Source organism: Nonomuraea typhae, from assembly GCF_009760925.1.
Classification (GTDB): Bacteria; Actinomycetota; Actinomycetes; order Streptosporangiales; family Streptosporangiaceae; genus Nonomuraea; species Nonomuraea typhae.
Map to the genome: position 1 here is coordinate 113,142 of NZ_VRLV01000019.1, position 112,819 is coordinate 225,960.

Below are 112,819 nucleotides of genomic sequence, written 5' to 3' on the forward strand. Positions count from 1 at the left end.
ACGCCGCGCGAGGGGTCCTTGGACAGTCTAGCCACAACCGGCAGTGCTTGCTGCCGCGAAATCGTGGTCTCCGCACGGCCGGGAGTCCGGTAAGCTCGTCGGCGGAGGATTCGCCTAGTGGCCGAGGGCGCACGCTTGGAAAGCGTGTATAGGGCAACCTATCAGGGGTTCAAATCCCCTATCCTCCGCCAGTTCAGAGGGGTCATGCCGGGATCATGGGCATGGCCCCTTTCGCATGGGAGCCGATCAGTGCCGCTGCTTTCGATCATCACCCCCAGCTACCAGCCGGTCCGCGAGCACCTCTTAGCGGCTTACGCCTCCGTCCGCGCCCAGGAGCTTCCCGAGGGCTGGGAGCTCGAATGGGTCGTCCAGGAGGACGGCCACGCGGGCGAAACCGCGGCGATCCTGCCCGCCGACCCCCGGGTGAAGATCGGGACCGGCCGGCGTGGCGGGGTCGCGCTGACGAGGAATCTCGCGCTCGCCCGGTCCACGGGCGAGCTGGTGAAGAATCTCGACGCCGACGACATCCTGACGCCCGGCGTCCTGGCCAGGGACATCGAGGTCCTCACCGCCGACCTGGAAATCCAGTGGAGCACGTCCCGCGTTCTCGACCTGCTGCCCGACGGGTCGACGGCCGGCTTCGACGGCGACCCGCCGGCCGGCCGCATCAAGCCCGGCTTCGTCTACGACTACTGGCGCGAGCACGGTTACCGGCTCCCCGTCCACCCGACCACGATCTGCATCCGCCGGGAGCTGGTCGTCGCGCTCGGCGGCTGGATGGGGGTCCCGGGATCCGACGACACCGGCCTGCTCATCCCGGCCAGCCTCGTCAGCCACGGCTACTTCCACCGCGAGACCGGCCTGCTCTACCGGAAGTGGCCCGGCCAGGAAACCGCGGGCAGCGAGCACTACGCGGCCGAGGAGTGGCATCTGCGGATGAGCCTCATCGAGGCCCGCGCCGAGGCGGTCCGCAGAATGTGGCCGCGCGTTCAGGGGCTGAGGTAGCCGCGCGTTCAGGGGCTGAGGTAGCCGAGCGTTCCGGTACGGCGGGCCTGCGCGGCGGTGGTGAGACGGGCGAAGGCATGGGGACGCAGGAGCCCCCCTGCCTCGTCCATGGGAAAGAACCCGTAGTCGTCGAGCTCGGATTCCTGCAGGGTGATCGGGGTGTCGGCGTCGATCGTGCCGCAGTCGAACATGAAGTGCACCGACGGCAGCGGGCAGGTGTCCAGGGGCATGAGCCACTGGGTGACCAGGAGCCTGCCGGGGGTGGTGCTCAGGCCCAGTTCCTCGGCGAGTTCGCGGGTGCACGCCTGGGCGGGGTGTTCTCCTTCGTCGATCAGGCCGCCGGCGAAGTTCCAGTGGTCGCGGTAGTTGGGTTTCACCAGGAGAACACGCCCGCCCGGGTCCGTGATGTAGGCCGCGGCGGCGGCGACGAGTTTGTTCACCGACATCCAGAAGTCGTCCACATGATCACCCTAGGGCGGCGGCCGCCCGGGTCCGATCGGTGGCCATGTGGACGGCCATCACGCCGAGCACGCTGCCGGTCACGTACCGCTGGACGCGCAGCCAGCCCGGCCGGGTGGCGAGGAAGGCGGCCAGGGCGCCTGCCGACACGGCGATCAGGGCGTTGACCAGCGTGCCGATGAGGATCTGTACCGAGCCGAGCGCCAGGCTCTGCAGCAGGACGTGACCCAGCGCCGGGTCGATGAACTGTGGCAGCAACGAGAGGTACAAGATGGCGATCTTGGGGTTGAGCAGGCAGGTCAGCAACCCCATGGCGAAGAGCTTGCGTGGCCGCTCGACCGGCAGGTCACGGGCCTCGAAGGCGGAGATGCCGCCCGGCTTCACGATGTTCCAGGCCAGCCACAGGAGGTACGCGGCCCCGGCCAGCTTGAGGGCGGTGTAGGCGGCGGGCACGTAGGCGAACAGGGCGGTCAGGCCGAGGCAGGTCGCCGTCAGGTAGACGGTGAAGCCGAGCGCCACACCGGAAAGGGAGATCAGGCCGGCCCGGCGGCCTTGGGTGATCGATCGGGAGACCAGGTAGATCATGTTGGGGCCGGGCGTCAGCACCATGCCCAGCGAAACCAGTGCAATTCCCACCAAACCTGCTGTCATCCCGCAAGGGTAAACCCTTCCCGAAATGAGCAACCACAGAGCGTAATCGGCCGATTGCCCGGGGAAATCATCAGGCATGCAGTTCGACGACGACGCCAAGCTCGACCCGTCCCAGATCGAGGACGTGCGAGCCTCCGGCCCCCAGCAGGGCGGCGGCGGTGGAGGCATGATGCCCGCCGGGTGCGCGTCGCTGCCCATCACCGGCAAGGGCGGCGGCTGCCTGCTGCTGCTCCTGGCGGTGGCGGCGTTGTTCGTGTTCAAGCTCGTGCCGACGCCCCTGACCGGCGACCAGCAGCCCCAGCAGGGCGGCCAGGCGCCGCCCCGGCCCACGCTCACGCCCAGCGGGAACCTGGCCGACGCCTGCCAGACCGGGGCCGACGCCAACCAGTCCGAGAAGTGCCGCATGGTCGGCATCGTCAACAGCATCCAGGCGTACTGGAAACATGCCTTCGCCGCCCGCGGCGGCGCACCCTACACACCGGCCAGGACCGTGCTCTTCTCCCGCGCCGTCAACACCGCCTGCGGCGCCGCCGACTCGGCCGTCGGCCCCTTCTACTGCCCCGGCGACCGCAAGGTCTACCTCGACCTGACCTTCTTCGACAGCCTCCAGCGCGACTTCGGCGCCGAGGGCGGTCCCTTCGCTCAGGCATACGTCGTCGCCCACGAGTACGGTCACCACGTCCAGAACCTCCTGGGCACGATGAACCGGGTCGGCAACAGCCGCCAGGGGGCGAGCAGCGGAGCCGTACGCCTCGAGCTCCAGGCCGACTGCTACGCCGGAGTCTGGGCGAACAACGCGGTCAAAACCGGCTTCTACTCCCAGCCGTTCTCCCAGACCGACATCGACCAGGCGCTCAGCGCCGCGGCCGCGGTCGGCGACGACAGTATCCAGCGGCGCGCCCAGGGCAGGGTGACCCCCGACGCGTTCACCCACGGCACCTCGCAGCAACGCGAGAAATGGTTCACCGTCGGCTACCAGAGCGGTGATCCCAAACGCTGCGACACCTTCTCGGGAACCATCTGAGCCACGCCTCTGACCTGGGGTGACGGCGGTGGACAGCGCAAACGAGCGAAATCTCTCCTAAAATCAATGGGTGATCTTCAAGTTGGTCGGCGACGGACGCCCTTATCCCGAACATGGTCTGACGCACCGCGAGTGGGCGCAGATACCACCGCGGCAGGTCCGGCTCGACTCGCTGATCACCACCAAGGCCATGCTGGACCTGCACTCGCTGCTGGCCGCCGACTCGACGTTCTACGGCGACCTGTTCCCCCACGTCGTGCAGTGGCAGGGCGAGCTCTACCTCGAGGACGGCCTGCACCGAGCCCTCCGTGCCGCCTTGCACCAGCGCTCCATCCTGCACGCCCGGGTCCTGGAGCTCCCCACCGAATAGGCCCCGGAGCGCCGGACGCGCGGGGGGTTGACCTTTGACACGTCGCTGTCAGAGTCGAGGGTGAGTCCCGGCTGTGTGGAGGCTTCGATGTCCCTTCGGCAAAGGTGTGCTCTCGTCCTGCTCGGGGTGCTGGTGATGTCGTTCGCGCCGCTTCCGGCGCACGCCGCCGGCATCGAGGAGTGCCCGCCGGGCTCCATCTGCGGGTGGAGCGGGGAGAGCTTCTCCGGCACGATGACCCGGCTGCCTCCGGGCGCGGGGTGCGTGAAGCCACCGTTCCCGATCAGGTCGGCGGCGAACACCTTCCGCTCGCCCGGCATTCCCGCCGTGGCGGGCTTCTACGCGCTGCCCGGCTGTGCGAGCTATGTCGGCGGAGTCGGCCCGGCGCAGTCGCTGTGGGTCATTTCGCCGCCCGCCGCCAGCGTCATGCTCGTGTGGTGAACGAAAAGGGCCTCCAACCCCATGTCGCAGGTTGGAGGCCCTTCGTCTGATGGCGGTGGTGGTGGGATTTGAACCCACGGATGAGTTGCCCCATCACACGCTTTCGAGGCGTGCGCCCTCGGCCACTAGGCGACACCACCGCCGACGAGCTTACCGGATCCTGCGAGTGGCGAAGAACTCCTTAAGTACCGCGGAACACTCCTCCGCCAGCACTCCCATGACGACCTCGGGCCGGTGGTTGAGGCGGCGGTCCCTGACCACGTCCCACAGGGAGCCCGCCGCGCCGCCCTTCTCGTCGGCCGCGCCGTACACGATGCGTTCCACGCGCGACAGTACGGAGGCGCCCGCGCACATCGTGCAGGGTTCCAGGGTGACCACGAGCGTGCAGCCGCTCAGCCGCCATGAGCCGAGGACGGCGGCGGCGGCCCGGAGCGCCAGGACTTCCGCGTGGGCGGTGGGGTCGGCGGTGGATTCGCGGTCGTTGCCGGCGCGGGAGAGGATCTCGCCGGACCCGGACAGCAGGACGGCTCCCACCGGGACCTCGCCGCGGGTGCCGGCCCGGCGGGCCTCCTCCAGCGCCAGGCGCATGGGGGCGATGTAGGTCAACGCAGGCGGTCCAGCTCGTCGGCGAAGGACAGGCGCTCGGCGATGACGGACAGGACGTCGGCGGGGAGCACGCCCTCCTCCATGCTGAGCTCGAGCAGTTCCTCGGCGCTCAGGCCCAGGTCGGCCAGGAGCTCGAAGTCACCGGAGGGCTTGACGCCCATGCCGTTGCCCTCCTTGTCGAGGGCGATCCCGGCGAACTCGGCGAAGAGCTCACCCAGCTCGCTCAGGCTGGCGTGGGCGTCGGACAGGAAGACGCGGGGCTCCTCCTCGCCGGCGTAGCGGGCGATGGCGAACCACTCGTCCTCCACCTCGACGCACAGCAGCGCCAGCTCGTCTCCGGACAGGCCGAGGGACTCTTGCACGGCGTCGCCGAGGTCGTCGACGATCTCGGCTTGGCTGAGGTCGACCTCGGCACCGCTCCAGCCGTCCTTGGTCCTGACGAAAGCCGCTGAGAAGGTGTTTGAGGCCATGCCCGAACTCCCGAGAGTCAGCCGAAGACCGATTCGATGGCGCGCTCGAACGGCTCGGAGAACCCGAGCCGCCCGGCGATGCTGGACAGCACGTCCTCGGGCAGCAGGTCGATGTCGCCGGACAGGATGCCCAGCTCCATCTCGTCGAGCCCGAGATCGGCGAAGATCGACAGGTCACCCGCGGGCAGCACCGTGTCCTCGTCCTGGAAGATCTCGTCGAGCTCCTCCTCGTCGGGGATGGGGACGTCGATGTATTCGAGGACCTGCTGGGCGAGCGGGAAGTCCCAGGAGGCGGCGATGTCGGACAGGAAGACATCGACCCGCTCACCGAGGACACGCAGCGCCACGAAGAACTCATCCCCCACGGCGACCAGGCCAATCGTGCCGCTCTCACTGGGCTGTTGGCGTAGCGCGTGGATGAGGCCGTGAAGGTCGGAGGTCAGACCTACGGGAAGCAATTCGGCGTCCCAGCACCCGTCTTCCCGGTAGACCACGACGGCGAAATCAAGAGCGTCTTCGTCTGCCATCGCCATCCACCCGATCCCTGACCTGACAGCCACTAGTAGGGCCACTCATCGTTCCAGACCGCACAGCCCGCCGTAGTGGGCTCCGACCAAATTGTGATCAAAACCAGTTCCGCGACGTGCCGGTACGTTCCACACAAGATAGCGTTGTCCCTTATGGAAACCCTCGTCGTCGATCACCCCCTCGTGGCGCACAAGCTCACCACGCTGCGGGATGTCCGCACCGACTCGCCGACGTTCCGCAGGCTCGCGGACGAGCTGGTGACGCTGCTCGCGTACGAGGCCACGCGTGATGTGCGGGTCGTGGACGTCACGGTGGAGACCCCGGTCGCGCAGGCCCACGGTGTACGGCTGGCGCGGCCGTACCCCTTGGTCGTCCCGATCCTGCGTGCCGGGCTCGGCATGCTCGACGGCATGACCCGGCTGCTGCCCACGGCGGAGGTCGGTTTCCTGGGCATGATCCGCAACGAGTCGACCCTGCAGGCGGAGACGTACGCGACCCGGCTGCCCGACGACCTGTCCGGGCGGCAGTGTTACGTCGTGGACCCGATGCTGGCCACCGGCGGCACGCTGGCGGCGGCGATCCAGTTCCTGTTCGAGCGGGGGGCCGTGGACGTGACGGCCCTGTGCCTGCTGGCCGCGCCTGAGGGGCTGGCCTACATGGACAAGGTGTTCGCGAACTCCGGCAAACCCATCCGTGTCGTCACGGCTGCGCTTGACGAGCGTCTGAACGAGAACGGCTACATCGTGCCCGGCCTCGGGGACGCCGGCGACCGTCTCTACGGCGTGGTCTGAGAAGCTCTTTCCCTCTCCATGGACCTGCGCTTCGTTACATACTGTGTTTGTGTGGGTACGAAGAGTAAGGAAGCCGTCCCATTTTGCGGGATGCGGGCGTGAGGGAGCACGATGAGCGATCGCACCGAAGCTGATCCGAGTCCGTACGCGGAGGTCGAGACAGCGCTGCGCGACGAGTTCGCCGGCGTTCACTCCGCGACCACGGTCACGCGCTGCGTCGAAGCCGCCCATTACGGGGCGCTGGAGGTCACCGGCTACGCCCATCCCGGGCTGGTCGAGCGGATCGCGCGCAAGCACCTTCACGTCCTCGCGCTCGTTGCGAGCGAGCGCGGCTAAGAAGATCACAACTATCCGTCGTGGATGCGCTTTACCCCGGCTAGGTAGTGGGTAACGTATACGGCGGGTGTAGTGGGAAGTGGTACGGAGGCGACAGTGCAGGTCAAAAAAGTCCTCACCTACGGTGGTATCGCATTCGTTGCGTACTACCTGTTCGCGCGACCAGCGGACGCCGCTGACGCGGTCAGAGGTGCGTTCGACACGGTCTTCAACGCGGCCGACTCGCTGGCTCAGTTTGTGAACAGCCTCGCATGAGACTTGTGACCCACGGGGACTCTGCTCCGTCGTCGGTCAACCGCTACCTACTCCCCCACGAACACCAGGTCATCATGGTGCGGCGACACCCAGCCGTGCTGCTCCGTCCGGTCGCCGAGGTCTTCGGCGGCCTGATCGTCGCCGGACTGCTCAGCAGGTTCTTCGGCGACCAGGGGGGCGGCACGGCCCTCGTCGTCGTCTGGTGGCTCTGGCTGCTGTTGTTGATCCGTTTCGTATGGAAAGTCGCAGAGTGGTCGGTCGACTACTTCGTGGTGACCTCGAAACGGATGTTGCTCACCACGGGCTTGATCACGCGAAAAGTCGCGATGATGCCGCTACAGAAGGTCACCGACATGAGCTTCCAGCGGTCCCTACTTGGGCGCATGCTCGGTTACGGGGAGTTCATCCTGGAGTCGGCCGGTCAAGATCAGGCCCTATCCACGGTGGAGTACATCCCGTACCCCGAGACCCTGTATCTGGAGGTCTGCCAGATGCTATTCCCCAGCAAGGACGAGGGAGACGATTAATCTCCTCGTAGGGAATTCTTCAGGCGGGGATACCCGATTCGGCCACTTCATGCAATCATTTGCGTGTTGTTGACCCTTCCCCGCCTTGAGAGATGAGATGCCGAGTCAGGGAACCATCGGTGACCGCGTCCGAGGACTGCGGCTGAACAGGCGGATGTCCCAGGCCCAGCTGGCCGGGCCCGACCTGTCAGATAGTTACGTCTCACTCATCGAGTCAGGCAAGCGCACGCCGACTCCTGTCGTGGCCCGCCTCCTGGCCGAACGGCTGGGTTGCACCACCGAATTCCTCCTCCACGGTATCGAACCCAGACAGCGCATCGACACCGAGCTCGGCCTGCGTCACGCCGAGCTGGAGCTGCAGCACGGCGATCCGGCGGCGGCGGCGGAACGCTTCACCGAGATCGTGAAGGCGGCCGACGAAGAGAACGCCATGCTCACGGCGCAGGCGCGCTTCGGGCGGGCCCGGGCGCTGGAGGCGCAGGGCCGGCTCGGACAGGCCGTCGAGGCGTTCGAGCGGCTGCGCCGCGAGGCCGCCGCGCATCCGGAGCGCCTGGCCGACCTGCCGCTGACCGTCGCGCTGAGCCGCTGCTACCAGCGGGCCGGTGACCGGCTGCGGGCCCGTGACCTGGCGGCCAGCGCGCTGGCGCAGGCTTCCAGACTCGCCATCACACAGGGTGAGCTCGCGGTCGACCTGGCCGCGTCGCTGATCGAGACGCAGGGGGAGAGCGACTCGGCGGCGGTCACCTACGTCAAGCATGTTCTCGACGTCACCGGCATGCCTTGTGTTGTGGACCGTTCCGGAGAGATCCACACACTGTGGCAGGCGAGCATCGCGGCGGCCGCGGGCGAGGACTCCGCGCTGGCGGTCCGCCTGGCCGACGACGCCATCATGGCCGGGCGCAGCGGCCGGATCGCGCGCCAGGCGGCCGTGACCGCGATGCGCTGGGCGAAGCTGGAGTCGTCGCCGGTCGAGGAGGCCGAGGCGCTCGTGCGGGCGGCCACCGCGGTCTTCGCGGAGCTGCCCGGCAGCACGTCGCTGCAGGGCGCGAGCCTGGTCGCCCACGCGCAGGTGCGGCTGCGTGCCGGCGACTCGGTCAAGGGGGCCGAGCTGGCCACCGCGGCGCTGGACCTGCTGGACGACTCGCCGGTCAAGGCCGAGGCGCATCTGGTGATCGCCAAGGTGACCGTCGGGCTGGACGGCGACGCCTTCGGGCACCTGGACGCCGCCCGCGACGTCCTGGCCGCCCTCGGCCGGCCGATGTACGGCTCGGACCGTCAGACCGCTCGATCCTGGCGTGAGCTGGGCGATCTCTACGGCGACGTGGGGGCGCCGGACCAGCAGACGGCGGCCTACCGCAGAGCGCTCGAAGCGGCAGGCGTACGCTCGTCCATGGCGGGGGTCATGTCATCCGCGGGCGTCTCGCAGCGCAATCAGTAGCCACCTCGCTGACCAGGGCCTTCCGCCGGGGGCCCTGGTGATGGCACCTGCCCGCGCGGCTTAGACTTGCGCCTCTCAGGCAGGAATAATTAGGGTCTACCAGTCATTGACTCATAGGATGATTGGTTTCCCCGGAGGAGGCAGACTGTGAGTCTGCGTACGGCACAGCGGGCGTCGCTCGTGGACCAGGTGATCGATCAGCTCAAGGAGCAGATCACATCGGGGACATGGCCGTTGAACGGCAAGATCCCCACCGAGACCGTGCTGGCCGAGCAGCTCGGAGTCGGTCGCAACACCGTTCGCGAAGCCGTACGCGCGTTGACCCACGCGGGCCTCCTCGACTGCCGTCAGGGGGACGGCACCTATGTGCGGGCCACGAGCGAGTTGTCCGGCGCCATGCTGCGCCGCCTTCGCCAGGCCGAGCAGCTGGAGATCCTCGAGGTCCGGCGCGCGCTGGAGGTCGAGTCCGCCCGTCTGGCGGCCACGCGCCGCACCGACGCCGACATCCGCAACATCGAGAGCCGGCTGGCCGAGCGCGATCGCGCCTGGGAGGCCGACGACCCCGACGCGTTCGTGGAGGCCGACCTGGCCTTCCACATGGCGGTCGCGCACGCCACCCACAACCTGGTGCTCATCGACCTCTACGAGGACTTCTCCGCGGCCCTGCGGGCCAGCATCACCGCCGCCGGCACCTCGCTGAACAAGAGCTACATCCCGCACGACGCGATCGCGCGTGCCATCGCCGCCGGTGACGCGGCCGCCGCCGAGCGCGCGGGGCACGCCTGCATGGAGCACATCCTCATCGCCCTCACCGACGAGAGCTGATCAGTCGGCACGGGAACCCTCCTCCGCGATCACCAGGGAGTCGATCGCGGCGAAGAACGTCGTGATCCCCGGCAGGTTCGCGCCCTTCTCCCGTGAGGCGGCGAAATCCTCCGGGGATCGCCATTCGACGATGTCCAGCCACTGGTCGTCGGGCAGCCGCACGAGCCTCGCCCCCAGGAATCCCACGCGGTCGGCGGCGAACTCGGCGAGCATCGCGGGCCGCGCGGCCAGGAGCGCTTCGGCGTCGGCGGCCTTGAATCGGGTCAGTTCCACAGTCGTCATGCGACTACAATATGGTAACCATTGGTGATAGTCAAGATTAGTGACTAAATGGAGGTCGTCGTGCGGCGCAGCGAGAGCAAGAGGATCGATCCCGATGTGGGCATCCTCGCCGGGCGGGTCCTCTTCGCCTTCCAGCGGGAACTCTTCACCGCCCTCGCCGCGCAGGGCCACGACCGGCTCCGCCCCCGCCACGGCGCCGTGCTGGCCCACCTCGACCGGGAAGGCAGCCGGGCCACCGACCTGTCGGCCCTGTCCGGCCAGCACAAGCAGGTGATCGGGACCCTCGTGGACGAGCTGGTCGACCTCGGCTACGTGGAGCGGCGGCCCGACCCCGATGACCGCAGGGCCAAGCTCATCGTGCCCACCGAGCGCGGCCTGGACCAGATGGCCAAGGCCGACGCCCTGGTGAGCGAGATCGAGCGGCGCTACGCCGAGAAGGTCGGCGCCGAGGAGTGGGCCGCGTTCAAGCACGCGTTCCGGAAGATCACGGAGTCCTGACCGGAGGTCACCCCTGGCGCAGGGACATGACGAGGTAGCGGAACTCGGGCTCGGCGTCGCCCGGGACGTCCTGGACGAGGGCGGGGCGGGTGGCGGATTCCATGTTGATCCTGGCCAGCTCCGTCTCCACGCCCGTCAGGCCGTCGAGCAGGAAGTGCGACTGGAAGGCGATCTGGATGTCGTCGCCGCGCAGGTCGCACTCGACCACCTCGGTGCCGCGGCCGATGTCGCCGCCCCCGGCCTGGATCAGGACCTGGTTCCTGCTGAACGACAGCCGGATCGCCGTGTTGCGCTCGGCCACCAGCGCCACCCGCTTGATCGCCTCCACGAACGGCGTCACGCGCACGTCGGCCCGGATCGACCAGTCGTTGCTCAGCCGGGCGCGGTAGTCGATGAACTGCTCGTCCAGCAGCCGGACCGTCGTGCTGCGCCCCACGCTCTCGAAGCCGGCCACCCCGTCGCCCAGCGCGACCAGGACCTCGCCGCCGCGCAGCGACTTGGCCACCTCGACCAGCACCCGCGCGGGCACCATCGCCGAGACCGCCACGTCGGGCCGGGCCGGGCGCCAGGTGAAGTCGCGGGCGGCGATGCGGTAGCGGTCGGTGGCGGCCATGGCGACCTGGTCGCCCTCGATGTCCATCCGGATGCCGGTCAGCATGGGCAGCGTGTCGTCGCGGCTGGAGGCGGGCGCCACCTGGGTGACCGCGCCGGCGAACACGCCGCCGCCGATGGCGCCGATGCCCGGCGGCATCGTGGGCAGGGTGGGAAAGTCGTCCACCGGCATGGTGATGAGGCCGAACTCGGCGCTGCCGCAGGTCAGGATGGCCTCGGCGCCCTCGGTGACGATCTGGACGTCCTCGGCGGGCAGACTGCGGCTGATCTCGGCCAGCAGGCGGCCCGGAATGAGCACCTTGCCGGGCTCGGCCACGTCGGCCTCGATGCGGGCCTGCGCGGAGACGTCGTAGTCGAAGGCCGCCAGGCTCAGCTCGTCGGTGGCCTCGATCAGCAACCCCGACAGGACGGGGACCACAGGCCGGCTTGGCAGCACCCTGGCCGCCCATGCCACCGCGTCCGCCAGCACATCACGGCTAACCCGGAATTTCACCTGATCTACCCTTTCGTGTCACCTGCCTTCTAAGAAGGTATCCGGTGCCACCGACAAACCATCAACGGCTGTTCAGGTAGGCGAGCACCGCCAGCACACGCCGGTTGTCGTCGTCCGAAGGCGCCAGGTCGAGCTTGCCGAAGATGTTGGCCGTGTGCTTGGCCACCGCGCTCTCGCTCAGGAACAGCCGCTGCGAGATCGCCGCGTTGGAGCGCCCCTCGGCCATCACCTCCAGCACGTCCCGCTCGCGCGGCGTCAGCGCGGCCAGCGGCTCGTTGCGCGCGTTGCTGGCCAGCAGCTTGGAGATGACCTCCGGGTCCATCGCCGTTCCCCCGGCCGCCACCCGGCGCACGGCGTCGATGAACTGCTCGGCGTTGAACACCCGGTCCTTCAGCAGATACCCGATGCCGCCCGACCCGTCGGCCAGCAGCTCGCGCGCGTAGAGCTGCTCCACGTGCTGCGACAACACCAGGATCGGCAGCCCGGGCACCTGCCTGCGCGCCTCCAGGGCGGCCTGCAGCCCCTCGTCGGTGAACGTGGGCGGCAGCCGTACGTCCACCACCGAGACGTCCGGGCGCAGCTCCACCAGGGCCTTCAGCAGCTCGGGGCCGGACTCCACGGCGCCGACGACCGTGAAGCCGTGCGCCTGAAGCAGATGGACCAGACCGTCGCGCAGGAGGTAGAGGTCCTCGGCGACCAGAACACGATTCAGCATCGCCGCAACCATAGGCGACGCGGCGTCGCCTCGGCCATCCAGCGCTCCTTGGAGTGGGTGGCCGGGATGAGCACGGCCGACAGGTACATGGAGGCGCCCAAAAGGATCATGCCCATGATGAACGGCCACTGCCACTGCTCCGGAAGGTAGAAAGCGACGAACCAGGACTTCACATCCACCTCGAAGAACTTGAGGATCGCCGCCACCAGCCCCTGCGGGAACAACGGGCACCACGCGGTCAGCCACAAGAGCCAGGTCAGGCCGGTCTTCCACAGCGGGAGCCGGGCCTTGTCCCCGTTCGGCGACCGGTCCGGCAGGGCGCGCGGCACGTTCATGGTGACGGTCGTGGGGCCGCCGGGCGGGCTGTGTACGGCGAGCACGCCGTCGAAGGCGGCCAGGCGGCGCTCGATGCCGGCCAGCCCGCTGCCCTTGGCCGGGTCGGCGCCGCCCATCCCGTCGTCCTCGACGGTGATGCGCAGGTCCTCCTCGCTCTGGCTGAGGTCCACCCGGACGCGGGTGGCGTTGCCGTGGCGGGCGGCGTTCGACAGCAGCTCGCTGACGGCGAAGTAGGCGGCCGCCTCCACCGGCGACTCGGCCCGGTTGGGCAGGTCCACCTCGATCTCGACATGCAGCGGGCTGTCCATGGCCATCGCGCGCACGGCGTCGGCCAGGCCGCGCTCGGCCAGCACCGGCGGATGGATGCCGCGCACCACGCGGCGCAGCTCGGTCAGCGTCTCCGACGAGGCATCGCGGGCCTTGGCCAGCAGCGCCTTCGCGGCCGCCGGATTGGTCTCGATGAGCTGCTCGACGGCCCCGAGCGTCATGCCGAGCGCGACCAGCCTGGCCTGGGTGCCGTCGTGCAGGTCCCGCTCGATCCGCCGCATCTCGGCCGCCTGCGTGTCGTTGGCCAGCGAGCGTACCTTCTTGAGCTGCTGCACCTGTACGGCGAGCCGGCTGGCCGCGGTCGGCGCCAGCAGGAGGCGCGCCCAGTGGGCGTACACGTACAGCCCGACCTTGGGCAGCGTCAGCAGCAGCGGGGCGAGGATCACCTTGACGAACGGGTCCCAGAGCAGCCACAGCATGTCCCGCCAGGAGCCGCCGTCGCCGACCAGCCACATCCAGTGCTGGCTCCAGGCGGGCACCCGCGGGGTCTTGTAGAGCGTGCGGTCGTGCCGGTAGAAGCCGTCGGGCCCGCGCTGCGGCGGCGGAGGTTTGGGCAGGTAGGGGGATTCGATGAGGACCCCGGCCCACTCGCGGGCCCATCGCCGGGTCTGCTCGGCCAGCCGCCGGGTCATCAGGACCGCGGGCGGGAAGAGGAAGACGAGCCCGAGCGTGAAGGTCAGGACCACGGCCGCGAGCGTCGCCGCGAACGCCACGACCTGCACGACGGCCATGGCGAGCAGCAGCAGGACCTGACCGACCCGTGCGAGTCTCATGCCCACAGTGTGCAGGAACGCCGGTCGTGCCGTCATTGCACCTACGTACACCCTTTCCCGGCAGCTAGCGCGATTCCGGCGCGCGCCCGGTGTTCCTAGCGTCTTGTGCCATGGAACTGATCGAGGTCACCAACCTCCACAAACGCTACAAAGACCATGTGGCGGTCGAGGACGTCTCGTTCTCCGTCGGAGAAGGCGAGATCTTCGGCATCCTCGGCCCCAACGGCGCGGGCAAGACCACCACCGTCGAATGCGTCTCCGGCCTGCGCCGGCGCGACGGCGGCGGCATCCGGGTGGCCGGGCTCGACCCCCACCGCGACCGCGCCGGGCTGCGCCGCATCCTCGGCGCCCAGCTGCAGAGCTCGCAGCTCCACGACCAGATCAAGGTGTGGGAGGCCATGGATCTGTACGCCTCCTTCTACCCGGACCCCGCCGACTGGCGGGAACTGCTCGACCTGGTCGGCCTGACCGCGAAGCGGGACACCACGTTCGCCAAGCTCTCCGGCGGCCAGCGCCAGCGGCTGTCGGTCGCGCTGGCGCTCGTCGGCCGGCCGCGCATCGCCGTACTCGACGAGCTGACCACCGGGCTCGACCCGCAGGCGCGGCGGGACATGTGGGAGCTCGTGGAGGCCATCCGCGCGGACGGCGTGACGATCCTGCTGGTCACGCACTTCATGGAGGAGGCCGAGCGGCTCTGCGACCGGCTCGCGCTCATCGACGGGGGCAAGGTGGTCGCCACCAACTCCCCCGCCGGGCTCGTGGCGGCCGTCGGCCAGGAGCAGCGCGTGAGCTTCCGGCCGTCCAAGCCGGTGGACGAGGCGATCCTGCTGGCCCTGCCCGAGGTGCGGGCGGTCGAGCGCCACGGGGCGCAGCTCGTCGTCAGCGGCACCGGCAACCTCGCCCCGGCCGTCACGCTCGCCCTGGCCGGGCACCAGATCGTCCCCAACGACCTGCGCATCGACCAGGCCACCCTGGACGACGCCTTCCTCGCTCTCACCGGAAGGAAGCTCGCGGAATGAAGAAGATCCTCGCCGTCGAAACCAAGATCATGATCAGGGAGTGGCCGGCCTTCGCGTTCACCGCCGGACTCCCGCTCGCGTTGCTGCTGCTCCTGGGCAGCATCCCCAGCTTCTCCGAGGCCAAGCCGGAGCTGGGCGGGATGTCGCTCAACCAGGCCCAGATGCCCGCCATGATGACGCTGCTGTCGCTGCTGACCGTGGCCCTGACCGTGGTGCCGGCGACGCTGGCCACCTACCGGGAGCGCGGGCTGCTGCGCAGGATGTCGACCACGCCGGTGCACCCCCTGTGGGTGCTGGCCACCCAGCTCGTCGTCAACCTCGGCGTCGCGCTGGTCTCCACGCTCATCCTGATCGTGGGCGGAGCCATCGTGCTGGGTACGGCGGTGCCGCGCAACCTGCCCGGCTTCGTCCTCGCCTGGCTTCTCGGTACGGCGGCGCTCATGGCCATCGGCCTGGTCATCGCGGCGGTCGCGCCCAACGGCAAGGCCGCGGCGCCCATCGGCTCGATCGTCATGTTCCCGCTCATGTTCGTCGCGGGCATGTGGCTCCCGCGCGAGATGATGGCCCCCGCCCTGCGCACGATCGGCGACTACTCCGTGGCCGGGCCCTTCGCCCAGGCGATGCGGGACGCCTGGGCGGGCAACGCCCCCCAGCTGTTCGACCTGGGGATCACGGCGGCAGGGCTGCTGCTGTTCGGCGGGCTGGCCGTACGGCTGTTCCGGTGGGAGTGAGCTCAGCCCCAGACCGGGCGGGCGCCACGCACCCCGGACATGAGCGAGTACACCGACGAGGTGGCGGTGATGAACAGCCGGTTGCGCTTGGGGCCGCCGAAGACCACGTTCGCCACCTGCTCGGGGAACTTGAGCCGGCCGATCAGCGTCCCGTCGGGGTGGTAGCAGTTGACCGCCTTGCCGGTGGCCACCCACAGCCGGCCGGTGTCGTCGAGCCGCAGGCCGTCGTAGGGGCCGTGCTCGGTCTCGGCGAACACCTTCCCGCCCGACAGCCGGCCGTCCTCGCGCACGTCGAAGACCCGGATGTGACCGGCCTCGGTGTCGGTGACGTACAACTGCTTCTCGTCGGCGGAGAAGGCCAGGCCGTTGGGGCGGACGAAGTCGTCGGCCACGATCCGCACCACGGCCGTGCCCGGATCCACCCGGTAGACGTGGCAGCCGTCGATCTCCTGCTCGGCCCGGTGCCCCTCGTAGTCGCTGATGATGCCGTAAGGCGGGTCGGTGAACCAGATGGAGCCGTCGGAGCGCACGACCACGTCGTTCGGGCTGTTCAGGCGCTTGCCCTGGTACCGGTCGGCGAGCACGGTGATCCGGCCGTCGGCCTCGGTGCGGGTGACCCGGCGCGGGCCCTGCTCGCAGGAGACCAGCCGGCCCACCCGGTCGAGGGTGTTGCCGTTGGCATAACCGGCCGGCTGGCGGAAGGGGCCCACGTTGCCCGTCATCTCGTCCCAGCGCAGCATGCGGTCGTTGGGGATGTCGCTCCAGACCAGGAAACGCCCGGCCGGGAAGTAGACCGGGCCCTCGGCCCAGCGCGTACCCGTGTAGAGCACCTCGGTCCGCAGGTCGCCGCGGATCTCGGCGGCACGCGGGTCGAACGGCTCGAAGTCGGTGGGGATCGTGGTCGTCATACCCGCAGGAAACCCCAACCGGCAACGCCCGGCCAGAGCCGCGAATCGACAGGTTGTGGACGTCATCGACAGGACGCCGCCCCGTGACGAGGCGCTGGCCGGCGTGACATAGGCTGCCCAGATGAGCAAGGCGCTGTGGAACTCCAAGGAGCTCACCGTGGGCCAGCTGGCCGAGCGCAGCGGCGTAGCCGTCTCCGCCCTGCACTTCTACGAGTCCAAGGGGCTCATCGCCAGCCGCCGCACCACCGGCAACCAGCGCCGCTACTCCCGTGACACGCTCCGCCGGGTCGCCTTCATCCGGCTCGCCCAGCGCATCGGCATCCCCTTGAAGACCATCAAGGACGCCCTCGCCGAACTGCCCGAGGAACGCACCCCCACCCGCGACGACTGGGCCCGCCTGTCCGCCGCCTGGCGCACCGAGCTCGACGACCGCATCGAGCAGCTCCAGCGGCTGCGCGACGACCTGACCGACTGCATCGGCTGCGGCTGCCTCTCGCTCGACCGGTGCGTGCTGGCCAACCCCTACGACCGGCTGGGCGACGAAGGGCCGGGGGCCAGGCGTATCGACACCCGGCTCTCCCCGGCCCAGAACTGCGCCACCTGCTAGCCCGCCTTCGCCGGCGGCACGATCAGCGTCGGGCGGTGGGCGTGATGCAGCACGTGGTTCGAGACGCTGCCGAGCAGCACGGAACGCACGCCGCCCAGGCCCCGCGACCCGGTCACGATCAGCGAGGCGTCGAGCTCGTCGGCCACGTCCACGATCGTCTGCCAGATCGAGTCCTGGTCGGCCACCGCCCGCGCCGTCACGTCGGTCAGCCCGGCCTTCCCGGCCAGCTCCGCGCCCTCCGCGGCCTGCCGCTCGGCCAGTTCCTTCCACTCCTCGCCCTGGTCGGCAAGGAGCGCGGGACCCGCGGTCGGGTGCCGCTTGACCTGCACCAGCAGCGGCTCCCACACGCTGAGGACGACCGTGGGCTCATGCGTGAGATGCTTGCCCGCGAACTCGACGGCGGCCTTCGCGTCGGCCGAACCGTCGTAGGCGATCAAGATGGTCATGGCTTCTTCCCTTCACCGTAGTCATCTGGTGAAGCACCGCGAAGATCAGCCCGATTCCGCCTCTCACTGTCTACTGGGTCACATCGGCGGCCACGCCTCGCCCCACTCCACGTCGCGGGCGGCCCGGTAGAGCTCACCGTCACGCTTGGAGACGTTGCGCTCCTCCCGGACGCCGCCGGCGCACAGGGCCAGCGTCACCAGCCCCTTGCGCTTGGCCGGATGCCGCAGCACCCGCGCCCCCGGCGGCGTCACCCCGGCCCTCGTCGCCGCGACATAGGAGAACTTCTCATCCTCGAACCCCAGTGACCCGGCCTTCAGCCTGCGGTGCAGACTGTCACGCGGCAGCCGGGCGGCGAAGTGGCACCAGTCGCCCTCCGCCAGCGGGCAGCGCTCCTCGTGCGGGCAGGGGGCGGCGACCCGCAGGCCCATCCCGATCAGCAGATCACGGGCGGCCAGCACCCGCTCGTAGCCATCCGGCGAACCGGGCTCGACGATGACCAGCATGCCCGCCTGCTCGGCCAGCCGCCGCACCAGCGGCTCGCGCACCGCCTCCGGAAGCTCCCCCAGCACGTACGACAGAGTCACCAGGTCGGCCGCCGCCCCGGCCGGGCCGGAGCCCACCTCGGCCTGCCGCCATTCGGCCCGCCGTACCGCGGGGTGCTCGGCCTTGGCGGCCAGCGAACGGCCGAGTTGCGCCGCGGACCTGTCGCGTTCCAGGACGGCGATCTCCCGCAGCGACGGCCAGCAGTCGGCCGCCGCCCAGACGGCCGCCCCGGTGCCGCCGCCCACGTCGAGCTGGGACTCGGGCGCGAAGTCCGGGACCGCCGACGCCGCCTCGGCCAGCGCGAACCGGACGGCGGCGAACGTGGCGGGCATCCGCACGGCGGCGTAGGCGGCCACGTCCGTCTTCGAGCGCAGCGCCGGGCGGTCGAAGGGACGGTGGTAGCGGGCCGTGAGCTCGGCGGCCGAGGCGGCCAGATCCTGCTCCCGATGGGACTCGAGCTCCTCGGCCAGGGCGTGCCTGAGTTCGGCGGGCAGGGTGTACATCAGTGCTGGGCCATGTCGACGAAGCGGCTGTAGTGGCCCTGGAAGGCCACGGTGACGGTGGCGGTGGGACCGTTACGGTGCTTGCCCACGATCAGGTCGGCCTCACCGGCACGCGGCGACTCCTTCTCGTAGGCGTCCTCACGGTGCAGCAGGATGACCATGTCGGCGTCCTGCTCGATGGAGCCCGATTCGCGCAGGTCGCTGACCTGGGGGCGTTTGTCGGTGCGTTGTTCGGGGCCGCGGTTGAGCTGGGACATGGCGATGACGGGGACCTCGAGCTCCTTGGCCAGCAGCTTGATGCCTCGGGAGATCTCCGAGACCTCGTTCTGGCGGCTTTCGGTCTTCTTCGGCGAGCTCATCAGCTGGAGGTAGTCGATGATGACGAAGCGCAGGTCGTGGCGTTGCTTCAGGCGGCGGCACTTGGCCCGGATCTCCATCATCGACATGTTGGGCGAGTCGTCGATGAACAGCGGCGCCTCGGCCACCTCGCTCATGCGGCGGGCCAGGCGGGTCCAGTCCTCGTCGCTCATCATGCCCGAGCGCATCGCGGACAGGGCCACCCGGGCCTCGGCCGACAACAGGCGCATGGTGATCTCGTTGCGCGACATTTCCAGGGAGAAGATGACGGTGGTCATGCCGTGCTTGATCGCCGCGGATCTGGCGAAGTCGAGGCCGAGCGTGCTGTTGTGGGTGGGGATCCACGTACGGCCGGCCAGGTACATGTGGTCGGCGTTGTCCACTTCGACGCACCTGACCGGGACCGAGGCGACGGGGCGCACGGCCACGATGTCGCGGGGGGCGCGGGTGAAGCCGATCTCGCCGTCGCGCGTCGTGGTCACGTAGCCGAGGCTGTGGAGGAGTTCGAGGGTGTCCGTCGTGGCCTGCCGGAGGCGGCCGTCCTCGTCGAGGAGCTCGGCCAGGAGGGCGCGTCGCTCGGCGGCGGGGGCGCGCAGGCGGGAGGTCAGCACCGAGCCAGGCCCCGCCGGCAGGTCGAGTGGGGCCGCCGCCTCGACCGTGTGCGGCAGCGTGCGGGCGATCTCCTCGGTGGTGTGGACGCCGGTCGTGGTGCGCCACTGGTGCCGGGCGTCGGCCACCAGCACGCTGCCGTCGCTGAACTCGACCTCGTAGCACGGCCTGCCGTGCATGACCTCGGTGGCGGCGACGACGCGCGTGGGCCTGCCGTCGGCGCCGATGAGGTCGTCGCCCGCGCGCACCTCGCCCATCGTGGTCCAGCCGGTGGGGGTCGGCAGCGGGGTGTCGAGGGCGAGGGCCTTGCCCATGGCGGGGCGGGCGGCCACGACGATCATCTGGCCGGGGTGCAGGCCGTTGGTGAGCGTGTCGAGGTCCTGGAAGCCGGTCGGGACGCCGACCATGTGGCCGCTGCGGCTGCCGATGGCCTCGAGCTCGTCCAGGGCGCCGGGCATGATCTCGGCCAGCGGGGCGTAGTCCTCGCTGGTGCGGCGCTCGGTGACCTTGTAGATCTCGGCCTGGGCGCGGTCGACGAGGTCGTCGACCTCTTCGTTCTGGCCGCCGTAGCCGAAGGAGACGATGCGGGTGCCGGCCTCGATGAGGCGGCGCAGGATGGCCTGCTCACGCACGATCTTGGCGTAGTAGCCGGCGTTGGCGGCGGTCGGGACGACGGCGGTCAGCGTGTGGAGGTAGGCGGCGCCGCCCACCCTGGCCATCTCGCCGCGCTTTTGGAGCTCGTCGAAGACGGTGACGGCGTCGGCCGGTTCGCCTCTGCCGTAGAGGTCGGTGATGACCTCGTAGATGATCTGGTGGGCGGGGCGGTAGTAGTCGTCGGCGCGCAGGATCTCGACGACGTCGGCGATCGCGTCCTTCGACAGCAGCATGCCGCCCAGGACGGACTGCTCCGCCTCGATGTTGTGGGGCGGGGTGCGGTCGAAGCTCGGACCGCCGCCGGGCCCCTCGTCGTCTATGGTCACCGCGCCCCCTCGAACTAGCAGGCGGTCGCACCACCCCCACTTGTAGCCGACCGGTCTGACAGTTTCCCCCGTTCCCTGGAGTACGGCAACGCGGCCTGTGGACAAGCCTGTGGTCAAGCTGTGTACGACTCGGCTCAGGGTGTGGGAGCACTGTGGACAGTCTTGTGGATAACTCTCCGGCGTATCCCCAGAGTGCCTGTTGAGCTGCGGAAACAGTGTCCACCGACTGTGGAGGAAAGAAAGTTGGCCTGTCGCCGCACGTAAGGCTCATAATGGACAAATGCCCATTACATCGGAGGATCGGGAGATTCTCCGGCTAGCCGTCCCCGCCTTCGGGGCGCTCGTGGCCGAGCCGCTCTTCCTGCTCGCCGACTACGCCATCGTCGGGCACGGTCTGGGCACCACCGCGGTCGGGGCGCTGGGCGTCGCCGGCACCGTTCTGACGACCGTGGTGAACCTCTGCGTCTTCCTCGCCTACGGCACCACCGCCGCGGTCGCCCGGCTCACCGGCGCCGGCGAGCACACCCGCGCCATGCGCAACGGCGTGGACGGCCTCTGGCTGGCCATCGGCATCGGCCTGGCCGTCATCGCCGCCGGCTGGCCGCTCGCGCCCTGGGTCGTGGACCTGTTCGGCGCCGCCCCGGAACAGGCCGCGCAGGCCGTCGTCTACCTGCGCATCAGCCTGCTCGGCGTGCCGGGCATGCTCGTCGTCCTGGCCGGCACGGGCGTGCTGCGCGGGCTGCAGGACACGCTCACCCCGCTGGTGGTGGCGATCGGCTCGTTTGCCCTCAACGCCGCGCTCAACGCCTGGTTCGTCCTCGGCCTCGACTGGGGCATCGCGGGCTCGGCCTGGGGAACCGTGGCCGCCCAGACGGCCGGCGCCCTCGTCTACCTCGCCGTGGTCGTCAAGGGGGCCCGCCGGCGCGGCGTCTCCCTGCTGCCCGACCCCGCCGGGCTCAAGCAGGCGGGAACCGCCGGGTTCGCGCTGCTCGTGCGGACCGTCTGCCTGCGTGTCGTGCTGGTCGTGGCTACCGTGGTGGCCACGCGGATGGGCCAGGCCGAGCTGGCCGCGTTCGCGATCTCCACCCAGGTGTGGTCGCTGCTCGCCTTCGCCCTGGACGCGATCGCCATCGCCGGGCAGGCCATCACCGGGCGGGCGCTGGGCGCCGGCGACGTCGCCGCCACCCGGTCCGCCACCCGCCGCATGGTGCTGTGGGGCGTCTGGTCCGGTGTCGCGCTGGCGGCGCTGGTGCTGCTGGCCAGGCCGTACATCCCGGGGTTGTTCGCGGCCGATCCGCAGGTCACCGCGGAGCTGCTGGCGGTGCTCTGGCCGGTCGCGCTCTTCCAGCCGATCTGCGGCGTGGTGTTCGTCCTCGACGGCGTGCTCATCGGCGCGGGCGACCAGAAGTACCTCGCATGGGCCGGCGTGTGGACGACGCTGGCCTACCTTCCCGCCGCCCTTCTTGCCACCGGATGGAACGTCGTTGCGCTTTGGTGCGCGCTTGGTCTGTGGATGATTGCACGTCTGATCACGCTGGTCCGGCGGGCTCTCGGCACTGCATGGCTGGTGACCGGGGCGTAACCGTCCCGTGCTTGTTGTGGCGTGATCGGTGAGGCACTGTGAGCGAGTTCACCGAGCAGGGTTGGTCGCTCTTGTCCACGATGATGCGCCGATTACCGCCATCAGAGGCCACCGGGTTGCGCACGGGTGCCCGGCACCGCCTCGCGCAACTCTATGGGCCCGCGGACCTCGTGGTGCTCGGGCTGGGCGTGACCATCGGAGCGGGCATCTTCAGCATCGCGGGCACCCAGGCGGCGACCACCGCCGGGCCGGGCGTCCTGCTCTCCTTCATGATCGCGGGCATCGCCTGCCTGCTCTCGGCCCTCTGCTACGCCGAGCTGTCGTCCACGATGCCGACCTCGGGCACCGCCTACACCTTCGCCTACGTCATCTTCGGCGAGGTCTGGGCGTGGGTCATCGGCTGGGCACTCCTCCTGGAACTCCAGCTCGCGGCGGCGGTCGTGGCCCGGGTGTGGGCCATCTACGCCGCGCAGTTCCTCACCGACTTCGGCATCCGCCTGCCGTACCCTGACGTCTTCTCCGATGGCTTCGCGCTGTTCATCCTGGTGCTGCTGACCGCGATCGTCTCGCTCGGCGCGCACATCGGGCTCCGGGCCCTGTGGGTGATCGTGGGGGCCAAGCTGCTGGCCATCCTGGCGGTGCTGGTCGTGGGCGCGTTCCACATCAAGGCGGCCAACTTCGGCAACTTCTTCGTCGAGGCCCGGCCCTCCCCCACCCCGCCGGACACCGTGCTCGAGGTGATCCTCGGGCAGAGCCAGACGTTCGGGTGGTTCGGGGTGTTCGCCGCCGCCTCGGCGATCAGCTTCGCCTACATCGGCTTCGACCTGGTCACGACCGCCGCCGAGGAGACCGTCAACGCCCGCCGCGCGGTGCCGAAAGGCGTCATCAGAAGCCTGGTGATCGCCACGGTGATCTATCTGGGCGTGGCGATCGTGATGATCGGCATGGTCCCGTACACCCGCATCTCCACCGACGCGCCGCTGGCGGGAGCGTTCCGAACGGCCGGCGTCGACTGGATGGTGCACGTCATCGACATCGGCGCCGTGCTCGGGCTGACCACGGTGATCCTGGTGCTGCTCGTCGGCCAGACGCGCGTGATGTTCGCGATGGCCCGCGACGGACTGCTGCCCCGCGGGCTGGCCACGATCAGCCGCCGCTTCCACACGCCCTCCAGGGTGACGTGGGTGATCGGCGGGATCGCGATGCTGATGGCCCAGTTCGTCCCCGTCTTCACCTTGCAGGAACTCGTGGTGCTGGGCGCCCTGTTCGCCTACCTGTTCGTCGCGATCGGCGTGATCATGATGCGCCGCCGGCTGCCGGACCTCGAACGCGGGTTCACCGTCCCCCTGTCACCCTGGCTGCCCGGGTTGTCGATCGTGGCGACCGTCTGGCTCATGGTCAACCTCAGGGCGCTCACCTGGGGCTGGTTCGCCCTGTGGATGGCCGTCGGGCTGCTGGCCTATCTCCTGTACGGCAAGCGGCACAGCGTCCTGGCGGCCCAGGTCAAGGGCCGGGGACGGCACCGGCGTTAGTACGACTCCAGCACGGTGTGCAGGAACTCCCGCGTCCGGCGGTGCTCCGGATCGGTGAAGATCTTCTCCGGCGGCCCCTTCTCCAGCAGCACACCGTCGTCCAGGAAGCAGACCGTGTCGGCGATGTCCCGGCAGAAGCCCATCTCGTGCGTCGTCAGGATCATCGTCATGCCCGTTTCCTTGAGCTCCCTGATGACCCCCAGCACCTCGCGCACCAGGACCGGATCCAGCGCCGAGGTCACCTCGTCCAGCAGCATCAGCCGCGGCTGCGTGGCCAGCGCCCGGATGATGGCCACGCGCTGCTGCTGGCCGCCGGAGAGCTGGTCGGGGTAGGCGCGGGCCCTGTCCGCCAGGCCGAACCTGGCCAGCAGGTCGTGCGCCTGCTGCTCGGCCTGCTCCCTGGGCGCGCCGTGCACCTGGCGGGGCGCCAGCGTGATGTTGTCCAGCACGCTCATGTGCGGGAACAGGTTGTACGCCTGGAAGACCGTCCCGATCCGCTTGCGGACGTCGTCCACGTCCACGCGCGGGTCGGTGATCTCCCGGCCCTCCAGCGTGATCACGCCGTCGTCGACCGTCTCCAGCAGGTTGACGCAGCGCAGCAACGTGGACTTGCCCGAGCCGGAGGCGCCGATCAGGCAGACGACCTCGTGGGAGTGCACCTCGAGATCGACGCCGCGCAGCACGTGGTGCCCGTCGAAGTTCTTCCACACCCCGTCGATGCTCAGCACGCTCATGCGCCACGCCGCCTCTGGGCTCTGGCGGCCAGGTGGTCGGTGAACCTGGCCAGCGGGATCGTCAGCAGGATGAACAACAGCGCCGCCACCAGGTAGGCGGTGTAGTTGAACGTCTTGGCCGCGTGGATCTGCGCCGACCGCAGCGCCTCCACCGCGCCGATGGTGGCCACCAGCGCGGTGTCCTTCTGCAGCGAGATGAAGTCGTTGAGCAGCGGCGGAACGACCCGGCGCGTGGCCTGCGGAATCACCACGAACCGCATCGTCTTGGCATGGCTGAGCCCCAGCGACCTGGCCGAGGCCACCTGGCTCGGGTGGATCGACTCGATGCCCGCCCGGAACACCTCCGCCACATAGGCGCCGTACGACAGGGTCAGGGCGATGATGCCGAGCGTCGCCGGATCCGTCGGCACGCCCTGAAGGTTGAGCGCGGGCAGCCCGAACCCGACCATGTAGATCAGCATCAGCGTGGGAATCCCGCGGAAGAAGTCCACGTAGAAGATCGCCAGGGCGCGCAGCGGGAAGAAGACCGGCGCCTTCAGCCCTCGCACCACCGCCACCAGCAGCCCGATCACCAGGATCAGCGGCTCGGCGATCAGGAACATCTTCACGTTGAGCAGGAAGCCCTCGAGCACGTCCGGCAGCGCCCTGGCGAAATGCTCGGCGCTGAAGAACCTCTCCTGAACCCGCGGCCAGCCCGGCGCGTTGACGACCACGCCCGCGACGATCAGCAGGCAGATAATCGTGGAGGCCGTCGCCACCGACACCGAGCGCCGCGCCCGCGACCTGCGCACCCGCTCCCGCTGAAGCTGCCGGTCGCTCTTGACCCAGGCGGTGGTCACTTCAGGTCCGGCGCACCCGCGGCCGAGCCGAGCCACTGCTGCTCGATCTTGGCCAGCTCACCCTTGGACTTCAGCGCCTCCATGGCCTTGTCCACGCAGCCCTTCAGCGGGCTGCCCTTCTGCATGACCAGCCCGAACTCCTCCGGCGTCGCGCCCGTCGCGCTGAACTGGCCCACGATCTTGGACTTCTCGATCTGGGCGGCGGTGACGAAGAACGCGGTCGGCAGGTCCACCACCAGGGCGTCGACCTGCTTGTTCTTCAGCGCGGTGACGGCGTCGATCTGCTCGTTGTAGACGTTGGGGTCGGCGGCCGGCTTGATGACGTCCTTGACCGCGTCCAGCGACGTCGTGCCGACCTGGACGCCGATCTTGACATCCTTCAGCTCGGCCAGGCTCTTCGCCGCGGCCGCCTTGCTGCCGTCGATCGCGACGATCGCCTGCTTGACCGTGTAGTAGCCCGGGGAGAAGTCCACCGCCTTCGCCCGGTCCGGCGTGATGGAGACCTGGTTGACGTCGAAGTCGAACGTCTTCGGCCCGGGGGCGAACGCCGCGTCGAACTTGACCGTGCTCCACTGGATCTCGTCCCGGTCGAAGCCCAGCTCACCGGCGACCGCGAACGCCACGGCGCTCTCGAACCCCTGGCCGTTGGCCGGATCGTCGTCCTTGAACCACGGCTCGTAGGCGGGCTTGTCGGTGGCGATCGTCAGCTTGCCCGGGGTGGCCAGCTTGAGCTGGTCCTTCGTGCAGGCCGTGGAGGTCGTCGGGGCCGCGCCCGTGGTGTTGTCCGCCGGCGCGCAGGCGGCCACCGCCGTGACGAGCGCGCCGAACGCAAGCAGCATCGAGGGACGGACCATGGCGTGAGCCTCCAGAAGCACCGGGGAAGAACGTCCCACATTCTACTGCTGTCAGCTAGGAAATAAGCCACGACCAGGTATTACACCTCGTAACGCCCTACGGGGGTGATCGGCCGATTTGATCGGCGACGGGCGGGTACGGCGGGCGGCGTGGGCCACGGCGGGTGGTCAAGGTGGACCGTTGCGGCGGGGACCACGTCCGACGTGAGAAGCGACCCCCACGATCGGCGCTCACCCACGACGGCGGGTGGAGGTAGGCGGGCCTGCCGTAATGAAGTGAAGAGACGAGTGGGACACGACAAAGGCCCCCGCGCGGTACCGGGCGGGGGCCTTTGTCGAACGTGAACCGTCAGCCGGCGACGACCTCCACGTCCACCGAGGCCGAGACCTCGGGGTGGAGCTTGACGCTGACCTTGTGGCTGCCGACGCTCTTGATCGGGTTGACGATCTCGATGCGGCGGCGGTCCAGGATCGGGCCGCCGGCGGCCTTGACGGCGTCGGCGATGTCGCCCGTGGTGACCGAGCCGAACAGGCGGCCGGAGTCGCCTGCGCGGGTGGCCAGCTTGACCTTGAGGGCGCCGAGCTGGCCGGCGACCTCCTTGGCGGTGCCGAGGTCGCGGATCTCGCGAGCGTCACGAGCCTTCTTGATGGACTCGATCTGCTTCTCGCCGCCGCGGGTCCACCGGATGGCGAAACCGCGCGGGATGAGGTAGTTGCGGCCGTAGCCGTCCTTGACCTCGACGACGTCGCCGGGGGCGCCGAGGCCGGAGACCTCGTTGGTGAGGATGAGCTTCATATCGACGAAACCTCCCTTAGCGCGCGGTGCTCGTGTAAGGCAGCAGAGCCACCTCACGCGCGTTCTTGATCGCGGTCGCCACGTCGCGCTGGTGCTGGGTGCAGTTGCCCGTCACCCGGCGCGCACGGATCTTGCCGCGGTCGGAGATGAACTTCCGCAGCAGCGCCGTGTCCTTGTAGTCGACGTAGGAGATCTTGTCGTGGCAGAACAGGCAAACCTTCTTCTTGGGCTTGCGCAGTGCCGGCTTGGCCATCGTGGTGCTCCTTTCAGAGCCCCGCTGTGATGCGGGAATGGACTCGGGCTTGTGAACGGGTGGTTAGAAAGGCGGTTCGTCGCTGAAGTCGTTGCCGCCGCCGAAGCCGCCGGAGCCGGAACCGCCCTGCTGGCCGCCGCCGCCGTAACCGCCGCCGCCACCGCCGCCACCGAAGCCGCCGCCCTGGGGCGGGGCCGGGGACGCGGAGGCCCACGGGTCGTCAGCGGGTCCGCCGCCGAAGCCGCCACCGCCGCCACCCTGACGGGAGGTGCGGTTGACCTTGGCGGTGGCGTTGCGCAGGGACGGGCCGACCTCGTCGACCTCGACCTCGTAAACGGTGCGCTTCTCGCCTTCCTTGGTCTCGTAAGACCGCTGCTTGAGCCGCCCCTGAACGATGACCCGCATGCCACGCTGCAGCGACTCGGCGGCGTTCTCGGCCGCCTGACGCCACACGTTGCAGGTCAGGAAGAGGCTTTCGCCGTCTTTCCATTCATTGGTCTGTCGATCCATGAACCGCGGAGTGGATGCGACTCGGAAGCGAGCCACGGCTTGACCCGTAGGGGTGAAGCGCAGCTCCGGGTCGTCGACGAGGTTGCCGACGATGGTGATGACGGTGTCGCCTGCTGCCATGGCTTTGGAGCCTTCCTGAAAACTCTTGGGTTACGGCTCAGAGTACGGCTGCCGCCCGACAAAAGCCGGGCAACAAGCTGCTTAGTGCACGTCGGGGCGGATGACCTTGGTGCGCATGATGCCCTCGTTGAGGTTCATCTGCCGGTCGAGCTCCTTGACCGTCGCGGGCTCCGCGGACAGGTCGATGACGGCGTAGATGCCTTCCGACTTCTTGTCGATGTCGTAGGCGAGGCGGCGACGGCCCCAGACGTCGACCTTCTCCACAGTGCCGCCGTCGTTGCGGACGACGGTGAGGAACTGGTCGAGGGACGGCGCCACAGTGCGCTCATCGAGCGAAGGGTCCAGGATGACCATTACTTCGTAACGACGCATGCGGACTCCAACCTCCTCTGGACTCTTGCGGTCACGACGATCTGCCGTGACAGGAGGACGCTGACGTTGACCATGGCCGGCCGCACCCCATGCGGCCCCAGGTCGTCTACAACGCAGCGTGCCCAGGTTACCAGCCGCTCGTGGATGGGAATGCCCCTTGGGACAAGGGGGTGGTGACCATGCCACACATGCTGGAACCGTCCGACAGCACGGAACGCTCGATGCTCGCCCTCAACAGCGACGGGCGAGCGCATCCCCGGGAGAACGCGCTGGCCGTCGCGACCCTGGCGGTCGGCCTCGTGGCGTTCGTGGCGACCTTCTTCACCGGCGGGCACGCCGTCGCGTCGTGGGCCGGGGCGCTCGGCTTCGGCATGGGCCTGTACTCGCAGTACGTCTCGGTGACGACGGGCGAGCGGGTGCTCAACATCATCGGCATCGTGGCCGCGTTCGTGGGCGTGGCGCTGGGCATCGCGCGCGGCGGGTTCCTGCCCTAGGAACCGCCCAGGCGCAGATCGACGCCGAGCAGGATCAGGAACCACAGGAAGATCGCGAGCAATGCCTCGGCCAGGTCCCTCAGCAGGCCCGGGGTGATGTATTCGTGGATCCAGGCGACGTAGATGCCGACTAACACGTAGATCAGAAATATCAGGGAAACCGTTCTGCGGTACACGGAAGCTCCTCATGGAAGATGGGGCTCCCTGCGCCTGCCCGAAGAGTGTCACTCCAAACTGTGTCTAATGGTCGCACTCACCACGGGGCTCCGCTGGTTACGCAAGCTGCCGCTCTCCGCCCCAGGGTTCGCCGCTCCGGCTAATCTCGACGCCATGGTGCTTATCGGAGCTCACGTCGACCAGGACGACCCCGCCGCCCACGCGGCCGAAGTGGGCGCCGAGGTGGTGCAGTTCTTCCTCGGCGACCCCCAGGGCTACAAGGGCCCGGTGCTGCCCGGCAAGCCCGTCGAGGGGGTGGACGTCTACATCCACGCCCCCTACCTGATCAATGTGGCGACCACCAACAACAAGATCCGCATCCCCAGCCGCAAGCTGCTCACCCAGCACCTGACGGCCGCCGCCGACCTGGGCGCGAAGGGTCTGATCGTGCACGGCGGCCACGTCAACGCCAAGGACGATCCCCAGGTCGGCTTCGACAACTGGCGCAAGGTGTTCGAGCGCCTGGAGGAGACGCGCATCCCGGTCCTGATCGAGAACACCGCGGGCGGCGGCAACGCGATGGCGCGCAAGCTGGAGCGCATCGCCCGGCTGTGGGACGCGCTCGACGGGTTCGACGTGGGCTTCTGCCTGGACACCTGCCACGCCCACGCCGGCGGCGAGGAGCTGATCGACCTGGTCGAGCGGGTGAAGGCGATCACCGGCCGGATCGACCTGGTCCACTGCAACGACTCGCGCGACGACTTCGACTCCGGCGCCGACCGGCACGCCAACCTCGGCGAAGGCAAGATCGACCCGGAGCTGATCCTCGCGGTCTGCCGCGCCGCGGACGCCCCGATCGTGGTGGAGACCCCGCCGGACGGCCAGGCCGCGGACATCGCCTTCCTCCGCAAGAACCTGTGAATACACAGCCTGTGGATAACTTCCCTGGATTACCGGACCGCAGGAGTGGGTAAGCGCCTTCACCCGGCCCAGGCGCCGGTCAGGAACCGGACGGTGTTCAGCACCATCAACGGCCCCGACACCAGCGCGTACACCACGAAGATCCACCGGTGCCGCAACTGCGCGAAGGCCACCCACAGCGGAAACCACAACACCAGCGACCGCGGAATCGACAGGTAGTAGGCCGAGGTCATCAACGCCCCGGCCTGCAGCCCGCAGTAGACCAGCGAACTCCACCGCCGCAGAAAGGCCAGCCACACCAGCCCCAGCACCGCGACGACGACCCCGGCTATCTCCATCCGGAAGGCGACGGCGAACTCGTCGCCCCCCATGGCCGCCTCCCACGTCTTGGCGAACGACTCCCAGGGCCACACCATCTCGCGCCCCCAGCCGGCCTCCTGGGCGTTCTTCCAGGCGAACCAGTCCCCGGAGCGCGTGTAGTGGTAGAAGGAATAGCCCACGAGGGGAAGAAACGGTACGGCCAGCCAAGGCGCCTGCCGGAGCGCGGGCCGGGAGGAGACGAACTCCACGCACAAGGCCACCGCCAGGAACAACCCGGTGATCCGCACACACGAGGCGCCCGCGGCCAGCACCGCGGCCAGCGGCCAGCGGCGCTGCCGGGCCGCCAGCCACGCCGGTACGGCGAAGGCCAGGAAGAGCGACTCGCTGTAGCCGGCGGTCAGGAAGACGGCGGTCGGGAACAACAGCAGCGCCAGCACCGCCACCCACCCGGCGCCGCCCTCGAAGACGGCCAGCCGGGCCAGGAAGATCGTCGCCACCGCCCCGGCCGCCAGCGAGATCAGCAGCCCGGCCAGCGACCAGTCGGGCACCACCAGGTGCACCAGCCGCAGCGCCAGCGGCATCCCGGGGAAGAACGCGGGCAGCCCGGCGTCCGGATCCCGCCCGGGGACGCCGTCGTAGCCGTACTCGGCGATGACGACGAACAACCCGGCGTCCCAGGCCCGCCACTTGCCGAGGTAGTCGTGCAGGGAGACGCCGAGCAGCGTCGCCACCAGCAGTCCGAAGCGCGTGCCGAACCACAGCAGCAGCGCGTCCCGATCCGCCGAGCGAGTGATCATCGAGAGGCGGGCACCAAGGTGAACCGGTCGGGCGCCTGGTCGAACACGCCACCGATCTGGTCGTCGATGTCGCCCTGCCGTACCACGTCCTTGTCGGGACGGAGGATGTCACGCACGACGAAGGCCATCATGATGCCGATCGTGATCACGCGGCCCCAGACGGCGGTGAAGTAGGTGTCGTCGCCGATGCCCAGGTCGGCCCGGTCCAGGGGCGGCTGGGCGACCAGGTAGAGCCAGATGGCGAAGAAGTACCAGACCTCGGCGACCTGCCACAGGGCCAGCGGCTTCCAGTTGGGCCTGGCCAGCACGGCGAAGGGGATCAGCCAGAGCACGAACTGCGGCGACCACACCTTGTTCGTCATCATGAACGCGGCCAGGGCCAGGAAGCAGATCTGCGCCAGCCGGGGCCGCCGCGGCGCCATCAGCGTGAGGAGCGCGATGCCGAGGCACAGCAGCGCCAGCGAGCCGAAGCCGAGCAGGCTCACGTCGGCGGTGCCGAGCAGGGGCCAGCCCTTGTTCTGGAAGAACAGCCACGGCGAGCCCCAGTCGACGCCGCGTTCCTGGGAGAAGACGTAGAAGCGGCGCCAGCCGTCCCACGCGAAGATCATGAACGGCACGTTGACCGCCAGCCAGGCCGCGGCCGCCGCGCCCATCGTGACGAGGAAGGGCCGCCATCGCGCGCTGCGCAACGTGAGCAGGAACAACGCGCCCACGAACATCAGCGGATAGAACTTGGTGGCGATCGCCAGCCCGAGCAGCACGCCGGCGAGGATCTGCCGCTTGCGCGCCCAGGCCAGCAGCATGGCCATCGACAGCGCCCCGGCCACCAGGTCCCAGTTGATGTAGGCGGCCAGGATCACCGACGGCGCCAGCGCGTACCACAGGGCGTCCCAGCGGCGCGTCGGCCCGGCGACGGCAGCCATCAGCAGCACGCCGACGACCAGGCAGACGGAGAGCAGGACGACCGTGATGTCGTAGAAGAGCACGCCCTGCGCGACCACGTCCCCGGCGGTCCTGGCCAGCCAGGCGATGGCCTGCATGACCTCGCCCAGCACGACCGGGTACTCGACCTGCTTGTCGAACGGCACCTGCGCGAAGTACGGATTCTGCGTCGAGAGCTGCCGATCGAACCAGAGGGGATAGATGTCGGTGTAGCAGAAGCCGGTGTAGGTGGAGACCTGATCGTTCCAGCCTCCGGTACGGCACGGCAGCCTGACCACGTAGGCCAGCGTCGCCCCCAGGGCCGCGAAAAGCCCCAGGGGCAGGTACGGCACCGCCCTGATGTAGACCGGAGGCTTCATCAATCCTCGCGCCGGCTCGGCATGGGGTTGGGTACCGCGGCGCCGCGGCCCATCATGCTGTCACCGTCTCCCTCGGGGATGCCGCTGCCGTCACCGGTCTCCTCGTCCACGCTGACGTCGCCGTCGTCCTGGCAGGCCGGGTCGAGGAGCGGGCAGCCGACGTTCGGGTCCTCTTCCTCGAACGGGTTCTCCGGGTCGGCGGTCGGCGTCGGGGTGGGCGTCGGGGTGGGCTTGGGCGCCAGGTTCTCCGGCACGCCGCCGTCGGCCCGCGGCGGGAACTGCATGACCTCGTCGCCCTTGGTGGCCTCGGTCATGAACGTCTTCCAGATGGCCGCCGGGTAGGTGGCGCCCTGGTAGCCGCTGGGCAGGGGGACTTCGAAGGCGCTGCTGTATGCCTTCTGCGGCGTGTACTTCTTCTCCTTGGCCGGGTCCTTGCCGCGGTACCACGGGCAGTTGTCGTTCACCGGCGCGACGAGCTTGCCCTTGGCGGTCCTGCACTCCTGCTTGTACATGCCGACCGCGGTGGAGATCTGCGGGGTGAACCCGACGAACCAGACGTCCTTGTTGTCGTTGTTGGTGCCGGTCTTGCCGGCGACCGGGCGGTCGTAGAGGGCGGCGTTCCGGCCGGTGCCGCTCTTGACGACGGCCTGGAGGGCGACGGTGGCGTCGGCCGCGGCCTCGGGGGAGATCACCGTGACCGCCGCGTAGTTCTTGTCGTCGACGACGACTTGGCCGTTGCGGTCGGTCGCCTTGATGATCACGTGGTTCTTGATGTGCTTGCCTTGGTTGGCGAAGATCGAGTAGCCGCCTGCCTGCTCGACCGCGGTCACGCCGCTGGAGCCGATGGTGAGCAGGTAGCTCTGCCTGTCCTTCGTCTCTTCCAGCCGCTCCTTGTCGATGCCGGCGCGGGAGGCGATTTCCACGACGCTCTGGAGGCCGACCTTCTCCCCCATCTTGGCGAAGGCGGTGTTGACCGAGCTCGCGGTGGCCTTGACGACGTCCACGGACGTGGCGCCCGAGGGGTGGTCGTTGTTGATCGGGCTGGTGCCCGGCAGCTCGATGGGGCCCTTGGCCGGCAGGTAGCTGCGCAGGCTGTAGCCCTGCTCCAGCCAGGCGGCCAGCACGTAGGGCTTGAAGGCGGAGGCGGCCTGCTTGACCGACATGAACGCGTCGTTCCAGGCGTCGGTGGCGTAGTCGTCGCCGCCGTAGAACGCCCTGATCCGGCCGGTGCGCGGGTCGACCGCGGCCAGCGTGGCCATGACCTCCTTGGGGGCGTTGCGCGTGTGCTGGTTCACCGCGCGCTTCGCGGCCTCCATGAGCTTCTTGTCGAAGGTGGTGCGGATCTTGTAGCCGCCGGTCTTGAGGTCGTCCTCGTCGATCCCCAGCGGCCTCAGCTCGTCGATGACCGTCCGGATCATGTAGCCCTGGACGCCCTTGTAGTAGTCCTTCTGCTTGTCGGCCTTGCGCTTGGGCGACGTGGGGCTCTTGGCCAGGAGGCCCGAATACTTCGCCGGGTCGAGCTTGCCCATCTGCTCCAGCACGTACTTGTACCGGTACTCGGTGGGGCCGTTGTCGCCCGACTTCTCGGAGGTGTCGAAAGAGGACGGGTTCTGGATGCGGCCGGCCAGGTAGGCGCCCTCTTCGGGGGTGAGCTTGCTGACCTTCTTGTCGAAGAAGTACTGGGCCGCCGCCCCGATGCCGTTCGCGCCACGGCCGAAGTAGATGGTGTTGAGGTACTGCAGGAGGATCTGGTCCTTGGTCAGCGACTGGTTCAGCTTGACCGCGACGAAGATCTCCTTGACCTTGCGCTGGAGCGAGCGTTCCTGGGACAGGCCGTCGTAGTAGTTGCGCGCCATCTGCTGCGTGATCGTGGAGGCGCCCTGGATCTGCTGGCCGGTGGCGGTGAACCACAGCGAGCGGACCATGCCGGAGAAGGAGATGCCGGAGTCGTCGCGGAAGCTGCTGTTCTCGGCGGCGATCACCGCGTCCTGGACGTGTGCCGGGATCTCCCCGATGGTCTGGACCGGGATCCGCTTGACGCCGAGCTTGGCGAGGACCTCCTTGCCGTTCTCGTAGTAGAGGGTGCTCCCCATGTCGTCCACGGCGTCCTTCGCCTGCGCCGAGGTGGGGACGGGCGTGAGGGAGTAGCCGACCATGATCATGCCGAAGATGCCGGCGGCCACGACCACGCAGCCGGCCACGACGATCTTCCAGCTCGGGATGAACCGGCGCCATCCGCGGCCCTCGCCGTCACCGCGCCCGCGCCCGCGTTCGCGTTCGCCGGGCGGAGGGCCCTCGGGCGGGCCGCCCCGGCCCCCCCGGCCGCGGCGCGGCGGGATCTGGCTGGCGATGGTGTCCTGGTCGTGCTGCCGGCGGCGCTCGCCGCGCTGGGGGCCGGTGCCGGGCTGGTGGTCGTAGCCGGGCATGCCGTGGGCCTGGGCGGGCATCCCCTGCCCCGGGCCCTGTCCCTGCCCCGGGCCCTGTCCCTGCGCGGGGCCGGGCTGGCGCTGGCCGGGGTGACCGCCCTCGTGGCCGGGCTGGGCGGCCATCGCGCCGGTCTGCTCGTAGGCGGCCTCCGGACGACGGGGCTGCTGTGCCGTACCCCATGAGCCGCTCTGCGGCGCCTGTGGCGGCGGCGTTGATGAACGGGGTGAGCCTGAGCGACGGCGCCGTCCTTGGCGGGGCGTCCCCTCATTGCTGCTGTAACTCACACGTCCTCGCATCGTCGTCGAATGGCACGGCGGGTGGGGCGTGAGGTTCCTCCCCGCCCTCGGTGTCTACGGTTGGCCGACGAGGTCCGGCGGTCCGTTGCCGAGGACGTACGTGACCGTCAGGTGGTTCCAAGAACAACTTTGGCAGACCTCAACGACGTACACCCTGAACTCGTCGTAATCATGGGCCATCACGGCGAGTTCTGAAGTGGCCTTTGCCTGACCAGCATGGCGGCCAAGCGAATCTCCGTAGACATAGGTCACGTTGGTGACGTTCTCCCTCTCGCACACCGGGCAGAGGCGCTCGGTGGGCTCGCCGAAATGGCGGGCCGCGCGGAGGAGGTACGGCTGTGCGTCACAGACGTCACTGGGCAGGGTGCGTCCATCGCGCACCGAGCGGACCACCGCCCGCTTGGCGAGGCCGTAATCCACCACCCTTCGCTGTGACCACATGGGCGCCAGACTACGGCTTTTTACCGATTCATCCCAACGCCTTGGCAAATCCATTAATTGCGGCCATATGCCGAGACGACGTATCCTCGAGATGTATCGAGCCGATACATCGACGCGAGAGGAGGGCGGTTCCATTGGCCAGCGGACAGGGCAGAGTGCTGGAACTCGCCGTGCTCGGGTCGCTGCACGAGACACCGCTGCACGGCTATGAGCTGCGTAAACGGCTCAACGAGCTGCTCGGCATGTTCCGTGCGTTCTCCTACGGTTCGCTCTACCCCTGCCTGAGATCACTCCTGGAGCAGGGACTAATCGTGGAGGAGCAACCCACTCGGGTGAGCGGCCGATCGAAGATCGTCTACAAGCTCACCGCCGAAGGCAAGGAACGGCTCCAGGTGCTGCTGACCCAGGCCGGGCCGTCCGCGTGGGAGGACGAGAGTTTCGGCATCCACTTCGCCTTCTTCCGGCACACCGAGGCCGAGGTGCGCCTGCGCATCCTCGAAGGCCGCCGCAGCCGGTTGGAGGAACGGCTCGACGCCGTGCGCACCGCACTGGCCCGCACCAGGGAACGGCTCGACGCCTACACCCTGGAGCTCCAGCGTCACGGCCTGGAGTCGGTCGAACGCGAAGTGCGCTGGCTGAATGAGCTGATCGCGACAGAGAGACGGGCCTCGGAAGAGCCCGCCACCAATAACACTGATGAGTAAGGGAGCGAGTGCGATGGGTTCGGTTCGCGTAGCCGTTGTCGGTGTCGGCAACTGCGCGGCATCACTGATCCAGGGCGTGCACTACTACAAGGACGCCGACCCGGACACCCGGGTCCCTGGCCTCATGCACGTCAGGTTCGGCGACTACCACGTCGGCGACATCGAGTTCGTGGCCGCCTTCGACGTCGACGCCAAGAAGGTCGGCCGCGACCTGTCCGAGGCGATCGTGGCCAGCGAGAACAACACGATCAAGATTGCCGACGTGCCGCCCACGGGCGTGATCGTCCAGCGGGGCCACACCTTCGACGGTCTCGGCGAGTTCTACCGCGAGATCATCGAGGAGTCCGACGAGGCTCCGGCCGACGTGGTGAAGGTCCTCAAGGAGAACCAGGTCGACGTCCTCGTCTCCTACCTGCCGGTGGGCTCGGAGGAGGCCGACCGGTTCTACGCCCAGTGCGCCATCGACGCCAAGGTGGCCTTCGTCAACGCCCTGCCGGTGTTCATCGCCTCCGACCCCGAGTGGGCGGAGAAGTTCGAGGAGGCGGGCGTGCCGATCATCGGCGACGACATCAAGTCGCAGGTCGGCGCCACCATCACCCACCGCGTCATGGCCAAGCTCTTCGAGGACCGCGGGGTCGAGCTGCTGCGCACGTACCAGCTCAACTTCGGCGGCAACATGGACTTCATGAACATGCTGGAGCGCAAGCGCCTCCAGTCCAAGAAGATCTCCAAGACGCAGTCGGTCACCTCGCAGATCCCGCACGAGATGGGCAAGGCCGACGTGCACATCGGCCCGTCCGACCACGTGCCGTGGCTGGACGACCGCAAGTGGGCCTACGTGCGCCTGGAGGGGCGCTCGTTCGGCGACACCCCGCTGAACCTGGAGTACAAGCTCGAGGTCTGGGACTCGCCCAACTCGGCCGGCATCATCATCGACGCCGTCCGCGCCGCCAAGATCGCCCTTGACCGGGGCATCGCCGGCCCGATCCTCAGCGCCTCCTCGTACTTCATGAAGTCCCCGCCGGTCCAGCACAGCGACGACGAGGCCCGCGAGTACGTGGAGAAGTTCATCCGCGGAGAAGTGTCCCGCTGACGTACGGCCCAGCCGTGTGGCCGGGCGCCGTCACGGCGCCCGGCTAAGTGGCCCGCGCGGCCGGAGGCAGTTCGTCCTCCGGCGCCGGCTCCCATGCCAAGGGGTCGTCACCCAGCGCCGTCAGCAGCGGAATCTGTTCCCTGCACCACGGCGAGATCGCCAGCAGGTTGCTGCCCACGCCTTCGATGAACTCCTGCCACGGCATCCACAGGACGCCGTCCACCTCGTCGGGGTTGGCGCTGACCGCGTCCTTGGTCAGCACCCGGTAGACCGGGCACAGCTCGTGCTCCACGATGCCGTTGTCCATGACCGCTCGGTAGCCGAAGCCCGGCAGCAGCAGGTCGGCGTGCTCCACGACCAGGCCGAGCTCGTGCGCGAGCCGGCGCAGCACCGCCTGCTCGATCGCCTCGCCGGGCATCGGATGGCCGCAGCAGCTGTTGGTCCACACGGCCGGCCACGTCGCCTTGTGCGCGGCCCGCCTGGTGAGCAGGACGCGGCCCGTCTCGTCGAAGACGTAGCTGGAGAAGGCGAGATGGCGTGGGGTGTCCAGGCCGTGGACGGATGTCTTGGGGGCGGTGCCGATCGCGTTGCCGGCACTGTCGACCAGTACCACGTGCTCCTCAGTCGTCACAGGACGAGCGTACGTGAAGCCGAGTACGGTTCTCTTCCGTTTCTTGACCTGAGCGTCCACCGGAAGGCGACGGCTAGGCTTACTGCGTGTCATTTGTTGCCGATCTCCGTGTGGTCCTGCAGGGCCGGGACTTCCGACGGTTGTTCGGCACCCGGCTGGTCTCCCAGTTCTCCGACGGCATCTTCCAGTTCAGCGTGCTCGGCTTCGCCTTCTTCAGCCCGGAGAAGCACACCAGCGCGCTCGACGTCGCCATGGGCTTCGCGGTGCTGTTCCTGCCCTACAGCCTTCTGGGGCCGTTCGTCGGCGTCTTCATCGACCGCTGGTCGCGGCGGCAGATCCTGGTCGTCGCGCCGCTGGTGCGCGGCACGCTGCTGCTGGTGACCGCGGGCATCCTGGTCGCCGGGCTGCCCGACGTGGTCTTCTACACGGCCGCCCTGTGCGTGCTGGGCGTCAACCGCTTCTTCCTGGCCGCCCTCAGCGCCGCGCTTCCGCACGTCGTGCCGCGGCAGCACCTGATGGCCGCCAACGCGGTCGTCCCGACGTCCGGCACGGTGATCACCTTCGGCGGCGTGGCGATCGGCTTCCTCATGCGCGAGGTCTTCCACAGCCACATCTCGATCATGATGGTCACCTCCGGCCTGGTCTTCGGGCTCAGCGCGCTGGTGGCCAGGACCATGCCGAGGCAACTGCTCGGGCCCGACGACGACCCGGGCCGCCCGGACACCCGCCAGGCGCTGCGCGGCGTGTTCAAGGGGCTCGTGGCGGGGTTCGGGCACCTGTCGCGCCACCGGGTGGCGGCGGCCACGATGGGCGCGATGGCGTTGCACCGGTTCATGTTCGGCATGGCCACCGCGCTGGGGATCATCCTCTACCGCTACTACTTCACCGGCGGCGACGCCAGCGTGGCGCTGCAGGGCATGAGCCTCGTGGTGGCCACCTCCGGCGTCGGCTTCGCCCTCGCCGTCGTGGTCACCCCGCTGGTCACCGAGCGCCTGACGCTGGAGCGGTGGGTGCCGTGGATGCTGGCCGCCGCCGGGGTGGCGACCGCCGTGCTCGTCACCCCCTTCCAGGAGTGGGGCCTGCCGGTCGCCGGCTTCTTCCTCGGCGTCGCCGGGCAGAGCGTCAAGATCTGCGCCGACACCGCCGTGCAGCGCGACATCGAGGACACCTATCTCGGCCGCGCCTTCTCCATCTACGACATGCTCTTCAACGGCATGTTCGTGCTGGCGGCCGCGCTGTCGGCGGCCATCCTGCCGGCCGACGGCAAGTCCTACCTCGCCGTCGGCCTCATCGCGGGCGGCTACGTCCTCAGCGCCCTCCTCTACCGGCTGGCGGTGCGGCGCGCGCGGGTGCCGGCCTCCGCCTAGACGTTCTCCCCCGCCCACTTCAGCAGCGCCGCCCTGGCCGCGTCCTTGCCGATCACGCCCTGGTCGAGGCGGAGATCGAGCAGGAACTTGTACGCCTTGCCCACCACCGGGCCCGGGCCGACGCCGAGGACCTCCTGGATCTCGTTGCCGTCGAGCTCGGGGCGGATCTTGGCCAGCTCCTCCTCCTCGGCCAGCCGGGCGATGCGCTCCTCGAGCTGGTCGTAGGTGCGCGAGAGCGCGGCGGCCTTGCGCTTGTTGCGGGTGGTGCAGTCGGCCCTGGTCAGCTTGTGCAGCCGGTCGAGCAGGTGACCGGCGTCACGGACGTAGCGCCGGACCGCGCTGTCGGTCCATTCGCCCGTGCCGTACCCGTGGAAGCGCAGGTGGAGCTCGACCAGCCGGGCCACGTCGGCCACGACGTCCTTGGGAAAGCGCAGTTCGGTCATGCGCTTCTTGGTCATCTGGGCGCCGACCAGCTCGTGGTGGTGGAAGGAGACCCGGCCACCGGGCTCGTGCCGGCGCGTCTTGGGCTTGCCGACGTCGTGCAGGAGCGCCGCCCAGCGCAGGATGCGGTCGGGCTTGCCGTCCTCCTCCTGGGCGATGGCCTGGTCGAGGACGGTCAGCGAGTGCTCGTAGACGTCCTTGTGGCGGTGGTGCTCGTCGATCTCCAGCCGGAGCATGGGGATCTCGGGCAGCACGTGGGCGGCCAGGCCGGTGTCGACCAGGATCTTGAGTCCGGCCCGGGGCTGGGCGCCGCAGACGAGCTTGTCCAGCTCGTCGCGGATGCGCTCGGCGGAGACGATCTCGATGCGCTCGGCCATCTCCGTCATCGCCGCGAGCGCCTCGGGGGCGACGGTGAAGCCGAGCTGGGAGGCGAAGCGGGCGGCCCGCAGCATGCGCAGCGGGTCGTCGTCGAAGGACTGCTGGGGCGTGCCCGGCGTGCGCAGCACCCTGGCCGTCAGGTCGGAGACGCCGCCGTAGGGGTCGACGAACTCGTGGTCCGGCAGGCGCACCGCCATCGCGTTGATCGCGAAGTCGCGCCGTTCCAGGTCGGCCTCGAGGGTCTCGCCGTACATGACCTCGGGCTTGCGCGACTTGGGGTCGTAGGACTCGCTCCGGTAGGTGGTGATCTCCAGCAGCCAGTTGCCCTTGCGGACGCCGACGGTGCCGAAGTCGATCCCGATGGTCCAGACCGAGTCGGCCCAGTCCTTGACGATCTCGAGCACCCGCTCGGGCCTGGCCTCGGTGGTCAGATCGAGGTCGTTTCCGATGCGGCCGAGCAGGATGTCGCGCACCGAGCCGCCGACCAGGGCGAGCTCGTGCCCGCGCGCGGCGAACAGCTCGCCGAGCTCGTCGGCGACCGGCGCGATCTTGTGGAAGAGCTGATTTGAGTCGGACAAGCTGGGTAGGTCCTTCACGCATTCCGGAACATATCCCCCGAGCCACACCAGGTCCGGGTTACCGTCGGTCAGAGACCGTCGGGGGCCCTGGAACGAGGCAAGGAGCTCATTCATGAAGGACGCCCTCGCGATCCACCGCTGGCTCCTCGCACACCAGGTCCAACATGAGATCGTACGCCTTCCGCGCCCCATGACGTGCGCGGACGAGCTGCCCGAAACGATCTCCGCAGCTCCCTCCCGCTGCGTGGCCGTGACGGTGTTCGAGGCGGTCACCGGGCTGGGCCGGGAGGCCGTCGCCGTGGTGTCCACCGTCGCCGCACCGCCCAAGCCGGGCGTGGTCGGGGGTCTGCTCGGGGCCAGAAAAGTACACCCTGCGCCGGCCTTCGTGGTCAACGCGGTTACCGACTACGCCGCCGGGCTGGTCTGCCCGCTGCTGCTTCCGCCCGGGCTGACCGTCCTCGTCGACGACCGCCTCAAACCCGACAACCAGCCCATCTTCCTCGCCACTGGCGAACGTCACACCGCACTCACCATGCGCGCCTTTGACCTGCTGTCACTCATGTCAGGCAAGTCCATGGACCTGCGCGTGCCACGGCGCAGAGGATCCCGCCAGACGGTCGCGCTACGGCACTGAGCCCGTACCATTGCGGGCGTGCGCCGTACTCCACTCCGGACTGACGCGTGATCAGAAAGGCCACGCTTCTCGCAGTCCTCTCCGCCGCGTTGCTCGCCCCTGTGGTCGCGACAACGCCGGGTACGGCTGCCGCCACCCAGGCGAAGCAGGAGCTCGCCCTCAGCGTCAAGTCGATCACCCCGGAGCTGCCGACCGGGCCCGCGGATCAGATCAAGCTGTCGGGCACGATCCGCAACGGCACCGGCGCCGCGCTGTCCAACATCCAGGTGCGGCTCCGCTACGGCCCGGGCCTGCGCCTGACCGACCGCGCCTCGATGAAGGCGTTCGCCGAGGACCAGGCGGCCCAGCTGCCGCAGGTCTCCACGCGGACCTCCTTCATGAACTTCACCGCGATCAACACCGGCGCCGCCGTCGAGTGGGAGATCACCGCGACGCCCATCCAGCTCGGCATGAACGCCTTCGGCGTCTACCCGATCACCATCGAGGTCGTCAACACGCTGGCCAGCTGGCAGCCGCTGGCCAAGACCCACACGTTCATCACCTACGCGCCCCCGACCGCGCCCAAGCTGCCGCGCAACCGGCTGGCCGTCGCCCTGCCCATCGTGGACGCGCCCCACCGCTCCGACGACGCCACCTTCGTCGACGACAAGCTGCCCGCCGCGCTCCAGCCCGGCGGGCGCCTGGCCAACCTGGCCGAGCTGGCCAAAGCCGCGCCCAAGAACATCACCTGGTTCGTCGAGCCCGGCCTGCTCGACGACGTGCGCGCGATGAGCCAGGGCTACACCCTCAAGAACGGCACCAAGAAGCCCGCCGATCCGGCGGCCGCGCCCTGGCTGGAGTCCCTGCGCTCCTCGCTGGCCGCCACCCTCGTCGTGGCGATCCCCTACGGCGACCCCGACGTCACCGCCGTCGCCCATCAGGGCCTCGACGGCGTCATCCAGCAGGCCGTCGCGAGCGCCGGCACGGCCGCGGCCCGCAACATCAAGCGCAACGTCACGACCGGTGTCGCCTGGCCCGTCGCGGGCAAGCTCGACGACGACGCCCTCGATCTGCTGGCGGTCAACAAGATCGGCACGGTCCTGCTCAACCCGGCCAACCTGCCGCCCCAGACGCCGAGCACGACCACGCTCGACGCGGCCACCACCCTCGACACCGTCGCCGGTCCGGTCACCGCGCTCCTGCCCGACGAGGAGCTGAGCCGTACCCTCGAGCTCGACAACGCGGCGGGCCGCTCGGCCGTGATCAACCGGCAGCGGTTCATCGCCGAGACGGCGATGATCGCCGGCGAGCCCGGCCAGGTGCGGCCCAGGAACCTCGTCGTGGCGCCCTCGCGGCGCTGGAACCCCGATCCGGCCTTCGTCAGCTCGCTGCTCAAGACCGCCGCCGAGCTGCCGTGGCTGACGCCGCAGCCGCTCGACGCGATCAAGCCGGCCAAGGTCCAGGCGCCGCGGGCCGGGCTCGTCTACACCGACCAGGACCGCAAGGAAGAGCTCAGCGGCAAGTACCTCGGCCCCATCAAGGAGGTCGTCGCCGAGGCCGCGCTGGCCACCCAGATCACCACCGACAAGCGGCCCGCGGGGTTCGAGGCGGCGGTGCTGCGGCTGACCTCGGCCGGATGGCGCAACAACACCCGCAACGGGCGCGCGGCGGTCAAGCAGGTGGACGGCAAGGTGGACGACCGGCTCGACCTGGTCACCATCTCCGGCTCCGGCCTGGACCAGACGCGCACGCTGGCCGGAGTCGACGGGCAGGTGCCCATCTCCGTCCGCAACCGGCTGAGCTCGTCGGTCACGCTGATGGTCGACGTGACCTCCAACGACACCAGGCTGCTGGAGATCGACAAGAAGTACGACAAGAAGCTCATGACGATCGGCAAGAACGAGATCCTCACCGTGCCGGTGCCGATGCTGGTCAGGACGACCGGCGACGCCTCGATCACCGTTCAGCTGGAGACGGCCGACGGCGTGCCGTACGGTGATCCGGTCAAGCTGACGCTCAGGACCACCGGGTACACCGGCATCGCGCTGGTCATCGTGGGCGGCGCGCTGTCGGTCATGCTGGCCGCCGTGGTCACGCGCATCCTGCGGCGGCGCTCGCAGAAACGCCCCGCCCGGGCGGCCCAGGCACGGGAGAGTGAAAAGGTGTGAGTGAGGCCCTTCTCGGCTCAGCGCCGTTCTCGCCGACGGGCGAGCCCGCGTGAGCCGCCTGCTCCGGGCGAGCGCGATCATGGCCGCGGGCACCATGGTCTCGCGGGTCACCGGGTTCGTGCGCACGATGGTGCTGGCCGCGGCGATCGGCACCGAACTGCTCGGCGACGCCTACAACGTCGCCTACGCCATCCCGTACTCCATCCTGGACCTGCTGCTGCTGGGCGTGCTGAGCAGCGTGATCGTGCCGATGATCGTGCGGGCGCAGCAGCACGACCCCGACCGCGGGCGCGCCTTCGAGCAGCGGCTGCTCACGCTGGCCACCGTCGCGCTCATCGTGGTCGCGGTGCTGGCCGTGCTGGCCGCTCCCCTGCTCATCGACCTCTACACCGACTGGCGGCCCGGCTCGGCGCAGTTCGAGACCGCCGTCCTGCTGGCCCGGCTGATCCTGCCCCAGCTCGCCTTCTTCGGGCTGGGCGCGGTGGCCGGCGCCATCCTCAACACCCGCGAGCGCTTCGCCGCCGCCATGTGGGCGCCGGTGCTCAACAACGTCGTGGTCATCGTGGTGTTCCTGGCGTACGCCGGGGGCAAGAACCTGGCCACGGTCCCCACCGGGCAACTGGTCCTGCTCGGCCTGGGCACCACCGCGGGCATCGTGGCCCAGGCGGTCGTGCTGGTCGTGGCGCTCAAGCGGGCCGGGTTCCAGTTCCGGCCCCGGTTCGACCTGCGCAACGCGCGGCTGGGCGAGATGGCCAAGGCGGGCGGCTGGACCATCGGGTACGTGATCGTCACCCAGCTCGGGTTCATGCTGATCACCAACCTGGCCAGCGCCGCCGGCACCGCCGTACCGAACCACGGCGTCAGCCCGTACACCTACGCCTTCCAGCTCTTCCAGCTGCCCTACGGCATCATCGGCGTCTCGGTGATCACCGCCATGCTGCCCAAGATGAGCCGGGCGGTGTCCGAGGGACGGCTGGGCGACCTGCGCACGGAGTTCGGCGCCGGGGTGCGGCTGATCTCCAGCGTGATGGTGCCCGCCTCGCTGCTGCTCATGGTGCTCGGCCCGGCGATCACCGTGCCGATCTACGCCCACGGCGAGACCACGGTGGCCGACGCCGTCTACATCGGCAACGTCCTTCAGGTGTACGGCCTGGCCCTCATGCCCTTCGCGATCTTCCAGTTGCTGCTCCGGGTCTTCTACGCCCTCGGCGACACGCGCACCCCTGTCTTCATCGGCGCCGGGACGACGGCGGCCAGCGCGGTGCTGATGCTGGTGGCCAACGCGCTGCTGCCGCCCGCCTACGTCGTGATGGGGCTGGCCTTCGCCTACGCGTGCGCCTATGCGCTGGGCGCGGCGGCGGCCTGGACGATCGCCGCGCGCCGGGTCGGCGGCCTGGGCGGCTGGAGCGTGGGCACCGCGCTGACCCGCATGTATCTGGCGGCGCTGCCCACCGCGGTGCTGGCGCTGGCCGCCGTCTGGGTCACCCAGCAGGTCTTCGGGGAACTGGCCTTCGTCAACTCGCTGATCATCCTGGCGGTCGGCGGCGGGCTGGGCGGGCTGCTCTATCTGGCTGTTGCCCACAAAATGCGCATCCCCGAGGTCAACTCGATCGTTGGAATGGTCGCCGGGCGGGTAGGCCGGTAAAGAACGCGGACGGGCGTGGCACGGCACTACGATGGTGCCGACACGCGCGAATGGAAGCAGGAGGGGCGTGGGCGGATCTACTCGACATAACGGGCCTACGTGGGTTCCCTCCACGCAGGTGTGTCGAGGCACGGGAACGCCCGATCGGCGGAGCGGAGAAGGTCAGTGAGCACGTCGGCGGTCGAACCAGGCACTCGCCTCGCCGAGCGCTTCCGCCTGGAAGACCGCGTGAGCGAATCCGACGGCGCCACCCTGTGGAAGGCCATCGACGAGATCCTCGCCCGCCCGGTCGCCGTCCTCACCTTCGCCCCCGACTTCCCGCGGGTGCAGGAGGTCGTCACCGCCGCCCGGGCCGCCAGCCGCCTCACCGACCCGCGCCTGACCCAGGTCTTCGACGCCGCCCAGGACGAGGATCACGCCTACGTCGTGAGCGAGTGGGTGACCGGCGAGTCGCTGTCGGACCTGCTGGCCGCCGGGCCGCTGGATCCCGAGCGGGCCGCCGGTCTGGTGGCCGAGGCGGCCGAGGCGATCGCGCACGCGCACGAGGCCAGCCTCTACCACCTGTGCCTGCGCCCGGCCCACCTGGTGTGGACGACCGGCAACACGGTCAAGGTCCTGGGCGTGGCGGTCGACGCCGCGCTGGCCGGGCTCACCACCGACCACCCCGGGCACGAGGACGCCGAAGGGCTCGGCCGGCTGCTGTACGCCGGGCTGACCGGCCACTGGCCCGGCGACGAGGACGAGGGCGGGCTGCCCGCCGCGCCGATGATCGACGGCCACTTCGCCACGCCCCGGCAGGTGACCGCGGGCGTGCCCGGGTTCCTGGACACCGTGACCGTGCGCGCCACGCTGCCCGAGTCCCGCAGGGGACAGCCCGCGCTGGCCAGCCCGGCGGAGGTGGCCGAGGCGCTGGCCGACGTGCCACGGCCGATGCCGGTCTCCCTGCCCTACGCGGCGGCGCCGTCGGTGACCATCACGAGCTCCCCTTCCGAGGGCCTCGACACGCGGCGCGACACCCCGCCGCCCACGATGATGCCGATGCGGCCGCCGCCCCGGCAGCGTGGCAGCCTGCTCAACCGGCTGCTCATGACCGTGGTGGTGCTCCTGGTCATCGCGGCGGTGGGCGTCGGCGCCTGGACGATCGGGCGCAGCCTCGGCAGCCCGTCGGAGCTCGACGTGGGCGGCGGCGAGCAGCCCAGCACGTCGAAGCCGGCTCCGGCCGAGGTCCAGGTGGTCAAGCCGGCCAAGGCCGACGGCTTCGACCCGCTGGGCGACGGCGCGGAGAAGCCCGAGCGCGCCTCGGCGGCCATCGACGGCAAGCCCAGCACGTTCTGGAAGACCGAGAACTACAACGACGCCGACCTCGGCGGGCTCAAGGACGGCGTCGGCCTTCTGCTCGACATGGGCAAGCCGGTCCAGGTGAGCGACGTGGTGGCGACGCTCTCCCAGGCGGGGGGCGCCGACGTCGAGCTCAAGGTGGGCGACTCACGCGACCTGGGCGCGCTCAAGACGGTGGCCAAGCAGAAGGAGGGATCGGGAAAGATCACTCTGACGCCCGATCAGCCCGCAAGCGGTCAGTACGTTTTGATCTGGTTTACCCGTGTTCCTGCGGACGAGGGCGGGTTTCATGGCACCATCTATGACGTAGTAGTGCATTCTCCAGGATCAGCGTAATCAGGAACCCCCTTGTGAATTCCCCACCCGAGACACCTTCAAGCGCCGGGCGCTCCGATGCGGAGCTGCTGACCGCGCACATCAACGGGGATCCACATGCGTTCAGCGAGATAGTCAAGAGGCACCGGGACCGCATGTGGGCGGTCGCCCTGCGCACCCTGGGCGATCCCGACGAGGCGGCCGACGCCGTACAAGATGCCTTTGTCTCTGCCTATCGCAAGGCCGCCACGTTCCGTGGCGAAGCGGCCGTCACCACCTGGCTGCACCGAATCGTGGTCAACGCCTGCCTCGACCGGATGCGCCGCAAGTCGGTCCGCCCGGTGGCTGACGACGAGCTCATCGAGGCCGCCGAACGCGACACCCCGATGCCCGACCAGACCCTCGAACGTGAAGTCTCCATGGAGGTTTCGGCTGCCCTGAAGCTGCTGCCGGCCGACCAGCGCGCCGCGCTCGTCCTGGTCGACATGATGGGCTATTCCGTCGAAGACGCAGCTCAGGTGCTCGAAGTGCCCAGCGGCACGGTGAAAAGCCGGTGTGCGCGGGGCCGCGCGAAACTTGCCCCAATTCTTTCGCATCTGCGGAACCGATCGGACCTCACTCGCGTCTCATCCGCGAAGGGAGCAGAACTTCGTGACGGGTGATACGCACTACGACCTAGAGATCCTCGCGGAACTCGCCGAGGGTCTCCTAGACGTCGGCACGGCGCGCCAAGTACGCGAACACCTCGCGGTGTGCACCCCCTGTGGGGCGCTGCTGGCAGACCTGGCGGCGGTTCGCGAGGTACTCGCGGCGACTCCCACCCCGGCCATGCCGATGGGTGTCGCGCTACGCATCGACAAGGCGCTGGCCGCCGAAGCCGAGCGTTCCGGCGGCAGAGTCGGACTCGCCGAAGCGCCCGACTGGAACGAGCTCATGCGGGACGCCCCATGGGAAACGGCCGCCGAGGCGCCGGAGCCCGTGCGCCTCGGGGTGGTCTCCGATGACGGCACCATCGTGCCCGCGGCTCCGTCCAGGAGGTCGGCTGCACGACGGCGCCGGTGGGCCCTGCCCGCTGCCGCGTCCGCCGCCGCCGCGGCCGTCGTGGTCGGCACCGCCGTACTGTCGAGCGGGATGTTGTCGGCGGGCGGGGGGAGCAACAGCAGCGGCGGGCCGTCCGTCGTCGCCCAGCCGTCCACGCCCTCGCGGCCCCCGCTGAAGAGCCTCGGGTACGCGCTGACCGACAGCGACCACAACTACAGCGACACCGACCTCAAGCAGCCGCTGAAGGACTTCTTCGGCCCGGCGCCGATCCTCCAGGGCGACGCCGGCACCCGTGACAACGTCACCAAGTGCGTGAGCAGGGTGGCGGCGCGCACGAAGCTGAAGACGTTCGCCGTCGACACGGGCCAGTACAACGGCTCGGAGGCGCTCATCGTCGCATCCTGGAAGGACCGGGCCAGGAACAAGCTCCGCCTCGACGTCGTCGACCCCTTCAACTGCGATGGCCTTCGCAAGGCGAGCATCGGCCGCTGGTAAGCGAAACCCCGCGTCAGAGCCCACTTCGGTGGGCTCTTTCGTTTTGTGGGCAGGGTCGGGAATCACGGCGGCCTAGGATCTGTTGACGCACAGGCAGCAGCACACGAGGAGGCGCGAGAGCGTTGAGCGACGTTCGTAACGTGATCATCATCGGGTCCGGTCCCGCTGGGTACACCGCGGCCGTCTACTCCGCGCGCGCCGAACTCAAGCCGCTGGTCTTCGAGGGTTCCGTGACCGCGGGCGGCGCGCTCATGAACACCACCGACGTGGAAAACTTCCCCGGTTTCCCCGACGGCATCATGGGTCCCGACCTCATGGACAACCTGCGCAAGCAGGCGGAGCGGTTCGGCGCCGAGCTGGTGGCCGACGACGTGATCGAGGTGGACCTCGAGGCCAACCCCAAGGTGGTCAAGACCTACACCGATACGTACTACGCGACGTCGGTCATCCTCGCGATGGGCTCCGGCTACCGCGAGCTCGGGCTGGAGAACGAGAAGCGGCTGTCCGGCCGCGGCGTGTCCTGGTGCGCCACCTGCGACGGGTTCTTCTTCCGGCAGAAGGACATCGTGGTCGTGGGCGGCGGCGACACCGCCATGGAGGAGGCCACGTTCCTGACCCGGTTCGGGCGGATGGTCACCGTGGTGCACCGCCGTGACGAGCTGCGCGCCAGCAAGATCATGCAGGAGCGCGCGTTCGCCAACGACAAGATCCGCTTCGTCTGGGACACCGAGGTCGTGGACGTCCTCGGCGCCGACAAGGTCGAGGCGGTCAAGCTGCGCAACGTCAAGACCGGCGAGGAGAGCGAGCTGGCCACCGACGCGCTGTTCCTCGCGATCGGCCACGACCCGCGTACCGACCTGGTCAAGGGCCAGATCGACCTGGACGAGGACGGCTACATCAAGGTCGCCGCGCCCACCACCGCCACCAACATCGAGGGCGTCTTCGCCGCGGGCGACGTCGTCGACCACATCTACCGGCAGGCCATCACCGCGGCCGGGACCGGCTGCTCGGCCTCGCTCGACTCCGAGCGCTGGCTCGCCACCCACGAGAACTAAGGAGCGCAACCGTGAAGGCAGTAACCGACGCCACCTTCGAGGCAGAGGTCCTCAAGAGCGACAAGCCGGTGCTGGTCGACTTCTGGGCCGAGTGGTGCGGGCCGTGCCGTCAGGTCGCGCCCATCCTCGAGGAGATCTACAAGGAGTACGGCGACAAGCTCGAGATCGTCAAGCTGAACATCGACGAGAATCCGAACGTGCCGCGTGACTACGGCGTTCTGCAGATCCCCACGATGAACGTCTTCAAGGACGGCGAGGTGGTCAAGCAGATCATCGGCGCCAAGCCGAAGAGGCTGCTGCTGGCCGAGCTCGACGGCATCATCTAGGCCGGTTCGCAGAGGGCGCCCGTTTCCCGGGCGCCCTTTTTGCTGGATACGTAGCTGATACACGCCTGAGATAGCCTCACCAGCATGCCTGCTTTGAGAACCGATGTCTGATTCCGCCGCCTCGCTCCTCCTCGTAGAGGACGACGAAGTGATCCGCAAGACGGTCGTGATGACCCTCGAGCGGTACGGCTACGCCGTCTCGGCGGCCGGTGACGGGCTGACCGGACTCGAGCTCTTCCGGGCGGGCGGGCACGACCTGCTCCTGCTGGACGTCATGCTGCCCGGCCTGGACGGCATCGGCCTGTGCCGCAAGGTCAGGGAGACCAGCGTGGTGCCGATCCTGATGATGTCGGCCAGAGGCGACGCGCTGGACGTCGTCTCCGGGCTGGAGGCGGGCGCGGACGACTACGTGGTCAAGCCCTTCGACACGGTCGTGCTGGTGGCCCGGATCCGCTCGCTGCTGCGCCGCTCCGCCATCGCCGCGCCGCCCGCGGAGTCCATGGTGGTCTTCGGCGACCTGCGCATCGACCTGGCCGGGCTGGAGGTCACGCTGGCCGGCCGGCCCGTCGCGCTCGCGCCCACCGAGCTGCGGCTGCTGCTGGAGTTCGCCGCCAGCCCCGGGATCGTGCTCGACCGGCACCACCTGCTGCGCGAGGTCTGGGACTACGGCTGGGACGGCGACAGCCGCGTCGTCGACCTGTGCGTGCAGCGGCTGCGCAAGAAGATCGGGGCCGACCGCATCGAGACCGTGCGCGGCTTCGGCTACAAGTTGCGCCGATGATGAACTGGCGCTCGCTGCGGTGGAAGATCGCCCTGCTCACCGCAGCCGCGAGCTGCGCGGTCACGGTCGTGGTCGGGGTGCTGGTCCACCAGTCGACCTTCCGCTGGCTGGTCACGGCCGGCGAGCAGGACGCCTACCGGGCCCTCGACGAGGCCGTCGCCGAGCACGACGTCACGCTGACGGAGGAGATCCCCGAGCCGCTGCGCGCGATGCTGCCCCTCGGCGGCACCCACTACTGGTACGACGACCGCAAGCCCGACCAGCCCTGGATGTGGGCAGGGCGGCTCACGCCCAACGGTGACATGATCGCCGTGAAGATGGACATGGGGGCGCGCGAGCTCAGCCTCAAGGCGCTGGACCGGCACATCGTCATGGTCGCGCTGGCCACCCTGGCCGTCATCGTCCCCGTCTCCGCCCTGGCCGCCGAACTGCCCACGCGGCGCCTGCGCAGGGTCGCCCAGACCGCCCGCCGTATCGCGGACGGAGACCTGGACGCCCGGATCGGCGGCTCCACCCGGTCCGGTGACGAGATCGCGGAGATCTCCGCCGCGGTCGACTCCATGGCCGGGTCACTGCAGCACATGCTGCTCAGCGAGCAGCGCTTCACCGCCGACGTCGCGCACGAGCTGCGCACCCCCGTCATGGGGCTGATGACCTCGGCCGAGCTGCTGCCGGAGGGCGAGAGCACCGACCTGGTCCGCGACCGGGTACGCGTGCTGCGGACCCTCGTGGAGCACCTGCTGGAGATCTCCCGCCTGGACGCGGGGGCCGAACGGGCCGACCTGCTCCTCGTGCCCGTCGGCGAAGTGGTCACCGAGTCGGTCCGGCGCACCGGGCTTCAGGCGTCCGTCACCGTCACCGGCACGCCGATGGTGCGGACCGACCCCCGGCGGCTGGACCGGATCATCGCCAACCTCGTCATCAACGCCCATCGGCACGGGCGGGCGCCGGTGGAGGTCACCGTGGACCAGGACCGCGTGATCGTGCGCGACCACGGGAGCGGCTTTCCCGCGTCCCTGCTGGAGCACGGGCCGCAGCGCTTCCGCACCGGGGACGCCGCACGCGGCCGGGGGCACGGGCTCGGGCTGGCCATCGCGGCCGGGCAGGCCCAGGTGATCGGAGCCTCGCTCGAGCTGGTCAACTCGGGCGGGGCGGTGGCTGTCGTCCGGTTTGGTACGGCCGGCCGTACGTGAGGCTGCTCTTGGGGCTGTAGGGGTCTCAGACGGGACGCAGGGCCCTTTCCGGACTCATGGAGCCCAGGAGGCGCTCCAAGGCCACCTCGACGTCCTCACGCCACGAGACGGCGGTCTTGAGCTCCAGCCGGAGCCTTGGGAAACGGAGATGTGGCCGCACCGTTTTGAACCCGACCGAAAGCAGGTAGTCGGCGGGCACCACGCAGCTCGGTTTCTCCCACTTCAGGTCCCCGAACGCCTCGATGGCCTTCACGCCCCGGCGGGTGAGGTCCTTGGCCACTCCCTGGATCAGCATGCGGCCCAGGCCGCCGCCGGAGAACTCCGGGATGATGTGGGCCGTCATCAGCAACACCGCGTCCGCGCTCACCGGCGAGGTCGGGAAGGCCACCGAGCGCGGGCTGTAGAGCGGCGGGCTGTAGAGCACGAACCCCGCCGGAACCCCGTCAACATAGACGATCTTCCCGCAGCTGCCCCACTCCAGGAGCGTGCCGGAGATCCACGCCTCTTTCTCCAGCCCCGGGTCGCCTGAGTCCACCGCCCGCTCCCCGCTGACCGGGTCGAGCTCCCAGTGCACACAGCGCCGGCAGCGCCGCGGCAGATCATCAAGATTGTCCAGGGTGATGTTGACCAGCCGACGTGACAACTAGGCCCCAATCGTTGACCCGGAAAAGCGCGCGAAAACCGCGCCTCCAGCTGGCATCGTAGCCCAGTGACGAAGCTGGGAGCGGGTGCACGGCGATCGTGCCCCGTCACGTACTCTGGTCTCTCGGCTCAATTAACACCTAGGAGGTGGACCGTGACAGAAGAGCAGGATCACGGTCAGACGCCCGCGACCCAAGGGTCGCGCATCGACGCCTACGTCGATCGGTACGCCGCGCGAGCTACCGGGATGGTCGCCTCCGAGATCCGAGCTCTTTTCGCCGTCGCGTCGAGGCCCGAGGTGGTCTCGCTCGCCGGCGGCATGCCGTACGTCACGGCCCTTCCCCTCGACATGGTCGGCGAGCTCGTCTCCGACCTGGTCACCCGGCGCGGCCCCGTCGCCCTGCAGTACGGCTCGGGCCAGGGCGACCCGCATCTGCGCGAGCAGATCTGCGAGGTCATGCGCCTGGAGGGAATCGAGGCCGGGGCGGACGACGTCGTCGTGACCGTCGGCTCCCAGCAGGCCCTCGACCTGATCACCCGCATCTTCATCGATCCGGGCGACGTGGTCCTGGCCGAAGGCCCTTCCTACGTGGGTGCCCTGGGCACTTTCAGTGCATACCAGGCCAAAGTGGTGCATATCAGCATGGATGACCAGGGGCTTGTCCCCGAGTCGCTGGCCCAGACCATCTACGCCCTTCAGGCCGCCGGGAACACCATCAAGTTCCTCTACACGATCCCCACCTTCCACAACCCCGGGGGCGTCACCCTCAACGCCGCCCGCCGCCAGCAGGTGCTCGACATCTGCCAGCGCGCCGGCATCCTCATCGTCGAGGACAACCCCTACGGGCTGCTCGGCTTCGACGGCGACCCCATGCGGGCGCTCCGGGCCGACAATCCCGACGGAGTCGTGTATCTCGGGTCGTTCTCCAAGACGCTGGCTCCCGGCTTCCGCGTGGGGTGGGCGCTGGCGCCGCACGCCATCCGGGACAAGCTCGTGCTCGCGATGGAGTCCGCGGTCCTGTCCCACTCGTCGTTCACCCAGCTCGCCGTGGGGCAGTACCTGGCCACGCAGCCCTGGCGCGAGCAGATCAAGACGTTCCGCGAGCTCTACCGGGAACGCCGCGACGCCCTGCTCGACGCCCTCGACGACCTGATGCCCACCGGCGTCACATGGACCCGCCCCGGCGGCGGCTTCTTCGTCTGGGCCACCCTGCCGGAGGGCCTGGACTCCAAGGCCATCCTTCCCCGGGCCGTGGCCGAGCGGGTCGCCTTCGTCCCCGGGACCGGGTTCTTCAGCGACGGCAGCGGCAGCCGGCAGATGCGCCTGTCGTACTGCTACCCGCAGCCGGACCGGATCCGGGAGGGCGTCCGACGCCTGGCGGGGGTCATCGAAGGCGAACTCCAACTCCGCGACACCTTCGGCACCGCCACGCCACCGGGGCATCCGGGCGTGGACACGCCTGGGCCGGATCTGGCCTAGGCGGGTCTCGGGGGCTCCGTCCCCTGCGGAGGTCTCGTCCCTGCGGAGGTCTTGTCCTCTGCGGAGGTCGCTGTCCCCCTGCTGGGGTCGTGGGCCCCCGTGGGACTCCATCCTCTTCAGGGGTTCGCCTCTTCAAGGGTTCGCCTCTTCAGGGGCCGGCTCGAGTTCTGCGGCGTGGTGAGGACTCGGGTCGGGCCCCTCAGGCTTGAGCGCTTCCTGGACCGCCCTGTTCATCCCGCTCGTGCCACCCCGGCTCACCCGGGAATGCGCCCGCCCGGCCGTGTACGGGCGGGCGGTGTGCGCCTGTACGGTTGGACAGCGCGCACGCGGCGGGCAGGCGGCGTACAGATGGGCGTTCAAGTGGGCGTTCAAGTGGGCGTTCAAGTGGGCGTTCAGGCGGCGGGATCTGCGGAGGGGAAGAGATGGGCGATCTGGGTCACGTGCTCGTGCTGGCCGGCGGGCTCTCCTACGAGCGGGAGGTGTCCCTGCGCTCCGGCCGGCGGGTGAGCGAGGTGTTGCGGGCGGCCGGGGTCGACGTCGAGACCCGGGACACCGACGCCTCCCTCGTGCCGGCGGTGCTGGCCGATCGGCCTGACGCGGTGTTCGTCACCCTGCACGGCGGCGCCGGGGAGGACGGCGCGATCCGCTCGGTGCTGGAGCTGCTGAACATCCCCTACGTGGGCGCCGACCCCGACGCCTGCCGCGTGGCCTTCGACAAGCCCACCGCCAAGGCCGTCGTCCGCTCGGTCGGCCTCAGCACGCCCGAATCCGTGACCCTGCCGAAGGAGACCTTCCACGACCTGGGCGCCGCGGTCGTCCTCGGCCGGATCGTGGAGCGCCTCGGCCTTCCGCTGTTCGTGAAGCCGGCCAGGGGCGGCTCCGCGCTGGGCGCCTCCATCGTCCGCACCGCCGAAGAGTTGCCCGCCGCCATGGTCGGCTGTTTCGCGTACGGTGATACCGCCCTGATCGAGCGCTGCATCGAAGGCGTGGAGGTAGCCGTCTCCGTCGTGGACCTGGGCGACGGCCCCGTGGCGCTCCCGGCCGTGGAGATCGTCCCCGACGAGGGCGTCTACGACTACGCCGCCCGCTATACCGCCGGCCACACCGAGTTCTTCGCCCCCGCCCGCCTGCCGGAAGCCGTCGCCGCGGCGTGCGCCAAGACGGCCGTCACCGCCCACACCGCGCTGGGCCTGCGCGACATCTCCCGCACCGACCTCATCGTCGACGCCGACGGCACGCCCTACTTCCTCGAGGTCAACGTCGCCCCCGGCATGACCGAGACCTCCCTGCTCCCCATGGCCGTGGAAGCGGCCGGCCGAGACCTGGGCACCCTCTGCAGCCGGCTCCTCGAAGTCGCCGCCACCCGCTGACCCGCCCCCTGTTTCTCGCAGGACGGCTCAGTAGCCTTGCCGTGTGCTGATCGAACCGAGCTATCCCAAGAGCTTCGCCAGCGACAACCACGCGGGCATCCACCCCGCCGTCCTCCAGGCGATCACGGCCGCCAACTCCGGCGACGCACCGGCCTACGGCGGCGACGCCTGGACGACCGCCTTCGAGCGCCAGGTCAGACTCGTCTTCGGCGAGCAGGCGATGGGCTTCCCTGTGTTCAACGGCGCAGGCGCCAATCTCCTCAGCCTGGCACTCCCCCTCGGACGCTACGACAGCATCATCTGCCCCGAGACCGCGCACGTCGCCTGCCACGAGACCGGCGCCGCCGAACGCCTTCTGGGCGTCAAGCTGACCACGATCGCCACGAAGGACGGCAAGCTGCGCCCGGCGGACATCACCGAGCGCCTCCACGTTCTCGGCGTCCACCACGAGGTTCAGCCCAAGGTCATCTCCATCTCCCAGGTGACCGAACTGGGGACCTGCTACACGCCCGACGAGATCGCCGCCCTGGCCGACGTGGCGCACGGCGCGGGCCTCAAGCTTCACGTGGACGGCGCCCGCCTCGCCAACGCCGCCGCCTACCTCGGCTGCGACTTCCGCGCCATCACCACGGACGCCGGCGTGGACGTCTTCAGCTTCGGCGGCACCAAGAACGGCGCCATGGCCGCCGAGGCGGTCATCCTGCTCGATCCGGGATTGAGTACGGCGGTGCCGTACCTGCGCAGGCAGTCGCTTCAACTGGCTTCCAAGATGCGCTTCATCTCCGCTCAGCTGACCGCGCTCCTGACGGACGACCTCTGGCTCGCCAATGCCACACACGCCAACGCGATGGCCCAGCGGCTCGTGTCTGGAGTGGCCGACCTTGCGGAGGTGGAGATCGTCTACCCGGTCGAGTCGAATGCCGTCTTCGCCGCTCTCCCTCGCGATGCCGTACAGACGCTCAAGGCGCGTTATCGCTTTGAGTACTGGGATGAGCGGGCGGGGCTGGTCCGCTGGATGACTGCCTTCGACACGACGCCCGAGCATGTGGATGACTTCGTGGCCGACGTCCGGAAGGCCGTCTCCGGCTGAGCACCTTGTTGGTTTCACGTGAAACCCAGCGCGTGCGAGGGTCGGCTGGTTTCACGTGAAACACACGCGTGGGGGTCCAGGAGGGCGCGCTCTCACGGAACGGTTTCACGTGAAACAGGCGCGGGGCCGAGAGGGTGTCACGGGAGAGTTTCACGTGAAACACGCGTGCGGGGCCCGGAAGGGCATGTACTCGCAGGACGGTTTCACGTGAAACACCAGCGGCCACTGTTTAGGCGTCGTGATCGCGCATGGCGCGGGCGGCTTCAGGGGCCATGGTGCCGATGATGCGCTCAAGGTCGTCGATCGTGGCGAACTCCACCACGATGCGCCCCTTCCGCCGGCCGAGGTCCACCTTCACCTTGGTTTCGAAGTGGTCGGAGAGGCGGTCGGCCAGGTGGGTGAGGCCGGGGGCGGTGGGCTTGTTCTGCTGGCGTTCGCGTGGCGCCTTGGCCGCCGCCTGGGCGCTGCCCATCGCGACGATCTCCTCCACCGCACGGACGGACAGGAGTTCGGCCACGATCCGCTTCGCGAGCTGGATCTGGTCTTCGGCGCTGTCCAGGCGGAGAAGGGCACGGGCGTGGCCGGCACTGATCAGGCCCGCCGCCACGCGGCGCTGGACCTCGGGCGGGAGGTTCAGGAGGCGCAGGGTGTTGGTGATGTGTGAGCGGGACCGGCCGACCTTCTGGGCGAGCTGCTCGTGGGTCGCCTGGAAGTCGTCCAGGAGCTGCTGGTAGGCGGCGGCTTCCTCCAGCGCGTTCAACTGTTCGCGCTGGAGGTTCTCGATGAGGGCGTCACGGAGGAGTTCGTCGTCCTGCGTGTTGCGGACGATCGCGGGAATCAGGTCCAGTCCGGCCAGCTTCGAGGCCCGGCAGCGGCGCTCCCCCATGATCAGCTCGTATCGGCCGCCTCCTATCGAGCGAACCACGACGGGCTGAAGGAGTCCGACCTCCTTGATGGAGGCGGCAAGCTCGACAAGCCGGTCCTGGTCGAACACATCACGCGGCTGACGGGGGTTCGCGTCGATCGCGGTGAGCGCGATCTCCTTGAAATACGCCCCGGTGATCGGTACGGGTCCGGAGTCGGCGGGCGCCCTTCCGTGGTCGGTAGCCAGCGCTCCCGTGCCGTCAACGATGGGACCGGTCGGGATGAGCGCCCCGAGCCCCTTGCCCAATCCCCGCCGCTGCTGACTCACTGCGTCTCCTCACCGTCCCGGGCCGATTCCGGTCACACCAGGAGAGGTTACCGTTGCGAACGCCGGACGGTGTCCGGTCGCCACACGCGGTTCGCGGTATTTGCGGCAAGCTCCCCAGATTTCCCCTCCCCCACCATCCTCCCCTTCTGGCCACACCTTCCCTCCCTCACGCCCAACCGGCTCAGGAGCGGGCACCAGGCGGCTCGTGATGGGTGGGCAGGGGCCGGGGTGCCGATGCGACCTCGGGCGTGGTGACGGCGCTCGGTCCGTGGGGTGCTGTGGGCGCGGGCGTGGGGTGGTGTGGGCGCGGTCCGGCGAGCGTTGTGCATGGGGGTGCTACTACCGAGGCGGCGCGGGGCCCTGGTTGGACGGCGGGCTAGGGGCGGACACCCGGGTGCAGGGTGGGCGACTGGGAGCAGGGCGGAGGCCAGAGGGCCGGGGGCGGAGGCGGGGGGGTGAAGGCGGGGGGGTGAAGGCGAGCTACCGGGGTGGGGGCGGATGGAGGGATGCGATTGGACGGCGGAGACAGAGGTTAGACGGGGTTAGACGGTGGAGGCGCGGTAGGCGATTTCGCGGCTGGCGTCCATGTAGGCCATGGCGCCGCTCGAGCCCGGGTCGTACGTCATCACGGACTGACCGTAGCTGGGCGCCTCCGACAGCCGGACGCTGCGCGGGATGACCGTGTTGAGGACCGTCTCCCCGAAGTGGGAGCGCACCTCTTCCGCCACCTGGGAGGCCAGCCGGGTACGGCCGTCGTACATCGTGAGCACGATCGTGGACAGGCGCAGAGTCGGGTTGAGGTGGGCCTTGATGAGGTCCACGTTGCGCAGAAGCTGCCCGAGGCCCTCCAGGGCGTAGTACTCGCACTGGATGGGGATCATCACCTCGTCGGCCGCCACCAGAGCGTTCACCGTCAGCAGGCCGAGCGACGGCGGGCAGTCAATGATGATGTAGTCGAACTCGATCGCGTCATAGGCGGCCAACGCCCGGCGCAGGCGGGCTTCACGGGCTACCAAGGAGACGAGCTCGATCTCGGCGCCGGCCAGGTCGATGGTGGCCGGGGCGCAGTACAGGCCGGGCATCTCCGGGACCTCTTTGACGATCTCGGCCATCGGGAGGTCGTCCACCAGTACCTGGTACACGTCGGGGATGTCACCGCGGTGCTCGGTGGCCAGGGCGGTGGAGGCATTGCCCTGCGGGTCCAGGTCGACGACGAGCACGCGCTGGCCGTTCATGGAGAGCGCGGCGGCGATGTTGACCGAGGTGGTCGTTTTGCCGACTCCGCCCTTCTGGTTGGCCACCGCGATCACCCGGGTTTTGGGTGGTCTGGGCCAGGCGCCCTGGGCCTCGCCGGCGGACTCCCCCGCGGCGGGAACCGTTTGAACAGCTGATGTTTCACGTGAAACCACTGAGCTGAGCGCCTCTCGTACCAACGGCGAATCACCGGGGTTAAGGGGGGTCTGGGTCACGATGGCCATCCTTTCAACCAGAGGCACGGTCGTGTCGGGAATTCGCTGTCGCGACACGCCCATTTCGGGCCAACCAACCCCCGTTGGGCTGTCCGAAGAGGGGACGGCGGGCCAGCCGAGGCCGCTCGGGGCCACTGGCACAACGGTCACCTCCTTCGTCGACGCCTACCACGTTCCGGCGCGCGACCTGCTACCACCCGAACCAATGTTGCAGGCGGCTCGACCTTACCGTGCCCAACGGTCACAAGCTCAGCCGTTCGAGCCCCGCTGGCCTTCAACTGGGCCTCGGCCTCGGCAAGCTCCTCCGCGGCGCGCTCCCCCTTCATGGCAATGAGCTCGCCGTCTTCGCGAAGAAGCGGCATCGCCCACGTCAAAAGCCGATCAAGCGGCGCCACCGCCCGCGCGCTCGCCACGTCGAACTCCCGCTTGCCCGCGAGCTCCTCCGCCCGGCCGCGCAACACCTCGACGTTGTCCAGCTTGAGCGCCTCGACGCTCTCCTCCAGAAACACGGTCCGGCGCAGCAACGGCTCCAGCAGCGTCACCCGGATGTCCGGCCGCACGATCGCCAGCACGAGCCCGGGCAGCCCGGCCCCCGAGCCGATGTCCACCAGCCGCACGTCCTCAGGTACGGCTTCCGCCACCACGGCGCAGTTGAGCAGGTGCCGGTCCCAGATCCGCGGCACCTCCCTCGGGCCGAGCAGCCCACGCACCACACCGGGACCGGCGAGGATCTCGGCAAAGGCGTTCGCTTGATCCCACGCCTCGCCGGTGAAGACTTCCCTGGCGATGTCGGGCGGAGCCGGTAGCTCTTCACTCACTGGTTGGTGGCCCTTCCAATATCACCGATGTCGATGGATACAAGGCTAGAGGTGATGGAGGGGTGCAACGTCTCGGAAGGCCGTCCACCGCGCGCCCATGAGAAAGGCCGCCAGTCCGAACACCGGACAGACGGCCTTAAAAGCCAGCAAACCACTCAAACAGGAAGAACCACGACAAATCGCAGCGGCTCTTCACCCTCCGACTCACTGCGGAGCCCGGCGGCCGCCACGGCATCGTGCACGATCTTCCGCTCGAACGGCGTCATCGGCTGCAGCGACTTCGGCTCGCCGTTCCTTTTGACCTGAGCCGCGATCTCACTGCCGAGCTTGCTGAGCTCCGCCCGGCGCCTCTCGCGGTACCCGGCGACGTCGAGCATCAGCCGGGATCGCTCGCCGGTCTGGCGATGGACGGCCAAGCGGGTCAGCTCCTGAAGCGCCTCGAGCACCTCTCCCCCGGGGCCGACGAGCTCGGTGCCCTTGACGCCGACGACGGAGACCAGGGCGCGGTCGCCCTCGACGTCCATGTCGATGTCACCGTCGATGTCGGCGATGTCCAGCAGCCCCTCGACGTAGTCGGCGGCGATCTCGCCCTCCTGCTCCAGGGCGTTGATGTCGGGTGCCGCCTTCTCCTGCTCAGCCTCGGTCATGGCCAGCGTCTCCTTAGTGATCAAGACTTCTTGCTCCCGGTGCGCTTGCTGCGAGACTGCCGGCTGGGCTGGTTCCGCACGATCTTGGGCTGCGGAGGCTCAGGGGCGGCGGGCGTCTCCTCCTCCGGGGTGCTCTTCTTGAAGCGGGCGAGCATGCCGGGCTTGGGCTTCACCGGAATGGGGTTTCCCTTGGCGTCGAACTCCGGCATCGGGTGCCGGCTGTAGAACCAGTGCTGCTGGCCGAGCGTCCACAGGTTGGTGGTGACCCAGTAGAGGATGAGGCCGAGCGGGAAGTTCAGGCTGAAGAAGGCGAACAGCGGCGAGATGTACATCAGGATCTTCTGCTGCTGCGCCATGGGGTTGTCCGGCATCTGCTGCATGGAGCGGGTCACGCTCTGCCGGACGGTGAGGAACGTGGTCAGGGAGCTGACCGCGACGAAGACGCCGATGATGACCTTGCTGGTGATCGCCGTGGCGGAGAAGAAGGTCTCGGAGATGCCGGCGCTGAAGATGTGCGCCTGCTTGGCGCTGTTGACGACCTCGGCCGTCATGCCGTACTTGGTCGCCGTGCCGTTGGAGATCGCCTGGAGCACGGTGAACATCGAGATGAAGATCGGGAACTGCGCCACGATCGGGAGGCAGCCGCCGAGGGGGTTGGCGCCGGCGCCCTGGTAGAGCGCCATGACCTCCTGGTTCATGCGCTGCTTGTCGTTCTTGTAGCGCTTGCGCAGCTCCTGCACCTTCGGCGCGAGCTCCTGCATCTTCTTCGACGAGCGCATCTGCTTGAGGAAGAGCGGGAAGATGAGGATCCGCATGATGACGGTGAGCGTGATGATGGTCAACGCCCAGTTCAACCCGCTGGCGGGGTTGATGAAGGTGCTGTAAGCCTGGTGAATCCAGGTGATGACTTGCGCGATGGCTGTGTACAGCCAATTCAGCCAGGCGAAATCCACCGAGCTAGCTCCCTTGCGTTTCGTGTGACCGGACCGGGCGCGGAGGGACCGGGTCAAGTCCTCCGGGGTTGAACGGATGACAACGCCCGATGCGCCGGACGGTCAGCCAAGTGCCACGAAGAGCACCGTGTACGGCTATCGCCTCGAGTCCATAGGCACTGCATGAGGGGTAGAAACGGCAGCGCGGACCCAGCATCGGGCTGATGAAGGCCCGATAGAACCGGATCGGGACGAGTAGGACCCGGGCCGGGAGGCTCGGCTCGCCCTGCGGCTGCTCCGTCATCTGTGTCCATCCGTCGCGGACTCGCGCCGCCTTAGCAAACGATTCAGCGCGCCGTCGAGTTCTCCGGCGAGAACCTCGTTTCGCGCTGACGCGGCCGGTGGGTTGGCGCGTATCACCAGCAGGCTACCTCGCGGGAGCCGGTCGAGACGGTCCCGCATCAGGTGTCGGAGGCGGCGTTTGACCTTGTTGCGCACCACCGCCCCGCCCACCGCACGACTGACTACGAAACCCACCAAAGGTTCCTCGTCACCAGAAACCCTCAAATGGGCCACCACAGTGGGACGGCCGGCTCGCTGGCCACGCTTGACGGCTGCGGCGAAGTCCTCGCTCCGCCGCATGCGGGAGCTTGGGGATAGCACTGAAGACGCCTATCGCCCGCCGGCGAAGGTCACCGGCGGGCGTGACAGTCGGGCGCGGCGAGCCGTCAGGCCGACAGCTTCTCGCGGCCCTTGCGGCGGCGGGCGGCCAGAATGGCGCGGCCGGCCCGCGTGCGCATGCGAAGCCGGAAGCCGTGGGTCTTCGCGCGGCGACGGTTGTTCGGCTGGAAAGTACGCTTGCTCACGGGTGGGCTCCAGGCTTGATGATGCGCCCACTGCCGGGCGCTTAACACACATGGATGGCCTGCCACGGGCATGCTGAATAGCCGTCGAGTGACAAGCCGACCGTCGTACGTTACGGGGCATGTATGCCCCAGGTCAAACCAGGATCGGTTATCCACGTATCCACATGTGGGTTTTCCACCGCCGTGGTCACGTCCACAGTATGTGCACCGAGCACCCACTACGCTGTGGACAACGTCTTGAACACAGTTGTGCACATCGCTACTGTCGGCCCTTCCAGACCCGCCATGAGGCTGTGCACAACTTGTGGATCACTTGTGGAGACTGTGCGGGTAACACACTGCCGTCGGGTTGTGGACGGCGGGGGCTGGGCACCGGGAGTGCGGCCGCTGGGTGTGGATAACGCCGTGCGTGGGTGAACACGTTCGCGGGGGGCCGCGAGAGGAAGGAGCAGCCGGACTATGGACCTCGGCGACGTGTGGACGAGGGCATTGGGCAACTCCCTCAACGAGAGCGTGCAGATCCAGCAGCGCACCTGGCTCTCCATGGTCCGCCCGATCGCCTTGGCCGACGACACGATCGTGCTCGGCGTGCCCAATGACTTCATCAAGGACCTGATCGAGGGCGACAAGCTGCGGCCGCTGGTGGCCCACGCGCTCTCGCAGGAGCTCGGCCGGTCGATGCGCGTCGCCGTGATGATCGACACGACCGCGCCGCCGGCCCCCACGCCGCCGCCCGCGCCACCGGCGCTCGAGGGTCATCCCCAGCCTGTGACTCCGAGTTATCCCCAGAGTGTGGATCACTATCCACAACCTGTGCTTCCCCCGAATTACCAGGCCACGGAGCCGCCTCAGTTCTATTCTCCACAGCCGGAGGCGCAGCCGGTATCCACCGACTATCCACAGTCCGCCTTCGGTTATGAACAGAAGAAGGCACCGGAGCCCGCCCAGCCCCGGTGGGAGGCAAAGAGCACCAAACCCAGCCAACCGGCCAGGCTCAATCAGAAGTACACGTTCGAGACATTCGTCATCGGCGCCAGCAACCGCTTCGCGCACGCGGCGGCGGTCGCGGTCGCCGAGTCGCCGGCCAAGGCGTACAACCCGCTGTTCATCTACGGCGACTCGGGGCTGGGCAAGACGCACCTGCTCCACGCCATCGGCCACTACGCGCAGTCTCTCTACGACGGCGCCCGGGTGCGGTACGTGAGCTCGGAGGAGTTCACCAACGACTTCATCAACAGCATCCGCGACCACAAGGCCGACGGCTTCCGCAGCCGCTATCGCGCGATCGACATCCTGCTTGTGGACGACATCCAGTTCCTGGAGGGCAAGGAGCAGACGCAGGAGGAGTTCTTCCACACCTTCAACACGCTCCACAACGCCAACAAGCAGATCGTCATCTCCTCCGACCGCGCGCCCAAGCAGCTCATCACGCTGGAGGACCGGCTGCGCAACCGGTTCGAGTGGGGCCTGATCACCGACGTCCAGCCGCCGGAGCTGGAGACCCGCATCGCCATCCTGAGGAAGAAGGCCATTCAGGAGGGCCTGGCCGCGCCGCCCGAGGTGCTGGAGTACATCGCCAGCCGGATCTCCACCAACATCCGCGAGCTGGAGGGGGCGCTGATCCGGGTCACGGCCTTCGCCAGCCTCAACCGCCAGGGCGTGGATCTGCAACTGGCCGAGGTCGTCCTCAAGGACCTCATCACCTCGGAGTCCGGCCCGGAGATCACGATCGCCAACATCATGGCCAAGACGGCGGAGTACTTCGGCATCAGCATCGACGACCTCTGTGGAAGCTCGCGCAGCCGCGCGCTCGTCAACGCCCGGCAGATCGCGATGTACCTCGCCCGCGAGCTGACGGACCTGAGCCTGCCGAAGATCGGCCAGCAGTTCGGCGGCCGCGACCACACCACCGTGATGCACGCCGAGCGCAAGATTCGCTCGCTAATCGCCGAGCGCCGGTCGATGTACAACCAGGTCAACGAGCTGACAATGCGTATAAAGCAGACGTCGCACGGCTCTTAGTCGTCATGCACACCCTGTGGATAACACTGTGGATCAGCGAAAACACCCGCGGGGGCGGGGTTCACCGCCCCAATGTGCCGGAAAAGTCCCCCACAATGCCTGGGGATAAATCTGGGGACATCCTGCGGACAACTTGGGGACGACCGGTGGACAGCTTGGGGACAGCCTGTGCACAGTGGTCCCAGGGGTCACCTGGAGCTCCGTTTACCCCGTGGATAACCGGTGGAAACCCAGTGGATAACCCGTGGATGAACACCCTGTGATCTGGGGACGGCCTGTGTGCAACGAGCGTTCATCCCCAGCCGCGGAAGTTACCCCCAGGCTTCACCCACACGGGCAGTGGATGAAGAACGCGGTGCTGACCTGCGAGAACGCGAGTTGTCCACCATATCCACAGCCCCTAGTGTGATGACCTCTTATCTCTCTTACAAAGAAACTCAAGACCCATAGAGGGGTTCCGCCCGTCCAGAGGTGCGGGAGAGTGAACACTTGAATCAGCGACGAACCCAGGAGGTTGATCACCGTGATGTTCCGAATCGAGCGAGACGTCCTCGCTGAGGCGGTGGCATGGACGGCACGCAGCCTCCCGGCGCGTCCGTCGGTGCCCGTCCTGGCCGGCATGCGCCTGGAGGTCACCGGAGAGCAGAAGCTGAAGCTGTCCGGCTTCGACTACGAGGTCTCGGCCGAGGTGACGCTTGAGACGCAGACCGGTGAGGCCGGCGTGGTGCTCGTCTCCGGCAAGCTGCTGGCCGAGATCACCCGCGCGCTTCCCGCACAGCCTGTGGACTTCGTGGTGGAGGGCCCGAAGGCCGTGGTCACCTGTGGCAGTGCGCGCTTCACCCTGCTGACCATGCCGGTGGAGGACTACCCGTCCCTGCCCGCGATGCCCCCGGCCGCCGGCCGGGTGGGCAGCGACGTGTTCGCCTCGGCCGTCGGCCAGGTCGCCGTCGCCGCCGGGCGTGACGACACCCTGCCCATGCTCACCGGCGTGCGCATGGAGATCGAGGGTGACACCGTGACCCTCGCGGCCACCGACCGCTACCGCCTCGCCGTACGCGAACTGAAGTGGCAGCCGGGGCAGCCGGACTTCGCGGCGATCGCGATGATCCCGGGCAAGACGCTCGCCGACACCGCCAAGGCGCTGGGTTCCACGGGCGCCGAGGTGGAGATCGCGCTCAGCTCGTCCGGCGGCACCGGCGAGGGCATGATCGGGTTCTCCAGTGCCGGGCGCCGGACCACCACGCGCCTGCTCGACCCCGAGTTCCCCAAGTACCGCTCGCTGCTGCCGACGGAGTTCGCGGCCAAGGCGGAGTTGTCCACAGGCCCGTTCGTCGAGGCGGTCAAGCGCGTGGCCCTGGTGGCCGAGCGGAACACGCCGGTGCGCATGGCGTTCCGCGGCGGCGAGGTCGTGCTGGAGGCCGGCAGCGGCGACGAGGCCCAGGCCGTCGAGGTGCTGCCTGTGGACTACGACGGCGAGGAGATGAACATCGCCTTCAACCACCAGTTCCTTCTCGAGGGACTCGGCGCCATCGACTCCGATGTGGCCAGGCTGCAGATGACCACCTCGACCAAGCCCGCTATCCTCACCGGCGGAAAGCCTGTGGATGGTGACGCGGCGCCCGACTACCGCTACCTGATCATGCCCATCCGCTTGTCCAGCTGACTTCTAGGGGGATGTACACATGCAGATCGGCATGGTCGGACTCGGCAAGATGGGCGGGAACATGGCCGAGCGGCTGCGCCGCGGCGGTCACGACGTGGTCGGCTACGACCGCGACCCGGCCGTCAGTGACGTCGCCGGTCTGAAGGAGCTGGTCCAGCGGCTGCAGGCGCCGCGGGTGGTCTGGGTCATGGTGCCCGCGGGCGCGCCCACCCAGCAGACCGTCGACGAGCTCGGCGACCTGCTGGCCGAGGGCGACGTCATCGTCGACGGCGGCAATTCACACTATGTGGACGACCAGAAGCACGCCGCCGAGCTGGGCGAGAAGGGCATCGGCTTCGTCGACTGCGGGGTGAGCGGCGGCGTCTGGGGTCTCCAGAACGGCTACGCCCTCATGTGCGGCGGCGAGAAGGCGCATGTGGACAAGGTCATGCCGATCTTCGAGACGCTCAAGCCGGAGGGCGAGGACGGCTTCGTGCACGCCGGCGACGTCGGCGCCGGGCATTTCGCCAAGATGGTCCACAACGGCATCGAGTACGGCATGATGCAGGCATTCGCCGAGGGCTGGGAGCTGCTGGAGGCATCCGACGTCGTCAAGGACGTGCGCGGCAGCTTCAGCAGCTGGCGCACCGGCACTGTGATCCGCTCGTGGCTGCTGGACCTGATGGTGCGCGCGCTCGACGACGACGAGCACCTGGAGGAGCTCAAGGGTTATGCACAGGACTCCGGCGAGGGCCGGTGGACGGTGCAGGCGGCTGTGGATCACGCGGTCCCGCTGCCGGTCATCACGGCCGCGCTCTACGCCCGCTTCGCCTCGCGCCAGGACGACTCGCCGGCGATGAAGGTCGTCGCCGCGCTGCGCAACCAGTTCGGCGGGCACGCGGTCGAGTCGAAGTGACCACCTGAGCCGTGGGGTCGCTACCCTTCCTTGGGTGCACGTCGCCCATCTCTCGCTGACCGACTTCCGGTCCTACGCGTCGGTGGAGCTCGGCCTGGAGCCGGGCATCACCGCGCTCGTGGGGCCGAACGGCCAGGGCAAGACCAACCTGGTCGAGGCCCTGGGCTATGTGGCGGCGCACTCCAGTCACCGCGTCGCCAACGACGCTCCGCTGGTACGGCAGGGCGCGGCGCGGGCCATCGTCCGCTGCGCCGTACACAGGGATGAGCGGCGGGCGCTGGTCGAGCTGGAGATCAACCCGGGCAAGGCCAACCGCGCCCGGCTCAACCGCTCCCCCGTCTCGCGGCCCAGAGACGTGATCGGGCTGCTGCGCACGGTGCTGTTCGCGCCCGAGGACCTGGCGCTGGTGAAGGGCGATCCGTCGGAGCGGCGGCGCTTCCTCGACGACCTGCTGGTGGCCAGGGCGCCGCGGTTCGCGGGGGTGCGGGCGGACTACGACCGCGTGCTGAAGCAGCGCGGGGCGTTGCTGCGCATGGCCGCGCAGGCCCGCAGAGGCTCCAGGAGCGCCCGGCGGGCGGAGAGCGACTCCGGATTCGCGGCCGCGGGCGCCGGGGACGTCCTGAGCACTCTGGAGGTCTGGGACGCCCATCTCGCGCGGGCCGGTGCGGAGTTGCTGCGGGCCCGGCTCGAACTCGTCGAGGCGTTGCGCCCACTGGTCTCCGGCGCCTACGCGGCGCTGGCCCCGGGCGGCGGCGCGGCGACGCTCGACTACCGCAGCACGTTGTCCACAGGTGGGGACGCCGAGGTGGACGAAGAGCCCGCCGGACGTGGATCTTCTGATACACAGACGTTATCCACAGACTTGGGGAAAACCCTTGAGGAAAGACTGCGCGAGCGGCTACAGGAGGTACGGCAGGCGGAGCTGGAACGCGGCGTGACCCTCGTCGGGCCGCACCGCGACGACCTCCTGCTCGGCCTGGGCGAGCTGCCCGCCCGGGGCTACGCCAGCCACGGCGAGTCCTGGTCGTTCGCGCTGGCGCTGCGCCTGGCCGCCTACGACCTGCTGCGGGCCGACGGCGGGGATCCGGTGCTGATCCTGGACGACGTCTTCGCCGAGCTCGACACCCAGCGCAGGCGCAGGCTCGCCGAGATCGTGGCGCCGGCCGAGCAGGTGCTGATCACGGCGGCTGTGGACGACGACGTGCCCGGCGAGCTGGTCGGCGCCCGATACGACGTGGCCGAAGGGAGTGTGGCCCGTGTCCGATGAGGAGAACCCGGCGGCCCGCGGCGCCGCGATGGCCAGGGAGAAGCTGGCCCAGGCCAAGGCGGACGCCGCCAAACGGGGTCAGCTCCCCCGCCGCGAGCCCCGGCGCAGGCGGGCCGGGCCGGCGCGCGCGGCCGGCGATCCCCAGCTGTTCGGCCGGGCCATCATGGACCTGCTGGCGGATCGCGGATGGGAGCGTTCCGCCGCGGTCGGCGGGGTTTTCGGTCGCTGGGCGGACATCGTCGGGGCCGACCTCGCCGCGCACACCAAACCGGAGTCCTTCGAGGACGGTGAGGTGCTCGTCACAGCCGACTCGACCGCGTGGGCGACGCAGGTCAGGCTGCTTGCGCGCACCCTCGTACGCAGGCTCAACGAGGAGCTCGGCGCCAACACGGTGACAAAAGTGAAGGTCAGGGGCCCGCAGAACGCGCCACGCCCGAGCGGGGGCCTGCGGGTGACCGGCAGCCGGGGCCCCGGAGACACCTATGGCTAGGCCGTACCAGGCGATCAGAGAGCCACAGACGCGATGAGGCCCCCATCCAAAGGGGGGATGCTTAAGCGGGGGGAAAACGAGCTACAGAGCATCACAGGCGCGTTCAATGCCACCTTCTGCGCTCCGAGCCGGTAGAATGAAAGCGGATTCCGGACACGTCCGCTTGCGTGTCACCCCGGCAGCAAGCCGACTCCCCCGGGTGACCGCGCATCGGGGCACTCACGACGGTGACGGGCACGGCAGGGGCAGCTGCACTTTTGGTCGCCTCCCCCGCCGCGTGTCCGCGGCAGGAGGATTTCGCACTTGTCCTACGACGCTAGCTCAATCACCGTACTCGAAGGGCTCGAGGCGGTCCGCAAGCGCCCGGGTATGTATATCGGTTCCACGGGCGAGCGCGGCCTGCACCACCTGGTCTACGAGATTGTGGACAACGCGGTGGACGAGGCCCTCGCGGGTTACGCCGACACCATCGACGTCACGCTTCTCGCCGACAACGGCGTCCGCGTCGTGGACAACGGCCGCGGCATCCCGACGGGCATCCACCCGGTCGAGAAGCGCTCCGCGGTCGAGGTGGTGCTCACCACCCTCCACGCCGGCGGCAAGTTCGACGGCCAGTCCTACGCGGTCTCCGGCGGTCTGCACGGCGTCGGCTCGGCCGTCGTCAACGCGTTGTCCACAGGCATGGACGTCGAGGTCAAGCAGAACGGCCACATCCACAAGCTGAAGCTGGTCAACGCCAAGCCGGTGGCGCCGCTGGAGATCGTCGGCGACACCGACGAGAGCGGCACGACCATCATCTTCTGGCCCGACCCGGAGATCTTCGAGACCACGACGTGGAACTTCGAGACGCTCTCGCGCCGCTTCCAGGAGATGGCCTTCCTCAACAAGGGCCTGAAGATCACGCTCGCCGACGAGCGGCCCGACCACATCAACGGCGAGCCGCACCGGGTGGAGTACCACTACGAGGGCGGCCTGTCCGACTTCGTCAAGCACCTCAACGGCAAGAAGGAGCCGGCGCACGCGTCGATCATCTCCTTCGAGGAGGAGGGCGACGGCATCTCCGTCGAGATCGCCATGCAGTGGAACAACTCCTACTCGGAGTCGGTCTACTCCTTCGCCAACGTCATCAACACCGCCGAGGGCGGCACCCACGAGGAGGGCTTCCGCGCGGCGCTGACGTCGATCGTCAACCGCTACGCGCGCGAGCAGAAGTTCCTCAAGGAGGGCAAGGACGACAACCTCTCCGGCGAGGACGTCCGCGAGGGCCTGACCGCGATCATCTCGGTGAAGCTGGCCGACCCGCAGTTCGAGGGCCAGACCAAGACCAAGCTGGGCAACACCGAGGCCAAGTCGTTCGTGCAGAAGGCGTGCAACGACCACCTGCGCGACTGGTTCGAGCGCAACCCGGGCGAGGCCAAGGACGTCATCAACAAGTCGCTGCAGGCCGCCCGCGCCCGCATCGCCGCCCGCCAGGCCCGCGACCTGACCCGGCGCAAGTCGCTGCTGGAGTCCGGCAGCGGCCTGCCCGGCAAGCTGGCCGACTGCCAGTGGAACGACCCGGAGAAGTGCGAGCTGTTCATCGTCGAGGGCGACTCGGCCGGCGGCTCGGCCAAGGGCGGCCGCGACTCGCGCTACCAGGCGATCCTGCCCATCCGCGGCAAGATCCTCAACGTGGAGAAGGCGCGGATCGACAAGGTCCTCAAGAACAACGAGGTCCAGGCGCTCATCACCGCGCTCGGCACCGGCGTGCACGACGAGTTCGACATCGCCAAGCTGCGCTACCACAAGGTGATCCTGATGGCCGACGCCGACGTCGACGGCCAGCACATCAACACGCTGCTGCTGACGCTGCTGTTCCGCTTCATGCGGCCGCTGATCGAGGCCGGGCACGTGTACCTGTCCTGCCCGCCGCTGTACAAGATCAAATGGGACCGCAAGGGCGAGGACGCGTCGTACGCCTACTCCGACTCCGAGCGGGACGCGGTCATCCAGGCCGGCATCGAGTCGGGCAAGCCCGACCCCCGGCCGCGTGACAACGTGCAGCGGTTCAAGGGCCTGGGCGAGATGAACGCCGGCCAGCTCTGGGAGACCACGATGAACCCGGAGACCCGGCTGCTGCGCCTGGTCACGCTCGACGACGCGGCGCAGGCGGACGACCTGTTCAGCGTGCTCATGGGCGAGGATGTCGAGGCCCGGCGCGACTTCATCATCCGCAACGCACGCGACGTCCGCTTCCTCGACGTTTAGCCAGACAAAGGATCATCACCTGTGACGGAAGTGAACACCACTCCCCCGGCTGAGCGCATCGAGCCGGTGGACATCCAGTCGGAGATGCAGCGCAGCTACATGGACTACGCGATGTCCGTCATCGTGTCCCGTGCGCTGCCTGACGTCCGCGACGGCCTCAAGCCGGTGCACCGCCGGGTCCTCTACGCGATGTACGACGGTGGTTACCGTCCCGATCGCGGCTACTTCAAGTGCGCGCGTGTCGTCGGTGACGTGATGGGCACCTACCATCCCCACGGCGACACGTCGATCTACGACGCTCTGGTACGGCTGGCGCAGCCCTGGTCGCTGCGGTACCCGCTGGTCGACGGGCAGGGCAACTTCGGCTCCCCGGGCAACGACCCGGCGGCGGCCATGCGCTACACCGAGTGCAAGCTCGCGCCCATCGCCATGGAGATGCTGCGCGACATCGACAAGGACACCGTCGACTTCCGGCCCAACTACGACGGCAAGTCGCAGGAGCCGGACGTCCTGCCGGCGCGTTTCCCGCAGCTGCTGGTCAACGGCTCGGGCGGCATCGCGGTCGGCATGGCCACCAACATCCCGCCGCACAACCTGCGCGAGGTGTCGGCGGCCGTCAAGTGGTGCCTGGAGAACCCGGAGGCCGCCGACGAGGAGCTGCTGGAGGCGGCGATCGGGCTGGTCAAGGGGCCCGACTTCCCGACCCGGGCGCTGATCGTGGGGCGCCGGGGCATCGAGGACGCCTACCGCACCGGCCGCGGTTCGATCACCATGCGCGCCGTGGTCGAGGTCGAGGAGGACGGCAAGGGCCGCCAGGCGCTGGTGGTCACCGAGCTGCCCTATCAGGTCAACCCCGACAACCTGGCGCTGAAGATCGCCGAGCTGGTCCGGGAAGGCAAGCTGACGGGCATCGCCGACGTACGAGACGAGAGCTCGTCGCGGGTCGGCCAGCGGCTGGTGATCGTGCTCAAGCGCGACGCGGTCGCCAAGGTCGTGCTGAACAACCTCTACAAGCACACCCAGCTGCAGGACACCTTCGGCGCCAACATGCTGGCGCTGGTCGACGGCGTGCCGCGCACGCTCCGCCTCGACCAGTTCATCCGGCACTACGTGGCCCACCAGATCGAGGTCATCGTCCGGCGCACGCGCTACCTGCTGCGCAAGGCCGAGGAGCGCGCCCACATCCTGCGCGGCCTGCTCAAGGCCCTGGACCGGCTGGACGAGGTCATCGCCCTCATCCGCGCCTCCGAGTCGGCGGCGCACGCCCAGCAGGGCCTGATGTCGCTGCTGGACATCGACGAGGTCCAGGCGCAGGCCATCCTCGACATGCAGCTGCGCAAGCTGGCCGCCCTGGAACGGCAGTCGATCCAGGACGAGTACGACCAGCTGATGACGATGATCGCCGAGTACAACGCGATCCTGGCCAGCGAGGCCCGCCAGCGCGAGATCGTCAACGAAGAGCTGACGGAGATCGTCAACAAGTTCGGCGACGACCGGCGTACCGAGATCATCGCCTACGACGGCGACATGTCGATCGAGGACCTCATCGCCGAGGAGGGCGTGGTCGTCTCGATCACCCGCGACGGCTACGCCAAGCGCACCAAGACCGATCTGTACCGCGCCCAGAAGCGCGGCGGCAAGGGCGTGCGGGGCGCCCAGCTGCGCCAGGACGACATCGTCGACCACTTCTTCGTCACCACGACCCACCACTGGCTGCTGTTCTTCACGAACAAGGGCCGGGTTTACCGGGTCAAGGCGTACGAGCTGCCGGACGTCGCCCGTGACGCTCGGGGCATGCATCTTGCGAACCTTCTCGCCATGCAGCCCGACGAAACAGTCATGGAAGTTCTGGACTTGCGTGACTATGACGTCGCGCCGTACCTGGTGCTGGCCACGCGCAGCGGGCTGGTGAAGAAGACGCGCCTGTCGGAGTACGACTCCCCCAGGACCGGCGGCCTGATCGCGATCAACCTGCGTGACGACGACGAGGTGATCGCGGCCCGCCTGGTGTCGGAGGAGGACGACCTGCTCCTCGTCTCGAAGGGCGCCCAGTCGATCCGGTTCACCGCCTCGGACGAGGCGCTGCGCCCCATGGGCCGCGCGACCAGCGGCGTCATCGGGATGCGCTTCCTCGAAGGTGACGAACTTCTCGCTATGAATCGGATCGCAGACGGTCAAGATGTGCTTATCGCCACCAGGGCTGGGTACGCGAAACGGACACCTGTTGAGCAGTATCCGGTTCAGGGTCGTGGCGGCAAGGGCGTACTGACGGCGAAAATTGTCAGTGCACGTGGCAAGCTGGTCGGAGCCGTCATGGTCAACCCGGAGGACGAGGTCTTCGCGATCACGTCCGCCGGCGGCGTGATCCGGACGAGTGCCGGAGAGATCAAGCAGTCCGGCCGCCAGACCATGGGAGTGCGCTTGATGAATCTCGCCGAAGGCGACAGCGTGGTTGCTCTCGCCCGGAACGCCGAGGCGATCGAGACCTCGGCCGAGGCAGAGGAAGACGGGGGAGGAGAGTAACGCATGAGCGCCGCCCAGGGTGGTTCCGCCAAGACCAAACCAGGTGCCCGCGAGAACGGGCAGCCACAGAACAACCAGCCGCCGGTCAAGGAAGAGCAGCAGGCGCCGGAGGCCGTGGCTCCGGAGGAGAGCAACGACATGGTGCGCATCCGGCCGTCGCTGGCCACCGAGGCGCCTCCGCCGGTGCCCAAGGTGGAACTCCCCACCAAGGGCAAGTCCTCCGGGAACGCGGGGGCGTCCAGGCTCCCGCGCAAGGCCCACCTGGTCCTGCGCCGCATCGAGCCGTGGTCGGCCATGAAGTTCAGCTTCGTGGTCTCCCTGGTCTGCTTCGTGGTGCTGTTCGTGGCCGTGGCCGTCCTCTACGGCGTCCTGTCGGCGCTCGGCGTGTTCGACTCGCTGGTCGACCTGGTCAACCAGCTCGGCCAGGGTGAGCAGGGCGGCCCCAACGCCATGAACATCAACATCGCCTCCTGGTTCGAGCCGGTGCGCATCCTGGGCTACACGGCGCTCATCGGCGCGGTGAACGTGGTTCTCATCACCGCGCTGGCCACGCTGGGCGCGGTCATCTACAACATCGCCTCCGACCTCGTGGGGGGCGTCGAGGTGACCTTCAGCGAGGCCGAGTAGTCCGCTGGAGCCGCCCCCGGGTTCTTGGACAGGGGGCGGCTCGAGCAGTGGTGGAAGCACGGTAAGCTTTTCCTCGTCCGAACAACTGGTTCGCACCCGCGCGGCGGATGCGCTAACGTTCGGTGTGCGCGGGGCTATAGCTCAGACGGTTAGAGCGCTTCCCTGATAAGGAAGAGGTCCCAGGTTCAAGTCCTGGTAGCCCCACTCAATCAGTAGGTCGGTCCCGGTGGTCGGGGCTGGCCTTCATTGTTTTATGGGGCTTTTCTGCAGTGACCCGATCACGGAGCCGCTGACCTATCCGGGGCGTGTCCCCGCCACGTCCGGGGTGCTGGTGGATGACGCCTATCTGCCGGTCGAGGAGGTGGACACCCTTCTGGTACGGCTCGGCCGCTCCTCCATGGCGGAGCGGTATCCGATCGTCGCCGTGGGGTCCAACGCCTCACCCGGGCAGCTTCTTCGTAAGTTCGGCGGGCATGCGGTCATCCCCATGACCCTTGCGGATGTGGACGGGGTCGTCCCGGGGGTCGCCGCCTATGTCAGCCGGTGGGGGTATGTGCCGGCCACGCCGGTCGGGGCGCCGGGTGAGAGGTCGCGGCTCTTCGTGCTCTGGCTCGATGAGCGTGAGCTGGTGGCGCTCGATGCCACCGAGCCGAACTACTGGCGGCGCCGCCTGCCGTATGCCGTGACGCTCGAATCGGGGGTACGGCTGGCCTCGTGCTTCTTTTACGTCGTCAAGCATGGGTGCCTGGTGGACGGGAACGGCGTGGCCAGGCGGCTCACCGACCAGAGGGTGCTGATTCAGGGCCTTCTGGAGGAGTTTCCCGGGCTTCGGAGGCTGTGCGGGAGGACGCCTGAGGAGTTTGTCGCGGCGGTCCAGGACGAAGCCATTCGTGAGGCGATATTTCGGTTATTTCATGAACCGGGCACCGTGTCGTGCCAGCTCACTCCCTAGCCGCCGGCGTAGTAGCGGATGACGCCGTCCTTGACCTGGACGACCAGGCCGTCCCAAGCGCAATTTATCGCGATATTTGCGTATCTAGGGGAAATGTAGTCGCCCCTTCTAGCATGCGACGCATCGCCCTTCCTTGTGCGGTCCCCCAGCGCATATCCAGTGCTTGGAGCCAGCATGGCAGTGTCCTCTGTTCGTCCATGGCCGGTGGTCGTCGCGGGCTTATCCGCGCTGACCGTTCTGTTGGCGGGTTTCGCGGTGCCGGAGATCCAGGCCGCCGCCTCCACCCCCGAAATCTCGGCGGGTAAACCGGAAAAGTCCGTGGCCAGCCGTCCGGTGGCGGTGAAAGCGGCGGACCGGGGCGCCGAGGATCGGGTCGCCCCGCCCAAGAAGGTGACGACCGTGTGGCCCCGTGCCGGCGTCGCCGAGGTCGAGCTCGCCGATGCCAAGGCGGTGCGGGCCGGGGACCTGCCGGTGGAGGTCTCGGCGGAGCGCGGTTCCCCGGTGCGGGTGCGGGTGGAGACGCTGGATCCGGCGAGCGTGGCGCGGCTCGGCGGAGTCGGGCTCGGCGTCCGGCTCTCGCGGACGGACGGCGCCGCGACCGGTTCCCTGCGCGTGTCGCTGTCGTACCAGGGCTTCCGTGACGCGCACGGCGGCGGGTTCGCCGAGCGGCTGGGTGTGGCGCGGGTCGAGGAATGCGCGCTTCAGCCGACGCCGCCCGCCGGTTGCGATCGTTCGCTGCGGACGGTGACCACGGCCAACGACACCCGGTCCGGGCGGCTGAGCGCAGAGACGTCCACGACGGGCGTCTACGTGGTGACGTCGGCGGCGGCGTCCGACTCGCCCATGGGCGGCACCTTCACGGCGACCGACCTCAAGCCGTCCGGCTCCTGGCAGGCGGGGGGATCCGGCGGGAGCTTCACCTACAGTTATCCGATTCCCCAGGCGCCCTCGCTGGTCGGCAAGGCGCCGGACCTGGCCCTCACCTATGACTCCGGTGCCGTGGACGCCATGTCTCAGGTGACCAACAACCAGTCGGGCTGGGTGGGACTGGGCTGGGACCTGTCCGCGGGGTTCGTCGAGCGCTCCTACAAGCCGTGCGCCCGGGACGAGGGCAGTTCGCCGGCGAACTCCTACCAGTCCGGGTGGGCGGACCTGTGCTGGGAGTCGCCGGACGCCAACGACCGGGACCCGGCCACGACGGACGCCACGGCCAGCGAGCTGACGCTGGTCCTGGCCGGGCAGTCGACACAGATCGTGAAGGACAGGGCCAGCGGGCAGTACAAGACCGTCCCCGATCACGGCTGGCGGGTTCAGTCCTTACCCGGGGGAGCGGACGGCCAGCCGTACTGGCTGATCACCACGCAGGACGGGACGAAATGGCGGCTGGGGCAGAGTCGCGACAGCCAGTGGCGGGTGCCGTACGCGGGCAACGAGCCGGGCGAGCCATGCCATGACCGGTGGTCCGGCACGGGCACCACGCCGGGGCTGTGCGTCGGCGTGTGGCGGTGGAACCTCGACCAGGTGACCGACAGCCACCAGAACGTCACCGACTACCTCTACACGCGCGAGCCCAACTACTACTGCTCGTCCTACAACAGGGCGACCTGTTACTTTCCGTCGTCGGTGAAGGAGTACGACCGGGGCGGGCACCTGGCCGAGGTGCGCTGGGGCGCCAACACGCGAGTGGCCGGGAGCGCGCCGACCGGGCGGACGACCTTCACCACGGTGGACATGGATCCGCTGCTGGTCCCCACGGACCTGCGGTGCGCGCCGCCAACGGGACCCCTCACGGAGTGCAACAACGCCACGGTCGCCTTCTACGCCTCCCGGCAGCTCGATCGCGTGGTCACCTCCGCCTACGACGGCGGCTGGAAGAACGTGGCCGAGTTACGCCTGCGTTACCGGACCATGGGCCGCCAGCTGTGGCTGGACACCGTCCAGCACACCGGGCTGATCGGCGGGCAGGCCGCCAAGCTCCCTCCCGCCGACTTCGACGCGGTCGAGCTGACCAGCGCCTACTGGTGGAACCAGGGCAGCACCGACTGCCAGCTTTACGGCATCTGCGAAGGCTGGGATGACTTCCCCAGGATCGGGGCGATCGGCAATGGCTTCGGCGGCCGCATCGAGGTCGGGTACGGCCAGCCGAACCCGTGCGTGCGTTCCTCGGATCGGCGCTACGACTGGCGGGGCCACACCACGCCGTCCCGGCGGGACTGCTGGACCGACGCCGAGCTGGAGCAGGGCGGCGGCGCGCCACCGGCCGGGAACGTCTACCAGAAGTGGGCGGTGACCCGGGTCGTGGAGAAGGACCTGGTCACCGGCTCGCCCGACCAGGTGACGGCCTACACCTACACCGGCACGCCCGCCTGGACCTACCCCCTGACCTACGTGGGCGGCACCGAGTACCCGCCGATCGTGGGCGGCTACCAGGTTGAGCACGCCAGCCAGTGGCGCGGCTACCAGACCGTCCACACCGCGCGCGGCACGGGCGGGCCCGACGACGTCACCGTCTCCTCCAGCACCTGGTTCCGCGGCGTGGACGGCGCCCAGCTCACCGACTTCGACGCCGGAACCTGGACCGACCGGCCCTGGCTGGCCGGTCAGGTCCTGCAGGAACGTACCTGGCGTGGCGCCGCGGCCGACGTGGAGACCGGTTCGACCCGCTACGAGTACTGGACCCCGGTCACCGGCGACGGCCCGGGCGCGCTCAACCCGGTCATGGTCCGCGCCTCCCGTGAACGCGGCCGTGAGGTCACCGCCGCCGGCGGCTTCCGGCACACCGGCACCCGCACGTCCTACGACGCCTACGGCCTGCCCGCGGCCGTCGTGTCCTACGGCGACGAGGCGAGCACGGCCGACGACACCTGCACGGTCACCACCTACGCCCGCGACCCCGCCACCTGGATGCTCGACCTCGCCGCCTCGGTGGAGGAGCACGCCGGTCAGGACTGTACGGCGGGCGCGGTGACGGCCCGCACGACCCTGTTGTACGACGGAAACACCGACCCGGCCGCCAACCGGCCGACAGCCGGCGACGTCACGGACAAGCGGGTGTGGAGCGACGCCACCCACGTCGCGACCACCCGGGCCGGCTTCGACGCCTACGGCAGGCCGCGTTCGTCCACCGACGCGCTCGGCAAGATCACCACCATCGGCTACATCCCGGCGACCGGTTGGCCGAGCGGCGGTGTCACGGTCACCAATCCGCTCGGGTACGCCGAGACCACCGTGAGTTCGCCGCTGCACGGCCAGACGGTGAAGTTCCAGGACGCCAACGGCAAGACCACCGAGATCGACTACGACGCGCTGGGCCGTACCACGGCCGTGTGGACGGCGGGCCGGCCACGAAACGGCAGTCCGACGGCGACCTTCGCCTACACGATCCCCTTCGACGGGAACCTCGGTCAGCCCACCGCCCCCGTCAAGACCACGATCGCCCACCTCCAGTCGGGCACCGACTACCTGACGTTCCACACCTACGAGGACGCCTGGGGCAGGCCGCGCGAGTCGCAGACGGCCTCCCCGTCCGGAGGGCGGATCGTCTCGATCACCACCTACGACGGGCGCGGGCTCACCGCTGCCGTGGCGGCACGCGCCCACAACGGCGCCGCGCCCGGTTCCGGCCTGCTCAACCCCGCGCTGACCGACCTGCCGGCGTGGACGAAGAGCGTCTACGACCACGCCGGCCGTCCCACCGCGAAGATCGACTACGCGGGCGGGGCCGAGTTACGCCGCACGAGCACCACGTACGGCGGCGCCGACGTCTACGAGATCGTCCCGCCCGTGGGGTTGCCCACCGAGGTCCGCCTGGACGTCAAGGACCGGCCGCGCACGATCACCCAGCGGGTGTCCACAGGCGTGTCGGAGGTCACCGGCTACGACTACGACACCCGCGGCAACCTGACCAAGCTCACCGATGCCAACGGCAACGTCCGGGCCTTCACCTACGACTGGATCGGCCGCCGCGTCGTCGCCGACGACCCCGACTCGGGCTCCTCCCGCAGCACCTACGACGCGGCCGGACGGCTCGTCGCGACGGTGGACGGCAACGGGCAGAAGATCTCCCACCACTACGACGAACTCGGCCGTCCCCTGTCGCAGTGGGCGGGCGAGGTCGACAGCGGTACCAAGCTCGCCGAATGGCGTTACGACACGGTGGCCAAGGGCGAGATGTCGTCGGCCACCCGGTTCAGCGGCGGCCGGCCGTACACCGACTCCGTCATCACCTATGACGACGACTACCGGCCGACCAGGACCCGGCTGACCATCCCCGACACGGGAGATCGGCTGGCCGGGTCGTACGAGTTCGCCACCGAGTACGACGCCGCCGGGCGCATGATCCGGCAGACGATGCCCGCCGCGGGCGGCCTGCCCCGCGAGACGCTGACCTACGGGTACACGAACCTGGGGTACGCGGCCACGGTCACCTCCGACTACGGCGGGGGGTTCACCTACGCCAAGGCCAGCGCCTACTCGGAGACCGGGCGGATGACCGCGCGTTCGTACGGCCCGCGCGGGCAGATCGTCAGGACACTGAACTGGGACGAGGGCTGGAACCGGCTCACCGGCCTGACCACCAAGACCAAGGCGGACACCGGCAGCCCGCAGACCGTCCAGGACGACGCCTTCTTCTACGACGCGGGCGACCAGCTGCGGCGCGTGGCCGACCGGAACCAGCTCACCCCGCAGAACCAGTGCTTCGACTACGACACCCAGGGCCGCCTGTCCTACGCCTACACCAACACCCAGGCCGACTGCTCGGGCGGCTGGTACCACGGCGCCGACCGCGGCGGGCTGAACCCCTACTGGGAGCGCTACGCCTACGACAAGGTCGGCAACATCACGACCAAGGAAACCTGGGCCGACGGCAAGATGGACTACACCTACCCGGCGCCCGGCCCGTCGGCGGTGCGGCCCAACGCCGTCACCGGCGTCTCCGTGGCAGGCGGCGGACGCAGCGATTTCGGCTACGACGCCGCGGGTCAGCTCACTTCTCGTACGGCCGGCGGAAGCACCACCACCTACACCTGGGATCCCCTGGGCAAGCTCACCCAGGCCGTCGTGGACGGCCAGTCGTCGCAGTACGTCTACGGCGCCGCCGGTGACCGCATCATCCGCCGCGAGGGCGCGGTGACCACGCTCTACCTGGGGTCGATGGAGCTGGAAGCCTCCGGCGGAGTGGTGAAGGCCAAGCGGTACTACACCACGGCCGGCGGCGCGATGATGGCCATGCGGGCCGACGACGGCGCCCTCACCTGGTTGCTCGGCGACGGCCAGGGCAGCGCGCAACTCGCCGTCGCCGACGCCACCTCGGCGGTCTCCCGGCAGCGGTACCTGCCCTACGGCGGATTCCGGGGGCGTGACGAGTTCCCCTTCACCGATCTGGGCTTCCTCGGCAAGACCCGCGACACCGCCACCGGGCTGAACCTCCTGGGCGCCCGTTTCTACGACGCCGGACTGGGGCGGTTCATCTCCCCCGATCCGCTGCTGGACCTGCGTACGCCACGGCTGGCCAACCCCTACGGGTACGCGGGCAACAACCCGGTCGGCCTGTCGGACCCCTCCGGGCTGAAGCCGGACAACTGCCTGCCGGAGTCCAAGAGGTACAGCGAGTGCCTGGCGAACGAGCGTTACAGCAACTGCGTCCGCAAGATGGGCAAGGACAAGTGCGACCTGCGTGAGCTGGAGGCGCAGGTCAAGCGTGAACTGGACGCCTTGTTCGACGCGCTCCGGGGCATCGCCAAGATCGCCGCCGACGAGCTGGGCGTCACGGCCGGCATCGACTGCTTCACCAAGGGGGATCTGGGCGCCTGCGGGGAAACCGCCCTGAACATCCTGTCCTCTCTGGCCGGGGGCCTGCTCGGGAAACTGGTCACCAAATATGGCCTGCCCACGAAGTGGGCCAAACTCGCCGATCTCGCGGAGAGTCTCTACCGGCTCGGTGAGAAAGCCATCAACAAGTTCAAGGCGTGGTCGAGGGCCAAGGGCGACTTGAAGGCGCTGGAGGACAAACTGGCCGCCGCGGCCCGCGCGTGCAGCAGTTTCGTGCCAGGGACCCGGGTCGTGATGGGGGATGGCGGCAGCAAACCCATCGAAGACGTCCGGCCGGGTGACCGGGTGATGGCCACCGATCCGCGGACCGGGCGGACGACCGCGCAGCCCGTCCTCGCCGTGCACACCAGTACCGGCGCGAAGGCCCTCGTCGAAGTGACCGTCGACACGGGTGACCGCACGGGCGTCATCCTCGCCACCGACACCCACCCCTTCTGGCTGCCCGGCCCGGGCATCTGGCAGGAGGCCGCCCGCCTCCAGCCCGGCCAGTGGCTCCGGACCAGCGCCGGCACCTGGGTCCAGGTCACCGCCGTCACCCTGCGCACCGTCAGCAGCCAGCGGGTCCACAACCTGACCGTCGCGGGGCCGCAGACCTACCACGTGGCGGCGGGCGGGGCCGACGTCCTCGTCCACAACACCTCCTGCATCCCTCCGCCGAACATCACGCAGGCCGGCCTGCAGCACTCGTTCGACCGGCATGCCGCCCAGTGGTTCGGCCGCCCGGTGACGAAGAAGGCCAAGATGGATGAGTGGAACGAGCTCATCGAACGGGCATCGGGCAGCAGCAAGATAGTCCCCTGGCAGAGCGGTAGCACTCTCACGGACGCCTACTTGATCAGAGTCGACGGGAAATGGTTCGTCGCACAGTTCGACCGTGTGACCGGAGACCTGGTCACGGCGTTCGTGCCGAACAGGAAGCAGGTCACGGCGATGCTGAGAATCCTGGGAAAGAGCAAATGACCGACGACCTCTACCCGGAACCTCCCCACCTGGTGATCGCCCTCTATCCGGGCACCGCCGAACACCTCGCCTTCGCCGAGCTCTGCGACATCGCGCAGAGCATGGGCTGCGTTCCCAACGGGGCCGCCGAGGTCGCTCCGTGGGACGCCGAGTTCGAGCTGCGCTCCGATCTGGCCGACATCGCGTGGCTGGAAACGCGGGCAGACCTGAGCCGGGCGGCACTGGCCGCCCGCCGGCCCCGCGACGGGCGGATCCTTCAGGCGGGTTTCCGGGCCAAGAAGATGGGCGGCATCGCGGTGGCGCAATATCTGCTCGCGCGTCCGCCCGACCGCCATCCCGTGGCCATCGCGATCGCCGGGCAGGCATTCGGCCTTCCCGAGGAGCTGTGGAAGAAGGGCGACCGCAGCAACGCGGCGAAGGTCGCCGAGTGGTCGACGTCCTTGCTCGCGGAAGCCTGCCGGCGCTGCGACCCGCCGTACGCGCAGATGGGGGTCGAGCTCATGTTCGACACCCCTTCGGCGCTCGCGGCGGGATCGGGGAAGATCTCCACCGAGCTCTATGTCTCGGACCGGGTTCTTCAGGCCGCGAAGCCACTGCGCGGGCTCCTGGCCGAAAGTTTCGACGGCGGAGCGATCCTCCAGTGGGAGCGGGGGGTGTTCCACTCCGGCCGGTCGCCGCAGCTCCACGAGAGAGTCCGGGAGGCGAGCAAAGCGCTCGGTACGGCGGTGCTGCGCCTGGACGGGTGACGGCTCACAGCAGGCTCACCGAGACGGCAGCGGGTGCGCCCAGGAAGACGCCCAGCTCGTCGGCCGCGTCGTGCAGCGCAGCGGTCTCGGCGGCGCCGAACGGCCGGTACAGCGTCGCTTCGAGCACGACGGCGTCGGCCCGGACCGTGCGCCTCCAGCGGCCGGCCACCTGCGTGTCGACCACGATGACGCCGTTCGGCAGGGCGAGCCCGTCCGGTGCCGCTGCCATCAGGCCGCCGAGGTCGAGCAGGTGCCTGCTCTGCCTGTAGCCGACGATGTACTCGTCGTACGCCTGCAGCAGCCGCACCGACGGGGACCCGGCCGGCGCGGGGGCGTCCCGCGGCGCGGACCAGTAGGTGACGCCGCGGACGTCGGTGCTCTCCAGCGCGTCGCCGACGAGTGACAGCCCGGTGGCGATGTCGGCGAGCGTGAGACTGGACCACCACGCCAGGTCCTTCGCCGTCGCCGGACCGTGGCTGGTGAAGAACCGGCGGACCAACTCGGCCAGCGCCGCGTCGCGCTCAAGGCTCGCCGCCCGCGGGACCCGCTCGTCGAGCAGCGCGTACGTGTGCCGCTTCCCCCTCAGCGGGCCGCTGCAGATCACCCGCTCCAATTCGGCGTAGATGAGGATGTAGCCGAGCCGGAACCCCTCCGCGACGATGCCGTGGCGGGCGAGCAAGGCCGCGATCTCGGCGCGCGTCAGATGGTTCGCACCGGCGACGGCGTCGGCGATCAGGTCCGTGGTACGGCGCAGCAGCGGGACGCCGAGCTCGCCCCGCCGGTAGGCGTAGCCGTTGAGCACGTGCACCCGCGGCGCCGTCAGCTCCAGCAGCCAGCGCAGGTCGGCGGGTGCCACGAAGTGCCACGTCGGGCGTAACACGTGCGTGCGCAGGATGACGCCGTCGTCAAAGGCGCGATCGAGGCCCACGTCGGTGACACCGGGACCGAGCCGCTGGGCGACCGCCCACTTCGCCGGCTGGTAGTCCTGCGCCTGCACCGCACCGAACCAGCCGACCACCTCGGCGGCGCCGCCAAACGGAACCGGCGGCCCGCCCCCCAGCCCGACGGCACGGGCGCGGCGATGGGCCAGCTCAAGCCCGTCCAGCGTCACGGCAACTCGCTGGTCATGCGTTCCCCCCGGGCCGGCTCGTGGAAACCACCGTACCTGTCACCCCACACGTGCACCTTGTGGCTAACCCGGAGGCCAACGACATATCCGGTGTCTGGCATCTGTCTCGCGACCGCTGAAGGTCTTGAGCGCGTCGAGTGAGCGCCGCGCCAAGAAGAACACCGACGAGTGTGCTTGCCATGCCGATGATCGGGGTGACGATTTGGAGGTATTGCATGTCGCCTCCCGGTGTCGGCCTTGGTCATCCACGAGGGCATTCCCCGATGTCTAAGCTCTCGCCAAACGGCATTCCTGGCTATGTAGTCCAGGTCTTCGACGGTTTCGGGTGTGTGCAGGTGGTGAGGCGCGCCTGGTTCCCAGAGGGCGAGCGGTTCCCATCGAAGATTGAGCGGGCCGACCACGGCGGGACGGACGGGTCGAGCACGTCCGGCCGCCTCCGCGAAAACCTGTTGGGGGACCACGGCAGCCACTGCTACGTTTCCGGAGGCCGTGCAAAGGAGCGAGGAGGTGGTACCCGTGAACGTATCGACATGGGTGCTCCCCTCTGGGGTCACGGTCGGGCGATAGGTCGTCCGGGAGCGCCGTTCAATGGCCCTCCCGAAAGGCACGACCATGCAGTTCAGTTCTGAACAGCATCTCGACGACGCAGTCCTCGAGCGCGAATTCACCCTCGGCGAGATCCCCGGCATCCTGTGGACTCCCGCATCCGCACCGGCGCCGCTGATCCTGATCAGCCCCCCTCCCCTGGGGCTGCGCAAGATGTACCCCCGGCTGGTGGCCCGAGCTCGGCAAGCCGCGGCGGACGGCTTCGCCACGGCCACCATCGAGCTCCCAGGAAGCGGCGACCGGCCCCGCCTGCCCGACGGCGAACAAGCCCTCGCCGACATGCGCCGGGCGATGGAGGCCGGCGAGCCAGTCAGCGACGAGATCATCGACGCCCTCATCCTCCCGCTGGTCGACAAGGCGGTCCCGGAATGGCAGGCCGCCCTAGACGCTCTCCTTGCGCTGCCCGAGATCGGCGGCCCGGTCGGGTACTCGGGGGGCGTGATCTCCCTCGGGACCCGGCTGGCGGTGGTTGAGCCGCGCATCTCGGCCGCCGTTCTGTTCGCCGGGAGTTTCATCCCTCGCGCCATGTTCGAGGAAGCCCGCCAGGTCAGCATTCCGCTGCACGTCCTGCTGCAGTGGGACGACGAAGGCAACGACCGACAGGCGGCCCTCGACCTGTTCGACGCCTTCGGATCCAAGGAGAAGACCCTGACCGCCAACATGGGCGGGCACACCGGCGTCCCTGAGCATGCCGGGGAAGCCGCTGCCCAGTTCTTCGTCCGGCACCTGAAGTGAGACCAGGCCGTCAGGCCAGCCGCAGATGGTAGGGGCTGTCGGCCAGGATGCTGCTTATTGAGACGACAGGCCCCGCCTCAGGGCGGGGGCCTGTTTCATGCCGGGAGGTCTCGTGGGCGCCCTCCCGGGCGGGCCAACCTGTCCGTCCCGCCCTGGTCGGCCCACGCCTACTGACATCCTCGACGCCCCGATGCCAAGCCCGCTGACAGCTCCCGCGCCGTTGTGACATCTGCAAGCGCCTCAGGCGACATGTCCGGAAATTGCCTGAGATGTCTTGACGTATCAAATGAACGATTTTTTAATTCACCCATGGGGCGCATCGCCGGTGTCACCGCCGCCGAGACGCGGGAGCGGCTGCTTCGGGCCGCTGCTGACGCGTTCGCCGAGCGTGGGTACGACGGGACCCGGGTCGCGGACATCGCCGCCTCGGCCGGGGTGAGCAACGGGGCCCTGTATGCCCACTTCGGGTCGAAGGCCGATCTGCTCGTGGCCGCGCTGCGCGCGTATGGGCCGCGCATGCTGGCCGAGATGCTGACCGCCGAGCCCGATCGGTCGATCACCGATCTGCTGCTCATCGTCGGGAGCCGGTTGCCCGACCGCAAGGAGGCCGAGGGGTATCTCATCGTCGAGGCGCTGGTGGCCGCGCGGCGGGATGAGGAGCTGGCCCGGCCGATGCGGGGGTACATCGGAGGGCGGGCCGACTGGCTGGCGGGGCTGGTGGAGGCGGCGCAGCATGCGGGGGAGATCGACGCCGGGCTGTCGCCGGAGGCGCTGGCGCACTTCTGCCTGCTGCTGGCGCTGGGGAGCGCGCTCGTCTCGCCCGATCTGCATCACGTCGACAGCCGGGAATGGACCGAGCTGCTGACCCGTGTCGTGACCGCGCTAGGAGCACCGCCATGAAAGTGCACATCGATTCCGGACGCTGCCAGGGACACGGGCGGTGTTATGACCTGTCGCCGGAGGTGTTCGCCGAGGACGACGAGGGCTACGGGCAGGTTCTCGAGGGCGGGCTCGTGGCCGAGGGGCAGGAGCACGCGGTCCGGCTGGCGGTGTCCAACTGTCCGGAGCGGGCGATAGCCGTACAGCAGGAGGTGTGAAGATGACGGTCGACGAGCGGTTTGCCGAGAAGCGGCAGGGCGAGGACGACGAGCTGGTGCAGGGCGTCCGGAACGAGATCGTCACCGGGCCGGTGACCGACTGGGCGACCGACTTCTCCCACACCGAGGGGGAGTGGGCGGCCGATCCCTACCCGATTCAGGATGATCTGCGGCAGCGGTGTCCCATCGCGCGGACCGAGCGGTTCGGGGGTGGGTGGCTGCCGACGCGGTACGACGACGTGGCGGCTATCGCCTACGACACCGAGCGGTTCTCCTCGCGGTCGATCATCATGAGCAATTTCCGGCCGCCCAAGGAGATCGCGCCCGTGGGCGGGGTGCCGCCCATTTCGTCGGATCCGCCGTTTCACCACGACGCTCGCAAGCTGCTGCTTCCCGCCTTCACCAAGACCGAGGTGGGCAAGCGGGAGGCGGCGACCCGGGCGTACTGTCACTCGCTCATCGACGCGTTCGGGGAGCGGGAGGTGGTGGATGCGGCACGCGACTACGCCCAGCACATTCCGGTGCGGGTGATCGCGGACATGCTGGGCTTCCCGCCCGAGGACGGGCAGCACTTCCGCGAGTTCATCGAGAACGCGCTCGAAGGCGTCAACCGGCCGCCCGAGGAGCGCGTGGCGGGCATGGGGAAGCTGTTCGAGTACCTGCTCGTCCAGATTCGCGATCACATCGACCGGCCGCGGGACGATCTCACGAGTTTCCTCATCGACGCCGAGCTGTACGGGCAGAAGCTCACCGCCGACCACGTCGCCGGCACGATGGCGCTGCTGCTCATCGCCGGCATCGACACCACGTGGAGCGCGATCGGCGCGTCCCTGTGGCACCTGGCCAGGACGCCGGCCGACCGCGAGCGCCTGGTCGCCGAGCCGGGGCTGCTGCCGACGGCGATGGAGGAGTTCCTGCGCGCCTACGCGCCGGTGACCATGGCCCGCCTGGTCAAGGAGGACATGAGCTGGCACGGCGTCGAGATGAAGGCCGAGGACTGGGTGCTGCTGTCGTTCCCGGCCGCCAACCGTGACCCCGCGCAGTTCGAGCGGGCCGGCGAGGTCGTGATCGATCGCGAGGTCAACCGGCACGCGGCGTTCGGGCTGGGCATCCACCGGTGCGTCGGCTCGCATCTGGCGCGCATGGAGCTGCGGGTGGCGCTCGAGGTGTGGCTGGAGCGGGTCCCGGACTTTTCCCTCGCCGATCCGGAGGCCGTCACCTGGGCCACCGGTCAGGTCCGGGGGCCCAGGACGCTGCCCATCAGGCGCCTCTAGTCGAACATGTCGGTCTCGGTGCGGGTGATCTGGTCGTAGAGGGGCTGGAAGTTGATCCAGCCCACCAGGTCGTTGCCGATCTGGCCGTGGGTGAGCTTGGCCTGGTCGTGGTCGATGAGCACGGTCGGGCCCGCCGCCTTGGCCAGGAGCTGGGCCTGGCACGAGCGTTCCATCGTGATGAACCACCAGGCGGCGGCGTCCACGGAGTCGCCCACGGTCAGCAGGCCGTGGTTGCGCAGGATGACCGCCTTGTGGGAGCCGAGGGCGGTGGCGATGCGCCGGCCTTCCTCGGTCTCCACGACGACGCCGGTGTAGTCGTCGAACAGGGCGTGGTCCTCGTAGAAGGCGCAGGCGTCCTGGGTCAACGGCTCCAGCAGGGCGCCGAGGGACGACAGCGCCTTGCCGTACACGGAATGGGAGTGCGCGGCGGCCACGGCGTCGGGGCGGGCCTGGTGGACCATCGAGTGGATGGCGAAGGCGGCCTGGTTGACGTGGTACTTGCCGTGGACGACCTGGCCCTCGTGGTTGACCAGGATGAGGTCGCTGACCTTGATGTGCTTGAAGCTCATGCCGAACGGGTTGACCCAGAAGTGGTCGGGGTGCTCGGGGTCGCGGGCGGTGATGTGCCCGGCCACGCCCTCCTCGAAGCCGAAGCGGCCGAACAGGCGCAGCGCGGCGACCAGGCGTTCCTGGCGGTGGCGGCGCTCGTCGGCCACGTCGTCGAACTTCTGCGGGAGCCTGAAGATCAGCTGGTCGGTCGGGATCGGCGTAAGGTTCACGGTGCCTCCAGCACTGATGGGTCGAGGTCGGCCGGCGAGCTGAAGCCCGCCAGGCCCAGGGTCAGGTCGAGGTCGGCGAGGAGCGAGCGCACGACGTGCCGCACGCCGTCCTCGCCGCCGAGGGCGAGCCCCCAGATGTACGGCCGGCCGAGGAGTACGGCACGCGCCCCCAGAGCCAGGGCCTTGACGATGTCGGCGCCGGTACGGATGCCCGAGTCGAACAGCACGGGCAACCCGACGGCGGCGACCACGCCGGGCAGGGCGTCCAGGGCGGCGACGGCGCCGTCCACCTGGCGGCCGCCGTGGTTGGAGACCACGATGCCGTCCATGCCGGCGTCGGCGGCGCGGCGGGCGTCGTCGGGGTGCAGGATGCCCTTCAGGACGATCGGTCCGTCCCAGTTCTCGCGCAGCAGCGGGAGCTGTTCCCAGGTGTGGGCGCGGCCGTTGAACATGGGCGCCCAGGCCATGATCGCGGCGTCGAGGTCTTCCTCGACCGGGCGGGCCAGGCGGGCGCGGAAGACCGGGTCCGACAGCGGGATGGCCAGGCCGGTGCCGCGCAGGAACGGCAGGTAGGCGCGGTCGAGGTCGTTGGGGCGCCAGGCGAGCGTCCAGGTGTCGAGCGTGACGACGAGCGTGTCGTAGCCGTTCTTGCGGGCGCGCTCCAGCAGGCTGAGCGTGACCTCGTCGTCGTGCGGCCAGTAGAGCTGGTACCAGCGCGGGCCGGACGCCGACGAAGCCACCTCCTCCAGCGTGTGGGAGGCGGCGGTGCTCAGGATCGCCGGCAGGCCGAGCGCGGCGGCGGCGCGGGCGGTGGCGAGTTCGCCGTGCGGGTGCACAATCGACTGCACGCCGATCGGGGCCAGGGCCAGCGGCGCCGGGTAGGTGTGGCCGAACAACTCGGTGGTGAGGTCCCGTTCGGTGGTCTCGCGCAGCATGCGCGGCACGATCCGGCGGCGGGCGAACGCGGCCAGGTTGGCCCGGTCGGTCTCGCCGCTGCCGGCCGAGCCCGCCACGTACCAGTAGGGGCCCGCGTCCAGCAGGTCGCGGGCGGCTTCCTGGAGCCTGGCCGGGTCCACCGAGTACGGCGGGAGCGTGCCGGTCAGGCCGTTGAGGTAGATCTCGAGCTGGAAATCGGAGTAGGCCACCTGGCCAGGGTGTCTCGCGCAGTGCGCGGGTGACAACGTTCGGCGGTCGCGAATCGGGTTCTGCTCATTGTGTGGTGGCACAATCAGGACTGTGGATCCCAGGTTCGCGGCGCTGAGCGCCCGGCTGCTGGGCCGGGTGGACGAGCTGGCCGTGGAGCTGGCCCGCCGGGTGCGTGCGGCCGAGGCGGAGCTGGCCGTGGTGCCGCCGGACGACATCACGGCCGTCTGCGCCGAGCAGCTCACGCTCTCGCTCGGCCACCTGTCCGGCCGGGCGGAGATCTCGACCGCCTCCACCGCGGCCAACGCCAGGCGGCGGGCCGAGAGGGGCGTGCCGTTGGCCGCGCTGCTGCACAGCTACCGGGTCGGCCTGCAGTTCATGTGGGAGAGCTTCGTCGCCGAGGCCGGCAGCGACGAGCACCCGATCCTCATCGACAGCGCCACCGAGATGTGGCTGGGCCTCGACCTGATGTCGGAGGCCATCCGCGGCGCCTACCGCGAGGTCGAGGCCGAGCGCGGGCGCGATCGGGAGCTGGCGTTCGACGCGCTGCTGGGCACCGACCCGGTCCGGATCCGGCAGAGCGCCGACGCCCTCGGCCTGCCGCACCGGGGACGGTTCCACGTGATCGCCGCCGGGCCCGACGCCGAACTGCCGCCGGGCGCCGTCTGGCGGCACCTGCCCACGCAGCGGCTGGCCGTACTGTCGCTGCCCGGGAACGCGGCGTTTCCCGGGCTGCGCGGCGGGCGCTACGGCGTCAGCCCCGCCTACGAGCAGATCTCGCAGACGGCCGCGGCGCTCCGGCTGGCCAGGCTGGCGCTGGCGGCGGCGCCGGAGGGCGAGGGCGTCTCCCACTACGGGGAGCGGCCGGTCGCGACCTTGATCGCCAGCAGTCTGGAAACCGCCGACGACCTGGCCCTGAGGGTGCTGGGCAGGTTGCTGGAGCTGCCCGCCGGCGACCGGGACGCGTTGCTGGCCACCGCGCACGCCTGGTTCGCGGCGGGCGGCTCGACGGCCAGGACCGCCGAGGCGCTGTTCTGTCACCGCAACACGGTGCGCTACCGGCTGGGCAGGGTGAAGGAGCTCACGGGCCGCTCGGTCGATCATCCGCGTGAGGCGGCCGAGCTCTTCCTGGCGCTGGAGACCCACTACTTCCGCAGGTAGGCGGCGAAGACCTCGGCGACCTCGGCGGGCGTGTGGGCCAGCGCGGCCTCGTCGGGGTGGGCGGCGGTCACGCGGGGGATGTGGACGAGGATGTCGAAGGCGGCCAGCGGCTCGACCTCGGTGTACCCGGCGCCGATCCGGTGCTGGGTGGCTGCCTGGACGGCCTTGGCGTCGGCCGCGGACAGGCGGCGCAGGTCGATCGCGAAGGGGCCGTCGTGCGTGGCGGCCATGAGGCCGTCGAGGCTGCCGGGGTCGGGCGCCTCGAGGTCGGTGAACAGTTCGCCGGTGTAGAAGCCGGGGCTGTTGTTGAGCGTCTGGCCGGGGCCCGAGGTGGTGGCGATGACCACGTAGTCGTCACGCAGGCGCTCGGCCAGGTGCATGCCCATCGGGGTCGAGACCGGCAGGCCGGGCATGATGATGGGGGTGCGCTGCACGTGCATGTTGTGTGCCCCGATCACCAGGCGCTGCTCGCGGCGCAGGATCCACTCGATCGTGTCGGCGATCCCGGCGTCGCGGATGCTGAGGTGCTGCGTGCCGCCGCCGGCCATCTCGCGGATCGTCGCGTCCAGGGTGACGGTCAGGCCGAGGGTGTGCAGGGTGCGGGAGTAGGCGTCGGCGCCGGTCCGCTCGATGTAGTCGAGGCGGCGGGCGCGCAGCCGGGCGGTGAGGTCGGCCAGCCCCGCGGTCAGCGCGTCCTTCTGCGCGGGCTCGAGCCCGGTGTAGGCGGCCAGGGCCTGCGGGGCGGAGAACGGCGAGGCCGCCCCGAACGAGGCGGCCGCACGCAGGCCGGGTGCGACGGTGTAGTCGGGGTCGGCCTCGGCCAGGTAGGCGGTCACGGCGTCGAGGCCGGGCATCAGGGAGCAGTTGGACCCGGGCAGGTCGATGCCGTAGAAGCGGGTGCCGTTGGCGCGCATCCAGTCGAGCTGGTCACGCATCTCCGTCCACACGCCCATGAGCGAGGTGATGCCCTGTGCGGCGGGGCCGTCGCCGCCGGCCAGCCGGTCGTGGGTCGTCCAGCCCTCCGGGAAGCCCGACTCCATGGCGTAGGCGTCGATGCCCAGGTGGCGCAGGAGGTTGAGCCGCAGCTCGTAGAACTCGTGGTTGAAGTGCGAGCTCTCTCCGATCGCGACCACCCGGGCATCGCCGACCGCGTCGCCGAGCCAGCCGAGGTCGTCGAGGGGCAGGACGGCGTCGCTATTCAGTCTCATATCTGGGAACAGTACCAGATGTGGAAACGGTTAGTGGATCCTGGCCTTCCTGATGTCGGCGGGCAGCACCGGCTTGCCGTCCACCGGCGGCGTCGGGCCGCCGGGCGTGGGCTGGATGCCGCCGGCCGCGATCCGGTCCAGCGCCTCCAGGCCGCCGGCGTCGACGGTGCCGAAGACCGTGTAGTTGGGCAGCAGCCCGGAGTCGCCGATGACCAGGAAGAACTGGCTGCCGTTGGTGCTGGGCCCGGCGTTGGCCATGGCCAGCAGGCCGCGGCCGTACGTCTTGCGCGCGCCCGTCGGATCGCCCGGCCACGGCGGCAGGTCGGTGGGCAGTTCGTCCTTGTACTTGTAGCCGGGCCCGCCCTCGCCGGTGAAGCTCGGGTCGCCGCACTGCAGCACCTTCAGCCGGTCGTAGGCGGTCAGCCGGTGGCAGGAGGTCCGGTCGTAGAAGCGGTGCCGGACGAGGTGGACGAAGCTCTGCACGGTGCAGGGCGCCTTGACCGGGTCGAGGGTGAGGCGGATGTCGCCGTGGTTGGTCTTCAGCAGCGCCGAGACCGGCCGGGTGGGGGTGCGGCGCGGGTCCGGCGGCAGGTGGACCTTGCGGGCGGGCGGTTCGTCGGGCGTCTCGGTATAGGCGCAGGGGCCCTTGGTAGTGCGTGGCGGCCGGTTCTCGGCCGCGGCCGCCGGGGTGACGGCGAGCGCGAGCAGGGAACCCGTCGCCGCTGCGGTTAAGGCGAGTCGGATCAGCGACATCTGTCCTCCACAGGGGTTGTCAACGGATCAACATTAGGCCGGTCACGGCTTCTAGGGTTTGCAGAAAAAAGGAGAAATCACATGTCTTACACCCGTGACCCGCGCGTCGACGCCTACATCGACGCCCTGCCCGCGTGGCAGCAGGCCATCTGCCAGGAGGTACGGGATCTGGTCCACGAGGCCGATCCCGAACTGGCCGAGACGATCAAGCGGACGGTCCAGCCGTACTTCGTGCTCCAGGGCAATGTGTGCGCGCTGCTGGCGGCGAAGAACCACGTCAACGTCTTCCTGTACGACGGCGCGATCGTGCCCGACCCGGAGGGCATCATCACCGGCGGCCACGACAACAAGACGGCCAGGATGATCTCCGTCCGGCAGGGCGAGGAGATCAACAAGCCCGCGTTGCTGACGATGTTCCGGCAGATCATCGCCAACAACCGGGCGGGAGGGTGGCGGAAGATCAAAGCCCGGGGGTGACGGCGCGTCGGGCCGCCCGTAGCCGGGACGGGGGTTAGCCTGCCGAACGATGAAGCGCGCCGCCGCCTGGCTGTATCCGGACGCGGGCGGGGAGCCCGGGGTGCTGCCCGCGGCGCTGGTCGTGCTCACCGTGGTCAGCGGGATCGTGGACGCGGTCAGTTTCCTGGCCCTGGGCAACGTGTTCGTGGCCAACATGACGGGCAACGTGGTCTTCGTCGGGTTCGCCGTGGCGGGCGCGCAGCGGCTGAGCCTGTGGGCCTCCGCGGCGGCCATCGTCTCGTTCGCGCTCGGCGCCTGGCTGACCGGGCGGGTGCGGGTGCCGTTCGCGGCGGTGACGGGGGCGCACGCGGCGATGGTGGTCCCGGCCGTCGTGCTGCTGGCGGCTTACGGGCCGTCCGTCGTGGTGATCATGGTGCTGGCGTTCGGGATGGGGATGCAGAACGCCTCGGTACGGCGGGCCGGCGTCCCCGACATGACCACGACCGTGCTGACCACCGCGCTGACCGGCCTGGCCGCCGACTCTCCCGGCACCGCCAACCGGCGGCGCGTCGTCTCGATCGCCGCCCTGTTCACCGGAGCTCTGGCAGGCGGCGCGCTGTATCTGGGCAGCGGCCCCGTCGCCGCCCTGTCGGCGGCCGCCGTCCTCCTGGTCACGGTCACGGTGGTGCTGGTCAGGGAGGGCTAGAGCACCTCGGCGACCCCGCCGAGGAGGCCGGGTTTGCCGAAGTCCGGCTTGACCTCGTCCCACTCGGGCCGCCAGGCGTCCACGGGCACGATGCCGGGCGCCATCAGTTTCAGGCCGTCGAAATAGGTGACCAGAACGTCGGGAGTGCGCGGGACGACGGACCCGGCCGAGGCCCGGCTGTAGACCTCCTGACCGGCACGGATGGTCTCGTCGCTCAGGTCGCCGGCGTACCCGTGGGAGACGGCCAGATAGCTGCCGGGCGCCAGCGCCGAGCGGAGCGTGGTGACGATCTTCAGGGCCTCGGCGTCGTCGGGCACGAAGTGAAGGATGGCGAACAGCAGGATCGCCACCGGCCGGCCGAAGTCGAGATGCTTCCTGATCTCGGGATGGTCGATGATCGAACTGGGCCGGAGCAGGTCGGCGTCGACCACGATGGTCTGCGCGTTGTCGGCCAGCAGGGCTCGGGCGTGCGTGAGCACGATGGGGTCGTTGTCCACGTAGGCGATGCGGCACTCGGGTGCGCGGGTGAGGGCGACCTCGTGCACGTTCTGCTGGGTCGGCAGGCCGGTGCCGATGTCCACGAACTGCCTGACGCCGTTCTCGACCAGGCTGCGGACCACCCGGATGAGGAAGTCGCGGTTGTCGCGGGCGATCTGCTTGACCTCGGGGACCAGCCGCCAGATCTTCTCGGCGGCTTCACGGTCGGAGGCGAAGTTGTCCTTGCCGCCGAGATAGTAGTCGTACATCCGCGCCACGCTGGGCGTGGACGGATCGATGCCGATCGGGACGCGCTCGCCATCCGACATGGTTAAAGCTTAGGTCAAGTGCGGTCACATTTTCTCGACCGTCTTCGTCATAGTGCACATGACGAAGAATCTGCGTGATGTGGTCAAGGGCCGCGTTCTGCTGCCCGGTGACGAGGAGTTCGAGCAGGCCCGCAAGCCCTGGAACGTGGCGGTGGACCAGCCGGTGGCCGCCGTCGTGGAGGCGGCCGACGCCGGTGACGTCGAGGCTCTGGTACGGCAGGCCAAGAAGGACGGCCTGACGATCGCCGCCCAGCCCAGCGGCCACGGCGCCACGGGCGACACCGGCGGGGCGATCCTGCTGCGCACGGCGGCGCTGGACGCGGTGGAGATCCGCCCGGAGGAGCGCCTGGCCCGGGTGGGCGCCGGCGCCCGCTGGGGGCAGGTGCAGGCGGCGGCCGGCGAGCACGGGCTGACCGGGCTGGCGGGCAGCATGCCGCTGGTCAGCGTGACCGGCTACACGTTGGGCGGCGGCCTGAGCTGGTTCAGCCGGAAGTACGGCTACGCCGCCGAGCGGGTGCGCGCCTTCGACGTGGTGGACGCCGACGGCGTCGCCAGGCGGGTCAGCGCGGACTCCGACCCCGATCTGTTCTTCGCGCTGCGTGGCGGCGGCGGCGACTTCGCGCTGGTCACGGCGGTGGAGTTCGAGCTGTTCCCCGAGCCGCTGCTGTACGGCGGCACGATCACCTGGCCCGGCCACCTGGCGCCCGAGGTGTTCGCCGCCTTCCGGGAGATCACCTCCGCGGCGCCGCGGGAGTTGTCCCTGTGGGCGGCGCGGGTGCAGTTCCCCGGGGCGCCGCCGATGGTCGGGATCAGCGCCGCCTACCTCGGCTCCGCCGACGAGGGCAGGGACCTGCTCGCCGGGCTGGACGCGATCGGCGGGGCGCTGTCGGACAGCCGGGGCGCGCTGGCCACCGCCGACCTGGGCGTGATCACCAACGAGCCGACCGACCCGTCGCCGGGCGCCTCCAGGGGCGAACTGCTGAGCGAGCTGGATGACAAGGCGACGGAGATCCTGCTGGCCGAGCCGATCGACCCGCTGATCGCGGTCCAGGTCAGGCACCTGGGTGGGGCGCTGGCCGACCCGGCCACGGCCGCCAGTGGCACCGTGGCCGAGCCGTACCTGGTCTACATGCTCGGCCTGGCGATCACCCCGGAGATGGCCCAGGGGGCGCGGGACAAGCAGGCTCGGCTGGCGCAGGCGCTGGGCGGGTACGTGTCCGGGCGCAAGCCGTACACGTTCTTGTCGGCGTCGGACACGGCGGCCGCGGCGTTCCCCGCGCAGACGCTGGACAGGCTGCGGGAGATCAAGCGCGCCCGCGACCCGCAGGGTGTCTTCCGGGCCAACTTCCCGGTGCTCGGCTGACCTCATGCCTTGCGCAGGCCGGCGTACTGCAGCGCGGTGAATCCGGCCACGGCGGCGGCCTGGGCGAGGACCAGGCCGTCGCCGAGGGCGCTCAGCGGGAACCAGCCGGCGATGACGGCCTCGACGCTGGCGATCACCCACAGGACGTTGACCGCCATGAAGACGCCGGTGGCGGCCTTGCTGATCACCGGCCGGGCGGCCAGGGCCAGCAGGGCGGCGCCGAAGGCGGCCAGGAAGGCGCCGACGGGGTAGAGCAGCGCGGCCGGCAGGCCGAACATCCCGCCGAAGACGGCGGCGGCGCCCAGGTAGAGCAGGCCGTTGGCGGCGGTGGCGGCCCCGTCGAGGCGCAGCGCGAAGCGCAGCAGCTTGGCGTCGGCGCGGGTGGCGGTGGCGGTGGCGGTGGCGGTGACCATCTCGAGCTCCTTCTGGGTCGTTCTTCCTTCTGGTGAAGAAGTTACGGACCCGGCCGAAGCGCCGAATCTGTCATCGTGACGGTAGGGACGGTAGGGACGGTAGGCCGTGGACGCAGGGCTCCGGCCAGCACGCCCATGAGGATCACGATCAGCGTAATCAGCACGAACGCCGCCGGGTACGACAGCGCGCCGGCCGCGCCGCCGATGATGGCGGGGGCGATCAGGCTGGACAGGTACGTGATCGTGGTGACCCCCGCGACGCCCTCCCCGGGCGAGCTCCCGGTACGGCCGGCCGCCGCGTAGGCCAGCGGCGCGCTGACCGCGATCCCGATCCCGATCAGCGCGAACCCGGCGGCGCACACCCAGGTCGTCCGCCCGGCGACCACCAGGACCCCGCCCACGGCCGCGACCACGCCACCGGCCCGGACGGTCGCGACGGCGCCGAGCCGGCCCACGATCCGGTCGCCGAGCAGCCGGGTCCCGGCCATGAACAGCATGAAGACCGTGTAGGTGGCCGCGGCGGCGGCCGGACCGGCGGCGGCGACCTGGGTGACGTACACGGCGGCCCAGTTGGCGGAGGCGCCTTCGGCGAAGGTGCCGCAGAAGCCGACCAGGCCGACGGCGGCGATGGCCCGCGTGGGCAGTGCGAACCGGCGGGGCGCGGGCTGGCCGGTGACGGGCTCGTCGGCCAGCAGCCCGCGCCCGGCGACGAGGCTGAGCCCGAGCAGGAGCAGGGCGATGAGGCCGAGGTGCAGGCGGGCGTCGACGCCGAAGTGGGCGGCCAGGATGCCGATGCCGCCGGCGGCGAGGCTGCCGACGCTCCACAGGCCGTGCAGCCCGGCGATGATGGAGCGGCCGAGTTTGCGTTCGAGCACCACGGCGTGCGCGTTCATGACCACGTCGCTGGTGCCGGCGGCCGCGCCGAGCAGCAGGAACGCCGGGAACAGCCAGCCGGGTCCGGGCATCAGGACGGGCACGCACACGAGCAGGCACCACAGGGCGATGAGCACGCGGGTGGCGCGTCGCCCGCCGACGCGGTAGGCGAGCCTGCCGGCCATCGGCATGCCGATGAAGGCGCCGATGGGCTGGCACAGCAGCACGAGCCCGAGGGTGCCGGGGCTGAGCGCGAAGTGGTCCTGGAGCCAGGGGATCCGGGTGCTCAGGCTGCCCGCGACGGCTCCGTGGATGGCGAAGACGAGCGCGATGGCGCGGTGGTTGGTCACAGCCAGAAATTAACAGTAAGGCTTCCTGATGAAAAGCCTTCCTGACTACTATGGGTGCCGTGAAGACCGCGACCCCGGCCATGGCACGTGCCATCAACGATCGGCTCGCCCTCGACCTGCTGCTGGCCCGCGGCCCGCTGACCGCGCCGCAACTGCGCGAGCTCACCGGGCTGTCCCGGCCCACGGTCTCCGACCTGATCGAACGGCTGCGCTCGGCCGGGCTGATCGAGGTCACCGGGGAGTCGGGCGAGGACCGGCGCGGGCCGAACGCCCGCCTCTACGGCCTGGTGGCCGGCCGTGCCCACGTGGCCGGGGTGGACATCCGCTGGTCGGGGCTGAGCGTGACCGTGGCCGACCTGACCGGGCGGGAGGTCGGCTCCGCCGTACACGAGCCCTCCGACGACCTGCACACGGCCATCGCCGAGACGGTGGCGCGGGCGGCGGGCGGGCGGCCGCTTCAGGCGGTGGTGCTCGGCTCGCCCGGCCTGGTGCATCCGGAGACCGGCGCGCTGACCAGCGACAGCCGCGTACGCGGATGGCGGCCCGGCCTGCCGGCCGAGCTGCGGCGCACTCTCGGCGTTCAGGTCGTCCTGGAGAACGAGGTCAACCTGGCCGCCATCGCCGAGCACCGGGCAGGGGCGGCGGCGGGCAGCGCGGACTTCGTGCTGCTCTGGCTGGACGACGGGGTCGGCGGTGCGGTGGTGCTCGGCGGGAGGCTGCGGCGGGGGGCCTCCGGGGGCGCGGGCGAGGTCGGCACGCTCGACCTCGGGCTCAAGGAGGCGACGTTCTGCGCGGCGCTGGAGGCGAAGCTCACCCCGGCGGAGCTGGCCGCGCGCATCGCCAAGGGCGTCTTCACGATCGTGGCGGTGCTCGATCCCGGCCTGGTGGTGCTCGGCGGGCGCACCGGCAGGGAGGGCGGCGACGCGCTGGCGGCCCTGGTCGAGGAGGAGGTCGCCCGGCGCTCGCCGGCGCCCACCCGGGTGCGGGCCAGCACGGTCGAGGGCAACGCGGTCCTTCAGGGCGCCGTGCTCACCGCGCTCGACCTGGCCCGCGACGCGGTCTTCGGCTAGCCGAAGCCCAGTTTCTCCCCCAGCTCGGACAGGCACTCCTCGAAGACCGGCGCCATGTCGGTGTAGGCGAAGTCGAGCTGGTGCAGCACCTCCATGCACAGCAGGCCGTACAGGCGGATCCAGCAGGACAGGAAGACGTGCACCGCCGCGGGCGGCAGCACGCCGCCGATGGCCGCGGAATAGGTCTCCAGCTGCTCCTGCAGGGAGGGGTCCAGCGTGTCCAGGTCGGGCACGGGGAACGGCTTGGCCTGCCACAACGCCACCACCAGGTCGGTGAAGACCTGCTCGAAGGCGCGTCCGGCCTCGTGGCGGGGCGAGCCGGGGCGCGGGTCGGGCGTGCTGGCGAAGATCCAGCCGAACTCGGCCGGATGCGCCACGCACCACGCGCGCATGGCCCGGCACGTCTCCAGGAGCCTGACCTCCAGTGACGCCTCCGGCCGCCGGTCGCGGGCGCTCTCCATGGCCTCGGCCAGCTCGCGGAAGAAGCCCGCGGTCACCGCGCCGACCAGCTCCTCGTGGCCGGCGTAGTAGTGGTACAGCGCGGGGCCGCTCATGCCCACCTCGCGGGCCACGGCGTTGATCGTGACCGCGCTCGTTCCCTTCTCCACCAGCAGCCGGCGGGCCGCCGCGTGGATCTCGTTCAGCGTGCTCTGCCGGAGTCTGTCGCGCCTTGTGCTTGCCACGTTGACATCCTAGAGCATCTATGTTTGCTTAATAGCTCTAAGCTGACTTAGGAGCATTAAATGAAAGCGATCATCGTGGGCGGCGGCATCGGCGGGCTGGCCGCCGCCGCAGGTCTGCACCGGAAGGGCTGGCAGGTCGCGGTTCTGGAGCGGGCCGCGGCGTTCACCGAGGTGGGCGCGGGGCTGTCCCTGCAACCCAACGCCGTGCACGCGCTGACGGCGCTCGGCATCCGCCTCACTGAGGGGCTCACCGACCCGCCGCAGGGCATCCGCACATCAGGCGGCAACTGGCTGATCCGCAACGACGGCGCCCTGCTGAGCAGGCGTTACGGCCGCTGGGCCATGGTGCACCGCGCTACCATGATCGACCTGCTCCGCGCGGAACTGCCGTCGTCGTCGCTGCGGCCGGGCGTCGCCGTGCGGGCGGTGCACCCGGACGGCCGCGTCGAGCACGACGGCGGCGTCCTCACGGCCGACCTGGTCGTGGGAGCCGACGGGGTCCGCAGCGTGACCAGGGCATCGATCTTCCCGGAGGCCGCCCCGCCCCGCTACGCCGGATACGCCACCTGGCGCATGATCGCACCGCCGCAGCCGGTGGACGGCAGCGTCGAGACCTGGGGCGGCGGCGCCCGGTTCGGCTACGCGCCGCTGCCCGACGGCCGCGTGTACTGCTACGCCATGATCAAAGCCGCCGAGGGTTCCGGCGGCGACCTCGGCTACCTGCGGCGGATCTACGCCTCCTGGCACGAGCCGATCCCGTCGCTGCTGGCCTCGGTAGACCCTGCTGGCGTGCTCTACCACGACACCTACGAACTGCCCGACCTGCCGTCCTACGTCGCGGGCAAGGTGGCGCTGCTGGGCGACGCGGCCCATGCCATGACGCCCAACCTGGGCCAGGGCGCCTGCCAGGCCCTGGAGGACGCCGTCGTCCTGGCCGGTAGCGCGGACCTCGCGGCCTACGACCGCCTCCGCCGCCCCCGGACCCAGGACGTCGTGCGCCGCTCCCGCCAGATCGGCGACCTGGCCCACATGTCCTCCGCGCCGCTGACCGCCGCCCGCAACCTGGGCCTGCGCCTGCTGCCCACCTTCACCGTCGCCCGCCAGATGGACCCGGTCCTGCGCTGGGCGCCCTAGCAGGGGATTACGGCCTGACCCATAGCGGATCAGCAGGGGATCCGAACCCGCCTGGAGCAAGGTGAAACCGGTTCGACCGGGGTGGTGTTCAACCACCGCTTCCGCCCCTTGCCCCAGGAGACGCCGTGGTCATCGCCAGTCCCGCCGTGCGTGGTACCAGCCCCGTGCGCTGGCTGCCCCTGCCCGTCGTGCTGGTCGCGGTTTTCGTGACCACGCTCGACTTCTTCATCGCCAACGTGGCCATTCCGGCCATCCGCGCCGACCTGGCCGCGGGCCCGGCCGCCACCCAGCTCGTGTTCGGCGGGTACGGCCTGGCCTACGCCGCCGGGCTGATCGTCTCGGGCCGGCTCGGCGACCTCTACGGGCCGCGCCGGGTCTTCCTGATCGGGCTCGCCCTGTTCACGCTGGCCTCGCTGGCCGCGGGGACCGCGCCGGGCATCCTCGCGCTCATCGTGGCCAGGGTCGTGCAGGGCAGCGCCGCCGCGCTCCTGGCGCCGCAGGTCCTCACGCTGATCGGCGCGCTCTACCCGGGCGCCCACCGGGCGCGGGCTTTCGGCTGGTACGGCACCGCCACCGGGCTGGCCGGGGTCAGCGGGCAGGTGGTGGGCGGGCTGCTGATGGCCGCCGACCTCGGCGGGCTCGGCTGGCGGGCGGTGTTCCTCATCAACCTGCCCATCGGCGCCGTCGCCCTGGTGATGGCCCGGTCGGTCCTGCCGGAGATCCCGCGCGACCGCCACGGGCGCACACTCGATCTGCCCGGGGCGGTGCTGGTGGCGGCCGGGCTGGTGGCGATCGTGCTGCCGCTGGTGCAGGGACCCGAGCTGGGCTGGCCGGCGTGGACCTGGCTGCTGCTCGGGCTGGCCGTGCCGCTGCTGGCCGCGTTCGTGGCCAGGCAGCGCGCGCTGGCGCAGCCGTTGCTGGATCTGCGGGTGTTCGGGGAGCCGGGGTTCGCGCTGGGGCTGGTGGCGGTGGCGCTGCTGTTCGGCGGGTCGGCCGGGTTGTCGTTCGTGCTCGCGATCCACCTCCAGGACGGGCTGGGGCTCGGGCCGCTGGCCGCCGGGATGGTGTTCACCGCGCTCAACGCCGGGTTCTTCGTGGCCTCCCTGCGCAGGGGACGGCCGGTGGCCGGGGCGCTGGCCGTCGTGGCCGGGCTGGCCGCGCTGCACCAGGTGCTGCCGACCGGCTCGCCGTACCTGGTGGCGGGGGCGCTCGGCCTGGCCGGGGCCGGAATGGGGATGCTGATGGCGCCGCTGATCTCCACGGTCCTGGCCGGGGTGCCGCGCGAGCGCTCGGGGGCGGCGGCCGGGGTCCTGGGCACCGTCCAGGAGACCGGCGGTGTCCTCGGCGGGACCCTCACCGGCACGGTCTTCCTGGCCGCAGCCGGCCACGGGACCCCCGACTGGACGTCCGGCGCCCGGACGGCGCTGCTCGTGCTCGTCGTCTTCGCCGTCGTCGTCAGCGTCGTCGTGGTCCGCCTGAAAGCCGTTTCTTCAACTGCCGTTGAAGTTAAGTGACGGCCGGTGTACTTTCTTCAACAGCGATGAAGAAAGGTGTCGACCATGCACGTTCTGATCATCGGAGCAGGGCTCGGCGGACTCTGCCTGGCCCAGGGGCTGCGCAAGGCCGGGATCAAGGCCACGGTCTTCGAACGCGACCCCACTCCCCAGCACCGCGGCCAGGGCCACCGGGTCCACATCGACGACCGCGGCGAGCGCGCCCTGCGCTCCTGCCTGCCCGACGAGCTGTTCAACCTGTACCGGGCGACCCGCGGCCAGCCGGAGACCATGAAGCTCTTCTCCGCCGCGGGTGAGCACCTCACCGAGCTGCCCCCGCCCACGACGCCCGACGGCGGCACGATGATCCGCGACGGCTGGAGCGTCAGCCGCTTCACGCTCCGCGAGATCATGCTGCGGGGCGGCGACATCCGGTTCGGGCGCCGGTTCACGCACTACGCCGAGGAGGGCGGCCAGGTCGTCGCCCACTTCGCCGACGGGACCACCGCCACCGGCGACCTCCTGGTCGGGGCCGACGGGATCGGCTCCGCCGTACGCAAGCAGAAGCTCCCGCACGCGCAGGTGATCGACACCGGGGTGCGCTGGATCGCCGGGAAGACGCCCGTCACCCCGGAGCTCAAGGCCACGCTGCCCCCGAGCCTGGTGTCGGGCATCGCCGGGGTGACCGGCATGGACCCCGCGATGATCATCGGCTACATGCTCTTCGACCGGCAGCCGGTCAGCCTCGGACTCAAGGAGCCCGGCGACTACCTGCTGTGGGCCATCCTCACCTCGAAGGAGCGGGTGGACGACGCCGCCCACTTCCTGCCCGGCCACCGGTTGCACGCCATCGCCCTCGACCTGGCGCGGACCGTCCATCCCGACCTGCGCGCCGCCATCGAGCGGGCCTGGCCCGAGCAGTGCTTCCACCTGACCATGGGCACCGCGGTACCCGTCGAAGCCTGGGAGACCACCCGGGTCACCCTGCTGGGCGACGCCATCCACGCCATGCCTCCGGCCCGCGGCTCCGGCGCGAACACCGCGCTGGCCGACGCCGCGGCCCTCGCCGCAGCCGTCGCCGACGGCACGCCCCTCGCGGAGTACGAGGACGACATGCGGCAGCGCGGGTTCGCGATGGTGCGTGCTTCGGCGGAGGCCATGGAACAGGCCAAGGCATACATCCCGGGTTGAGCGATGATGGGCTCTCCACACAGCGAAGCTGAAGGAGGCCCGATGATCGCGGTGCTCGGGGAATGCGTCGCGGACGCCTTCGTCGCGGATGAGGCCGGGGAGCCCCGCGAGGGGCTCACGCTGCGCGTCCTGCCCGGCGGCGGCCCGGCCAACACGGCCGTCGCGCTGGCCAGGCTCGGGACCCGCGCCCGTTTCCTCGGCCGCGTCTCCGACGACGTGTTCGGGCGGCTGTTCCGCCGGCGGCTCGAGGCGGCAGGGGTGGACCTGGCGGCCGTGGTGGCGGCGCCGCAGCGGAGCACGCTGGGCGTCCTCGCGCTCGACGAGGACGGCCGGGCCACCTTCTCCTTCCACGACGAAGGGGCCGCCGACTGGCAGTGGACCGGCGCCGAGCTCACCCCCGACCGGCTCGGCAACGCGGCCTGCCTGCACACGGGGTCGATGGCGCTGGTCAGAGAGCCGGGCGCGGCCGAGGTGGCCCGCTTCGCCGCCGCCTGCGCACCCCGGGCGACGATCTCGATCGACCCCAACGTACGGCCCGGCCTGGCCACCCGGCAGGCGTACCTCGACCGGCTGCCCGCATCCGCCGACATCCTCAAGCTCAGCGACGACGACCTGGACTTCCTGCTGCCCGGCACCCCGCCGGAGGCCGCCTGCGACCACTGGCACGGGCAAGGGGTCCGGCTGGTGGTGGTGACCCGCGGCGCGGCAGGCGCCCTGGTCTCGCTCGCCGGCGAGCGGAGCGAGGTGCCCGGGCTGCGCGTCGAGGTGGCGGACACGGTCGGCGCCGGCGACGCCTTCACCGCCGGGCTCCTGCACCACCTGGATGCCGCGGGCCACCTCGGCGGCCGCCTCGACCGCCTGGACATGGAGACGGCCCGGGCCGCCGCCGTGTTCGCCAACCGCGTGGCGGCGCTCACGTGCACGGTCCCGGGCGCCGACCCGCCCGCGTTGGAGGCGGTCAGCCGCTGACCGCCTCCGACGCGATCAGCCCGCCAGCACCTCGGCCAGCGCCGCCGCTGTCTCCGGGTGCGCCGCCAGCAGCGCGCCCACCTCGGAACCTCCGGTCACCGGCGCGCACCCCAGCAACTCCCCGACCGCGGCGCCCGTCGACGGATGGACGGCCAGCAGCTCCCCGACCGGCCCGGCGGACGACGCGGCGGCCCGCTTCCTCCGCCCGGGCTTGGCCAGCCAGGGCGGCGTGAAGGAGTCCACCTCCGGCAGCCGCGCGGGGAAGGTGCGCTCGGCCTCCCTCACCAGCATCGGCACGAGTTCCGGCGCCTGCGCGCGCAGGGTGGAGATGAGCCTGGGCAGCCACGGCAGCAGGATCTCGTCCGGCAGCTGCCCGAACGCCCTCGAGAGCACCTCGACCACGAACGGCGTCAGCCCGGCCGCCGAGTCCAGCGCCTGCACGAACCCGCTGACGTACTGCGGCACCGCCGGCACCACCAGCGGGTTGTCCAGGAGATCGCCGACCAGCTCGCGCAGCCCGGCCATGGTCAGCAGCCCGAGCTGGTAGCGAGCCGTCCACAGCAGCGCCACCTTGGCCGGCGCCTCCGGATGCGACTGCTGCACGGCCAGCTCCAGCTGGGCCCGGTCGCAGCCCAGCGACAACGCCAGGCCCTCCATCGTGAACAGGAACCCGAGCATCGCGCCGACCTGGCGCACCCCGGTCTCCTCCTCGACGAAGGCGGTCGGCAGCAGGGTGCAGTAGTGGGCGTAGCCGGTGGTCACGAACGACTTGGCCCACTCCGGCAGCTCCGGCTCCGTGGCCCGGTAGTGGGCCAGCAGCCGCCGGATCCGCCGCAGCACCTCGGGCGCGTCGTCCACGGTCCGCTCGCCGGCCAGCAGCTCGACGGCCCTGGCCCCGAGCTCGTCGGTGAGCCGCCGGCTGCCGAGGTAGAGGATGGAGTCCTCCACCGCGTCCAGCGCGACCGAGGCGGTGGCCTTGGCGTCCCAGACCGCCCGCCGTAGCCGCTGCTCCAGGACCTGCTCGATGGTGACGCCCTCGTAGCCCAGCTCGATGATCGAGCGCTGGTTGCGCCCGATCGCCAGGTCCCAGCTCTCCTGGTGGCTGCGCTCGCCCAGCCGCCGCGAGCCCATGATGGGCCGCACGGCGTCGTCGGGCAGCAACCGGCGCAGGATCCACAGCAGGTGGGAGCAGGGCTCGAGTTCCGGGTTGGCGTCCAGGTCGATCAGCGCCCGCTGGATCGTCCGCTTCTCCAGGTCCAGGCCGAGTGGCTGGAGCCGGTCCAGCACGTCGCGGGCCAGCGGCGGCAGCGAGTCGTAGCCGACCTGGCCTACCTTGTCGCCGCCGAGCAGGATCTCCACGAGCCGCTTCACGTCCCGCCGCCCCGGCACGACGTCCTTCTCGATGCAGGTGATCGCCGCGTCCTGGAAGTCGTACGGCGTCGGCCGCTTCCTGTTCCGCATGCCCGCCAGCAGGATCGACGTCTCGTAGATCGCGATCGCGTCGGCGGTGCTGGACAGGTAGCCGTTGCGCCGGGCCAGCCGGACGATGTCCACGCACCAGCCGAGCAGCTCGGCCTCGTCGAAGCCGTCGAGCTGGGGCGGCTGGGTGAGGAAGGCGTGCAGCCCCTGGGTCGCGGCCGGGGCGGGGGCCTTGCCCTTGCGCTTGCCGCCGAGCTGGAAGGAGGTCAGCCCGTGGCGCTTGAGCGCCTTGTCCCAGGTGGCCGCGGCGATCGACACCGATCCCGGCGCGAGGCCGAACTGCTGCTCGATCGCCGAGTGGCTGGCGGGGATGAGCCCGTACAGCCAGGTGGTCGCGGTCCGCGGGCTGATGTCGAGGTGCTCGTCCATGACCGGGCTGGCCGCGTGGAAGGCGCCGCACACGTACAGGCAGTCGGCCGGGTCGGCGCCGGTCGCGGCCAGGTGCTCGCGCATCCTGGTCCACATGTAGCGCTCGCGGTCCTCGTCCACCTCGTTGCCGGTCGGCTTGAGGCGGCGGAAGAGGCTGCCGATGAGCACCATGACCTGCCGGTAGGTCTCGTAGTCCGCGCCGGACAGCGGCTGCTCGACGTACTGGTCCCACCACTCCGACCAGTGCCGCACCTTGCCGTGGTGGAGCAGGTGCTCCTCCAGGGCGGCGAAGCTCGGCCGCAGGTCGCCGATCTCGATGCCGACGTCGGCCGCCTCGGTGCGCGGCTCCCACTGGAAGACGTGGTCCACCGACCGGTCCACCAGGACGATCTCCACGCCCGGGGTGTCCAGGGCGTAGGCGATGGCCTGGTACTCCGCCGACGACTCGGTGATCGGCGCGATCACGCTCAGCGGCGCCCACTCGCGCGGGAAGCCGTCGAGCTCGGTGGCGAAAGCCTGCAGCGAGACGGGCAGCTTGCAGTTGCGCAGCTCGTCCAGGACGGGCCGCAGATCCTCGCAGAGCTCCAGGTAGATGACCTTGGGCTGCTTCTCCCGCAGCCGCCTGACCATCGCCAGCCCGGAGGCGGGCGAGTGGTGGCAGACCGGGAAGATCTCCACGTCGGTCTTCATGGCCATCTCGACGTCGTCGATCAGGCCGGCGCCGAACGCCGCCGCGGCGCTCGCGAGCTGTTCGCGCAGGGGGTCGAAGGGGTTCATGACAGGGTGGAGATCGCCTCGCGGCCGCCGTCGAGGAATTCCTTCCACGGCCCGTCCTCGTCCTTCTTGCTGCGCGGCTCGACGACGCCGTGCAGGTACTTGTTGAGGATCGCCAGGTCCTCCGGGCTGCGCCGGGCCAGCGAGCCGACCAGGGAGGAGGCCAGCGTGGCCGCCCGCAGCGTGCTGTCGCCGAAGAACTGGCTGTGCAGGATCGCGTCCTCCAGCACGCCGATCTGCTCGGCGGTCGACAGGGCCGACTCCAGCTTCTCGTCGTCGCTGGTCGCCGAGGAGGCCGCGGCGCGCAGGTCGGCGAAGCTCTGCAGCAGGATGTCCAGCAGCGTCGGCGGCAGCTCCAGCTCGATCTGGTGGCGGCGCAGCAGCTCGGCGGTGCGGAAGCGGACGATCTCCGCCTCGCTCTTCTTGTTGGTCACCACCGGGATGCGCACGAAGTTGAAGCGCCGCTTCAGCGCCGAGGACAGGTCGTTGACGCCCCGGTCACGGCTGTTGGCGGTGGCGATGATGGAGAAGCCGGGCTGGGCGAAGACGATGTTGTCGTCGTCGGCCAGCTCCGGGATCGAGACGTACTTCTCCGACAGGATCGAGATCAGCGCGTCCTGGACGTCGCTGGTCGAGCGGGTCAGCTCCTCGAAGCGGCCGATCACGCCCTGTTCCATCGCGGTCATGATGGGCGAGGGGATCATCGACTCCTTGGACTGCCCCTTGGCGATGACCATGGAGACGTTCCAGGAGTACTTGATGTGGTCTTCTGTGGTGCCGGCCGTACCTTGGACGACCAGCGTGGAGTTGCGCGAGATCGCCGCGGCCAGCAGCTCGGCCAGCCAGCTCTTGCCCGTGCCGGGGTCGCCGATCAGCAGCAGGCCGCGGTCGGAGGCCAGCGTGACGATGCTGCGCTCGACGAAGCTGCGGTCGCCGAACCACTTCTGCGGGATCTCGCGGTCGAGGCCGTCGGCGGGCTCGGAGCCGAGGACGAAGATGCGGACCATGCGCGGGCTGAGCCGCCAGGAGAACGGCTTGGGCGCTTTGTCGACCGACTCGAGGTAGTCGAGCTCGTCGGCGTACTTGATCTCTGCGGGTGCACGCAGCAACGGGGGCTCCTAGGTGTTCAGGAAAGTCTTGAGCTCGTTGACGAGCTTGTTGATGTGTCCGGAGATGACGGGGGTGCCGAGCGCCTTGAACTTCTGGCGGAACCAGGGGTCGACGCTCTGCTGGCCGGAGCTGTTGACCGAGCCGACCGGGATGAACTTCACGCCCGAGCGGTAGACGGACTCGATGCCGTCGTACAGCGGCTGGGAGCGGTCGAACTCGTAGAAGTCCGAGATCCACACCATCACGGTGTTGCGCGGATCGGTGATCTTCGGCCGGGCCATGGCCATCGCCACGGGGCCGTCGTTGCCCCCGCCGAGCTTGGTGCGCAGCAGCACCTCGAACGGGTCGCTGATCCACGGCGTGAGGTCGATGGCCCGGGTGTCGTAGGCGATCAGGTGCACGTCCACCCGGGGCAGCCCGGCGAAGATCGAGGCCAGGATCGTGCAGTTGACCATGGAGTCCACCATCGAGCCCGACTGGTCGACGACGACGATCATCCTGGCCGGGGTGGTGCGCTTGGCGGTCTGCTTGTAGAAGAGCTTGTCCACGTAGAGCCGCTCGTCCTCGGGGCTCCAGTTGGTGAGGTTCTTCCAGATGGTCCGCTCGAGGTCGAGGTTGCGGTAGATCCGCTTGGGCGGCACCGACCGGTCGATCGTGCCGGCGCTGCTCTTCTCCACCTGGGTGCGCAGCACCTGGGCGACCTCGTCGATGTAGCGGCGGATGAGCGACTTGGCGTTGGCCAGCGCCACCCCCGACAGGTTCGACTTGTCGCGCAGGAGCTGCTCGATCAGCGACATGCTGGGCGTGAGCTTCTTGGCGAGGTTCGGGTCGGCCAGCACCTCGCGCAGGTGCATCCGCTTGACCAGATCGCCTTCGAGCTGGGCCAGGTCGCCGGCGGCGCCCTCGCCGAGCCCCTGCTGCAGCCAGCCGGCGTCCTGCTTCCAGTTCGCGAGCTGCGTGGCGGTGACGGTGCCGTTGCCCGTGGCGAAGACGTTGAGCAGCAGCTTCGACACCAGGGCCGCGTTGGTGACCTCGTCGCCGTCCAGGTTGCGGAGCTTGTCGGCCAGCTCCGGGTGCCGCTGCACGAGGTTGTCGACGGACACGCCCGGGTCGAGCAGCGCGGGCGGCAGTCCGAGGTCTTCGACGATGGCCACGCTCGCCGTCTCCAGCGAACGCTGCTCCTCGGAGTCGAAGATGCGCCCGAGCAGGCGCCAATAGAGAATCTGACGTCGGGTTTCGCTCATTTTCTCAGCAGCCGTCCCGCCCGCTCCTTGAGCACCGAGACGGGGTCACCGGCCTTGGCGCCGCTCTTGAGCACCTTCTGGTCGGTCGGCCCCTGGGCCCAGTCGCCGTTGTGCGCGGCCACCAGCTCCTTCTTCACCTTCGCTTGTACGGCCAGCGGCTGCAGCCGCCACCGCCCGCCGTCCCAGCGCAGCAGCCCGATGCAGGCGGCCGACGTCTTGAGCAGCTGGGGCGTCAGCGGCCCGGACTGCGGCAGCCGGTCGAGGTCGAAGGGCAGCTCGGCCGCGCCGAAGCGCATGACGGCGCCGTCGGTGGTGTAGCCCTCGACCAGCACCGGCTCGGCGATGCGCACCGGGTGGCGCTCCAGCGGCGGCACCGCGGGCGCGCTCGCCCCGCCGAGCTGGACCCGGGCGGCGGCGAACGGGTCGGCGTACTCGCCCGCGTTCGCCTTGGCGTCGTTCCACAGCAGGTCGCCGCTGGGCAGCAGCGTCATGCCGGAGATCTCCAGGCTGAGGTGCTTGGCCAGCGCGCCGACCAGGATCGGGTGGTCCTGGAAGAGCTGCCAGACGAACGGCCCGGCGATCGTGTCCACCTTGGCCGCGGTCACGCTCGTGCGCACCAGCGTGCCCTGCGGCTCCAGGATCGCGTGCAGCTGGATCTGCACCGCCGTACCGTGCTCGTGGATGTCGACCCCGAGCGGCAGCAGGCGGCCGGAGACCTCCTCGCCGCCGGCCTGGGCGCCGGTCTGGGTGAGCAGGAGGGCGCGGGCCCACATGTCGGCCCAGCGGCGGGCGGGCAGGTGTTCCATGGCGCCGACCGGGGAGGAGGCGCGCAGCTCGGCGGCCAGGCCGTCGAGCAGGACGGCGGGCCGGCGCAGGCGCGGCTCGGCCAGCATGCCCTGGATGGCCTGGTCGGCCGAGGAGGCGAGTTCGTGGTCGACGCCGCGCCAGCCGGTGATGGCCAGCTCGGCCAGCCAGGAGCGCGCGGCGGCGGCCAGGGGTTCGGCCCGGCGGGGCTGCGTGCCCGTCCAGGGCGCGCGGGTGCGCCCGAGGGCGGTGTCGAGCCGGGCGAGCAGGGCGTCGTGGACCGCGCCGAGCAGCGTGGTGCGCGCCCCGGCCAGTGCCGTCACGTGCTCCTCGCCGATCGAGCCCGCGGTGATCTTGTCGGCCGCCTCGGCGGCCAGAGGACCGAGCGGGGTGGCGGCGACGGCGGCGGCCAGGTCGGTCAGCGTCTCCGCGCGCTCCTCGCCCAGCCGGGCGAAGCCGTTGGCCAGCGCGTCGTCGAAGCCGGTCACCAGGTCGAGAGCCTGGGCGAAGCCGGGCGGCGGCGCCTCGTTCAGCGCCGCGAGCTGGGTCTCGAACATCAGCTCACCGCCCCGAGCGACGGGAACCAGTGCATCTCGGCGATCGGCTCGCCGGTGCCGGGCAGTTCGAGGTAGGCCAGGTGCCGCAGGAAGCGGCTGAAGACCACGGCGGCGGGCAGCGACTCGTGCCCGCCGCTCAGGTTGCGCATGAGGTCCCAGGAGCTCTCACCTTCGACGCGCAGGTAGCGCGTGACGTGGTCCAGGCCGTACTGCAGGATGGCCTCGTCGGCCAGCGACTGCAGGTGCTTGCACGGGGCGCCGCGCAGCCCGCCGCAGGGGCGGTTGTTGTTGGTGCTGCAGTTGTAGGTGTGGGTCCCGGCGGTGATCGAGGAGACGTACACCCGCTCGATGTCGGAACCGCTGGACACCACGCCCTGCAGCCGCCCCTCCGCCATCTCGACGAAGGGGACTTTCGCCAGCTTGCGCGGCTGGACGGGGGAGAGCACCCGGACCGCGCTGAGCTGCTCCCACGCGGGTCGGTCCGCGTTCAAATGACGACCTCCATGATGGGTTTCGGTCGATCGGTGACCCGGAACTTACCTGACTGATCTGACAAATTTCCGATCATCGTGGGATCGCGCGGCGCAGGAAATCGAGTTGGCAGGCCAACAGGTGCTCGGCGCCGGGCCGGTGCCCCTCGCGGGCCAGCGGCAGCACCTCATGGGGACGCCCGGCCTCCAGCAGCGCCGTGGAGAAACGCAGCGTGTGCGCGGGCAGCACGTTGTCGTCGGCCAGCCCGTGGATCAGCATCAGCGGCCGGGACAGGCCGGCCGCCTCCAGGATCGGCGAGCTGCGGTCGTACGCCTCCGGGTGCGCGTCCGGGTGGCCCAGGTGGCGTTCACGCCAGTGGGTGTCGTACATGCGCTGGTCGGTGACGGGCGCCCCGGCGATCGCCGCGTGGAAGACGTCCGGCCGGCGCAGAATCGCCACCAGCGCCAGGAAGCCGCCGTAGGACCAGCCGCGGATCGCCACCCGGCTCAGGTCCAGCGCCGGCTCCAGCTCGGCCGCCGCGTGCAGCCCGCTCACCTGGTCGTCGAGCGCGGGCTGGGCCACGTCGAGATGGATCGCGCGCTCCCATGACGGGCTGCGTCCCGGGGTGCCGCGACCGTCCACGACGAGGACGGCGAACCCCTGCTCGGCGAACCACTGCGAGACGTAGCCGGCCCAGAACGGCTCGGCCAGCACCTTGCGGATCGCCGGCCCGCCGTACGGGTCCATGAGGACCGGCAGCGCCCCGTCCCCGGGGCGGTGCCACGACGGCAGGAACAGGGCGGCGCGCAGCTCCCGCTCGCCCAGCCTGAGCAGGCGCATCCTGAGGTCCAGCATCGGTTCCTCGGCGTGGGAGGCGATCTCGTCGCCGGTGGCGTGGATCCTGGCGGCGATGACCGTGGTGCCGCCGCGCCGGGTGTCGTCCGTGCCCGCGTGGCCGAGTTTCTCCAGGCCCTGGGCGGGATCGTAGGACCACAGCTGGGTTTCGGTGGGTTCGTCCGTGGCGGTGAAGAGCACGGTCTCGCCGTCCACCGCCTGGACGGTCAGCAGGTGCAGGCCGGGCGGGGTGACGGGCCGCCCGCCGTACAGGAGCGTGCGGGTGTCGTCGCGGTCGGCGCTGGTGAGCAGCACCCCTTTGGCGGTACGGCGGGGCAGTCCGGGCACCAGCGTGACCCAGGCGTCGTCACGCTGTTCGGCCAGGAGGGTGGTCCGGCCGGTGTCCGGGTCGATGGCGTGCACGTGGACGTGGCGCTGGTCGCGGCTCTGGAAGGCGGCCAGGGGGCCGTGGGCGTCCCAGGCGGCGGCGGTCAGGTACTCGTCACCCGCCTGAACCCGGAATTTCGTCCCATCGAGGTTGATGATCCACAACGTCACATCGGCGTTCGCCGTGCCGACCACCGGATACGGGAAGGAGCGCGACGGCCGGGCGGGGTCCAGGATGTCGGTGACGTGCCAGCGCTGCACCGGCGCCGTGTCCACCCGCGCCACCAGCAGCCGCTGCCCGTCGGGCGACCACCACATGCCGTCGTAGCGGTCGATCGAGGCCGTGGCCACGTACTCGGGCAGCCCCCACGTGACCTCGGGCCCGTCGGGCTCGGCCAGCACGCGGTCGCCGTCGTCGTCGAGCACCCGCAGCGCGCCCGCGCGGACGTAGGCGATCCGCCGCCCGGACGGGTCGAGCATGGGCGCCTGCGCCGGTCCCGCGGCGGGCAGGGCGCCGCCGGCGTCGTGCACCTGCCCGTCACGCTCGAAGACGATCGCCCGGCAGGCGTCGTCGGCGCTGTAGGCGCCGATGCCGGGCCCGGCCACCAGGCGTTCCTGCTTGTCCTCCCAGGCCCACAGGCTGCTGTCGCGCAGGAACAGCACGGTACGGCCGTCGGCCGAGACGGTGAAGGAGGAGGGCTTGCCAAGGGTGAAGCGGTTGGTCCGCGCAAGCTGCCGCATAAAGGTCATAAACGCAGAATGGCCGCTCACGCGGCCTTCGCGAAGGTCATTCTACCAAGGTCGTGTCTCCCATCGACTCCAGCAAGATGCGCAGGAGCCCGGCCAGTTGCTCACGCTGCTCCTCGTCGAGCGCCGCCAGCATGCGGTCCTCGTTGGCCACGTGCGGCCCCAGGAGCCGGTCGACGAGCTCGAGCCCCTGAGGCGTGAGCCGGATGCGCACCGAGCGCCGGTCTCCGCTGTCCCTGACGCGCTCGACGAGCTCCTTGGCCTCCATCCGGTCGATCCGGTTGGTGATCGCGCCCGAGGTGACCATGGCCGCCTTGAGCAGCGCCCCCGCGCTCAGCTCGTACGGCGGGCCGGACCTGCGCAGCGTGGCCAGCACGTCGAACTCGAACCGCTCCAGCCCGTGCGCGTTGAAGAACTCCTTGAGGCCCGTCCCGAGCAGCTGGTGGAGCCGGGAGATCCGGCCGACGATCCCCATCGGGGAGGCGTCGACGTCGGGCCGTTCCTTCGCCCACTGGGCCAGCAGCATGTCCACGGCGTCGCTCATGCAAAA

The 112,819-nt window shown here is 69.7% G+C and carries 111 protein-coding genes, 3 tRNA genes and 1 other RNA gene (1 of these 115 running past the window's edge); 61 read left to right on the forward strand and 54 right to left on the reverse strand.

Annotation, left to right across the window (positions count from 1 at the left end; translation table 11 throughout):
* An RNA gene (gene ffs, locus FVE25_RS46395) (signal recognition particle sRNA small type) lies at positions 1-20 on the reverse strand (it extends 76 nt beyond the left edge of the window).
* Between the two features lie 83 nt (positions 21-103).
* Between ffs and FVE25_RS46400 the strand changes: the two genes are divergently transcribed.
* Together FVE25_RS46400 and FVE25_RS46405 are read left to right on the forward strand one after the other, a co-directional pair.
* A tRNA-Ser gene (locus FVE25_RS46400) sits at positions 104-191 on the forward strand.
* A gap of 58 nt (positions 192-249) precedes the next feature.
* Positions 250-1,005, forward strand: coding sequence for a glycosyltransferase family 2 protein (locus tag FVE25_RS46405; RefSeq protein WP_157253919.1), 756 nt, complete (start codon positions 250-252; stop codon positions 1,003-1,005).
* An 8-nt stretch (positions 1,006-1,013) separates the two neighbouring features.
* Here the strand turns inward: FVE25_RS46405 and FVE25_RS46410 are convergent, their stop codons facing one another.
* Complete coding sequence (locus FVE25_RS46410) at positions 1,014-1,466, reverse strand: NUDIX domain-containing protein (RefSeq protein ID WP_157253920.1); 453 nt, start codon at positions 1,464-1,466, stop codon at positions 1,014-1,016.
* Between the two features lie 4 nt (positions 1,467-1,470).
* Entirely contained in the window at positions 1,471-2,115 is a 645-nt protein-coding gene (locus tag FVE25_RS46415) for a LysE family translocator (RefSeq protein WP_157253921.1), read from the reverse strand.
* A gap of 76 nt (positions 2,116-2,191) precedes the next feature.
* Between FVE25_RS46415 and ypfJ the strand changes: the two genes are divergently transcribed.
* The 3 genes from ypfJ to FVE25_RS46430 all read left to right on the forward strand — a co-directional run bounded on the left by ypfJ (position 2,192) and on the right by FVE25_RS46430 (position 3,947).
* The gene (gene ypfJ / locus FVE25_RS46420) at positions 2,192-3,139 is read left to right on the forward strand and encodes a KPN_02809 family neutral zinc metallopeptidase (RefSeq protein WP_157253922.1); all 948 of its coding nucleotides are present in this window, start codon (positions 2,192-2,194) and stop codon (positions 3,137-3,139) included.
* 70 nt (positions 3,140-3,209) lie between these two features.
* Positions 3,210-3,509 carry a type II toxin-antitoxin system VapB family antitoxin gene (locus tag FVE25_RS46425; RefSeq protein ID WP_157253923.1) on the forward strand — a complete coding sequence of 100 codons (300 nt, stop codon included), beginning with the start codon at positions 3,210-3,212 and terminating at the stop codon, positions 3,507-3,509.
* A gap of 87 nt (positions 3,510-3,596) precedes the next feature.
* Complete coding sequence (locus FVE25_RS46430; protein ID WP_157253924.1) at positions 3,597-3,947, forward strand: hypothetical protein; 351 nt, start codon at positions 3,597-3,599, stop codon at positions 3,945-3,947.
* Between the two features lie 50 nt (positions 3,948-3,997).
* On the opposite strand, the gene FVE25_RS46435 is transcribed toward FVE25_RS46430, so the two are convergent.
* From FVE25_RS46435 to FVE25_RS46450, 4 genes are all read right to left on the reverse strand, one after another.
* Positions 3,998-4,087, reverse strand: a tRNA-Ser gene (locus FVE25_RS46435).
* Between the two features lie 10 nt (positions 4,088-4,097).
* Positions 4,098-4,535: a tRNA adenosine(34) deaminase TadA gene (gene tadA / locus FVE25_RS46440; protein WP_157254052.1), complete on the reverse strand. Its 438-nt coding sequence runs from the start codon at positions 4,533-4,535 to the stop codon at positions 4,098-4,100.
* 14 nt (positions 4,536-4,549) lie between these two features.
* Entirely contained in the window at positions 4,550-5,023 is a 474-nt protein-coding gene (locus tag FVE25_RS46445; RefSeq protein ID WP_157253925.1) for a tRNA adenosine deaminase-associated protein, read from the reverse strand.
* Positions 5,024-5,040: 17 nt separating this feature from the next.
* Positions 5,041-5,556 (reverse strand): tRNA adenosine deaminase-associated protein, encoded by a 516-nt coding sequence (locus FVE25_RS46450; protein WP_157253926.1) that lies wholly within the window; start codon positions 5,554-5,556, stop codon positions 5,041-5,043.
* Between the two features lie 147 nt (positions 5,557-5,703).
* Between FVE25_RS46450 and upp the strand changes: the two genes are divergently transcribed.
* From upp to FVE25_RS46475, 6 genes are all read left to right on the forward strand, one after another.
* Positions 5,704-6,342 carry a uracil phosphoribosyltransferase gene (gene upp / locus FVE25_RS46455; protein ID WP_157253927.1) on the forward strand — a complete coding sequence of 213 codons (639 nt, stop codon included), beginning with the start codon at positions 5,704-5,706 and terminating at the stop codon, positions 6,340-6,342.
* A 111-nt stretch (positions 6,343-6,453) separates the two neighbouring features.
* Complete coding sequence (locus FVE25_RS46460) at positions 6,454-6,678, forward strand: hypothetical protein (protein WP_157253928.1); 225 nt, start codon at positions 6,454-6,456, stop codon at positions 6,676-6,678.
* A 96-nt stretch (positions 6,679-6,774) separates the two neighbouring features.
* Positions 6,775-6,933 carry a hypothetical protein gene (locus FVE25_RS54115; RefSeq protein WP_165977494.1) on the forward strand — a complete coding sequence of 53 codons (159 nt, stop codon included), beginning with the start codon at positions 6,775-6,777 and terminating at the stop codon, positions 6,931-6,933.
* The gene (locus FVE25_RS46465) at positions 6,930-7,460 is read left to right on the forward strand and encodes a PH domain-containing protein (protein WP_157253929.1); all 531 of its coding nucleotides are present in this window, start codon (positions 6,930-6,932) and stop codon (positions 7,458-7,460) included. The genes FVE25_RS54115 and FVE25_RS46465 overlap by 4 nt, the downstream gene beginning before the upstream one ends.
* A 97-nt stretch (positions 7,461-7,557) precedes the next feature.
* A complete protein-coding gene (locus tag FVE25_RS46470) occupies positions 7,558-8,898 on the forward strand; it encodes a helix-turn-helix domain-containing protein (protein WP_157253930.1) in 1,341 nt (446 codons plus the stop codon).
* Positions 8,899-9,045: 147 nt separating this feature from the next.
* On the forward strand, positions 9,046-9,723 hold the full coding sequence (locus FVE25_RS46475) for a FadR/GntR family transcriptional regulator (protein ID WP_157253931.1): 678 nt from the start codon (positions 9,046-9,048) through the stop codon (positions 9,721-9,723).
* Here the strand turns inward: FVE25_RS46475 and FVE25_RS46480 are convergent, their stop codons facing one another.
* Complete coding sequence (locus FVE25_RS46480; protein WP_157253932.1) at positions 9,724-10,005, reverse strand: hypothetical protein; 282 nt, start codon at positions 10,003-10,005, stop codon at positions 9,724-9,726.
* A 48-nt stretch (positions 10,006-10,053) separates the two neighbouring features.
* On the opposite strand from FVE25_RS46480, the gene FVE25_RS46485 reads away from it, so the two are divergent.
* Positions 10,054-10,503: a MarR family winged helix-turn-helix transcriptional regulator gene (locus FVE25_RS46485; protein ID WP_157253933.1), complete on the forward strand. Its 450-nt coding sequence runs from the start codon at positions 10,054-10,056 to the stop codon at positions 10,501-10,503.
* 7 nt (positions 10,504-10,510) lie between these two features.
* Here the strand turns inward: FVE25_RS46485 and dnaN (FVE25_RS46490) are convergent, their stop codons facing one another.
* From dnaN (FVE25_RS46490) to FVE25_RS46500, 3 genes are all read right to left on the reverse strand, one after another.
* Entirely contained in the window at positions 10,511-11,608 is a 1,098-nt protein-coding gene (gene dnaN, locus FVE25_RS46490) for a DNA polymerase III subunit beta (protein ID WP_157253934.1), read from the reverse strand.
* A gap of 61 nt (positions 11,609-11,669) precedes the next feature.
* Complete coding sequence (locus FVE25_RS46495; RefSeq protein WP_157253935.1) at positions 11,670-12,323, reverse strand: LuxR C-terminal-related transcriptional regulator; 654 nt, start codon at positions 12,321-12,323, stop codon at positions 11,670-11,672.
* Positions 12,317-13,759: a sensor histidine kinase gene (locus FVE25_RS46500; RefSeq protein ID WP_157253936.1), complete on the reverse strand. Its 1,443-nt coding sequence runs from the start codon at positions 13,757-13,759 to the stop codon at positions 12,317-12,319. Before FVE25_RS46500 ends, FVE25_RS46495 begins: the two co-directional genes overlap by 7 nt.
* 110 nt (positions 13,760-13,869) lie before the next feature.
* On the opposite strand from FVE25_RS46500, the gene FVE25_RS46505 reads away from it, so the two are divergent.
* Together FVE25_RS46505 and FVE25_RS46510 are read left to right on the forward strand one after the other, a co-directional pair.
* Entirely contained in the window at positions 13,870-14,778 is a 909-nt protein-coding gene (locus FVE25_RS46505) for an ABC transporter ATP-binding protein (RefSeq protein ID WP_157253937.1), read from the forward strand.
* On the forward strand, positions 14,775-15,509 hold the full coding sequence (locus FVE25_RS46510; RefSeq protein ID WP_157253938.1) for an ABC transporter permease: 735 nt from the start codon (positions 14,775-14,777) through the stop codon (positions 15,507-15,509). The genes FVE25_RS46505 and FVE25_RS46510 overlap by 4 nt, the downstream gene beginning before the upstream one ends.
* A 2-nt stretch (positions 15,510-15,511) precedes the next feature.
* Here the strand turns inward: FVE25_RS46510 and FVE25_RS46515 are convergent, their stop codons facing one another.
* A complete protein-coding gene (locus FVE25_RS46515; RefSeq protein WP_157253939.1) occupies positions 15,512-16,417 on the reverse strand; it encodes an SMP-30/gluconolactonase/LRE family protein in 906 nt (301 codons plus the stop codon).
* 121 nt (positions 16,418-16,538) lie between these two features.
* On the opposite strand from FVE25_RS46515, the gene soxR reads away from it, so the two are divergent.
* Positions 16,539-17,024, forward strand: a complete 486-nt coding sequence (soxR, locus tag FVE25_RS46520; RefSeq protein WP_157253940.1) for a redox-sensitive transcriptional activator SoxR — start codon at positions 16,539-16,541, stop codon at positions 17,022-17,024.
* Here the strand turns inward: soxR and FVE25_RS46525 are convergent.
* The 3 genes from FVE25_RS46525 to dnaB all read right to left on the reverse strand — a co-directional run bounded on the left by FVE25_RS46525 (position 17,021) and on the right by dnaB (position 20,463).
* Entirely contained in the window at positions 17,021-17,470 is a 450-nt protein-coding gene (locus FVE25_RS46525; RefSeq protein ID WP_157253941.1) for a universal stress protein, read from the reverse strand. The genes soxR and FVE25_RS46525 overlap by 4 nt on opposite strands.
* 78 nt (positions 17,471-17,548) lie before the next feature.
* A complete protein-coding gene (locus FVE25_RS46530; RefSeq protein WP_157253942.1) occupies positions 17,549-18,517 on the reverse strand; it encodes a small ribosomal subunit Rsm22 family protein in 969 nt (322 codons plus the stop codon).
* Positions 18,517-20,463, reverse strand: coding sequence for a replicative DNA helicase (gene dnaB, locus FVE25_RS46535; protein ID WP_219825961.1), 1,947 nt, complete (start codon positions 20,461-20,463; stop codon positions 18,517-18,519). Before dnaB ends, FVE25_RS46530 begins: the two co-directional genes overlap by 1 nt.
* 280 nt (positions 20,464-20,743) lie before the next feature.
* On the opposite strand from dnaB, the gene FVE25_RS46540 reads away from it, so the two are divergent.
* A complete protein-coding gene (locus tag FVE25_RS46540) occupies positions 20,744-22,045 on the forward strand; it encodes an MATE family efflux transporter (protein WP_157253943.1) in 1,302 nt (433 codons plus the stop codon).
* 38 nt (positions 22,046-22,083) lie between these two features.
* The gene (locus tag FVE25_RS46545) at positions 22,084-23,577 is read left to right on the forward strand and encodes an amino acid permease (protein WP_246268545.1); all 1,494 of its coding nucleotides are present in this window, start codon (positions 22,084-22,086) and stop codon (positions 23,575-23,577) included.
* On the opposite strand, the gene FVE25_RS46550 is transcribed toward FVE25_RS46545, so the two are convergent.
* From FVE25_RS46550 to rpsF, 7 genes are all read right to left on the reverse strand, one after another.
* Positions 23,574-24,311: an amino acid ABC transporter ATP-binding protein gene (locus tag FVE25_RS46550; protein WP_157253944.1), complete on the reverse strand. Its 738-nt coding sequence runs from the start codon at positions 24,309-24,311 to the stop codon at positions 23,574-23,576. The two genes, FVE25_RS46545 and FVE25_RS46550, sit on opposite strands and share 4 nt — an antisense overlap.
* The gene (locus tag FVE25_RS46555) at positions 24,308-25,150 is read right to left on the reverse strand and encodes an amino acid ABC transporter permease (protein ID WP_157253945.1); all 843 of its coding nucleotides are present in this window, start codon (positions 25,148-25,150) and stop codon (positions 24,308-24,310) included. Before FVE25_RS46555 ends, FVE25_RS46550 begins: the two co-directional genes overlap by 4 nt.
* Positions 25,147-25,989 carry an ABC transporter substrate-binding protein gene (locus tag FVE25_RS46560; protein WP_246268547.1) on the reverse strand — a complete coding sequence of 281 codons (843 nt, stop codon included), beginning with the start codon at positions 25,987-25,989 and terminating at the stop codon, positions 25,147-25,149. Before FVE25_RS46560 ends, FVE25_RS46555 begins: the two co-directional genes overlap by 4 nt.
* Positions 25,990-26,353: 364 nt before the next feature.
* Positions 26,354-26,800, reverse strand: coding sequence for a 50S ribosomal protein L9 (gene rplI, locus FVE25_RS46565; protein ID WP_157253947.1), 447 nt, complete (start codon positions 26,798-26,800; stop codon positions 26,354-26,356).
* 16 nt (positions 26,801-26,816) lie between these two features.
* Complete coding sequence (rpsR, locus tag FVE25_RS46570) at positions 26,817-27,053, reverse strand: 30S ribosomal protein S18 (protein ID WP_020543048.1); 237 nt, start codon at positions 27,051-27,053, stop codon at positions 26,817-26,819.
* 63 nt (positions 27,054-27,116) lie between these two features.
* The gene (locus FVE25_RS46575; protein ID WP_157253948.1) at positions 27,117-27,683 is read right to left on the reverse strand and encodes a single-stranded DNA-binding protein; all 567 of its coding nucleotides are present in this window, start codon (positions 27,681-27,683) and stop codon (positions 27,117-27,119) included.
* Positions 27,684-27,764: 81 nt separating this feature from the next.
* Positions 27,765-28,055: a 30S ribosomal protein S6 gene (rpsF, locus tag FVE25_RS46580; protein ID WP_157253949.1), complete on the reverse strand. Its 291-nt coding sequence runs from the start codon at positions 28,053-28,055 to the stop codon at positions 27,765-27,767.
* Positions 28,056-28,243: 188 nt separating this feature from the next.
* Between rpsF and FVE25_RS46585 the strand changes: the two genes are divergently transcribed.
* Positions 28,244-28,549, forward strand: coding sequence for a hypothetical protein (locus FVE25_RS46585; protein WP_157253950.1), 306 nt, complete (start codon positions 28,244-28,246; stop codon positions 28,547-28,549).
* On the opposite strand, the gene FVE25_RS46590 is transcribed toward FVE25_RS46585, so the two are convergent.
* Positions 28,546-28,725, reverse strand: coding sequence for a hypothetical protein (locus FVE25_RS46590; protein ID WP_157253951.1), 180 nt, complete (start codon positions 28,723-28,725; stop codon positions 28,546-28,548). The genes FVE25_RS46585 and FVE25_RS46590 overlap by 4 nt on opposite strands.
* Positions 28,726-28,879: 154 nt before the next feature.
* Between FVE25_RS46590 and FVE25_RS46595 the strand changes: the two genes are divergently transcribed.
* A complete protein-coding gene (locus FVE25_RS46595) occupies positions 28,880-29,626 on the forward strand; it encodes a deoxyribonuclease IV (protein ID WP_181019935.1) in 747 nt (248 codons plus the stop codon).
* 59 nt (positions 29,627-29,685) lie between these two features.
* Here FVE25_RS46595 and FVE25_RS46600 read toward each other — a convergent pair whose 3' ends face one another.
* From FVE25_RS46600 to FVE25_RS46610, 3 genes are read right to left on the reverse strand one after another with little or no spacing between them, the layout of a single operon-like run.
* Positions 29,686-30,744 (reverse strand): mannosyltransferase family protein, encoded by a 1,059-nt coding sequence (locus FVE25_RS46600; protein WP_157253952.1) that lies wholly within the window; start codon positions 30,742-30,744, stop codon positions 29,686-29,688.
* Positions 30,741-32,045: a glycosyltransferase family 87 protein gene (locus tag FVE25_RS46605; RefSeq protein WP_157253953.1), complete on the reverse strand. Its 1,305-nt coding sequence runs from the start codon at positions 32,043-32,045 to the stop codon at positions 30,741-30,743. Before FVE25_RS46605 ends, FVE25_RS46600 begins: the two co-directional genes overlap by 4 nt.
* Positions 32,045-34,471 (reverse strand): transglycosylase domain-containing protein, encoded by a 2,427-nt coding sequence (locus FVE25_RS46610; RefSeq protein WP_157253954.1) that lies wholly within the window; start codon positions 34,469-34,471, stop codon positions 32,045-32,047. Before FVE25_RS46610 ends, FVE25_RS46605 begins: the two co-directional genes overlap by 1 nt.
* Between FVE25_RS46610 and FVE25_RS46615 the strand changes: the two genes are divergently transcribed.
* On the forward strand, positions 34,454-34,654 hold the full coding sequence (locus FVE25_RS46615; protein ID WP_157253955.1) for a hypothetical protein: 201 nt from the start codon (positions 34,454-34,456) through the stop codon (positions 34,652-34,654). The genes FVE25_RS46610 and FVE25_RS46615 overlap by 18 nt on opposite strands.
* Positions 34,655-34,822: 168 nt before the next feature.
* Here FVE25_RS46615 and FVE25_RS46620 read toward each other — a convergent pair whose 3' ends face one another.
* Complete coding sequence (locus FVE25_RS46620) at positions 34,823-35,209, reverse strand: DUF5318 family protein (RefSeq protein ID WP_157253956.1); 387 nt, start codon at positions 35,207-35,209, stop codon at positions 34,823-34,825.
* Between the two features lie 134 nt (positions 35,210-35,343).
* Here FVE25_RS46620 and FVE25_RS46625 point away from each other — a divergent pair, with 134 nt between their 5' ends.
* Entirely contained in the window at positions 35,344-35,913 is a 570-nt protein-coding gene (locus tag FVE25_RS46625; protein ID WP_157253957.1) for a PadR family transcriptional regulator, read from the forward strand.
* A 13-nt stretch (positions 35,914-35,926) separates the two neighbouring features.
* Positions 35,927-37,006, forward strand: a complete 1,080-nt coding sequence (locus FVE25_RS46630; protein ID WP_157253958.1) for an inositol-3-phosphate synthase — start codon at positions 35,927-35,929, stop codon at positions 37,004-37,006.
* A 43-nt stretch (positions 37,007-37,049) separates the two neighbouring features.
* Here FVE25_RS46630 and idi read toward each other — a convergent pair whose 3' ends face one another.
* A complete protein-coding gene (gene idi / locus FVE25_RS46635; protein ID WP_246268549.1) occupies positions 37,050-37,637 on the reverse strand; it encodes an isopentenyl-diphosphate Delta-isomerase in 588 nt (195 codons plus the stop codon).
* An 86-nt stretch (positions 37,638-37,723) separates the two neighbouring features.
* Here idi and FVE25_RS46640 point away from each other — a divergent pair, with 86 nt between their 5' ends.
* A complete protein-coding gene (locus tag FVE25_RS46640; protein WP_157253960.1) occupies positions 37,724-39,004 on the forward strand; it encodes an MFS transporter in 1,281 nt (426 codons plus the stop codon).
* Here the strand turns inward: FVE25_RS46640 and FVE25_RS46645 are convergent.
* Positions 39,001-40,401 (reverse strand): CCA tRNA nucleotidyltransferase, encoded by a 1,401-nt coding sequence (locus FVE25_RS46645; protein WP_246268557.1) that lies wholly within the window; start codon positions 40,399-40,401, stop codon positions 39,001-39,003. The two genes, FVE25_RS46640 and FVE25_RS46645, sit on opposite strands and share 4 nt — an antisense overlap.
* A 112-nt stretch (positions 40,402-40,513) precedes the next feature.
* Between FVE25_RS46645 and FVE25_RS46650 the strand changes: the two genes are divergently transcribed.
* The 10 genes from FVE25_RS46650 to FVE25_RS46695 all read left to right on the forward strand — a co-directional run bounded on the left by FVE25_RS46650 (position 40,514) and on the right by FVE25_RS46695 (position 51,371).
* A complete protein-coding gene (locus FVE25_RS46650; RefSeq protein ID WP_157253962.1) occupies positions 40,514-41,035 on the forward strand; it encodes an aminoacyl-tRNA deacylase in 522 nt (173 codons plus the stop codon).
* Between the two features lie 47 nt (positions 41,036-41,082).
* Positions 41,083-43,182 (forward strand): DUF6049 family protein, encoded by a 2,100-nt coding sequence (locus tag FVE25_RS46655; RefSeq protein ID WP_157253963.1) that lies wholly within the window; start codon positions 41,083-41,085, stop codon positions 43,180-43,182.
* A 49-nt stretch (positions 43,183-43,231) separates the two neighbouring features.
* Positions 43,232-44,827 (forward strand): murein biosynthesis integral membrane protein MurJ, encoded by a 1,596-nt coding sequence (murJ, locus tag FVE25_RS46660; protein WP_246268559.1) that lies wholly within the window; start codon positions 43,232-43,234, stop codon positions 44,825-44,827.
* A gap of 165 nt (positions 44,828-44,992) precedes the next feature.
* Entirely contained in the window at positions 44,993-46,501 is a 1,509-nt protein-coding gene (locus tag FVE25_RS46665) for a protein kinase family protein (RefSeq protein WP_157253964.1), read from the forward strand.
* A gap of 14 nt (positions 46,502-46,515) precedes the next feature.
* Entirely contained in the window at positions 46,516-47,142 is a 627-nt protein-coding gene (gene sigM / locus FVE25_RS46670) for an RNA polymerase sigma factor SigM (RefSeq protein ID WP_157253965.1), read from the forward strand.
* Positions 47,132-48,016 carry an anti-sigma factor family protein gene (locus FVE25_RS46675; RefSeq protein ID WP_157253966.1) on the forward strand — a complete coding sequence of 295 codons (885 nt, stop codon included), beginning with the start codon at positions 47,132-47,134 and terminating at the stop codon, positions 48,014-48,016. The genes sigM and FVE25_RS46675 overlap by 11 nt, the downstream gene beginning before the upstream one ends.
* A 122-nt stretch (positions 48,017-48,138) precedes the next feature.
* Positions 48,139-49,071 (forward strand): thioredoxin-disulfide reductase, encoded by a 933-nt coding sequence (gene trxB / locus FVE25_RS46680; RefSeq protein WP_157253967.1) that lies wholly within the window; start codon positions 48,139-48,141, stop codon positions 49,069-49,071.
* An 11-nt stretch (positions 49,072-49,082) separates the two neighbouring features.
* Positions 49,083-49,397 (forward strand): thioredoxin, encoded by a 315-nt coding sequence (trxA, locus tag FVE25_RS46685; protein ID WP_157253968.1) that lies wholly within the window; start codon positions 49,083-49,085, stop codon positions 49,395-49,397.
* Positions 49,398-49,500: 103 nt separating this feature from the next.
* Positions 49,501-50,178 carry a two-component system response regulator CseB gene (gene cseB / locus FVE25_RS46690; protein WP_157253969.1) on the forward strand — a complete coding sequence of 226 codons (678 nt, stop codon included), beginning with the start codon at positions 49,501-49,503 and terminating at the stop codon, positions 50,176-50,178.
* Positions 50,175-51,371 carry a sensor histidine kinase gene (locus tag FVE25_RS46695; protein WP_157253970.1) on the forward strand — a complete coding sequence of 399 codons (1,197 nt, stop codon included), beginning with the start codon at positions 50,175-50,177 and terminating at the stop codon, positions 51,369-51,371. The genes cseB and FVE25_RS46695 overlap by 4 nt, the downstream gene beginning before the upstream one ends.
* 25 nt (positions 51,372-51,396) lie before the next feature.
* Here the strand turns inward: FVE25_RS46695 and FVE25_RS46700 are convergent, their stop codons facing one another.
* The gene (locus FVE25_RS46700) at positions 51,397-52,014 is read right to left on the reverse strand and encodes a GNAT family N-acetyltransferase (protein WP_157253971.1); all 618 of its coding nucleotides are present in this window, start codon (positions 52,012-52,014) and stop codon (positions 51,397-51,399) included.
* Between the two features lie 246 nt (positions 52,015-52,260).
* Here FVE25_RS46700 and FVE25_RS46705 point away from each other — a divergent pair, with 246 nt between their 5' ends.
* From FVE25_RS46705 to FVE25_RS46715, 3 genes are all read left to right on the forward strand, one after another.
* Positions 52,261-53,493 (forward strand): aminotransferase-like domain-containing protein, encoded by a 1,233-nt coding sequence (locus FVE25_RS46705; protein WP_246268600.1) that lies wholly within the window; start codon positions 52,261-52,263, stop codon positions 53,491-53,493.
* Positions 53,494-53,915: 422 nt separating this feature from the next.
* Complete coding sequence (locus FVE25_RS46710) at positions 53,916-54,863, forward strand: D-alanine--D-alanine ligase family protein (protein WP_157253973.1); 948 nt, start codon at positions 53,916-53,918, stop codon at positions 54,861-54,863.
* A 43-nt stretch (positions 54,864-54,906) separates the two neighbouring features.
* The gene (locus FVE25_RS46715) at positions 54,907-55,953 is read left to right on the forward strand and encodes a threonine aldolase family protein (protein ID WP_157253974.1); all 1,047 of its coding nucleotides are present in this window, start codon (positions 54,907-54,909) and stop codon (positions 55,951-55,953) included.
* Between the two features lie 229 nt (positions 55,954-56,182).
* Here FVE25_RS46715 and FVE25_RS46720 read toward each other — a convergent pair whose 3' ends face one another.
* The 8 genes from FVE25_RS46720 to rpmH all read right to left on the reverse strand — a co-directional run bounded on the left by FVE25_RS46720 (position 56,183) and on the right by rpmH (position 61,877).
* The gene (locus FVE25_RS46720) at positions 56,183-57,145 is read right to left on the reverse strand and encodes a ParB/RepB/Spo0J family partition protein (RefSeq protein WP_157253975.1); all 963 of its coding nucleotides are present in this window, start codon (positions 57,143-57,145) and stop codon (positions 56,183-56,185) included.
* 542 nt (positions 57,146-57,687) lie between these two features.
* A complete protein-coding gene (locus tag FVE25_RS46725; protein ID WP_219825962.1) occupies positions 57,688-58,623 on the reverse strand; it encodes a ParA family protein in 936 nt (311 codons plus the stop codon).
* A 137-nt stretch (positions 58,624-58,760) separates the two neighbouring features.
* Positions 58,761-59,432 carry a 16S rRNA (guanine(527)-N(7))-methyltransferase RsmG gene (rsmG, locus tag FVE25_RS46730; protein ID WP_157253977.1) on the reverse strand — a complete coding sequence of 224 codons (672 nt, stop codon included), beginning with the start codon at positions 59,430-59,432 and terminating at the stop codon, positions 58,761-58,763.
* A gap of 155 nt (positions 59,433-59,587) precedes the next feature.
* The gene (locus tag FVE25_RS46735) at positions 59,588-60,079 is read right to left on the reverse strand and encodes a Jag family protein (protein ID WP_157253978.1); all 492 of its coding nucleotides are present in this window, start codon (positions 60,077-60,079) and stop codon (positions 59,588-59,590) included.
* Positions 60,080-60,099: 20 nt separating this feature from the next.
* Positions 60,100-61,032 (reverse strand): membrane protein insertase YidC, encoded by a 933-nt coding sequence (yidC, locus tag FVE25_RS46740; RefSeq protein ID WP_157253979.1) that lies wholly within the window; start codon positions 61,030-61,032, stop codon positions 60,100-60,102.
* 4 nt (positions 61,033-61,036) lie between these two features.
* Positions 61,037-61,315, reverse strand: coding sequence for a membrane protein insertion efficiency factor YidD (yidD, locus tag FVE25_RS46745; protein WP_157253980.1), 279 nt, complete (start codon positions 61,313-61,315; stop codon positions 61,037-61,039).
* Positions 61,312-61,674, reverse strand: a complete 363-nt coding sequence (gene rnpA, locus FVE25_RS46750; RefSeq protein ID WP_157253981.1) for a ribonuclease P protein component — start codon at positions 61,672-61,674, stop codon at positions 61,312-61,314. The genes yidD and rnpA overlap by 4 nt, the downstream gene beginning before the upstream one ends.
* Positions 61,675-61,739: 65 nt before the next feature.
* Positions 61,740-61,877, reverse strand: a complete 138-nt coding sequence (gene rpmH / locus FVE25_RS46755) for a 50S ribosomal protein L34 (RefSeq protein WP_043614899.1) — start codon at positions 61,875-61,877, stop codon at positions 61,740-61,742.
* 459 nt (positions 61,878-62,336) lie between these two features.
* Between rpmH and dnaA the strand changes: the two genes are divergently transcribed.
* The 12 genes from dnaA (at position 62,337) to FVE25_RS46815 (ending at position 82,101) form a co-directional block, all read left to right on the forward strand.
* Positions 62,337-63,899, forward strand: a complete 1,563-nt coding sequence (gene dnaA / locus FVE25_RS46760) for a chromosomal replication initiator protein DnaA (protein WP_157253982.1) — start codon at positions 62,337-62,339, stop codon at positions 63,897-63,899.
* Between the two features lie 523 nt (positions 63,900-64,422).
* Positions 64,423-65,562 (forward strand): DNA polymerase III subunit beta, encoded by a 1,140-nt coding sequence (gene dnaN, locus FVE25_RS46765; RefSeq protein ID WP_157253983.1) that lies wholly within the window; start codon positions 64,423-64,425, stop codon positions 65,560-65,562.
* A 19-nt stretch (positions 65,563-65,581) separates the two neighbouring features.
* Positions 65,582-66,457, forward strand: coding sequence for a phosphogluconate dehydrogenase (NAD(+)-dependent, decarboxylating) (gnd, locus tag FVE25_RS46770; RefSeq protein WP_157253984.1), 876 nt, complete (start codon positions 65,582-65,584; stop codon positions 66,455-66,457).
* A 34-nt stretch (positions 66,458-66,491) separates the two neighbouring features.
* Positions 66,492-67,724, forward strand: a complete 1,233-nt coding sequence (gene recF / locus FVE25_RS46775; protein WP_157253985.1) for a DNA replication/repair protein RecF — start codon at positions 66,492-66,494, stop codon at positions 67,722-67,724.
* Positions 67,714-68,214, forward strand: a complete 501-nt coding sequence (locus FVE25_RS46780) for a DciA family protein (RefSeq protein ID WP_343046187.1) — start codon at positions 67,714-67,716, stop codon at positions 68,212-68,214. Before recF ends, FVE25_RS46780 begins: the two co-directional genes overlap by 11 nt.
* A gap of 303 nt (positions 68,215-68,517) precedes the next feature.
* Positions 68,518-70,461, forward strand: coding sequence for a DNA topoisomerase (ATP-hydrolyzing) subunit B (gene gyrB, locus FVE25_RS46785; RefSeq protein WP_157253986.1), 1,944 nt, complete (start codon positions 68,518-68,520; stop codon positions 70,459-70,461).
* Between the two features lie 21 nt (positions 70,462-70,482).
* A complete protein-coding gene (gene gyrA, locus FVE25_RS46790; protein ID WP_157253987.1) occupies positions 70,483-72,984 on the forward strand; it encodes a DNA gyrase subunit A in 2,502 nt (833 codons plus the stop codon).
* 3 nt (positions 72,985-72,987) lie between these two features.
* Entirely contained in the window at positions 72,988-73,611 is a 624-nt protein-coding gene (locus FVE25_RS46795) for a DUF3566 domain-containing protein (protein WP_246268563.1), read from the forward strand.
* A 130-nt stretch (positions 73,612-73,741) separates the two neighbouring features.
* Positions 73,742-73,815 (forward strand) — tRNA-Ile (locus tag FVE25_RS46800).
* A 49-nt stretch (positions 73,816-73,864) separates the two neighbouring features.
* Complete coding sequence (locus tag FVE25_RS46805; RefSeq protein ID WP_157253988.1) at positions 73,865-74,563, forward strand: hypothetical protein; 699 nt, start codon at positions 73,865-73,867, stop codon at positions 74,561-74,563.
* 174 nt (positions 74,564-74,737) lie between these two features.
* Positions 74,738-81,355, forward strand: coding sequence for an RHS repeat-associated core domain-containing protein (locus tag FVE25_RS46810; RefSeq protein WP_157253989.1), 6,618 nt, complete (start codon positions 74,738-74,740; stop codon positions 81,353-81,355).
* Positions 81,352-82,101: a hypothetical protein gene (locus FVE25_RS46815; protein ID WP_157253990.1), complete on the forward strand. Its 750-nt coding sequence runs from the start codon at positions 81,352-81,354 to the stop codon at positions 82,099-82,101. The genes FVE25_RS46810 and FVE25_RS46815 overlap by 4 nt, the downstream gene beginning before the upstream one ends.
* Before the next feature lie 4 nt (positions 82,102-82,105).
* Here the strand turns inward: FVE25_RS46815 and FVE25_RS46820 are convergent, their stop codons facing one another.
* Positions 82,106-83,212 (reverse strand): winged helix DNA-binding domain-containing protein, encoded by a 1,107-nt coding sequence (locus FVE25_RS46820; protein ID WP_157253991.1) that lies wholly within the window; start codon positions 83,210-83,212, stop codon positions 82,106-82,108.
* Between the two features lie 630 nt (positions 83,213-83,842).
* Here FVE25_RS46820 and FVE25_RS46830 point away from each other — a divergent pair.
* From FVE25_RS46830 to FVE25_RS46845, 4 genes are all read left to right on the forward strand, one after another.
* Positions 83,843-84,571, forward strand: coding sequence for a dienelactone hydrolase family protein (locus FVE25_RS46830; protein ID WP_157253993.1), 729 nt, complete (start codon positions 83,843-83,845; stop codon positions 84,569-84,571).
* A 309-nt stretch (positions 84,572-84,880) separates the two neighbouring features.
* The gene (locus FVE25_RS46835) at positions 84,881-85,471 is read left to right on the forward strand and encodes a TetR/AcrR family transcriptional regulator (protein WP_157253994.1); all 591 of its coding nucleotides are present in this window, start codon (positions 84,881-84,883) and stop codon (positions 85,469-85,471) included.
* On the forward strand, positions 85,468-85,668 hold the full coding sequence (locus FVE25_RS46840) for a ferredoxin (protein ID WP_157253995.1): 201 nt from the start codon (positions 85,468-85,470) through the stop codon (positions 85,666-85,668). Before FVE25_RS46835 ends, FVE25_RS46840 begins: the two co-directional genes overlap by 4 nt.
* A 2-nt stretch (positions 85,669-85,670) precedes the next feature.
* On the forward strand, positions 85,671-86,942 hold the full coding sequence (locus tag FVE25_RS46845; RefSeq protein WP_157253996.1) for a cytochrome P450: 1,272 nt from the start codon (positions 85,671-85,673) through the stop codon (positions 86,940-86,942).
* On the opposite strand, the gene FVE25_RS46850 is transcribed toward FVE25_RS46845, so the two are convergent.
* Both FVE25_RS46850 and FVE25_RS46855 read right to left on the reverse strand, forming a co-directional pair.
* Positions 86,939-87,721 carry a class II aldolase/adducin family protein gene (locus tag FVE25_RS46850; protein ID WP_157253997.1) on the reverse strand — a complete coding sequence of 261 codons (783 nt, stop codon included), beginning with the start codon at positions 87,719-87,721 and terminating at the stop codon, positions 86,939-86,941. The two genes, FVE25_RS46845 and FVE25_RS46850, sit on opposite strands and share 4 nt — an antisense overlap.
* Complete coding sequence (locus tag FVE25_RS46855; RefSeq protein WP_246268565.1) at positions 87,718-88,866, reverse strand: lactate 2-monooxygenase; 1,149 nt, start codon at positions 88,864-88,866, stop codon at positions 87,718-87,720. The genes FVE25_RS46850 and FVE25_RS46855 overlap by 4 nt, the downstream gene beginning before the upstream one ends.
* 91 nt (positions 88,867-88,957) lie before the next feature.
* Here FVE25_RS46855 and FVE25_RS55845 point away from each other — a divergent pair, with 91 nt between their 5' ends.
* Positions 88,958-90,025: a PucR family transcriptional regulator gene (locus tag FVE25_RS55845; protein WP_157253999.1), complete on the forward strand. Its 1,068-nt coding sequence runs from the start codon at positions 88,958-88,960 to the stop codon at positions 90,023-90,025.
* On the opposite strand, the gene FVE25_RS46865 is transcribed toward FVE25_RS55845, so the two are convergent.
* Both FVE25_RS46865 and FVE25_RS46870 read right to left on the reverse strand, forming a co-directional pair.
* Positions 90,010-91,233 (reverse strand): erythromycin esterase family protein, encoded by a 1,224-nt coding sequence (locus FVE25_RS46865; RefSeq protein WP_157254000.1) that lies wholly within the window; start codon positions 91,231-91,233, stop codon positions 90,010-90,012. The two genes, FVE25_RS55845 and FVE25_RS46865, sit on opposite strands and share 16 nt — an antisense overlap.
* Positions 91,234-91,263: 30 nt before the next feature.
* Positions 91,264-91,986 carry a peptidylprolyl isomerase gene (locus FVE25_RS46870; RefSeq protein WP_157254001.1) on the reverse strand — a complete coding sequence of 241 codons (723 nt, stop codon included), beginning with the start codon at positions 91,984-91,986 and terminating at the stop codon, positions 91,264-91,266.
* 81 nt (positions 91,987-92,067) lie between these two features.
* Here FVE25_RS46870 and FVE25_RS46875 point away from each other — a divergent pair, with 81 nt between their 5' ends.
* Both FVE25_RS46875 and FVE25_RS46880 read left to right on the forward strand, forming a co-directional pair.
* Positions 92,068-92,463, forward strand: a complete 396-nt coding sequence (locus FVE25_RS46875) for a DUF1801 domain-containing protein (protein WP_157254002.1) — start codon at positions 92,068-92,070, stop codon at positions 92,461-92,463.
* Between the two features lie 49 nt (positions 92,464-92,512).
* Positions 92,513-93,148 (forward strand): YoaK family protein, encoded by a 636-nt coding sequence (locus tag FVE25_RS46880; protein ID WP_157254003.1) that lies wholly within the window; start codon positions 92,513-92,515, stop codon positions 93,146-93,148.
* Here FVE25_RS46880 and FVE25_RS46885 read toward each other — a convergent pair.
* A complete protein-coding gene (locus tag FVE25_RS46885; protein ID WP_157254004.1) occupies positions 93,145-93,954 on the reverse strand; it encodes an SAM-dependent methyltransferase in 810 nt (269 codons plus the stop codon). The genes FVE25_RS46880 and FVE25_RS46885 overlap by 4 nt on opposite strands.
* Positions 93,955-94,012: 58 nt before the next feature.
* Here FVE25_RS46885 and FVE25_RS46890 point away from each other — a divergent pair, with 58 nt between their 5' ends.
* Positions 94,013-95,317: an FAD-binding oxidoreductase gene (locus tag FVE25_RS46890; protein ID WP_157254005.1), complete on the forward strand. Its 1,305-nt coding sequence runs from the start codon at positions 94,013-94,015 to the stop codon at positions 95,315-95,317.
* A 2-nt stretch (positions 95,318-95,319) separates the two neighbouring features.
* Here the strand turns inward: FVE25_RS46890 and FVE25_RS46895 are convergent, their stop codons facing one another.
* Together FVE25_RS46895 and FVE25_RS46900 are read right to left on the reverse strand one after the other, a co-directional pair.
* The gene (locus tag FVE25_RS46895) at positions 95,320-95,730 is read right to left on the reverse strand and encodes a hypothetical protein (protein ID WP_157254006.1); all 411 of its coding nucleotides are present in this window, start codon (positions 95,728-95,730) and stop codon (positions 95,320-95,322) included.
* Positions 95,731-95,771: 41 nt separating this feature from the next.
* Positions 95,772-96,953: an MFS transporter gene (locus FVE25_RS46900; RefSeq protein ID WP_157254007.1), complete on the reverse strand. Its 1,182-nt coding sequence runs from the start codon at positions 96,951-96,953 to the stop codon at positions 95,772-95,774.
* 59 nt (positions 96,954-97,012) lie between these two features.
* Between FVE25_RS46900 and FVE25_RS46905 the strand changes: the two genes are divergently transcribed.
* On the forward strand, positions 97,013-98,023 hold the full coding sequence (locus FVE25_RS46905; protein ID WP_219825963.1) for an ROK family transcriptional regulator: 1,011 nt from the start codon (positions 97,013-97,015) through the stop codon (positions 98,021-98,023).
* Here FVE25_RS46905 and FVE25_RS46910 read toward each other — a convergent pair.
* The gene (locus tag FVE25_RS46910; protein WP_157254009.1) at positions 98,020-98,706 is read right to left on the reverse strand and encodes a TetR/AcrR family transcriptional regulator; all 687 of its coding nucleotides are present in this window, start codon (positions 98,704-98,706) and stop codon (positions 98,020-98,022) included. The two genes, FVE25_RS46905 and FVE25_RS46910, sit on opposite strands and share 4 nt — an antisense overlap.
* Positions 98,707-98,766: 60 nt before the next feature.
* On the opposite strand from FVE25_RS46910, the gene FVE25_RS46915 reads away from it, so the two are divergent.
* The 4 genes from FVE25_RS46915 (at position 98,767) to FVE25_RS46930 (ending at position 103,493) form a co-directional block, all read left to right on the forward strand.
* Positions 98,767-99,840, forward strand: coding sequence for an FAD-dependent monooxygenase (locus FVE25_RS46915; RefSeq protein WP_157254010.1), 1,074 nt, complete (start codon positions 98,767-98,769; stop codon positions 99,838-99,840).
* 125 nt (positions 99,841-99,965) lie between these two features.
* A complete protein-coding gene (locus FVE25_RS46920; protein WP_157254011.1) occupies positions 99,966-101,354 on the forward strand; it encodes an MFS transporter in 1,389 nt (462 codons plus the stop codon).
* 45 nt (positions 101,355-101,399) lie between these two features.
* Entirely contained in the window at positions 101,400-102,524 is a 1,125-nt protein-coding gene (locus tag FVE25_RS46925; protein WP_157254012.1) for an FAD-dependent oxidoreductase, read from the forward strand.
* Positions 102,525-102,566: 42 nt separating this feature from the next.
* Positions 102,567-103,493, forward strand: a complete 927-nt coding sequence (locus tag FVE25_RS46930) for a carbohydrate kinase family protein (protein ID WP_157254013.1) — start codon at positions 102,567-102,569, stop codon at positions 103,491-103,493.
* 15 nt (positions 103,494-103,508) lie between these two features.
* Here FVE25_RS46930 and FVE25_RS46935 read toward each other — a convergent pair whose 3' ends face one another.
* From FVE25_RS46935 to FVE25_RS46965, 7 genes are all read right to left on the reverse strand, one after another.
* The gene (locus FVE25_RS46935) at positions 103,509-106,118 is read right to left on the reverse strand and encodes a DUF5682 family protein (protein ID WP_157254014.1); all 2,610 of its coding nucleotides are present in this window, start codon (positions 106,116-106,118) and stop codon (positions 103,509-103,511) included.
* Positions 106,115-107,224, reverse strand: a complete 1,110-nt coding sequence (locus FVE25_RS46940; RefSeq protein WP_157254015.1) for an ATP-binding protein — start codon at positions 107,222-107,224, stop codon at positions 106,115-106,117. The genes FVE25_RS46935 and FVE25_RS46940 overlap by 4 nt, the downstream gene beginning before the upstream one ends.
* Positions 107,225-107,233: 9 nt before the next feature.
* Positions 107,234-108,469: a VWA domain-containing protein gene (locus tag FVE25_RS46945; RefSeq protein ID WP_157254016.1), complete on the reverse strand. Its 1,236-nt coding sequence runs from the start codon at positions 108,467-108,469 to the stop codon at positions 107,234-107,236.
* Positions 108,466-109,830 carry a serine/threonine-protein kinase gene (locus tag FVE25_RS46950; RefSeq protein ID WP_157254017.1) on the reverse strand — a complete coding sequence of 455 codons (1,365 nt, stop codon included), beginning with the start codon at positions 109,828-109,830 and terminating at the stop codon, positions 108,466-108,468. The genes FVE25_RS46945 and FVE25_RS46950 overlap by 4 nt, the downstream gene beginning before the upstream one ends.
* Complete coding sequence (locus FVE25_RS46955; protein WP_157254018.1) at positions 109,830-110,321, reverse strand: hypothetical protein; 492 nt, start codon at positions 110,319-110,321, stop codon at positions 109,830-109,832. The genes FVE25_RS46950 and FVE25_RS46955 overlap by 1 nt, the downstream gene beginning before the upstream one ends.
* 73 nt (positions 110,322-110,394) lie before the next feature.
* Positions 110,395-112,272 (reverse strand): S9 family peptidase, encoded by a 1,878-nt coding sequence (locus FVE25_RS46960; protein WP_157254019.1) that lies wholly within the window; start codon positions 112,270-112,272, stop codon positions 110,395-110,397.
* 37 nt (positions 112,273-112,309) lie between these two features.
* Positions 112,310-112,813 carry a MarR family winged helix-turn-helix transcriptional regulator gene (locus FVE25_RS46965; RefSeq protein ID WP_157254020.1) on the reverse strand — a complete coding sequence of 168 codons (504 nt, stop codon included), beginning with the start codon at positions 112,811-112,813 and terminating at the stop codon, positions 112,310-112,312.
* Positions 112,814-112,819: the final 6 nt, after the last annotated feature.

Excerpts from the sequence above, each read along its gene's own strand:
- FVE25_RS46485 (WP_157253933.1), top strand. The coding sequence starts at position 10,054 with ATGGAGGTCGTCGTGCGGCGCAGCGAGAGCAAGAGGATCGATCCCGAT.
- gnd (WP_157253984.1), top strand. The coding sequence starts at position 65,582 with ATGCAGATCGGCATGGTCGGACTCGGCAAGATGGGCGGGAACATGGCC.
- dnaA (WP_157253982.1), top strand. The coding sequence starts at position 62,337 with ATGGACCTCGGCGACGTGTGGACGAGGGCATTGGGCAACTCCCTCAAC.
- FVE25_RS46415 (WP_157253921.1), bottom strand. The coding sequence starts at position 2,115 with ATGACAGCAGGTTTGGTGGGAATTGCACTGGTTTCGCTGGGCATGGTG.
- FVE25_RS46600 (WP_157253952.1), bottom strand. The coding sequence starts at position 30,744 with ATGATCACTCGCTCGGCGGATCGGGACGCGCTGCTGCTGTGGTTCGGC.
- FVE25_RS46595 (WP_181019935.1), top strand. The coding sequence starts at position 28,880 with ATGGTGCTTATCGGAGCTCACGTCGACCAGGACGACCCCGCCGCCCAC.
- FVE25_RS46605 (WP_157253953.1), bottom strand. The coding sequence starts at position 32,045 with ATGAAGCCTCCGGTCTACATCAGGGCGGTGCCGTACCTGCCCCTGGGG.
- tadA (WP_157254052.1), bottom strand. The coding sequence starts at position 4,535 with ATGCGCCTGGCGCTGGAGGAGGCCCGCCGGGCCGGCACCCGCGGCGAG.
- FVE25_RS46560 (WP_246268547.1), bottom strand. The coding sequence starts at position 25,989 with ATGCTGCTTGCGTTCGGCGCGCTCGTCACGGCGGTGGCCGCCTGCGCG.
- FVE25_RS46815 (WP_157253990.1), top strand. The coding sequence starts at position 81,352 with ATGACCGACGACCTCTACCCGGAACCTCCCCACCTGGTGATCGCCCTC.
- FVE25_RS46510 (WP_157253938.1), top strand. The coding sequence starts at position 14,775 with ATGAAGAAGATCCTCGCCGTCGAAACCAAGATCATGATCAGGGAGTGG.
- FVE25_RS46525 (WP_157253941.1), bottom strand. The coding sequence starts at position 17,470 with ATGACCATCTTGATCGCCTACGACGGTTCGGCCGACGCGAAGGCCGCC.
- FVE25_RS46895 (WP_157254006.1), bottom strand. The coding sequence starts at position 95,730 with ATGGTCACCGCCACCGCCACCGCCACCGCCACCCGCGCCGACGCCAAG.
- FVE25_RS46930 (WP_157254013.1), top strand. The coding sequence starts at position 102,567 with ATGATCGCGGTGCTCGGGGAATGCGTCGCGGACGCCTTCGTCGCGGAT.
- FVE25_RS46530 (WP_157253942.1), bottom strand. The coding sequence starts at position 18,517 with ATGTACACCCTGCCCGCCGAACTCAGGCACGCCCTGGCCGAGGAGCTC.
- FVE25_RS46430 (WP_157253924.1), top strand. The coding sequence starts at position 3,597 with ATGTCCCTTCGGCAAAGGTGTGCTCTCGTCCTGCTCGGGGTGCTGGTG.
- FVE25_RS46925 (WP_157254012.1), top strand. The coding sequence starts at position 101,400 with ATGCACGTTCTGATCATCGGAGCAGGGCTCGGCGGACTCTGCCTGGCC.
- FVE25_RS46935 (WP_157254014.1), bottom strand. The coding sequence starts at position 106,118 with ATGAACCCCTTCGACCCCCTGCGCGAACAGCTCGCGAGCGCCGCGGCG.
- FVE25_RS46465 (WP_157253929.1), top strand. The coding sequence starts at position 6,930 with ATGAGACTTGTGACCCACGGGGACTCTGCTCCGTCGTCGGTCAACCGC.
- FVE25_RS46550 (WP_157253944.1), bottom strand. The coding sequence starts at position 24,311 with ATGAGCGTGCTGAGCATCGACGGGGTGTGGAAGAACTTCGACGGGCAC.
- ypfJ (WP_157253922.1), top strand. The coding sequence starts at position 2,192 with ATGCAGTTCGACGACGACGCCAAGCTCGACCCGTCCCAGATCGAGGAC.
- rpsR (WP_020543048.1), bottom strand. The coding sequence starts at position 27,053 with ATGGCCAAGCCGGCACTGCGCAAGCCCAAGAAGAAGGTTTGCCTGTTC.
- FVE25_RS46885 (WP_157254004.1), bottom strand. The coding sequence starts at position 93,954 with ATGTCGGATGGCGAGCGCGTCCCGATCGGCATCGATCCGTCCACGCCC.
- upp (WP_157253927.1), top strand. The coding sequence starts at position 5,704 with ATGGAAACCCTCGTCGTCGATCACCCCCTCGTGGCGCACAAGCTCACC.
- FVE25_RS46945 (WP_157254016.1), bottom strand. The coding sequence starts at position 108,469 with ATGAGCGAAACCCGACGTCAGATTCTCTATTGGCGCCTGCTCGGGCGC.
- FVE25_RS46630 (WP_157253958.1), top strand. The coding sequence starts at position 35,927 with ATGGGTTCGGTTCGCGTAGCCGTTGTCGGTGTCGGCAACTGCGCGGCA.
- FVE25_RS46710 (WP_157253973.1), top strand. The coding sequence starts at position 53,916 with ATGGGCGATCTGGGTCACGTGCTCGTGCTGGCCGGCGGGCTCTCCTAC.
- FVE25_RS46865 (WP_157254000.1), bottom strand. The coding sequence starts at position 91,233 with ATGAGACTGAATAGCGACGCCGTCCTGCCCCTCGACGACCTCGGCTGG.
- FVE25_RS46505 (WP_157253937.1), top strand. The coding sequence starts at position 13,870 with ATGGAACTGATCGAGGTCACCAACCTCCACAAACGCTACAAAGACCAT.
- FVE25_RS46450 (WP_157253926.1), bottom strand. The coding sequence starts at position 5,556 with ATGGCGATGGCAGACGAAGACGCTCTTGATTTCGCCGTCGTGGTCTAC.
- FVE25_RS46610 (WP_157253954.1), bottom strand. The coding sequence starts at position 34,471 with ATGCCCGGCTACGACCACCAGCCCGGCACCGGCCCCCAGCGCGGCGAG.
- FVE25_RS46915 (WP_157254010.1), top strand. The coding sequence starts at position 98,767 with ATGAAAGCGATCATCGTGGGCGGCGGCATCGGCGGGCTGGCCGCCGCC.
- FVE25_RS46810 (WP_157253989.1), top strand. The coding sequence starts at position 74,738 with ATGGCAGTGTCCTCTGTTCGTCCATGGCCGGTGGTCGTCGCGGGCTTA.
- FVE25_RS46495 (WP_157253935.1), bottom strand. The coding sequence starts at position 12,323 with ATGCTGAATCGTGTTCTGGTCGCCGAGGACCTCTACCTCCTGCGCGAC.
- cseB (WP_157253969.1), top strand. The coding sequence starts at position 49,501 with ATGTCTGATTCCGCCGCCTCGCTCCTCCTCGTAGAGGACGACGAAGTG.
- soxR (WP_157253940.1), top strand. The coding sequence starts at position 16,539 with ATGAGCAAGGCGCTGTGGAACTCCAAGGAGCTCACCGTGGGCCAGCTG.
- FVE25_RS46965 (WP_157254020.1), bottom strand. The coding sequence starts at position 112,813 with ATGAGCGACGCCGTGGACATGCTGCTGGCCCAGTGGGCGAAGGAACGG.
- FVE25_RS46575 (WP_157253948.1), bottom strand. The coding sequence starts at position 27,683 with ATGGCAGCAGGCGACACCGTCATCACCATCGTCGGCAACCTCGTCGAC.
- FVE25_RS46875 (WP_157254002.1), top strand. The coding sequence starts at position 92,068 with ATGTCTTACACCCGTGACCCGCGCGTCGACGCCTACATCGACGCCCTG.
- FVE25_RS46830 (WP_157253993.1), top strand. The coding sequence starts at position 83,843 with ATGCAGTTCAGTTCTGAACAGCATCTCGACGACGCAGTCCTCGAGCGC.
- FVE25_RS46880 (WP_157254003.1), top strand. The coding sequence starts at position 92,513 with ATGAAGCGCGCCGCCGCCTGGCTGTATCCGGACGCGGGCGGGGAGCCC.
- FVE25_RS46725 (WP_219825962.1), bottom strand. The coding sequence starts at position 58,623 with ATGGCCATCGTGACCCAGACCCCCCTTAACCCCGGTGATTCGCCGTTG.
- FVE25_RS46650 (WP_157253962.1), top strand. The coding sequence starts at position 40,514 with ATGAAGGACGCCCTCGCGATCCACCGCTGGCTCCTCGCACACCAGGTC.
- FVE25_RS46705 (WP_246268600.1), top strand. The coding sequence starts at position 52,261 with ATGGTCGCCTCCGAGATCCGAGCTCTTTTCGCCGTCGCGTCGAGGCCC.
- FVE25_RS46840 (WP_157253995.1), top strand. The coding sequence starts at position 85,468 with ATGAAAGTGCACATCGATTCCGGACGCTGCCAGGGACACGGGCGGTGT.
- yidD (WP_157253980.1), bottom strand. The coding sequence starts at position 61,315 with ATGACGGAGCAGCCGCAGGGCGAGCCGAGCCTCCCGGCCCGGGTCCTA.
- FVE25_RS46620 (WP_157253956.1), bottom strand. The coding sequence starts at position 35,209 with ATGTGGTCACAGCGAAGGGTGGTGGATTACGGCCTCGCCAAGCGGGCG.
- FVE25_RS46460 (WP_157253928.1), top strand. The coding sequence starts at position 6,454 with ATGAGCGATCGCACCGAAGCTGATCCGAGTCCGTACGCGGAGGTCGAG.
- FVE25_RS46805 (WP_157253988.1), top strand. The coding sequence starts at position 73,865 with ATGGGGCTTTTCTGCAGTGACCCGATCACGGAGCCGCTGACCTATCCG.
- rpsF (WP_157253949.1), bottom strand. The coding sequence starts at position 28,055 with ATGCGTCGTTACGAAGTAATGGTCATCCTGGACCCTTCGCTCGATGAG.
- FVE25_RS46585 (WP_157253950.1), top strand. The coding sequence starts at position 28,244 with ATGCTGGAACCGTCCGACAGCACGGAACGCTCGATGCTCGCCCTCAAC.
- FVE25_RS46445 (WP_157253925.1), bottom strand. The coding sequence starts at position 5,023 with ATGGCCTCAAACACCTTCTCAGCGGCTTTCGTCAGGACCAAGGACGGC.
- FVE25_RS46480 (WP_157253932.1), bottom strand. The coding sequence starts at position 10,005 with ATGACGACTGTGGAACTGACCCGATTCAAGGCCGCCGACGCCGAAGCG.
- FVE25_RS46540 (WP_157253943.1), top strand. The coding sequence starts at position 20,744 with ATGCCCATTACATCGGAGGATCGGGAGATTCTCCGGCTAGCCGTCCCC.
- FVE25_RS46890 (WP_157254005.1), top strand. The coding sequence starts at position 94,013 with ATGACGAAGAATCTGCGTGATGTGGTCAAGGGCCGCGTTCTGCTGCCC.
- FVE25_RS46845 (WP_157253996.1), top strand. The coding sequence starts at position 85,671 with ATGACGGTCGACGAGCGGTTTGCCGAGAAGCGGCAGGGCGAGGACGAC.
- FVE25_RS46795 (WP_246268563.1), top strand. The coding sequence starts at position 72,988 with ATGAGCGCCGCCCAGGGTGGTTCCGCCAAGACCAAACCAGGTGCCCGC.
- FVE25_RS46500 (WP_157253936.1), bottom strand. The coding sequence starts at position 13,759 with ATGAGACTCGCACGGGTCGGTCAGGTCCTGCTGCTGCTCGCCATGGCC.
- FVE25_RS46960 (WP_157254019.1), bottom strand. The coding sequence starts at position 112,272 with ATGACCTTTATGCGGCAGCTTGCGCGGACCAACCGCTTCACCCTTGGC.
- rplI (WP_157253947.1), bottom strand. The coding sequence starts at position 26,800 with ATGAAGCTCATCCTCACCAACGAGGTCTCCGGCCTCGGCGCCCCCGGC.
- FVE25_RS46870 (WP_157254001.1), bottom strand. The coding sequence starts at position 91,986 with ATGTCGCTGATCCGACTCGCCTTAACCGCAGCGGCGACGGGTTCCCTG.
- FVE25_RS46835 (WP_157253994.1), top strand. The coding sequence starts at position 84,881 with ATGGGGCGCATCGCCGGTGTCACCGCCGCCGAGACGCGGGAGCGGCTG.
- FVE25_RS46515 (WP_157253939.1), bottom strand. The coding sequence starts at position 16,417 with ATGACGACCACGATCCCCACCGACTTCGAGCCGTTCGACCCGCGTGCC.
- FVE25_RS46735 (WP_157253978.1), bottom strand. The coding sequence starts at position 60,079 with ATGACCGAGGCTGAGCAGGAGAAGGCGGCACCCGACATCAACGCCCTG.
- FVE25_RS46950 (WP_157254017.1), bottom strand. The coding sequence starts at position 109,830 with ATGTTCGAGACCCAGCTCGCGGCGCTGAACGAGGCGCCGCCGCCCGGC.
- FVE25_RS46470 (WP_157253930.1), top strand. The coding sequence starts at position 7,558 with ATGCCGAGTCAGGGAACCATCGGTGACCGCGTCCGAGGACTGCGGCTG.
- FVE25_RS46695 (WP_157253970.1), top strand. The coding sequence starts at position 50,175 with ATGATGAACTGGCGCTCGCTGCGGTGGAAGATCGCCCTGCTCACCGCA.